We start from the raw sequence: 115,343 nt of genomic DNA, 5'->3' as shown, positions 1-115,343 counted from the left end.
CGCGGCCGCCAGACCGTCCAGGCGCTGGCTCTTGCCAAAGAATCCCCAACTGCCCGCCCGTAGCGCCAGCGACACCGTCGCCGGGGTGTAATGGGCCGACAGCACCAGCGGCCGGCAATCGGGATAACGCACACGCAGCGCACGGATCAGGTTGATCCCATCGATCTCCGTCGGGCCCAGCATGAAGTCGATTACCAGGATATCCGGCTGCCTCACGGCCAGCGCGTCGAGCAACTCCCTGCCCGTGGAATAGGAACCGACCACCTCGAGGTCAGGCTCTTTCGACAACCACAGGGAAGTACCCACCCTTATCAGTTCGTGGTCGTCCAGCAGCATGACTGTGTAGGAACCAGGGATTGCACTAGTCATCTTTGTTTAGTCCTCCCGAGAAAAGAGCCGAACCCGCAGGTCAGAGGCGCGGCGAATACCTACAGAACTTTCAGGCTTATAGCACCCGGCGCCCAGAGCGCAAATGGAAAGCCTTTCGAGAAATCTCGAAACTGCCGCGTTTCGAGTTATCTCGATGTTCCAGCGGGAGCGGCTGCGCGAGAGTAGCCCCTCATCCGACAGGCTAGCACCCTCCACATGGAGGGCTGCCGGAAGAGAAACCAACTGAAACCATTCAAGGTAATTCCATGAAAATCTCGCAAGTCTCTGCCGCAGTCTCCCTCGCCCTGGCCGCGCTCATCAGCCTCCCGGCTGCCGCCGCCAATGACGGGGTTATCAACTTCGACGGCCGGGTGTCCGACGTGACCTGCACCATTGAAGGCGAAGCGCCGGGCGGTGGCACCGTGGTCAAGAACGTCGACCTGGGTGGTGTGCCCGCCTCGCTGCTGACCAACGCCGGTGATCGCCGCAACCTCACCGGCTTCTCGATTCGCATCGGCGCACCAGGCGAGGCGGCTTGCACCAACGGCCGTACCGCCATGATTGCCTTCGACCCGACCAGCCCGGCCATCGATGTCGCAACCGGCCGCCTGAACATCGACGACACCGCGGACGCCGCGACCAACGTCCAGATCGAGGTGACCAAGCGCGACGGTACGCCGATCCACGTCTACACCGAAAAATCCGACGGCGTGGTCATCGCCGACAACCAGGCGATCATTCCCCTGGCCGCCCAGTACTACGCCACGGCCGCCGCAGGCGAAGGTCTGGTCAAGACCCGTGTCGGTTTCATGGTCGAGTACGCCGACTAAGCGTCGCCCAGCGGACCCGCGCCTGGCGCGGGTCCAGCCTTAAACACGAGAGCTTCGCCAATGAACAACCTGGCTCGTTCGGGCATGGTCGTCTGTGCCCTTCTGACGGCATCGCTGCACGCTGCTTCCTCGTTTGCCGCCGTGGTCATCCACGGTGCACGTGTGATCTATCCGGCCGAACAACAGGAGGTGGTGGTCCGGCTGGAGAACAAGGGCGAGCGCCCTGCCCTGGTCCAGCTCTGGCTCGACGACGGTGACCGGTATGCGACACCCGCGACGGCGCAAGCCCCTTTCACCGCAATCCCGCCGATCCTGCGCATCGAGCCGAACAGGCAGCAGGCCCCGCGCCTGCGTTACACCGGCGCGCCACTGCCCACCGACCGCGAAAGCCTGTTCTGGCTGAACGTGCTGGAAGTCCAGCCAAGCCTGGCCGGCGCCACGGACAGGAACCTGCTGGAACTGTCGTTTCGCTCGCGGCTACGGGTGTTCTTCCGGCCACAGGGGCTGCCCTATCCCAAGGGAGCCGCAGCCCCCAAGCTGAGCTGGAAACTGGTGCGCCACGAGGGTGGGCATGCGCTGGAAGTCGTCAACCCGACGCCGTATCACGTCTCGCTGGGGTCGGTCGAACTGGTGGGCAAAGGTCGCAACGAGCGTTATCCAAAGGCCCCGAACAAGGAGGTCAACGACAGCCTGTTGCTGCCATCCGGCGATATCAAGCGCTTCCCGCTGCCGGCTCTGCGCACGCCGCCCAGTGGTGCCCTGAAAGTCGAGTTCACCGCCATCAGCGACTTTGGCGCGCGCGTCAGCCACAGCGCCGATATCAACTCTTGAACCGGACCGATCATTGCTCATGAACACCCGCAGATTGCCATGCCCCAACACGTTCGCCCGTTTCATCGGCCTGTCCATGCTGGCGGCTGTGGCACTGGGCAGCAGTTTCATGACGCAGGCCAGCGTCATCATCACCGGCACCCGGGTGGTGTACCCGGCAGACCAGAAGGAAGTGACGATACGCTTCGAAAACAAGAATCAGAAACCGGCCCTGGTGCAGGTCTGGCTGGACACTGGCGACGAAGGCGTACTACCGGAAAAAGCCCGCGTGCCCTTCCTCGCCACCCCGCCGATCTTCCGCATGGAGCCCGGCAGGCAACAGGTCGTACGGTTGGCCTACACCGGCGAACCATTACCCACGGACAAGGAGAGCCTGTTCTGGCTGAACATGCTGGAAGTACCGCCCAAGGCTCAGGACGCGCCCGAGAGCAACCAGTTGCAGCTCGCCTTTCGCACACGCATCAAGGTGTTCTTCCGCCCGAAAGACTTGCCCTACCAACCTTCGCAGGCAGCGCAGAAACTGCGCTGGAGCTTGGTGCCCAGCGAGCACGGGCAAGCTCTGCACGTCCATAACCCGACGCCCTATCACCTGAATTTCGACTCGGTGGAACTGGTCGCGGCGGGCCAACACCATGTCAAGCCCATCGGCCAGACCGGGGCGCAGAACATGGTCAACCCCATGACCGATAACCGCTTTCCCCTGCCGAGCCTGAAGGCGGCGCCCAAGGGCGAGGCCTGGGTCGAGTTCCAGACCATCGACGACTACGGCGCACGGCATTCGCACAAGGCCCAGGTCACCCCATGACCGGCTGAAACAGCGCCTGGCGCGCCTGAAGCGCCAGCCCGTTAAAGAGACTCCCGCCCTGTCCGCACTTGCGTGACGGTCGGGCCCGGCTTGCCCGAATCCGGCAGCACACAAGGTTTGGAATGATTAGTGATGAGACCGAAGACCCAGTCTGTACCCAGCGGCCTGCGTACCCCGCGCAGCCGCCTGGCCAGCGCCATTCATAGCCTCCTGCTGCTGGCGGCCGGCAATGCCCTGGCCGCGAACGAAGTCGAGCGGGTGGAATTCAACCCGGCGTTTTTTCCCGCAGGTAGCGGCCAGATCGACATCTCGCGGTTCAACGAAGGCAACGTCGTCCTGGCGGGCCAGTACCGTGCGGATGTCACCGTCAACGGCAACTGGATCGGCCGGGAAGAACTGACCTTCGCCAACGTCGAGGGGCTGAACAACGCCCAACTCTGCCTGGAGCGGCCGCTGCTGACCCGGCTCGGGGTCGATCTCGACGGCATCGCGCAAAAGGCCACCGATGCAGGTGACAGCGTGCCCCCGGTATTACCGCCCGTGGCGACCTGTGGTGATATCGGCACCTACGTGCCCGGCGCCAGCGTCAGCTTCGACCCCGGCGAAGGGCGGCTGGACCTGTTGGTTCCACAACTCTACCTGTCACGCACCGCACGCGGTTACGTCAGCCCGGAACACTGGGACAGCGGCGTGAATGCGGCATTCGTGCGCTACGACGCCAACGCCTTCGTCAACAACAATGGGGGAAGCTCCTCGTACTCCAACTCCCTGCGGCTGAACACCGGTCTCAACCTCAACGGTTGGCACCTGCGGCACAACGGGTCCTACAGCAGCAGCCAGTCCAGCAGCACCTACCAGAGCAGCGCCACCTACCTGCAACGGGAACTGCCCGGGCTGCAGTCGCAACTCATGGCCGGCCAGATCTACACCACCGGCGACCTGTTCGACAGCATCCGCCTGCGCGGTGCCACCTTGTCCACCGATGACCGCATGCTGCCCGACTCGCTGACCGGCTACGCGCCGATCGTGCGCGGCGTGGCCGAGACCAACGCGCGGGTCAGCGTGCGCCAACGCGGCGTGCTGCTGGACGAGGTCACCGTGCCGCCCGGCCCGTTCGTGCTCAACGACCTGTTTCCCACCGGTTACGGCGGCGATCTGGAGGTTACCGTCACCGAAGCCGATGGCCGCCAACGGCAATTCATCGTACCGTTCGCCTCCAGCGTGAACCTGCTCCGACCGGGCTACAGCCGCTACTCGCTGAGCTTCGGCGAGATGGACGAACTCGGCGTCGACAGCCAGCCGTGGCTGGCCCAGAGTACCTTCCAGTACGGTCTCAACAACTTCGCCACCGGCTATGTCGGCGCCCTGGCTTCGCAAGGCTACTACTCGCAACTGCTCGGCGCGGCCTTCAACACCCCGGTGGGAGCGATTTCCCTCGACCTGACCACCTCCCAGGCTGAACTTCCAGGGGTTGCCAAGCGCCGCGGGCACAGCCTGCAGGCCCGCTACAACAAGAACTTCGCCGACACCGGAACCAACTTCGCCCTCGGTGCCTTTCGCTACTCGACCGATGGCTTTCTCAGTGCCCGCGACACCGCGCAACTGCGCGACATCGCCCGCCAGGGCGGCGATCTGGAAAACGTCAGCCGGGTTCGCGAACGCCTCGATATCAGCCTCAACCAGAGCCTGGGCAAGGGCTCGGTGTTCCTCACCGGCTCGTCGCAGAACTACTGGAATCGCAAAAGCGGCAGCCTGAGTTTCACCGCCGGCTACAGCTCCTCCTGGGAGCGCATCAACTACACCGTCAGCGCCCAACGCAGCCGCGACCTGCTGACCGAGCGCAGCACCAACCAGGTCGACCTGACCATCAGCATGCCACTGGGCCACTCGAGCCGTGCCCCGAACCTGTCGAGTACGCTCTCCCATGGCGACCAGCAAAGCGCCGTCCGCACCGGCCTCGGCGGCACCTGGGGCGAACGTAACGAAATCAACTACGGCGTCTCGGCCAGCCATTCCGACCGTGGCGCCGGCAGCAGCTTCAACGCCGACCTGCAATACCGCAGCCGCTACGCCGTGACCTCCACCAGCTTCAGCCAGGGCAATGGCTACAACTCGCAATCGCTTGGCGTGACAGGTGGCCTGGTCGCCCATGCCGACGGCCTGACCCTGACTCCGGAACTGGGTGACACCATCGGCCTGGTCCATGCGCCCGGAGCCCAGGGAGCCTGGGTCGGCAGCAACAACAACGCCCAGATCGACGACAACGGTTACGCCGTGGTCCCGCACCTCACGCCGTACCGCCAGAATGTGGTCGAGCTGGATCCCCGGGACATGTCCCACGACGTCGAACTCAAGTCCGCCTCGCAGAACGTCGCCCCCCGGGCCGGCTCCGTGGTGGTGATGAAGTACGAAACCAGCAGCGGCCGGGCGGTGATCATCAACGCCAGTCGCGAGGATGGCAGCCCGTTGCCCTTTGGTGCCGACGTGTTCGATGAGAACGAGGCCAATGTCGGCGTGGTCGGGCAGAACAGCAAGGCGTTCGTCCGCGTATCGCAGGACAGCGGTCAGCTTCAGGTCAAGTGGGGGCCGAGCAGCGCGGACACCTGCCAGATCACCTACAACCTGGGCACCCTGGCCGAGAAAGAAGGCTTGCGACAGATGGAGGCGCAATGCCGTGCCGAGGCGAGCGATGCACCTCGTTCAAGCCCGTCCGAAGCGGCTCAGGATGAGTCCCCATGATCAGCCGCGCCGGCTCCGCCAACACCCCGTCGACAGACCCCAGGCCTTCATTTACGCGAGACCGAAAATGAAATATTCCATCCCCTTCGTGTACGCATTGCTGATGTCGCTGCTGCCGCTGGCGGCCCAGGCGGCGTGCAACTATTACCCGAACAACCCGCGCAACCTTGCGACTTTTCCAGCGACGATCAACGTGCCGTCGACACTGCCGGTGGGCGCCCTGATCGCCAGGGCGACCTTCAGTGGCCCGTACCCCAGCGGCATCAGCACCTGCACGCCACCGACCATGCAGCAAACCACCGGGCGATACACCGCAGCTGACTGGATCACACTTCCGGGAGGTATCGGCGTCTATCGAACCAATGTTCCCGGGGTTGGCATACGGGTCTATGCAACGCTCAGGGGCGGCGTCCCCCACACACTGTCCCTGCGCAGCAGCTCGATTGCATTGCCCCACATCGCCTATGAGCACACCCTCGTCACGCTGGAGGCTCAGTTCTACAAGACCGCGAACGTCTCGAACGGCACCGTCCCCAGCGGCAACCTCATGGTGAACAACTGGGATGGACGAACGATCCACACGGTGGTGCTGAGCAATCCGGTCAGCTTTGTCGCGCCCGTTGCCACCTGCGACCTGGCCACCAGCGACCTCAACCGGACCATCACCCTGGACCCCGTGCGGATCACCAACTTCACCGGCGTCTCGGCCGGACTGAAGTATTTCGACCTGACCGCCACCTGCAGCAATGCCTCCAACGTCACCTTCCGATTCACCGGCACACCGGCCACCGGCAACCCCGCGCTCTTCGCCAATACCGGCACGGCGGGCGGCGTGGGGCTCTGGCTGCATACGCCGAACCAGACCGTCAGCCACAACAGCACCCGCAACGTGGCGGTGTCGGGCAACCGGGCGGTACTGCGCCTGGGCGCGGAGTACCACAAGACCAGCGGTGCCCTGACCAAAGGTACGTTGGTGAGCACAGTCACCGTCAACATTTCCTACAACTAGAAAGGCCAGTGACCGATGACGCGTTTCGTTAAACAACATGAACTGACCACCGTCCCAACCCGCAAGGACCCAATGATGAAAACACCTCTTTTTGTACTAGCCCTGGGCATCAGCGCCGCCATCGGCAGCGCTCATGCCGCAACCACTGGCAACCTGACCTTTCGCGGGGATATCCAGGGCGGCACCTGCAACCTGGCCACCAGTGACGTCTCCCGCACGATCACCCTGCCGCCGGTCAAAGTCAGCGATTTCGATAGCGCCAGCTGGGCCGGGCTGGCGGAATTCAACCTGACCGCCAACTGCGACACGGACATCCGCAATGTCACCTTCACCTTCGCCGGAACCCCGTCGACCGTTGACCCCACCCGCTTCCACAACACCGGCACCGCGGCAGGGATCGCCACCGTGATTCAGTCGCGTATTGGCGGCAGCGCCTACAACTTCCCCGCCAACGGCAACGCCACCGCCCGCTCGCGAACCATTGCCGCCGCCTCCGGCCGGGCGGTGCTGCCCATGGCTGCCCACTACATAAAAGTCGGCACCGTGTCCAAGGGCACGCTGCTGACTACGGCCTCCGTGACCATCACCTACAACTGACGTGCCCAGGCCCTACTTGGCCGCCACCTCAGAGTCGGCCAGCCAGAACGGACAACACTTCATGAAAACGTACCTGATACCCCTGGCGCTGACGGTGGTGACCTTCACCCAAGCTTCGGCCAGCGAGGTCCTGAACCCGGGCAACCTGCAGTTCGAAGGCACTGTCGAGGGGGGGACCTGCAGCCTGATTGCCGATGACATCGAGCGTCTCATCACCCTGCCGGAGGTCAAGGTCAGTGATTTCGCCCATGCCGATTCGGCGGGGCACAAGCCCTTCGAACTGAGCGCGCGCTGCGACTCGGATATCAACAGCGTCACCTTCACCTTCCACGGCACCCCGCTGCCCTCGGACGGTGCCCGCTTTGCCAATACCGGCGATGCCGCCGGCCTCGGGCTGTGGCTGTACTCGCGGATCGGCGGCGTGCAACGGACCATCCGCGCCGACGGCAGCGACAATGCCCGCACCCTGGCTCCCAGCGAAGGCCTGGCGGTACTGCCTCTGGGAGCGGCCTACTGGAAAGCCGGTGCGGTCCATGAAGGAACGCTGCAAAGCCTGGCGACAGTGGACGTCACCTACAACTGAGACAGGAGTCGGCAGGCAACTGCTTCAGGTAGACGGCGAGTGCCTGTCCCGGAAGCCTCCAGAACCCTAAAGGCTTGAAAAATGATCGGACCCTATCAGGCAATACCCGCAGCGGCGCTGCTCTTGTGCATATCCGGGCAGGCGTTCGCCGCGTGCTCGTCTTCCGTCTACCACCCCGGTGGATATTCCGGTGATATCGGTACGGTCACGGTGACGAATGTCGATGGGCCCGTCGGCAGTACCCTCAGCGGCTGGCGAGATTTTCCCAGTATCAGCCAGGGCACCAAGCGCGTCAGCTGGTATTGCTCCAGCCGCACCGATGTGAAGTTCAGCGCCCAGGGCGCTGCCGGCGCGGTATCGAGCTACAGCGAGGCGGGGCGAACCTACAGCGTCTACCCGACCGGCATGCCGGGCATCGGCATTGTCTTCAAGACCAACGGCAACACCCAGGTGGGGGCACACAACACCATCACCGGCATCCAGAGCAACATCACCCAGCGCCGCTACAGCCAGACCAATCTCTCGGCGAGCAACAAGACCTATGCCTACGAAATCGACTATCGGCTGATCAAGACCGGGAGCATCAGCTCGGGCAATATCATCCCTCGGGTAATTGCCCGGACCTGGTGGGAGCCGGTCCCCACGAACTTCGACCCGCGCGAGTACAACATCCTGCTGGGCCGCGGAACCATCATTGCGCCGTTGCCGACCTGCGACCTGAACGTGGGCGATACCAATCGCACGATAACGCTGGATACCGTCCGGCTGTCGAATTTCACCGGCAACTGGCTGGCGAAGAAAACCTTCGATATCAGCGCCAACTGCCGCAATGCCAGCAACGTGACCTTCCGGTTCACCGGCACACCGGCCACCGGCAACGCCACGCTGTTCAGGAGCACCGGCACCGCTGCTGGAGTCGGTCTGTGGCTCTACTCGCGAATCGGTGGGGTCGAGGCAACCCTCAGCAACAACGGCGCGCGGACCGTAACGGTGTCCAACGACCGGGCCGTGCTGCCATTGGGCGCGGCCTATCACAAGACCACCGGCACGCTCACCAAGGGCTCGCTGGTCAGCACCGTCACCGTCAATATCACTTACAACTGAGGTCAGCGGCCTGGCGTCACACCCCCGCCACTGGTGGCCTGCAGCCCCGCTAGCAGCAGGCGCTGGTAGAGGTCCTCGCGCAGGCCCTGCGGTTGCATCAGGCCCATGCGTTGCAAGTGCTGGGGGAACGCCGACGGTTCGGGCGCATCCAGGGTGGCCTTGCCCAGTTCGAAGACCTCACTGAGCTTGAACTTGCTCTTGAGCCAGTTCAGCGCCCTTAGCAGGTCGCGTTCTTCGGGGCTGAAGTTGCTGCCCAGCGGATACTCGGCAAACAGCCGCGAGTGCCGTGCCTGAATCGCCTGCAGGCGCTGCGGGCTGTTATCGACGAAGCGTGGATCGAGGCGAAAGTCCCTGGGCAGCTTGCCAGCCTGCTGCGCCTGCTCGATCAACCCGGCCTGGAACCGCGAGTCGCTGATGTTGAGCAAGGCCTCGATCACCACGGCATCGCTCTTGCCACGCAGATCGGCAATCCCGTACTCGGTGACCACGATATCGCGCAGGTGCCGGGGAATGGTGCAATGCCCATATTCCCAAACAATATTCGAACTGACCTCGCCCCCCGCCTCGCGCCAACTGCGCAGGATCAGCACCGAGCGCGCGCCCTCCAGCGCATGCCCCTGGGCGACGAAGTTGTACTGGCCGCCCACACCGCTGAGCACCCGTCCATCTTCCAGTTGGTCGGCGACCCCGGCGCCGAGCAGCGTCATGGTGAAGGCACTGTTGATGAATCGCGCATCCAGCCGTTGCAGACGCTTGAGCTCCTCCTGGCCATACAACTCGTTGATGTAGCTGATGGCAGTCATGTTGAACTCGGCGAGCCGCTCTCCGGGCAACTCCCGCAGGCGCTGGTAGAAGCTGTCCGGTCCGAGAAAGAAGCCGCCATGGATGACGTTGCCGCCCGGGGTGTGGGCGTCGAGCAGACCGGCATTGGCCTGTCGCTGCACGTCGATATCGGCATAGACCTTGCGCCGCACGATCCCGGCATCCGCCAGCACCAGCAGGCCATTGACGAACATCTCGCTGCAACCGTACAGGCCCCGGGCAAAGGGCTCGACGCCGCCTTCACGGTCGATCAGCGCCTGCCAGGGCTGCACGTCGATATCGGCCAGCAAGGCCCGATAACCCTCGCTGTCGGCGTGACGCGACAACAGCGCAGCGGTCAGCGCATCACCCATGGAGCCGATGCCGATCTGCAGGGTGCCGCCATCGCGTACCAGGGTGCTGGCATGCAGGCCGATAAAGTGATCCTGATAGCCGACCGGCATGTTCGGGGTAGAGAACAGCGTGCTGCGTTCAGGCTCGTCGATCAGCAGATCGAAAGTGTCGCGCTCGACCTGCGCATCGCCAGGCATGTAAGGCAGGTCGGCGTGGACCTGGCCGAGCATCAGGATGGTTTCGCCGGCGGCGCGCCGCCGGGCGATCATCGGCAGCAGGTCGAGGGTGATGTCCGGGTTGCAGCACAGGCTCAGTCGATCGCACTGCTGCGGATCGCCAGCGACCAGTTGGGCCACCAGATTCAGGCCGGCGGCATTGATGTCGCGGGCGGCATGGCTGTAGTTGCTGCTGACGTAGTCCTGCTGGGCCGAGGTACTGTGGAGCAGGCTGCCGGGCTGCAGGAAGAACTGCTCGATGCGGATATTGGGCGGCAGACTGTCGCGGCGCAGGTCGGCAAGGAAATCCAGCTCCGGGTAATCACCGAACACCCGCTCGACGAAGGGTTCGAGAAAGCGCCGCTGCAAGCCATCGCCCAACGGCGGGCGCCCCAGGCTCAACGCCGTATAGACGGTCAAGCGCCGCTGCGGCAACTGGCTGACCCGCCGGTACAGTGCATTGACGAAGCGATTGGGCTTGCCCAGCCCGAGCGGCAGGCCCATGTGGATATGCGCTGGCAGCCGCGCCAGCACCTCGTCGACCGCCCGCTCGATGGAACACGTCAGCGTCATCCGCCCACCCTCACTGATCCTTGAATGAAGGTTGGACCGAGCTTGTCGGGTCTTTGCTGCACATGCCCAGCGAAAAATCCGCAAAACAGACACGAAAAAGCCGCTTGCGAAAGCGGCTTTTTCGGGAAGCTGCGCGCTCTTACAAGCCGGACATCTTCTTGATCGCGCCCTTGAGCTCGTCGTCCGAGCAATCGGAGCAGGTGCCTTTTGGCGGCATCGCATTGATGCCGGTGATGGCCTTGGCAAGGATGCCATCCAGGCCGCCCTGGTGATCGGCACGTTCCTTCCAGGCTGCGGTGTCACCGATTTTCGGCGCACCCAGCAGCCCGGTGCCGTGGCAAGCGTTGCAATGCTTGGCAATCACTTCGTCCGGGGTCTTGGCACCGCCGCCACCGCCTACCGAGGCCGCGACCTCCATCCCCTTGCATTCCTGCCCCTGAACACACACCTGGCCGACCGGCTCCAGGCGCTTGGCGATATCGTCGTTCGTCGCAGCTTGAGCGCTGACAGCCCATAGGGCCAATACGGTTGCTGGTGCAGCCAGCATTTTCATAATTAGGTTCACGCGTACACCCTCAATGGTGGCTAAATCAGGCCTACAACCACGGTTTCGCAGGCGGGCGTGAGTATAGCGGCAAGACCGCCACTGCGAAACAACCCTTGTAGTTACAGGGGTATTGCTCCGGTTGCATCGCACACCGCCGCACGTACACGCTGCCTGGCCTGGCGCCTGCGAACCTCAGAAGTTCGCCGGTGTCGCTGCGCTGATTAGTCGCGCCGGGGTGTCGAACGGGTTACGAAAACGATGCGGTTTGGTGCTCTCGAAATAGTAGCTGTCACCGGCTTCGAGGACGAATGTTTCCAAACCCACCACCAGCTCCAGCCGGCCTTCAACCAGAATGCCGGTCTCCTCGCCTTCGTGGATCAGCATTTCTTCGCCAGTATCGGCACCTGGTGGGTAGATTTCATTGAGAAAGGCAATGGCCCGGCTCGGATGAGCGCGGCCGACCAGCTTCATGGTCACGGCACCGTCGGAGATGTCGATCAACTCATTGGCCTTGTAGACGATCTGCGTCGGTTTCTCCTGAAGAATTTCTTCGGAAAAGAACTCGACCATCGACATGGGAATGCCGCCAAGCACCTTGCGCAGCGAACTGATCGAAGGACTGACGCTGTTTTTCTCGATCATTGAAATGGTGCTATTGGTGACGCCCGCACGCTTGGCGAGTTCACGCTGAGACAGACCTTTCATTTTGCGGATGGATTGCAGTCGTTCACCGACGTCCAATGCGGCAGCCCCCCTGGGTTTCAGGCGATGTTGTAATTGAGCGATATCATGGCATAGCGTTCAGTATTTACAACACTTGGACCCGAATCCAGCGGGAGGGAAACCGTCTGTGGCGTCGTGCGCTGGCCGCTAGTCCCCGGTATAGAGCCTCGGGACCCGGCGCAGGTTGCAGAAGATCTGATACGGGATGGTCTCGGCCCGGGCCGCCACTTCACTGGCCAGAATATTTTTACCCCACAGCTCGACGGTCGAGCCCAGCCCGGCCTGGGGAATGTCCGTCAGGTCGACAGAGAGCATGTCCATCGACACCCGCCCCAGCAACTGGCTGCGCTGCCCGGCCACCAGCACCGGCGTGCCGGTCGGCGCATGGCGCGGATAACCATCGGCATAACCCATGGCAACCACGCCGAGGCGCATCGGCCTGGGCGTGACGAACTTGGCGCCATAACCCACCGGCTCGCCAGCCGGCAATTCCCGCACGCTGATGATTTTCGACTCGAGGGTCATGACCGGCTGCAAACGTGCCGCCAGCGGATGCGCCTCTTCGAATGGAGTGGAGCCGAACAGCATGATCCCCGGGCGCACCCAGTCACTCGGTACCTTCGGCCAGCCCAGCAGCGCGGGCGAATTGCGCAGGCTGACTTCGGCCACCAGCCCCTGGCGCGCCGCCTCGAACACCGCGACCTGCTCTTCGCTGCGTTTGCAGCCCAGTTCGTCAGCGCGGGCGAAGTGGCTCATCAGGACGATTTTCGCCACCTTGCCGCTGGCCAGCAGGCGCCGGTAAGCCGCCTGGTAATCGTCCGGATGCAGACCGACGCGGTGCATCCCGGTATCGAGTTTCAGCCAGACGGTGATCGGCGCACCCAGGGTCGCTTGTTCGATCGCTTCCAACTGCCACAACAAATGCACCACGCACCAGAAATCGTGCTCGACGATCAGCGCCAGTTCATCGGCCTCGAAAAAGCCTTCCAGCAACAGGATCGGCGCGCGAATACCTGCAGCCCGCAGTTCCAGTGCTTCCTCGATGCAGGCCACGGCAAAGCCGTCGGCTTCGGCTTCCAGAGCCTGGGCGCACCGCACTGCGCCATGACCATAGGCATCGGCCTTGACCACGGCGAGGGCCTTGGCCCCCGACACTTCGCGGGCCAATCGGTAATTGTGGCGCAAGGCTTGGAGGTCGATCAGGGCACGGGCAGGACGCATGGCGGCAAACTTCTAGGCAGTCAGTGGGCAATAAAAAACCGGCAGGGCAAGCGGTGGTGCCGCAGGCCATGCCGGAAGAGGGATCGGGTTAAGGCAGGGCTGCGACGACAGACAGCTCCACCAGGATTTCCGGTTCGCACAGCTTGGCTTCGACCGTGGCACGGGCCGGGGCAACGCCCTTGGGCAGCCACTTGTCCCAGACCGCGTTCATGCCGGCGAAATCGGCATCGATATCCTTCAGGTAGATCGTCACCGACAGTAAGCGGGTCTTGTCGGTGCCTGCCAGATCGAGCAGACGCTCGATATTGGTGAGGGTTTCACGGGTCTGTTTCTCGATCCCGCCAGACAGGTCGTCACCGACTTGTCCGGCCAGATACACGGTACCGCCGTGAACGACGATCTGGCTCATGCGCTCATTGGTGAGCTGGCGCTGGATTGCCATGTCTTGCAGTCTCCTGGTGGGTGCCATAACGGGAAATATCGAGGCCTTCGGCACTGATCTGCGGCTTCTTTTTAGCCATCAGGTCGGCCAGCAGACGACCGGAACCACAGGCCATGGTCCAGCCCAGTGTACCGTGACCGGTATTCAGGAACAGATTGCGCAGCGGCGTGGCACCGACGATCGGCGTGCCATCGGGGGTGGTCGGGCGCAGACCGGTCCAGAAGCTCGCAGCCTGGAGGTCGCCCCCCTGAGGATAAAGATCGTTGACGATCATCTCCAGTGTTTCACGCCGACGCGGGTTAAGCGACAGGTCAAAACCGGCGATTTCCGCCATGCCGCCGACGCGGATGCGGTTGTCGAAACGAGTGATCGCGACCTTGTAGGTCTCATCGAGAATGGTCGAGGTCGGGGCCATCGCCGGGTTGGTGATCGGCACGGTCAGCGAGTATCCCTTGAGCGGGTAGACCGGCGCCTTGATCCCCAGCGGCTTGAGCAATTGTGGCGAATAGCTGCCCAGGGCCAGCACGTAGCGGTCGGCGGTTTCCAGCTTGCCGTCGATCCATACGCCGTTGATCCGGTCACCGACCTGATCCAGACGCTGGATGTCCTGGCCGAAGCGGAATTCCACTCCCAGCTTGATGGCCATTTCAGCCAGACGGGTGGTGAACATCTGGCAATCGCCGGTCTGGTCGTTCGGCAGGCGTAGGGCGCCGGCGAGGATATCGGTGACGTTGGCCAGCGCCGGTTCGACGCGCGCGATGCCGGCGCGGTCGAGCAGTTCGAAGGGCACGCCGGACTCCTTGAGCACGGCGATGTCTTTCGCCGCACCGTCCAGTTGCGCCTGGGTCCGGAACAGTTGGGTGGTCCCCAGGCTGCGGCCTTCATAGACGATACCGGTTTCGGCGCGCAATTCGTCGAGGCAGTCGCGGCTGTACTCGGACAGGCGCACCATGCGCTCCTTGTTCACCGCATAACGGTTGGCGGTGCAGTTGCGCAGCATCTGCGCCATCCACAGGTACTGGTCGACATCGGCGGTGGCCTTGATCGCCAGCGGCGCATGGCGCTGCAACAGCCATTTGATGGCCTTGAGCGGCACGCCCGGGGCGGCCCACGGCGAGGCATAACCGGGCGAGACCTGACCGGCGTTGGCGAAGCTGGTTTCCATGGCGACTGCTGGCTGACGGTCGACCACCACCACCTCGAAACCGGCCCGGGCCAGATAATAAGCGCTGGCGGTTCCGATGACGCCACTACCCAAGACCAGAACTCGCATGTTGATGCCCCTCAATCGCGGCCTGCCGCCGATGTTTAATGTTCAAAGCGAAGATGTGTGCAGTGTAAAAAACAATAGCCAGTGCTTTTCACTATATAAGCACCTATATTTGGCGAGAATTCTCGGCAGAATAGCTTTTTACGGAGGCGCATTCCCTATGCGAACCAACCACCAGAGCAAACGTGAGCTGGACAAGATCGACCGCAACATTCTGCGGATTCTTCAGGCAGACGCGCGCATTTCGTTCACCGAACTGGGCGAAAAGGTCGGTCTGTCCACCACGCCCTGCACGGAGCGGGTGCGCCGGCTGGAACGCGAAGGGATCATCATGAGCTACAACGCCCGGCTCAATCCGCAACACCTGAAGGGCAGCCTGCTGGTGTTCGTCGAGATCAGCCTGGACTACAAGTCCGGCGACACCTTCGAGGAGTTCCGCCGCGCGGTACTCAAGCTGCCCCACGTGCTGGAGTGTCACCTGGTGTCGGGAGACTTCGATTACCTGGTCAAGGCGCGGATTTCCGAGATGGCGTCCTATCGCAAGCTGCTGGGCGACATCCTGCTCAAGTTGCCCCACGTGCGCGAATCGAAGAGTTATATCGTGATGGAAGAAGTGAAGGAGAGCCTCAACCTGCCGATCCCCGACTGAACCCGCCGCCCTTGCAGGAGCCTGCCTGCTGGCGATAGCGGTGTGCAGGCAACAAGGGTGTCGACGGCCAGATCGCAATCGCCAGCAAGCCGGCTCCCACGAGTTGGGCGCGTACCCGAAAGATGCTAGACCAGTACCTGCCGGGTGCTGGCGATGTAGTCGTGAACCTGCTTCTCGATCCGCGGATGGATCATCTCCACCGGTCGTCGGCCATTCGGGCACGGCAGGCTCGGCGTGGTGCCGAACAGCCGGCAGATCAACGGGCGCTCGTCATACACCGTGCAGCCGTTCGGCCCCAGGTGCACACAATTGAGTTCGTTGAGCGCGGCCTCCTGCTCGGCGGCAGTCTTGCGTGGCAAGCGAGCCATTTCCTCAGAAGAAGTGGTCACCGGCCCACAGCAGTCATGGCAGCCCGGTACACACTCGAAAGACGGAATCTGCTGCCGCAGAAAGCGGATTTTCTGGCTGTTGCAGCTCATCGAAGCGGTTACCCAAGGCCTGGAAAGGTTCGAATTCTGCCTGAAAAGCCCGGTACCAGACAGCACCCTCCGTAGCGCGGTTGCCCGTGCGGTGGGCGGCGGCTTATCCTCCCCCGTCCAGTTTTCCAAACACCACCCTCAGGATCACGCACATGAACGCCCCTGCCCGGCATGCCGCTTCCTATTACGCCGCCAGCAGCCATCCGCATCCCGAATACCCGCAGTTACAAGGCGAGGTGCAGGCCGATGTCTGCGTGGTGGGCGGCGGTTTCTCCGGGCTCAACACTGCCATCGAACTGGCCGAACGCGGCCTGAGCGTGGTCCTGCTGGAAGCCTGCAAGATCGGCTGGGGCGCCAGCGGGCGTAATGGCGGGCAACTGATCCGTGGCGTCGGCCACGGCCTGGAGCAGTTCACCGACATCATCGGCCAGGACGGCGTACACCAGTTGAAACGGCTGGGGTTGGAAGCCGTGGAGATCGTCCGCCGTCGCATCGAACAGTTCCAGATCGACTGCGACCTGACCTGGGGCTACTGCGATCTGGCGAACAAACCCCGTGACCTGCAAGGTTTCGCCGAGGAGGCCGAGGAACTTCGGCAACTGGGTTATCGCCACGAAACCCGCCTGCTGCAGGCCGATGAAATGCACAGCGTGGTCGGTTCCAGCCGTTATGTCGGCGGCCTGATCGACATGGGCTCTGGGCACCTGCACCCGCTGAACCTGGCACTCGGCGAAGCGGCGGCCGCCGCGCAACTGGGCGTGCAACTGTTCGAACAGTCTGCCGTCACCCGCATCGATTACGGCCCGCAGGTGCGGGTTCACACGGCTCAAGGTGCGGTACGTGCCAAAACCCTGGTGCTGGCCTGCAACGCCTACATCAATGGACTCAACGACGAACTGAGCGGCAAGATCCTGCCCGCCGGCAGCTACATCATTGCCACCGAACCTTTGAGCGAAGAGCAGGCCCGCTCGGTGCTGCCGCAGAACATGGCCGTTTGCGACCAGCGAGTCGCGCTGGACTACTACCGGCTATCGGCCGACCGCCGCCTGCTGTTCGGCGGTGCCTGTCATTATTCGGGGCGTGACCCGCAGGACATCGCCGCCTACATGCTTCCCAAGATGCTCCAGGTGTTTCCACAGCTGGCCGGGGTGAAGATCGATTACCAGTGGGGCGGAATGATCGGTATCGGCGCCAACCGCCTGCCGCAGATCGGCCGCCTGCCAGACCAGCCCAATGTGTATTACGCCCAGGCCTACGCCGGACATGGCCTCAACGCCACCCACCTGGCGGGCAGGCTGCTGGCCGAGGCGATCAGCGGCCAGCACAGCGGCGACTTCGACCTGTTCGCCCGGGTGCCCCATATCACCTTCCCCGGCGGCAAGTACCTGCGCTCGCCACTGCTGGCGCTGGGCATGCTCTGGCATCGGCTCAAAGAGTTGCGTTAACGCCAGAAAGGTTTGTGAGCTTCGGCCAGGGCCTCGGTGCGGCTCAGGCCGATGTCCCGTAACTCGTCGGGCGTGAGTTCGCGCAGCGCCTTGCGGGTGCAGAGGCGATGCCAGAACCATTTCATCCGACTCATCTCAGGTGGGCATGGGGCCACGCGAGAAATCACGCCTGCCCGCTCCTGCTCGGCCATCAATTCCTGCCCACGCAAAACCAGACGCACATCGCTCAAGCCATTCATTGCCACTGCTCCTTCGTTACTCGGTTGCCAGAGCCGTCAGAATGGCCTTTCAGACAAAACCATTACAGATCCAAAAAACCTGTATTATTTCCATACAGATTTGCCGAAATCTTCACTGAATCCCCAATTTTCTGGCAATCTGTACTGGTAATCCGTTCGCCTCCTGATCGAGCCGCCGCCATGAGCCTCTACGTAAACCTCGCCGAACTGTTGGGAACCCGCATAGAACAAGGTTTCTATCGTCCGGGCGACCGCCTGCCCTCTGTACGGGCGTTGAGCGTGGAACATGGTGTCAGCCTGAGCACCGTGCAGCAGGCCTATCGCTTGCTGGAGGACAACGGGCTGGCCCTGCCCAAGCCCAAGTCCGGCTATTTCGTCCCGGCCAGCCGTGAATTGCCGGCGCTGCCGGTGGTAGGGCGTCCGGCCCAGCGGCCGGTGGAAATTTCCCAGTGGGACCACGTACTGGAACTGATCCGCGTGGTACCCCACAAGGACACCGTACAGTTGGGCCGTGGCATCCCCGACATCGGCAGTCCGACCATGAAGCCGCTGCTGCGCAGCCTGGCGCAGATCAGCCGTCGCCAGGACCTGCCGGGCTTGGGATACGACAACATCTACGGCAACCTCGGCCTGCGCGAACAGATCGCCCGGCTGCTGCTCGACTCCGGTTGCCAGCTCGAACCCCAGGACCTGGTGATCACCACCGGTTGCCACGAAGCGCTATCGGCCAGCATCCGGGCCATCTGCGAGCCTGGCGACATCGTCGCGGTGGACTCACCGAGCTTCCACGGCGCCATGCAGACCCTCAAGGGCCTGGGCATGAAAGCCCTGGAAATCCCCACCGACCCGCTCACCGGCATCAGCCTCGACGCCCTTGAACTGGCGCTGGAACAATGGCCGATCAAGGTCATACAGTTGACGCCCAACTGCAACAACCCGCTGGGCTACATCATGCCGGAGTCGCGCAAACGCGCCCTGCTGCAACTGGCACAACGCTTCGACGTGGCGATCATCGAGGATGATGTGTATGGCGAACTGTCCTATACCTACCCACGTCCACGCACCATCAAGTCCTTCGACGACGATGGCCGGGTGCTGCTCTGCAGCTCCTTCTCCAAGACCCTGGCCCCAGGCCTGCGAGTCGGCTGGGTCGCCCCCGGACGCTACCTGGAGCGCGTGCTGCACATGAAATACATCAGCACCGGCGCCAGTGCACCGCAACCGCAACTGGCGGTCGCCGACTTTTTGCGCAACGGTCATTTCGAACCCCATCTGCGGCGGATGCGTACGCAATACCAGCGTAATCGCGACCTGATGCTCGACTGGGTCAGCCGCTACTTCCCCGCCGGAACCCGCGCCAGCCGGCCCCAGGGCAGCTTCATGCTGTGGGTCGAGCTGCCGGACGGATTCGACACCCTGCGACTCAATCGCGCACTGCTCGACCAGGGCGTCCAGGTTGCCGTGGGCAGCATCTTCTCGGCCTCGGGCAAGTACCGCAATTGCCTGCGGATGAACTACGCTGCCAAGCCAACGGCACAGGTCGAAGAGGCGGTGCGCAGGGTGGGCGTAACCGCCACTCGACTGCTGAACGAAAATTCGCACAGTAGCGATTGATCTTTATCTGCCAGACAACGTCCATATCCCGATACCAGCCAGACGTGGGGCGATCGCGCGTGAAATCCTCTTTCCTGTTGCTCGCCCTGCTCCTGGGCGGCTGCGCCTCAGTGGACGTCCCCCGGCTCCCCAGCCAGGCCCTGCCGGCTGCGGATTCGGCCTTCGGTCGCGACCTCCAGGCACAGGCGGCGGCCTATCAGGGACGTTCGGGCTTCCGCCTGCTGCCCAATGGCGGCGAGGCGTTCCGGGCACGCGCCGAACTGATCCGCAATGCCCGGAGCAGCCTCGACCTGCAGTACTACATCGTCCATGACGGCCTGAGCACGCGGCTGCTGGTGGATGAGTTGCTCAAGGCCGCCGATCGCGGCGTCCGGGTGCGCATCCTGCTCGACGATACCACCAGCGACGGCCTCGACGACCTCATTGCCACGCTGGCCGCGCATCCGCATATCCAGATCCGCCTGTTCAACCCGCTGGACCTGGGCCGCAGCACCCTGGCCACGCGCACGCTAGGCCGGCTGTTCAACCTGTCCCGCCAGCATCGGCGCATGCACAACAAGTTGTGGCTGGCCGACAACAGCGCAGCCATCGTCGGCGGACGCAACCTGGGCGACGAATATTTCGGCGCGCAACAGGACCTGAACTTCACCGATATCGACATGCTCAGCGTCGGGCCGGTGGCCGAACAACTCGGCCACAGTTTCGACCAATACTGGAACAGCGCCCTGAGCAAACCCATCGCCGAGCTGCTGTCACATCAACCGACCGCCAGCGACCTGACCGAGACCCGCGAACGCCTGCAGCGCTCCCTTGCCGTCTTGCGCCAGCGCAACCCCGCGTTGTATCAGCGCCTGGCCGACTACCAGTATCACCCCAAGCTGGACACCTGGCGCCGCGAGCTGATCTGGGCCTGGAACCAGGCACTCTGGGACGCACCGAGCAAGGTGCTGGCAAAGGACGAGCCCGATCCGCGTCTGCTGCTGACCACCCAGTTGGCTCCCGAGTTGAGCAGCGTGCACAGCGAGCTGATGATGATCTCCGCGTACTTCGTCCCCGGCCAACCGGGGCTGCTGTACCTGACGGGGCGGGCCGACGCCGGAGTCTCGGTCAGCCTGCTGACCAACTCCCTGGAAGCCACCGACGTGCCAGCCGTGCATGGCGGCTACGCGCCCTACCGCAAGGCGCTGCTGGAGCACGGGGTGAGGCTGTTCGAGCTGCGCCGCCAACCCGGCGACCCAGGCAGCAGCGGCCCGCGTCTGTTCCACGCAGGCTCCTCCAAGGGCTCGGATTCCAGCCTGCACAGCAAGGCAATGATCTTTGACCGGCGCAAGGCCTTTATCGGCTCGTTCAACTTCGACCCACGTTCGGTGCTGTGGAACACCGAAGTCGGGGTGCTGGTAGACAGCCCGCTACTGGCCGAACACGTCCGCACCCTGGCTCTGCAAGGCATGGCGCCGGCGCTGAGCTACGAGCCGCGCCTGGAGGCCGGGCAACTGGTGTGGGTCACCGAAGACAACGGCCAGATCCATGTCCTGCACCGCGAACCCGGCAGTTGGTGGCGCCGCTTCAATGCCTGGCTGACCAACCGCGTCGGCCTGGAGCGCATGCTTTAAGCCACGGACACCGGCTCGGTCCGGCCAAACGCACCCTGGCGCGACACCAGCACCACCAGGCCAAGCGCACCCGCTGCCATGAACAGCGGCAAGGCATGTCCGCTGATCCACTGGCTACCCGCCCCCGCCGCCAACGGCCCGAGCAGGCAACCGATGCCCCACAGTTGGGCGATGTGGGCGTTGGCCCGAACCAGAGCGTCGTCACGGTAACGCTCGCCGATGAGGATCAGCGACAAGGTGAACAAGCCGCCCGCACTCGCCCCGAACAGCACCCACAACGGCCAGATCAGCAGGGTATCGATCAGCATCGGCACCGCCAGGCTCGACAGCATCAGCGCCACCGCGCAGCCGACGAACATCGTCCGCCGCGATATCCGGTCAGCCAGCGCGCCGATAGGCAGTTGCAACAGCGCGTCGCCGACCACCACGGTGCTGACCATCGCCAGGGCGATATCCGCCGTGAAGCCCTGGCGCAGGCAATACACCGGCAGCAAGGTCAGGATCATCGCTTCGAAAGCGGCGAACAAGGCAATGGCCCAGGCGATCGCCGGCAGCCCGCGACAGAAGCCCAGCAGGTCCACCAGCGTCACCCGTCCGGACTCTGCACTCGGCGCACCGCTACGCCCCAGCAACAGGAACGGCGAGGTCACCAGCAACCCCACACCCACCCAGAAACCATAGTCGCCGTCGGTGCCCACCGCCGCCAGCAAGAGCGGCCCGGCCAATTGGCTCAAGGCGTAGCTGCTGCCATAAAGCGCCACCAGGCGCCCACGCCAGCGCTCGAGCACCAGCTGGTTGATCCAGCTTTCGCCGAGGATGAACACGATCGTCAGGATCACCCCGATCATCAGGCGCAACGCCAGCCACACCGGATAGCTCGGCAGCAATGCCAGCAGACCGATGGACAAGGCCCCCGCCCACAGACACAGCGCCATCAGCCGGGCGGTACCCAGGCGTGCCGCCAACCGACTGGAGAGACTGGCCCCGACCAGCACGCCAATGGCCGGCATCGCCGCCATGACGCCGATGGCGAACGAGCCATAGCCCCAGCCCTCCAGCCGCAACGACACCAGCGGCATGCTCACCCCCAGCGCCAGGCCGACACTGAGTACCGAAGCCAGGACGGCGAAATAAGTCGCCCAACGCATTTCCACGCTCCTGTGGATAAGTTCTCGTCAGAGACGACGCAGCCGGACCTCCTCGCGGAAAGCCCGGCTGCGTCGTGGATTATCACCTTGCTGCAAGCAGCCCCGATCTGCGGGAGCTGGCTTGCCAGCGAAAGCGGCCTTGAGGGCGCTAAAAGCTTCGCCGGCGAGCCCGCTCCCACAAGGACCGCATCAGGCGCGCATTACAGCTTGATCCAGGTCGACTTCAGTTCGGTGTACTTGTCGAAGGCATGCAGCGACTTGTCGCGGCCGTTACCCGACTGCTTGAAGCCACCGAACGGCGCGGTCATGTCGCCGCCATCGTACTGGTTGACCCACACGCTGCCGGCCCGCAGGGCCTTGGCGGTCAGGTGCGCCTTGGAGATGTTGGTAGTCCAGACCGCAGCGGCCAGGCCATAGGGCGTGTCGTTGGCGATCTGGATCGCCTGCTCGACGGTATCGAAGGTGAGTACCGACAGCACCGGGCCGAAGATTTCTTCCTGGGCGATTTTCATCGCGTTGGTCACGCCGTCGAAAATCGTCGGCTCGACGTAGGTACCGCCGCTGTCCTGCAGGGTTCGCTTGCCCCCGACCACCAGCTTGGCGCCGTCGGCATGCCCGGCGTCGATATAGGACAGTACGGTGTTCATCTGCTGGGTATCCACCAGTGCCCCAACGTTGGTCGCCGGGTCCAGCGGATTGCCCGGCTTCCAGGCCTTGAGCGCCTCGACCACCAGCGGCAGGAAGGTGTCCTTGATCGAGCGCTCGACCAGCAGACGCGAACCGGCGGTGCACACCTCGCCCTGATTGAAAGCGATCGCACTGGCAGCCGCCTCGGCGGCGGCCTTCAGGTCGGGGGCGTCGGCAAACACGATGTTCGGGCTCTTGCCGCCGGCTTCGAGCCAGACGCGCTTCATGTTCGACTCGCCGGAGTAGACCAGCAGTTGCTTGGCGATCTTGGTCGAGCCGGTGAATACCAGGGTGTCGACGTCCATGTGCAGGGCCAATGCCTTGCCAACGGTGTGACCATAGCCAGGCAGCACGTTGAGCACGCCGGCCGGGATACCGGCCTCGATAGCCAGGGCGGCGATGCGAATGGCGGTCAGCGGGGACTTTTCCGACGGCTTGAGGATGACCGAGTTGCCGGTGGCCAGGGCCGGGCCGAGCTTCCAGCAGGCCATCATCAATGGGAAGTTCCACGGCACGATGGCACCGACCACACCCACCGGTTCGCGGGTCACCAGCCCCAGTTGATCATGGGGCGTCGCGGCGACTTCGTCATAGATCTTGTCGATGGCTTCGCCGCTCCAGCTCAGCGCCTGGGCCGCGCCCGGCACGTCGATGAACAGCGAGTCGGTGATCGGCTTGCCCATGTCCAGGGTTTCAAGCAGGGCCAGTTCTTCGGCATTGGTTTTCAGCAGCGCGGCGAAACGGATCATCGTCGCCTTGCGCTTGGCCGGCGCCAGGCGCGACCAGACGCCGGAATCGAAGGTGGCACGGGCATTTTCCACCGCGCGCTGGGCGTCGGCGCTGTCGCAGCTCGCGACCTGGGCCAGCAGCCGGCCGTCGACCGGGCTGATGCACTCGAAGGTTTCGTTCGAAACGGCGGCGGTGTATTCGCCATTGATGTAGGCGCGGCCTTCAATCTTCAGCTCGCGGGCGCGTTGTTCCCAGTCAGCACGAGTCAGGGTGGTCATGCGAGTGTCCTCCTCTTATTGAATTAGAAGCGCCACGCACTCTCGCGTCAGCACCGTCGAGAATTCTGTCCGGTGGCCATTTTTGGCCCGCAGTAACCACCACCCTAAACCAGCGGCCGCTGAAGTTTCAATATATTTGACAGCAGACTGGCAAACACCGTTGCCATGTTCGTTTTAATAAACATAGACTCGAAGCTTCCGAGTACCTGCCTTGTCACTGTCGAGGGAAAGCAGCAATGAACATCCAGGACATCGTCGACTTCAGCGAAGCCAGCACCGCGCCCGAACGTTTCCGCCCGGCGCCGGAGAAGGTCCTCAAGGGCGATCCGGAACAGACAGTCTTCAACCACTACAACAGCCCCTGTGGACAGATGAATGCGGGCGTCTGGGAAGGCGCGGTCGGCCTGTGGAACGTGAATTACACCGAGCACGAATACTGCGAAATCGTCCAGGGCGTCTCGGTACTGCGCGACAACGACGGCAACGCCAAGACCCTGCGCGCCGGCGACCGCTTCGTGATTCCGGCCGGTTTCAAGGGCACCTGGGAAGTGCTGGAACACTGCCGCAAGATCTACGTGGTGTTCGAACAGAAAGCCTGATCAGGTAGCGACGCACCAGCTCCGAGGAGCTTCGACGGAACGCTGTGGATACGGGATGTAGAGCGTAAGGTCGGCCCGTTCAAGACGTAGCCGGCCTTCGGCGGTTTTCTCCAGCTCGGCCGGAGCCAACGCCACAATCCAGTAGAGATCCTCGCGGCCGCATGCCGATTTCAACTGGGTGGCAACCGTGGCCGCCCGAAGATCGATCCGGCCATCATCCAGGGCGAATCCCGCGCTCACCCCGACTTCGATCGTGCCCGGCTGCGTGCTCAGCCGGTAGGAGTTGCTCACTTCGAAACTACCCGACATGGCCCGGTTCGGTACCAGCAAGTGCCCACCGGCCGGATCATGGAAGCGCTGCAGGAATGGCTCGAAGGCTTGCGCCGCCTGACGGTTGGCTGCGGCGATGGCCTTGCGGATGCGTCGCTCCATGGTTTCGTCGGCAGGCGCGGCAACCGGTGTCACCGACTCCAGAAGCATCGCCAGCGGTGTTTCGCCCTGGGCCATGCGCGCGAGCCAGTCGACACCCTCACGTTCGAGCAGATAGCCGGCCAGGTCGCCTAAAACATAACTTTCCAGATCAGCGGCCAGAAAGTCCGTCTGCGCCTGATGGGCCAATGCCTCAAGCATCAGTTGCATCCCTTCGGCCGAGTCCGGACGCAGACCCCGGGCCAGCAGGTTGGCAATCGACTCCACATGACGTGCACTGCCCTCGGAGCGATCGGTCTGGCGCAGACGCTGCACCTCCTCGGCATGTTCGTCCAGCCAGCGGCGATACCAGTAACTGGCCTGCGCCAGCCCCTCGGAGCGTCCCTGGACCGCAGCCAGCAACTGGTGAATGATCCGGTTACGATAAAGCCTCGGCTCGGCACTGGCAGGATAGCTGATGCTGCGTTCCGCCCCCGGCAAGGGCAACCAGTCGGCTTCGACATAAAAATGAAAGGCTTCGTGGGTCGCCAGGCTGAACAGCTCGGGCACCGCCAGTGGATCCTTCAATCGCTGCCGCTCCGATGCCGGTGGCGCCTCTCCCAAACCGATAAAGATGGCGGGACGCCCCCGCCAGAGCAGCTTGCGATAGCGTTGGTACTCGTAGCTGACACCGAGGTCCCGGACCTTCGCCATCTCCACCTCACGACCACCCTGCGCATCCATCACCCAGGCCCGCCGCCCATCACTAGCCAATAGCTGGATACGGGCAAACACCCGGGTGGTCTGGTGGTACCGGGCCAACTCCGGCCAGGCCGTACGCGTCGCCTGGACCAGCCTGAGCACATAGGCTTCGGTGGTGAGGTCGGCGGCGGCCGAGGGCGCCGCCGAAACCGCGACGCTGGCTGCCGCCAGGCATACCAACAGCAGCAATGCCAACATCCTTGCGATGATCATGAGCGTCCTCCGTGACTGCGTTTTCGGGTTGTTCAGGCAGTCTAGGAAAGGAACAACGGGAAAAACGCAGGAAATGGCGTCACGACATGCAGGAAATGGCCGAAAAAAGGCGAAAAAAAACCCCGAACAAGTCGGGGTTTTTCTCGAAGAACAAAATCAATTACTTGATTTTGCCTTCCTTGTAGATCACGTGCTTACGAACAACCGGATCATATTTCTTGATCTCGATTTTGTCCGGAGTAGTGCGCTTGTTCTTGTCAGTCGTGTAGAAGTGACCAGTACCGGCGCTCGAGATCAAACGAATCAATTCACGCATGATTTAGCTCCTTAAACCTTGCCATCGCGGCGCAGTTCGGCCAGCACGACATCAATGCCGCGCTTGTCGATGATACGCATGCCCTTGGCGGAAACGCGCAGACGCACAAAACGCTTCTCCGACTCGACCCAGAAGCGGTGATGCTGCAGGTTCGGCAGGAAACGACGACGGGTTTTGTTGTTTGCGTGGGAAATGTTATTCCCAGTCACCGGACCCTTACCGGTAACTTGACAGACTCTAGACATGCCTCAGCCCTCTAAAACCACATGCCCAACCCGGCATGGGTTGGCCGCTTAATCTCTCAGTCATTTGGCGCCAGGCGCCGCGTTTCTTTAAGGGTCTTACCGGCTACACCTACAAGCGAAGGAACCGGGCCCCTAGAAAAGAGCGCTGCTTTATACCAGAAAGACTACGGTGCAACAACATTAAGTGCGATTAAAACCGTGCCTGACGCCCGAAAACCTGGGTACGGGACCCCAATGCCGGGCTCCTGCTGGACAAATGCCGCTCGTCGCACAAAATCCCTGGTACGCCGTAAGAGCCCGGAAATCTCGTACAGAGAACAGCGGCTGATTGTAAGACAGCCACGACCCGCCAGTAAAAATGGGATAGTCAATTGCCGCCCGGGGCACTAGGGTAGAGGTTTTTCCAGACTGCACTCGCAGATGGGACAACGACCTGCAAAGGAAACTGAACATGCGCTTCGCTGCCCTACCGCTATTGCTCGTCCCGTTTTTCGGCTCGCTGGCCCATGCCGCGACCTCGCTGAGCGTCTGCACCGAGGCCAGTCCCGAAGGCTTCGACGTCGTGCAGTACAACTCGCTGACCACCACCAACGCCTCGGCGGACGTCCTGATGAACCGCCTGGTCGACTTCGACGCCGCCAGCGGCAAGCTGGTGCCGAGCCTGGCCGAGAGCTGGACTGTCTCCGATGACGGCCTGACCTACGATTTCAAGCTGCGCCCGGGGGTGAAGTTTCACCGCACCGATTACTTCAAGCCCACCCGTACGCTGAGCGCGGCCGATGTGCGCTTCAGTTTCGAGCGCATGCTCGATCCGGCCAACCCCTGGCACAAGATTGCCCAGAGTGGTTTCCCCCACGCCCAGTCGCTGCAATTGCCGGCGCTGATCAAGCGGATCGAGGTCACCGACCCACTGACCGTGCGCTTCACCCTGGACCACCCGGACTCTACCTTCCTCGCGGCCCTGAGCATGGGTTTCGCCTCCATCTACTCGGCGGAATACGCCGACAAGCTGATAGCGGCCAACACCCCGGAGAAACTCAACAGCCAGCCGATCGGCACCGGTCCGTTCGTGTTCGGTCGCTTCCAGAAAGACGCCTCGATCCGCTACAGCGCCAACCCGGACTACTTCGCCGGCAAGCCGGCGGTGGACACTCTGGTGTTCGCAATCACGCCCGACGCCAATGTGCGCCTGCAGAAATTGCGGCGCAACGAATGCCAGATCGCCCTGTCCCCCAAACCCCTGGACGTCGGCGCGGCGAGCAAGGATCCGACGCTCAAGGTGGAAAAGACCGCCGCGTTCATGACCGCCTTCCTTGCGATCAACAGCCAGCATCCGCCGCTGGACAAGCCTGAAGTGCGCCAGGCGATCAACCTGGCCTTCGACAAGACCAGCTACCTCAAGGCGGTCTTCGAAGACACGGCAGAGGCCGCCGATGGCCCCTACCCACCAAACACCTGGAGCTACGCAACGGACCTGCCCGGCTATGCCCACGACCCGGAGAAGGCCAAGGCGCTGCTGGCCAAGGCCGGGCTCAAGGACGGCTTCCAGACCACCATCTGGACCCGACCGTCGGGCAGCCTGCTCAATCCCAACCCGAGCCTGGGCGCGCAACTGCTGCAGGCCGACCTCGCCGAAGTGGGCATCCAGGCGGAAATCCGCGTGATCGAGTGGGGCGAACTGATCCGCCGCGCCAAGGCCGGTGAACACGACCTGCTGTTCATGGGCTGGGCCGGTGACAATGGTGATCCGGACAACTTCCTGACCCCGCAATTCTCCTGCGCCGCCGTGAAGTCCGGGACCAACTTCGCCCGCTACTGCGACGCCAACCTGGACAAGCTGATCAGCGCCGGCAAGAGCACCAGCGAACAGGGCGTGCGCAGCAAGCTCTACCAGCAGGCCCAGGCACAGATCCAGCAGCAGGCGCTCTGGCTGCCCTTGGCTCACCCGACTGCCTTCGCCCTGCTACGCAAGAATATCCAGGGTTACCAGGTGAGTCCGTTCGGCCGCCAGGACTTCTCCAAGGTCAGCGTCAGGCCCTGACCTGCCGTGCAGCCCCGAAGGCGGGGCTGCACCTACATCATTCCGTGCTCCATCATCGAAAACGGCTCGCCATCGCCGATCACGAAATGATCGAGCACCCGCACGTCGACCAACTCCAGCGCGGTGCGCAGCCGATCGGTCAGCAGCCGATCGGACTGACTGGGCTCAGCCACCCCCGACGGGTGGTTGTGGCACAGGATCAGCGCCGCCGCGTTGTGTGCCAGCGCGCGCTTGACCACCTGCCGTGGATAGACGCTGGCATTGTCGATGGTGCCCCTGAACAGCGCCTCGAAGGCCAGCACCCGGTGTTTGGCATCCAGAAACAGGCAGCCGAACACTTCATGGGCCTCATGGCGCAACATCGCCTTCAGATAATCGCGCACCGCACGTGGGCTCTCCAGCACCGATTCGCGCCGCAGGCGCTCGGCCAGATGGCGGCGGGCCATTTCCAGCACGGCCTGCAACTGGGCGAACTTCGCGGGGCCCAGCCCCAACTCACGACTGAATTCCCGCTGCCCCGACTCCAGCAGACTACGCAAACTGCCGAATTGCCCTAACAGATGCCGCGCCAGATCCACTGCGCTGCGGCCACAGACACCCGTGCGCAGGAAGATCGCCAGCAACTCGGCATCGGAGAGGCTGGCCGCCCCCAACTCCAGCAATTTCTCCCGCGGCCGCTCCGCTGCGGGCCAATCACGAATACTCATCACACCTCCCTGTCCTCTGGAGGCCCGCTGTTCCATGGCGGGCGCTGTGTTATCGTAGTCCATCTTTTTTACCCCCGAACTGGCCTGGGGAGGCGTCCTCGGGGGTAGCAATCACTGGACTAAAAGGCAGGCCTATGCAGCGGCTGTATCGGAAACGCATCGTTCTCGGCGTCGGCGGCGGCATTGCCGCCTACAAAAGCGCCGAGCTGGTTCGCCGACTTCTCGACCAGGGTGCCGAAGTACGCGTGGTCATGACCCGTGGCGGCAGCGAGTTCATCACACCGCTGACCATGCAGGCGCTATCCGGGCACCCGGTACACCTGGACCTGCTCGACCCGGCGGCCGAAGCCGCGATGGGCCATATCGAACTGGCGAAATGGGCCGACCTGGTACTGATCGCCCCGGCCACCGCCGACCTGATCGCACGCCTGGCCCAGGGTATCGCCGACGACCTGCTGACCACCCTGGTCCTCGCCACCGATGCCACGGTCGCCATCGCCCCGGCGATGAACCAGGCCATGTGGCGCGACCCGGCCACCCAGGCCAACACCCAGCTGCTGCAGAGCCGCGGCCTCAAGGTCTTCGGCCCGGCTTCAGGCAGCCAGGCCTGCGGCGATGTCGGCCTGGGGCGCATGCTCGAAGCCACTGACCTGGCCCAGCACGCCGCCGACTGCTTCGAGCATCTGGCCCTGACCGGCAGGCATGTGCTGATCACCGCCGGCCCGACCCAGGAAAACATCGATCCGGTGCGCTACATCACCAACCACAGCTCCGGGAAAATGGGCTTCGCCCTGGCCGAGGCCGCCGTCGAAGCCGGCGCGCGCGTCACCCTGATCACCGGCCCTGTGCACCTGCCGACACCCGACCGGGTCACCCGCATCGATATCGTCAGCGCCCGCGACATGCTCGCCGCCTGCGAGGCCGCGATTCCCTGCGACCTGTTCATTGCCTCAGCTGCAGTAGCGGACTACCGCCCGGAAGTCGTTGCCCCGCAAAAACTGAAGAAAGACCCTACGACCGGCGACGGCCTGCTCCTGCAAATGGTCCGTAACCCGGACATTCTCGCGACCATCGCTTCGCGCCCCGACCGTCCCTTCAGCGTCGGTTTCGCCGCCGAGACCGAGCATCTGCTCGACTATGCCGCCCGCAAGCTCAAGGACAAGAACCTCGACCTGATCGTCGCCAATGACGTGGCCAACCCCAGCATTGGCTTCAACAGCGAGGAAAACGCCTGCAGCGTCATCGACCGCGACCTGCAGGCCACCGTCTTCACCCAGACCAGCAAGGGCAAGATCGCCCGCCAGCTGATCTCTTTCATCGCTTCACGACTGAACCAGGTTTAATCCCCATGCACGCTTTGCAAGCCAAGATCCTCGACCCACGCATCGGTAGCGAATTCCCGCTGCCACAGTACGCCACCCCCGGCTCCGCCGGCCTCGACCTGCGTGCCATGCTCCAGCAGGACACCGTACTGGAACCGGGCCAGACCTTGCTGATCCCCACCGGCCTGTCGGTCTATATCGGCGATCCCGGCCTGGCCGCGCTGATCCTGCCGCGCTCGGGCCTTGGCCACAAACACGGCATCGTCCTGGGCAACCTGGTGGGCCTGATCGACTCCGACTATCAGGGCGAACTGATGGTCTCCTGCTGGAACCGTGGTCAGAGCGCGTTCAACATCGCCGTCGGCGAGCGTATTGCCCAGCTGGTACTGGTGCCCGTGGTGCAGGCACACTTCGAAATGGTCCAGGAATTTGACGAAACCCAACGCGGCGCAGGCGGTTTTGGGCATTCGGGCAGCCATTGACCTACGCTGATCCTGGCCGGGTCCGAAGATCCGGCCAGGACCATTCGCGCTGCATTTCAGGATGAGTATTGCGGAGGCGCTATTTGAAAGGCATCAAGCGCAGTGCAAAGACGGCCAACAGCGCCGAGCACCATGACCAGACGTCTGCGAGCGAAACCGCCAACCCGTTGCTGCCGGGCCTGAAAATTGCGCTCGGCGGCCTGCTCCTGGCGGCAGCCCTGCTCTGGTTCGGCGTGCTGGCGCCCTGGAACCAGCTCTTTCGCTCGCAAATGGCGCAAGCAGCCGCGACCACGACCGCCTCGAAACTGTTCCAGGCCATTACCAACCTGACCGCCGAGACCGACGCCGCCGCGCTCAATCCGGCCCTTCTCAAGGCCCTGCAGAGCCCGGACAGCAATGCCGTGAAAATGGCGGAAAACGGCCTGCGCTATCTGCCCGGCCTGGTGGATGCGCAACTGAACCTGCGTGACGCCGCCCAACCGCTCACCGATCGGGCGGCACCGCTCAATTTCTCGGCCCTGGACCTGATCCGCCGTGCCGAGCGTGGCGTCAAACCCGCACCGGAAGCCTACAAGATCGGCCCGCGCTGGCTGATCTACAGCGTTGCACCGCTGCACGAGACGCCCGACGCGCCGGTGGCCGGCACCCTGCTGATGGTCTTCGACCTGCAGCAACTACTCCAGACCCTGACCAACTGGCCCGAGAGTGCCGGCTCGTTACAACTGACCCAAAGCATTCTCGGCAGCCCGGAGCAGGTGCTCGATCAACGCGGGACTGCCGCCTCGACCGACGTCTATCCATTTTCTACCGGCAACTGGACGCTGAAATACAGCCCAGGACCTGCCTACCAGTTCGGCTACCCACTCAGCGCCTACGGCATCATGCTGCTGGCCGCCGTACTGCTGCTCGGCAGCGCCGCCCTGGCGATCCGGCTGACCCACCGCCGCCTGCAAAGCCGCCTGGACAGCGATGCTCGACAGCTGGAACAGCTGTTTCAAGAACTCTCAGGCGGAAAAGCCGTCAAAGCCTTCAGTTTGAGCCTGCCGGCACTCAGTGGACTGGCACAGGAACTGGCGCGGTTCTCCCAACGCAATAGCCAGCCTGCCGCCACCACGAGCCAAACCGGCATCGATACAGGCCCGACGACCCGTAGTGCCCCGGAGCCGATCCAACCCGCCACTCAAGGTGACGACTGGATCGATCCGCTATTCCAAGATGTCGACATCCTTGATATCGACATTCTCGACGAAAACCAGGACTTCCTGAGAACGGAGCACCCTCACCTCATGAACAGCACCGCACCGACACTCCCCGACAGCATCTTCCGCGCCTACGACATCCGTGGCACCGTCCCCGAAACCCTGAACGGCGAAACCGCCTACTGGATCGGCCGTGCCATCGGCTCCCAGAGCCTGGCCCAGGGCGAAGCCAATGTCTCGGTAGGCCGTGACGGCCGCCTGTCCGGCCCGGAACTGGTCCAGCAATTGATCCAGGGCCTGCACGACAGTGGTTGCCATGTCAGCGATGTCGGCCTGGTACCGACCCCCGCCCTGTACTACGCCGCCAACGTGCTGGCCGGCAAGTCCGGCGTCATGCTGACCGGCAGCCACAACCCGTCGAACTACAACGGTTTCAAGATCGTCATCGCCGGCGACACCCTCGCCAACGAACAGATCCAGGCCCTGCACACGCGCCTGAAAACCAACGACCTGAGCAGCGGCAAGGGCAGCATCGAGAAAGTCGACATCCTCGATCGCTACTTCGAGCAGATCCGTGGCGACATCGTGCTGGCGAAAAAACTCAAGGTGGTGGTCGACTGCGGTAACGGCGCTGCCGGCGTGATCGCGCCGCAACTGATCGAGGCCCTGGGCTGTGAAGTGATCCCGCTGTTCTGCGAGGTCGACGGTAACTTCCCGAACCACCACCCGGACCCTGGCAAGCCGGAAAACCTCGAAGACCTGATTGCCAAGGTCAAGGAAACCCATGCCGACCTGGGCCTGGCCTTCGATGGCGACGGCGACCGTGTCGGCGTGGTGACCAACACCGGCAGCATCGTCTTCCCCGACCGCCTGCTGATGCTGTTCGCCAAGGACGTGGTATCGCGCAACCCGGGCGCGGATATCATCTTCGACGTCAAATGCACCCGCCGCCTGACCCCGCTGATCCAGGAATATGGCGGCCGTCCGGTCATGTGGAAGACCGGTCACTCGTTGATCAAGAAGAAAATGAAGCAGAGCGGCGCCCTGCTCGCTGGCGAGATGAGCGGTCATATCTTCTTCAAGGAACGCTGGTTCGGTTTCGACGACGGCATCTACAGCGCCGCACGCCTGCTGGAGATCCTCAGTCAGGAGAAATCCAGCGCCGAAGAGCTGTTCGCGACCTTCCCGAACGATATTTCCACGCCGGAAATCAACATTAATGTGACCGACGAGGGCAAATTCAGCATCATTGAAGCCCTGCACGACGCACAATGGGGCGATGCCAACCTGACCACCATCGATGGTGTGCGGGTCGACTACCCCAAAGGCTGGGGCCTGGTCCGCGCGTCCAACACCACACCGGTGCTGGTACTGCGCTTCGAGGCCGATACCGAGGAAGAGCTGCAGCGCATCAAGGATGTGTTCCACGCCCAGCTCAAACGTGTTGCACCTGATCTCCAACTACCGTTCTGATATCCGGGCAGCCTAGAAAACCGCCCGACCACCTGTTTCACCGGAGCCCTGAATGACCCTCGAACGCGAAGCCGCTGCCAACACCGCCAAGGTTCTTTCCGAAGCGTTGCCTTACATCCGCCGATACGTCGGCAAGACGCTGGTGATCAAGTACGGCGGCAACGCTATGGAAAGCGAGGAGCTCAAGACCGGCTTTGCCCGTGACATCGTGCTGATGAAGGCGGTGGGCATCAACCCGGTGGTCGTGCACGGCGGTGGCCCGCAGATCGGTGATCTGCTCAAGCGCCTGTCCATCGAGAGCCGTTTCGTCGACGGGATGCGCGTCACCGATGCGCAGACCATGGACGTGGTGGAAATGGTCCTCGGCGGCCAGGTGAACAAGAGCATCGTCAACCTGATCAACCGCCACGGCGGCAGCGCCATCGGCCTGACCGGCAAGGACGCGGAACTGATCCGGGCGAAGAAGCTCACCGTGACCCGCCAGACGCCCGAGATGACCGCGCCGGAAATTATCGATTACGGCCAGGTGGGCGAAGTGGTCGGGATCAACACCGACCTGCTCAACCTGCTGGTCAAGGGCGATTTCATTCCGGTGATCGCGCCGATCGGCGTCGGTGCCAACGGTGAGTCCTACAACATCAACGCCGACCTGGTGGCCGGCAAGATCGCCGAGGCGCTGAAGGCCGAGAAGCTGATGCTGCTGACCAACATCGCCGGCCTGATGGACAAGGAAGGCAAGGTCCTGACCGGCCTGAGCACCGACCAGGTCAACGGACTGATTGCCGACGGCACCATCTACGGCGGCATGCTGCCGAAGATCCAGTGCGCGCTGGAAGCGGTTCAGGGCGGCGTGGGCAGCTCGTTGATCATCGACGGCCGGGTACCGAATGCGGTCCTGCTGGAGATCTTCACCGACACCGGCATGGGCACCCTGATCAGCAACCGCAAGCGCCACTGATCGACTCACATCAAAAAGCCCCGCACCGGGAAACCGGGCGGGGCTTTTTTCGTCGTAAGCTCAGCGCAACAACTGCTCGACCCGCGCCCGATCGGCGGCAAAATCCTGCTGGGCCTGGACCCGCGCCGCCTGATAGCGGGCGATCTCGGCCTTCATGCGCGCCTGCTCGTCACGCAAACCACCGAGCTGTGCCAACAGCTCCGGCGAAACCTCCCGGCCCGCACGCTCCTGCTCCGCCGCCTGGCCTTGCAGGCCGGCCTGCTGGGCCAGCAAGGCCTGGAGATGGGTCTGCGTGCTGGCAATCACCGCATCCAGTTCGGCCAGCTTGCGCGCTTGCGCCTTGTCGACCTCGTCGACACTGGAATAGCGCTGCAACAATTGGGCGTTGGCATCGGCGCGGGCCTTCTCGACCCGAATGCGCTGCAGTTGCTCGGGCGTCAGCGCGGGGGCCACGGTCTGCACCACACGGCCCTGCTGGTTCAGGACCTGATAGCCCTTGCCGACGTACTCCGGCGGCACACCCTGGCGGTCCAGCACGGTGACGCCCTTGTCATCGACATAACGATAGAGCAGCACCTCGTCCGCCTGCACGACGAACGAAGCCACAAGGGCCAGGGCCAGACACAGGTAGGCAGGCTGCAAGAGCGGTCAGATCCCGTACTGTGCGCGGTAAGCCTCGACCGCAGGCAGGTGCTGCTTGAGCTGCTCGTCGCCAGCGAGGAATTCCAGCACCTGGTTCAGGGAAACGATGCTCACCACCGGGATACCGAAGTCGCGCTCGACTTCCTGGATCGCCGACAAGTCACCGTTGCCGCGCTCCTGGCGGTTCAGCGCGATCAATACGCCCGCAGCCTTGGCGCCGTCCTGGGATTCGATGATCTGCATCACTTCGCGAATAGCGGTACCGGCGGTGATCACGTCGTCGATGATCAGCACGTTGCCCGTCAGTGGCGCGCCGACCAGGCTGCCGCCTTCGCCGTGGGCCTTGGCTTCCTTGCGGTTGAAGCACCAGGGCAGATCGCGCTGGTGATGTTCGGCCAGGGCCACGGCGGTTGCGGCGGCCAACGGAATACCTTTGTAGGCGGGGCCGAACAGGACGTCGAAGGGAATGCCGCTCTCGACGATCGCCGCCGCATAGAAACGCCCCAACTGGGCCAGGGCGGAGCCGGAGTTGAACAGGCCGGCATTGAAGAAATACGGGCTGGTGCGACCCGACTTCAGGGTGAACTCACCGAAGCGCAAAACCCCGCGATCGATGGCAAAACGGATGAAATCGCGCTGATACGCCTGCATGAAAAAACCCCAAATACCACGAATTTAGCTAATTAGGTAGACCTCGGGTATCATACACGCACGTGATTTTTGGGGCCATTTATGCGGATCATCAGTGTGAACGTCAATGGTATTCAGGCTGCAGTCGAGCGTGGTTTGCTCAGTTGGCTGCAAGCCCAGAATGCCGACGTCATCTGCCTGCAGGACACCCGCGCCTCCGCCTTTGAACTGGATGACCCAGCCTTCCAACTGGATGGCTACTTCCTTTATGCCTGCGATGCCGAAGTCCCCGCCCAGGGTGGCGTGGCTCTGTACTCGCGGCTGCAACCGAAGGCTGTCATCAGCGGTCTCGGTTTCGAGACAGCGGACCGCTACGGGCGCTACCTGCAAGCCGATTTCGACAAGGTCAGCATCGCGACCTTGCTGCTTCCTTCCGGGCAGAACGGCGATGAAGATTTGAACCAGAAGTTCAAGCTTATGGACGACTTCGCCCGCTATCTGGATAAACAGCGGCGCAAACGTCGTGAGTACATCTATTGTGGCTCACTCTATGTGGCGCAACAGAAGCTCGACATCAAGAATTGGCGCGACAGCCAGCAGTCCCCGGGCTTCCTCGCACCGGAACGGGCCTGGATGGACGAGATTCTCGGCAACATGGGTTATGTCGACGCGCTGCGTGAAGTCAGCCGCGAAGCCGACCAGTACAGTTGGTGGCCGGACAACGAACAGGCCGAGATGCTCAACCTCGGCTGGCGTTTCGACTACCAGATCCTGACCCCGGGTCTGCGCCGTTTCGTGCGTAGCGCACGCCTGCCACGCCAGCCGCGCTTCTCGCAGCACGCGCCGCTGATCGTGGACTACGACTGGACGCTGACCATCTGAGCCAACAGCCACAAAAAAGCCGACATCATGTCGGCTTTTTTGCATCTGCCTGGACTGATCAGTCAGCCAGGGCTGCGTTCTGCAGGTCGAAAATCTCGCCCATGCCCTTCTTCGCCAGCTCCAGCATCGCGTTCAGCTCTTCGGGCTGGAACGGCGCGCCTTCGGCGGTGCCCTGGACTTCGATGAAACCGCCCGTGCTGGTCATCACCACGTTGAGGTCGGTCTCGGCAGCGGAGTCTTCCAGGTAGTCAAGGTCCAGTACCGGCTCGCCCTGGTACATGCCCACCGACACGGCGGCGATCATCTGCTTGAGCGGGTTGCCGGCCTTGAGGCCACCGCGTTTCTTGATCACTTTCAACGCATCGGCCAGCGCCACCATGGAGCCGGTGATCGACGCAGTGCGGGTACCGCCATCGGCCTGGATCACATCGCAGTCGACATACAGGGTGATGTCGCCGAGCTTGGACATGTCCAGCGCGGCACGCAGCGAACGGCCGATCAGGCGTTGGATTTCCAGGGTCCGGCCACCCTGCTTGCCACGGCTGGCTTCGCGCTGGGTACGCTCGCCAGTCGCCCGCGGCAGCATGCCGTATTCGGCGGTCAACCAACCCTGGCCCTGCCCCTTGAGGAAACGCGGCACGCCGTTCTCGACACTGACCGTGCAGATCACTTTGGTGTCACCAAACTCAACCAGCACAGACCCCTCGGCGTGTTTGGTGTAGTTGCGGGTAATGCGGATCGAGCGAAGCTGATCGGCGGCGCGACCACTTGGACGTTTCATCTGGGAATACCTGTACTGGGACGGAAATCTACCCGGCATTATAGAGGTCATGGCCGGCACTGGGCACTTCTAATAAATCCGACTGTGTATCAGTGCCCTTCTGCCCACCGGCATTGGGGCATTCGCCACACTGCGCTACAATCCTGCGCCTTTGCTGCCCATCAGCGTCAATCTACCCATCAGGCCCGCCCGGCAACACTGGCAGGCCCGAACAGCGAGGTACTTCCATGGTCCATAGCATGACCGCCTTCGCCCGTGTCGAAAGTGCCGGCGCCCGGGGCACCCTGAGCTGGGAGCTGCGCTCGGTCAACAGCCGCTACCTGGAACCGCACCTGCGCCTGCCGGAGTCGTTCCGCGACCTCGAGGGCGCCGTGCGCGAAGCCCTGCGCCAGGGGCTGTCCCGCGGCAAGCTGGAATGCACCCTGCGATTCACCGAGGAAACCAGCGGCCAGCCGTTGCAGATCGACCGCGAACGCGCCACCCAACTGATCGCCGCCGCCGAAACCGTCGCCAGCCTGATCAAGCAGCCGGCCGCCCTCAACCCACTGGAAGTGCTGGCATGGCCCGGCGTGCTGGTAGCCGACGCGAGCGACCCGCAAGCCCTGAACAACCAGGCCCTGGCCCTGTTCGCCGAAGGCCTGAAGGAACTCAAGCACGGTCGCGAGCGGGAAGGCGCGGAACTGGCCCGCCTGATCAACGAGCGCCTGACCTCGATCGAGGAAGATGTCGCGACCCTGCGCGAACAGGTGCCGCAGATGCTCGCTACCCAGCGCCAGAAGGTCCTCGACCGCTTTGCCGACATGCGAGCCGAGCTGGACCCGCAGCGCCTGGAACAGGAAATGGTCCTGCTCGCCCAGAAAAGCGACGTGGCCGAAGAGCTCGACCGCCTCAGCACCCACATCATCGAAGTGCGCCGGGTGCTCAAGTCCGGAGGAGCCGCCGGTCGGCGCCTGGACTTCCTGATGCAGGAACTCAACCGCGAAGCCAACACCCTGGGCTCCAAGGCCTTCGACACGCGCAGCACCGCCGCTGCGGTCAACCTCAAGGTGTTGATCGAGCAGATGCGCGAACAAGTACAGAATATCGAGTAAGGCTACCTATATGAACCAGAGTACTGGAAATCTCTACATTATTTCCGCCCCTTCCGGCGCGGGTAAAACCAGCTTGGTTAAAGCGCTTACTGAGGCACAGCCAAAAATTCGTGTTGCGGTCTCACATACCACTAGACCTATGCGCCCAGGCGAAGTTAACGGTGTGAACTATCACTTTGTCGACCGTGCCGAGTTTGTGCGAATGGTTGAACACGGCGACTTCCTGGAGCAGGCCGAGGTGTTCGGCAATCTGTACGGTACGTCTCAAAGCCACCTCCAAAAAACGCTGGATGCAGGGTACGACTTGATCTTAGAGATCGATTGGCAAGGCGCTCAGCAAGTACGACGACTAATGCCGCAGGCTCATAGCATCTTTATCCTCCCTCCGTCCCAAGAGGCCTTGCGACAAAGACTGACCTATCGAGGACAAGATAGCGAAGAAGTAATTGAAGGACGGATGAAAGAAGCAGTCAGCGAAATGAGCCACTATGTTGAATATGATTTTTTAATCATCAACGACGATTTTGCACAAGCTCTTGATGAGTTGAAGGCCATTTTTCGCGCCGCAAAACTACAACAACGTCATCAGCAGCAGCGTTTCGGCAATTTGCTGAGCCAATTGCTGGCGTAACAAAGACTTTCCAAACGCGCGGCAAGGGCTTTACATTGCACCTTGTAGCGCGTTGGAGAGGTTGCTGAAAAAATCAGCGCTTCCCTAATCGCTGGTGTTTTTTTAAACTGTCGAGTCCGCTCGCCCATCAGGGCAGCCCGCCTACCGCATTTGCTACGAGGAACACCATGGCCCGCGTAACCGTTGAAGACTGCCTAGAACACGTGGATAACCGTTTCGAGCTGGTCATGCTCTCCACCAAGCGTGCTCGTCAACTGGCGACCGGCGGTAAAGAGCCGAAAGTGGCATGGGAAAACGACAAGCCTACCGTCGTTGCCCTGCGTGAAATCGCTGAAGGCCTGGTGAGCTACGAAATGATCGCCAACGAGGAGATCGTCGAAGACGAACCTCTGTTCGCGGCGTTCGAGGACGAGTCCAACGAGGCCGTCTAAGCCTATGCCTGGTCGACGTAGCACGGCGCAGGGTACAAGGCTTCGGTCGGGGGAAACCTCATGCCGAGCATAGACGCCCTCGCCAATCGCTTATCGGCCTACCTCGGTGCCGACCAGGTCAACCTGGTCCGCCGGGCGTACTTCTACGCAGAACAAGCCCACGACGGCCAACGCCGCCGCAGCGGCGAAGCCTACGTCACGCACCCGCTGGCGGTGGCCAATATTCTTGCCGACATGCACATGGACCATCAGAGCCTGATGGCCGCGATGCTGCATGACGTGATCGAAGACACCGGAATCGCCAAGGAAGCGCTGCAGGCGCAGTTCGGCGAGACCGTCGCCGAACTGGTCGACGGAGTCAGCAAGCTGACTCAGATGAACTTCGAGACCAAGGCCGAGGCACAGGCGGAAAACTTCCAGAAGATGGCGATGGCCATGGCCCGCGATATCCGCGTGATCCTGGTCAAGCTCGCCGACCGTCTGCACAACATGCGTACCCTGGAAGTGCTCTCGGGGGAAAAACGCCGGCGCATCGCCAAGGAAACCCTCGAGATCTATGCGCCCATCGCCAACCGGCTGGGCATGCACGCGGTACGCATCGAGTTCGAGGACCTGGGTTTCAAGGCCATGCATCCGATGCGCTCCGCGCGCATCTACCAGGCGGTCAAGCGCGCCCGGGGCAACCGCAAGGAAATCGTCAACAAGATCGAGGAATCCCTCAGCCACTGCCTGGCGGTGGACGGCATCGAGGGCGAAGTCAGCGGCCGGCAGAAACACCTCTACGGCATCTACAAGAAGATGCGCGGCAAACGTCGGGCCTTCAACGAGATCATGGACGTCTATGCGTTCCGGGTCATCGTCGACAAGGTCGACACCTGCTATCGCGTGCTCGGCGCCGTGCACAACCTGTACAAGCCATTGCCCGGCCGGTTCAAGGACTACATCGCGATTCCCAAGGCCAACGGCTACCAGTCGCTGCATACCACGCTGTTCGGCATGCACGGCGTACCGATCGAGATCCAGATCCGTACCCGAGAAATGGAAGAGATGGCCAACAACGGCATCGCCGCCCACTGGCTGTACAAGTCCAGTGGTGACGAACAACCCAAGGGCACCCATGCCCGCGCCCGCCAGTGGGTCAAGGGCGTGCTGGAAATGCAGCAGCGCGCCGGCAACTCCCTGGAGTTCATCGAGAGCGTGAAGATCGACCTGTTCCCGGACGAGGTCTATGTGTTCACGCCCAAAGGCCGGATCATGGAGCTGCCCAAGGGCTCCACGGCGGTCGACTTCGCCTATGCGGTGCATACCGACGTGGGCAACAGCTGTATTGCCTGTCGGATCAATCGCCGTCTCGCACCGCTGTCCGAACCGCTGCAAAGCGGCTCCACGGTCGAGATCGTCAGTGCGCCCGGTGCCCGGCCGAACCCGGCATGGCTCAATTTCGTGGTAACCGGCAAGGCCCGTACCCATATTCGCCACGCCCTGAAGCTGCAACGCCGCTCCGAGTCCATCAGCCTCGGCGAACGCCTGCTGAACAAGGTGCTCAATGGCTTCGACAGTGCCCTGGACAAGATTCCGCTCGAACGCGTGCAGTCGATTCTGCACGAGTACCGCCTGGAACTGATCGAGGACCTGCTCGAGGACATCGGCCTGGGCAATCGCATGGCCTACGTGGTCGCCCGACGCATGATGGGCGAAGGCGAACAGTTGCCGAGCCCCGAAGGCCCGTTGGCGATTCGCGGCACCGAGGGCCTGGTGCTCAGCTACGCCAAGTGCTGCACACCGATTCCGGGCGATCCGATCGTCGGCCATCTGTCGGCCGGCAAGGGGATGGTCGTGCACCTGGAAAACTGCCGCAATATCAGCGAAATCCGCCACAATCCGGAAAAATGCATCCAGCTCTCCTGGGCCAAGGATGTCACCGGCGAATTCAATGTCGAACTGCGCGTCGAGCTGGAACACCAGCGCGGCCTGATTGCCCTGCTGGCCAGCAGCGTCAACGCGGCCGACGGCAATATCGAGAAAATCAGCATGGACGAGCGCGATGGCCGCATCAGTGTGGTCCAACTGGTCGTCAGCGTGCACGACCGCGTGCACCTGGCCCGCGTGATCAAGAAGCTGCGCGCCCTCACCGGCGTGATCCGTATCACCCGCATGCGTGCCTAGCTCGCCAGCGCCCGGACACTACAAGGAATCATTCATGACCCAGAGCGTTTTCAGCATCGACAAGGCCACTGCCGCCATCGGTGTGGCGGCGCTGCCATGCGGCGCACAAGTCGAAATGGACACGACTCTGGTCATCGAATAAGCCTTTCCAGAACCACCCGCACTGCCTGCAAGGATTCCACCATGCGCAAAGCGCTCGCCCTCCCGCTGTTCGCCCTCCTGCTTGGCGGTTGCGCCAGCGATCCCGCCAAATATGACATCAGCGGCACCTGGATCAACCAGGCGGCCATTGACGCTGCCGTGAAAAAAGGCAGCCTGCGCGAAGCCCTGGATACCTACGGGCCGAACCTGGAATGGAACATCGACACGCGCAACGGCCAGGCCAAGTACAGCAACGGCTTCGAACGCCCCGAAGGACATGTGCGGGCGGACGGCAAGCAGAAGTGGCACGCTGACTTCTACGGCAGCACCGGCACCCCGCTGGTGCGCGACGGCAAGGAACTGATTCAAGGCGCCAGCGAGTCCGAACCCGAGCAAACCTTCGCGCGCGCCCAGAATGAACTGCCGGCCGGCGCGCCAGTCGGCGCCAGCTTCGAACAGACGCTGTATACCGACTACATGGGTGGCGACTGGAAGATCGTCAGCGGTCCCGGCGAAGGTGCGCAGGTGAAGTTCCTGCCGGACGGCCGCCTGGAGGGCCTGCCCGGCGCCGATCGCTACGCCCTTTGCCTGGCGGGCGATTGCGCGAACATGAGCGGCAACAACGACAGCATCTGGCTGCAGCAGGGCGACAAGGGCAATGCCTGGATCTTCGTGCGCAAGGGCAAGCAACTGGAGATTTTCCAGGCCCTGAACTCCGCCCAGGCCGACGAACAGCCGCAGCTCTATCCCGGCAATCGCCAGTGGCTGCTGGAGAAATAACCGATACCCTGTAGACGCCAGCGCCTACAGGGTACGTGTCAGCAACGCCCTTCGAGAATCGCCGCGTATCCTTCACGATAACTGGGATAACGCGGCACCCAGCCCAGAGCCCGCGCACGGGCATTGCTGCAACGCTTGCTGCCGGTACGGCGCACGCTGGCCTCGGCATCCCACTCGGTCACGCCCAGATAATCGCGCAACCAGCCCACCACCTCGGCCAAAGGCGCCGGCGAATCGTCGACGCCGATGTAACAGTCCTCCAGCACCTTGCCCGCCCGATCGGCCTCCAGCAGGAACGCCAGCAGCCCGGCGGCGTCATCGGCATGAATGCGATTGCCATACAGGGGCGGCTCGACCGCCACCTGATAGCCACGGCGCACCTGCGTCAGCAGCCACTCGCGACCAGGCCCGTAAATGCCGGTCAGGCGTACCCGGCTCGCCGCGATGCCGCTGTCGAGCGCCAGTTGCTCGGCCTCAAGCATCAGACGCCCGGAATAACTCTCGGCCTCGGTCGCCGAAGTTTCATCCACCCACTCGCCATGCTGCTGCACATAGACACTGCTGCTGGAGACGAACAATAGCCGCCGCGGCTGCTGCCCGGACTCCTTGAGCCAACTCAGGACATGCCGCAGACCGTCGACATAGGCAGCTCGATAACCGGCCTCGTCGTGATCGGTCGCAGCCGCGCAATACACCACGTAATCCAGAGAGCCCGTCGGCCAGGTCGCAGGTCGCTGAGCGTCGAACAGATCGCCCGCTACCCCGCGCACGCCTTCGGGCAGACGGGAAATCGACCGGCGCAAACCGTGCACCTGCCAGCCCTGGCCCAGCAACTGGCTGGCCAGCCGGCCACCGACATCGCCGCAACCAGCGATCAGAACAGAAGGAGCGTACATCGGAAATCTCCATACAAAGGGGCACAGACTAGCCTCAGGAATGGACGAGCGGCTAGCAATCGAAGAAAAAAAGAGACGCTATTACTTCTGCTAACAAGAATTACTTGCAATAATACCCGACCATTTGTTCTCGGCCCCCACGAGGCCTGGAAGGACAAGACCCACTTCTACTTCTCTCAGGTCCGGCCAGCATGACACGCAATCACTCTTCCGCCTCGCCAACCCAGCCCCACCGCCCGTCACGCGCCTGGCGCTCGTTAGCGGCGGTACTGTTCAGCCTGTTGCTGGCCCCGACTGCCGCTTTTGCTGATGAGCCAGCCAACCACGCCGCACCTGCCGCCACCGCTCCAGCCACAGCTCCAGCCGCCGCGCCGGTCGTGACGCCCGTCGCTGCCGACCAGGCCCCAGCGCAAAACGCCGCAGGTGCCGAAGGCTCCGAGGCCGATGCGCAACCCGCCGAAGCCAACAGCCTGGGCATGTCCCACGACCTGTCGCCATGGGGCATGTACCAGAATGCCGACATCGTCGTAAAACTGGTAATGATCGGCCTGGCTATCGCTTCGATCATCACCTGGACCATCTGGATCGCCAAGGGTTTCGAACTGCTGGGCGCCAAACGCCGCCTGCGCGGTGAAATCGCCAACCTGAAGAAAGCCATCACCCTCAAGGAAGCCAGCGCCAGCGCCGCCAAAGAAGGCACCCTGGCCAACCTGCTGGTGCACGACGCCCTCGAAGAAATGCGTCTGTCGGCCAACAGCCGCGAGAAGGAAGGCATGAAGGAGCGCGTCAGCTTCCGCCTGGAGCGCCTGGTTGCCGCCTGCGGCCGCAACATGAGCAGCGGCACCGGCGTACTGGCTACCATCGGCTCCACCGCACCGTTCGTCGGTCTGTTCGGTACCGTATGGGGCATCATGAACAGCTTCATCGGTATCGCCAAGACCCAGACCACCAACCTCGCGGTGGTTGCACCAGGTATCGCCGAAGCCCTGCTGGCGACCGCCCTGGGCCTGGTCGCAGCCATCCCGGCCGTGGTGATCTACAACGTCTTCGCCCGCTCCATCGCTGGCTACAAGGCGCAGGTCTCGGACGCTTCGGCACAGGTTCTGCTGCTGGTCAGCCGCGACCTCGACCACCTGCCACCAGAGCGTGCCAGCCAACCGCAAATGGTCAAAGTGGGGTAAGCGACCATGGGCCTGCATTTGAAAGAAGGCGCAGACGACGATCTGGCCGAGAATCATGAAATCAACGTCACGCCGTTCATCGACGTGATGCTGGTGCTGCTGATCATCTTCATGGTCGCGGCGCCCCTGGCCACCGTGGACATCAAGGTCGATCTGCCCGCCTCGACGGCCAAGCCGTCGCCGCGCCCGGAGAAGCCGGTGTTCCTCAGCGTCAAGGCCGACCAGAAGCTGTTCCTCGGTGAAGAAGAGGTCAAGGCCGAGTCCCTGGGCCCGGCCCTGGACGCCAAGACCCACGGCAAGAAAGACACCACCATCTTCTTCCAGGCCGACAAGGGCGTGGACTACGGCGACCTGATGCGTGTCATGGACTCGCTGCGCGCAGCCGGTTACCTGAAGGTCGGCCTGGTCGGACTTGAGACGGCAGCCAAGAAATGATCACGACGCGCCACAAACTGACGCGTTACGGCGGTAGCCTGGCCCTGGTCCTGGGCGTTCATGCGGTGGCGATCCTCGCCGCCCTGAACTGGTCGGTGTCCAAGCCGATCGAGCTACCGCAGCAGGCCATGATGGTCGAGCTGGCACCGCTGCCACCCGCACCACCACCGCCGGCACCGCCCAAGGTGGTGACGCCGCCCACGCCGCCGGCACCGGAAGAGGAATTGCCGCTGCCCAAGCTGGCCGAAGCGCCCAAGCCGACCATCTCGGTACCCAAGCCGGTCAAGCCCAAACCCAAGCCACAGCCGCCCAAGCCGGAAGTGAAGAAGGAACCGGAAAAGGAAAAACCCAAGGAGGAAGAAAAGCCTTCCGAGGAGCCCCCGACCACCCGTCCGCCGGAGAAATCCGCAGCGCCGGCACCAGGTCCGTCGCCCCAGCAGCTCGCTGCCAAGGCCAGTTGGGAAGGCACCTTGCTGGCACATTTGGGCAAGTACAAGAAGTACCCGCAGGCCGCACGACTGCGAAACAAGGAAGGCCTGAACCGTCTGCGTTTTGTCGTCGACGCCGAAGGCAAGGTGCTCTCGTACGAACTGGTGGGCCGTTCGGGGAACGCCGATCTGGACCGGGCGACCCTGGAAATGATCCGCAGCGCCCAGCCGCTGCCCAAGCCACCGGCAGAGATGCTGACCAACGGCAGCATCGAGATCGTCGCGCCCTTCGTCTACTCCATCGACAAGCGCAACCGCTAGCCCTCCCAGAATCCCACGCAACCCGTGGGATTCTTCTCCCTGCGCCAACATTAACGACAATCTTCACCCAAACCTTCACCTGATAACGTGCGTCTATCGATGGCAGCCGTTATGCTTGGGCGGCAACCTCATGGACGCCCACGATGACCCTGACCGAATTACGCTACATCGTTACCCTCGCCCAAGAACAACACTTCGGTCATGCGGCCGAGCGCTGCCATGTCAGCCAGCCGACCCTGTCAGTGGGCGTGAAAAAGCTGGAAGACGAACTCGGCGTGCTGATCTTCGAGCGCAGCAAGAGCGCCGTGCGCCTGACGCCGGTTGGCGAAAGCATCGTCGCCCAGGCCCAAAAGGTCCTGGAACAGGCCCAGGGCATCCGTGAACTGGCCCAGGCCGGGAAAAACCAGCTGACCGCGCCGCTGAAAGTCGGTGCGATCTACACCGTTGGCCCCTACCTGTTCCCGCACCTGATCCCGCAACTGCACCGGGTCGCCCCGCAGATGCCGTTGTACATCGAGGAAAACTTCACCCACGTCCTGCGCGACAAGCTGCGTAACGGTGAATTGGACGCCGTGATCATCGCCCTGCCGTTCAACGAGGCCGATGTGCTGACCCTGCCGCTGTACGACGAGCCGTTCTACGTGCTGATGCCGGCCTCGCACCCCTGGACCCGCAAGGAAACCATCGACAGCGCCCTGCTCAACGACAAGAGCCTGCTGCTGCTCGGCGAAGGCCACTGCTTCCGCGACCAGGTTCTCGAAGCCTGCCCGACGCTGGCCAAGGGCAGCGACGCGGCCAAGCACACCACGGTCGAATCCAGCTCCCTGGAAACCATCCGCCACATGGTCGCCTCCGGCCTGGGCGTGTCGGTGCTGCCGCTGTCGGCGGTGGATAGCCATCACTACGCCCCCGGTGTCATCGAGGTGCGTCCGCTGACGCCACCCACGCCGTTCCGCACGGTGGCCATCGCCTGGCGGGCCAGTTTCCCTCGGCCCAAGGCGATCGAGATCCTCGCCGACTCGATCCGCCTGTGCTCGGTGGCCAAGCCGCCCGCTGCGAGCTGAATGCCGTGACTGAGCTGTCGCAGGTGCCCGTCACGGCACTCAAGGGGGTCGGCGAAGCCATGGCCGAGAAGCTGGCCAAGGTCGGCCTGGAAACCATCCAGGATGTACTGTTTCACCTGCCCCTGCGCTACCAGGACCGGACCCGTGTCGTCCCCATCGGAGCCCTGCGCCCCGGCCAGGACGCGGTGATCGAAGGCGTGGTCAGCGGTGCCGATGTGGTCATGGGCAAGCGTCGCAGCCTGCTGGTAAGGCTCAATGACGGCACCGGCGGGCTGAGCCTGCGCTTCTATCATTTCAGCAACGCCCAGAAGGAAGGTCTCAAGCGCGGCACCCATGTGCGCTGCTACGGCGAGGCCCGGCCCGGCGCCTCGGGACTGGAAATCTATCACCCGGAATACCGTGCCCTGACCGGTGACGAGCCGCCGCCGGTCGACCAGACCCTGACCCCGATCTACCCGCTGACCGAAGGCCTGACCCAGCAACGCCTGCGCCTGCTGAGCCAGCAGAGCCTGGCCATGCTCGGGCCGCGCAGCCTGCCGGACTGGTTGCCACGGGAACTGGCCAGCGACTACCAGTTGGCCCCCCTGGACGATGCGATCCGCTACCTGCACCAGCCACCGGCCGATGCCGATGTCGAAGAACTCGCCCTCGGCCATCACTGGGCCCAGCACCGCCTGGCCTTCGAAGAGCTGCTCACCCATCAGCTGTCCCAACAACGCCTGCGCGAAAGCCTGCGGGCCCTGCGTGCGCCGGCCCTGCCGAAAGCACGCAAGCTGCCGGCGCAGTTTCTCGCCAACCTCGGCTTCCCGCCGACTGGCGCCCAGCAGCGGGTCGGCAACGAAGTCGCCTACGACCTCAGCCAGCCCGAACCGATGCTGCGCCTGATCCAGGGCGATGTTGGCGCGGGCAAGACCGTGGTCGCCGCCCTGGCCGCCCTGCAGGCGCTGGAAGCGGGCTATCAGGTGGCACTGATGGCACCGACCGAGATCCTCGCCGAGCAGCACTTCATCAATTTCCAGCGCTGGCTGACCCCCTTGGGCATCGAAACCGCCTGGCTGGCCGGCAAGCTCAAGGGCAAGGCCCGCGCCAGCGCCCTGGAACAGATTGCCAGCGGCACGCCGATGGTGGTGGGTACCCACGCGCTGTTCCAAGACGAAGTCCGGTTCAAGAACCTCGCCCTGGTGATCATCGACGAACAACACCGCTTCGGCGTCCAACAGCGCCTGGCCCTGCGCCAGAAGGGCGTGGGCGGGCGGATGTGCCCGCACCAGCTGATCATGACCGCCACGCCAATCCCGCGCACCCTGGCAATGAGCGCCTATGCCGATCTCGACACCTCGATCCTCGACGAACTGCCGCCCGGCCGTACACCGGTCAATACCGTGCTGGTCGCCGACAGCCGGCGCTTCGAGGTGGTCGAGCGGGTCCGCGCCGCCTGTGCCGAAGGCCGCCAGGCCTACTGGGTGTGCACGCTGATCGAAGAGTCCGAAGAACTGACCTGCCAGGCCGCCGAAACCACCTTCGAAGAATTGACCGCCGCTCTGGGCGAGTTGCGGGTCGGCCTGATCCACGGGCGCATGAAGCCGGCGGAAAAGGCCGCAGTGATGGCCGAATTCAAGGTGGGCAACCTGCAACTGCTGGTCGCCACCACGGTGATCGAAGTCGGCGTCGATGTGCCCAACGCCAGCCTGATGATCATCGAAAACCCCGAACGCCTGGGCCTGGCGCAACTGCACCAGTTGCGTGGCCGGGTCGGCCGGGGCAGCGCCGTCAGCCACTGCGTACTGCTCTACCACCCGCCGCTGTCCCAGATCGGCCGCCAGCGGCTGGGCATCATGCGCGAGACCAACGACGGCTTCGTCATCGCCGAAAAAGACCTGGAACTGCGCGGCCCTGGTGAAATGCTCGGCACCCGCCAGACCGGCCTGCTGCAGTTCAAGGTCGCCGACCTGATGCGCGATGCCGACCTGCTACCGGCCGTCCGCGATGCGGCCCAAGCGCTGCTGGCACATTGGCCACAACATGTCAGCCCGCTGCTGGAACGCTGGCTGCGTCACGGTCAGCAATACGGCCAAGTGTGATAGACCTCACAATTCGTGGACCATCCACTGGTACAAGCTGGTTATACTGCTGAGATTGTAGGTACACGGATACAGACCATGACAGAAGTTGCCCTCATTGATGCAACCCCGCACACCCCGTCTGTGGTTCGAATGCTGCTCGACAAGCTTGCCATCCGCTATCGCGAAGTCACTGACGAACCTGGCCTGCCGGCTTCACGCAAGGTTCAGGCGGTGCTGCTCGATGACGCAGTCGGTGCGCTCATGGTCCTGTTCGCGCAGAACCAGTTGCTCGACCTCAACCGCCTGACCGAACTCACCGGCCGCAGCCTGACGGCCGTTTCCACCGAACGTCTGGAGCGCATGCTCGGCAAACACAGCCTGCACCTGTTGCCCGGCCTGCCGGCACTGACCAGCTCGCCGTGCCTGTACGAAGAACAGTTGCTGCGTGAACCGAGCCTGTTGATCAACTCCGGCGAACTCGGCCTGTTGCTGGAAATCTCCAGCGACGACTTCAAGAGCATGCTCACCAAGGCCAGCGCCGCCAGCTTCGGCGAAGCCCTGAGCAATATTCGTCCGAACCTCGATCGCCCCGATGACGATCGCAAGGAAATCACCCAGGCGGTCCAGGTCTTCACGGCACGGCGCATCCAGCAACGCCTGGAAGCGACCATCGAGATTCCACCGCTGGCGGAAACCGCACAGAAGATCATCAAGCTGCGGGTCGACCCCGATGCGACCATCGACGACATCACCGGTGTGGTCGAGACTGATCCGGCCCTGGCCGCGCAAGTGGTGAGCTGGGCGGCTTCGCCGTATTACGCCTCGCCGGGCAAGATCCGCTCGGTGGAAGATGCCATCGTGCGGGTGCTGGGTTTCGACCTGGTGATCAACCTGGCGCTCGGCCTGGCCCTGGGCAAGACCCTGAGCCTGCCCAAGGACCATCCGCAGCACAGCACGCCGTACTGGCAGCAATCGATCTACACCGCTGCTGTGATCGAAGGCCTGACCCGCGCCATGCCGCGTGCGCAGCGCCCCGAAGCCGGCCTGACCTACCTGGCCGGCCTGCTGCACAACTTCGGTTACCTGCTGCTGGCCCATGTGTTCCCGCCGCATTTCTCGCTGATCTGTCGGCATCTGGAGGTCAACCCGCACCTGTGCCACAGCTACGTCGAGCAGCACCTGCTGGGCATCAGCCGCGAGCAGATCGGCGCCTGGCTGATGCGCTACTGGGACATGCCGGACGAGTTGGCCACCGCGCTGCGGTTCCAGCACGACCCGCACTACGACGGCGACTATGCCGCGTACCCGAACCTGGTGTGCCTGGCGGTGCGCCTGCTGCGCAGCCGCAACATCGGCTCCGGGCCGGACGAGGCAATCCCCGACGCCCTGCTCGACCGTCTGGGCCTGAGCCGCGACAAGGCCGAGGACGTGGTGAGCAAGGTGCTGGAAGCCGAAGTGCTGCTGCGCGAACTGGCTTCGCAGTTCGGCCAGCACTGATAGCAGCGGTCATCAGACCGCTATCGCCACAAGCCGGCGTGGGAGCCGGCTTGTGGCGATAGCGGCGGAACAGTCACCCCAGATATCAAACCTTCAGCAACGCCTCAGGCCTTCTTTTTCTTCGGCTTGAGGTACTTGGTCAGCCCCTGGAACCAGATCACCAGGGCCGGATTGCCCTTGATCTGGATCGACTTGTCCTGAATCCCCGTCATGAACGCCAACTGCTTGTTCTTCGCCTGCAGCGTGGCGAAGCCGTACGCGGCATCCTTGAAGCCGATGGCGAACGCCGGCTCCGGATAGGTTCCGGACTGGCTGGTGATACGTTGATCCTTGACGATGAAGTGACGGGCGATCTTGCCGTCCAGCGTCTGCAGCTGGAACACCAGTGCCTTGTCGGCCAGTTGCTGCTGGAACGCGGGGTTATTGCGGCTGGCGCGGGCCATCAGCAGGCCCATTGCCCAGAGAAGAAAACGGAATTTCATGCACAACGCCTCGGCAGAAAAATGGAATCGCCGGCGCAGTGTAGCGGTTTGTTCGAGGAACGCCACCGATCTCCTTCTTTGCAAGAAGATCGGCTGGCGTTTGCCGCTTATGTCAGCATTTTCATGACCAGGCGGTCACTCAGGCATTCGGGCAAGGTACTGGTGCCCAGTCGCCCAGGTCCGGGTTTTTGCACATGCTGTTGACCTGCGATTGACCGGTGGCCGCCACTTGCTGGCTGGCCGCTTTCTTCGCGTTGGCATCCTGGATGGTTTTTTCAGTCGCTACGGCCTCTTTCGGCACGGTCGGCAGCGCTGGCTTCTTGATGACCTTCTGCTTCTTGCCTTTACCCGTCGGGGCGATCGCAGGAGCACTATCGGCCGTGGCAACGGTCACCACGTCAGTCCGTTGTACACCAACGGTCTGCAGGTCCTTTTCGTACGCCTGGGTGTAGTTGTTCAGGTCTTCAGCGGCCTTGCCATTCACCGCGACGATCAGGTCGTTGGACTCTTTCAGGCCGGCAACGATTTCCGCCAGGCGCTTGCGACCTTCGGCGTCACCGATGGTCTTGGCCTTGCGGGCGCTGACCAGGTTGGTGAACTCACGCTGGTAGCAGCTCTGCGAAGCCTGGGCATAAGCGGTGCTGCGATCGATATCGGCGGAGCGCTTGCTGACGTCAGCGGCGTAGGAACCAATGCGCTGATTGTCGTCGGCGATCTGCTTCTGCTTCTCGGTGTAGTAGCCCGCTGCACCACCGGCCAGTGCGCCACCGGCGGCACCGATGGCGGCATTGCGACCGCGCTTGCTCGAATCGTCGCCAGTCAACGCGCCGAGTGCGGCACCGCCCAGGGCACCGATCACCGCGCCGGTAGCGATGGAACGGGTCATGCTCGAGTCCGTGTCACGCAGGTGCTGCACCGGCTCGTAGCAGGTCGGGTAGTACTCGACCTTGGTGCTCTGGCCGACCTTGGAGGTCGGCGACGTGGCGCAACCGCCCATCAGCACGGTGCTGAATCCGGCGGCAACCCACAGCGCGGCACGGCACTTGGAGGTTGAAACAAGGGGTTTACTGGAGAAAATCATGTTCATGTTTCCTTTCTTGGTTTGACTTGGCCGATGCGGCACCTACCGCCCGGATCCCCTCTACACTCGCCGGACTCCGACCGCTCAAGGCTTCTGCGCGGTCGATGCGAGTAACGCTTTCAAGATCGTCGCCGGATCGGCCCGCTGTTGCTTGCGGTAATCCCCGACATGACGAACGAACAAGGTTGCCCGTGCCACCAGGCTGTTGCCGAGCACGGGTTTGCGACTGAGTTCTTCCTTGACCCGCTGGAACTGCGCCTGGATCACCGCATCGGTGTAGCGCGTGGCTGTTGCCAGGTTGTCGATGTAGATCGCCACGGCGCCGTCCAGCGCGCTGGTGCCGTTTTCGATGGCCGTGGCGAACAGCGCAGCGCTGGCCTCGTCCTTGGCATCGACGGCCTGCTGGCGACTCTTCTTCAGGTTGGTCAGGCGGATGTTGTAGTTGTTGACGGTCTCGGCCACCAACGCGGCCGACTGGATCAGGTTGCCGGCGGCCTCTTCACGCTGGCGGGCGATCAGCGACACGTTGCGTTTGAGTTCTTCGTTGACCAGCCCCAGCTCGGCCTGCAGACGCGTGTCGGTGGTGCCGGAAATGATGCTGTCCAGGCGCTTGGTCGGGTCCTGGGCATCGTCGATGGCGTCGGTCAGGGCGGCCAGGCGACCTTCCTTCTGCCACTGCTCGAACAGTTCCTTGTAGCGCGAGCGCGGCGCCGACAGCGCGCCGATGGCAACCCGAAAGCCGGTGGTCTCGTTGCTCTGCTCGGTGCCATCGGCGGCGAACAGCGGATACTCGCGACGCATGCCGGTAAACAGCGTGCCTTCACCTTCGAGGTAGTTGCCGCCCTTGACCACGAAGCCGCCATAGGCGCCCTGGCGCCGGCCGGCATGCACCAACTGGAAGGACTCCTGGACCATTTGCGCGGCATTGCCGATCACATCGAACAGGCCGATCGGGTTGGGCAACTTGGTGCCCACCGGCATCAGCCGTGGCGCCTGCCCGGTACCACCGGCCACCTGGTTGAATACCGCGTAGTCGGACAGCGGCCCGTCGCTGTCGCTGCCCGGCTGGCGCCGCGGAAACAGCCGGCCTTCCAGCTCCTGGCGGCCCACTGCCTGGGCACCACGGGCGGCATACTCCCACTCGACCTCGGTCGGCAGGCGGACGAAGCCGGTACCGCCATCCTCGGCCGAACTGCCACGACCACTGACCGGCAGCCGATCGCGGTGATACCTCATCAGCCAGGCGCTGTAGACCGCCGAAAAGCGCTCGGCATCGAAACGCGACACCTTGACCTTGGGCAAGCGCCCGGCAAGGCCTTCCGGTGCCTCGCAGGCCGGTGCCGGCTCACCACTGGACAACGATTGCGCCTGGGCCATGACCAACGCGTACTGGCGCGCCGTCACCGGATACTTGCCCATGAAATAGAACATCGGTTTCAACGGCGAACCGGCATCGGTTTTCGGCAGGGCCGGGGCAATCGCCTTCTGCCAATCGCTGGGCAGGTCCTTGAGGGTGAACTGGCCGTTGATGAAGTCCCGGCGATAGCCGGAAATGAACGACTGCTTGTAGCCCGGCTCGTCCTCGCTGAAGGGGTAGCCCAGGCTGATCTCGCGGTCATCGAGGCTGCCCTGGGCGAGGATATAGACGTAGCGGAAGACCATCTCGCCATCGCAGGGCAACGGCAGGCTGATGTCGCCGCTCAGCGGCTTGGGATTGTCCAGCTTGTTGCTGTCGTCGTCGGCCCGCGCCAGAGCGCCCAGGCCCAAAGAACCCAGGCCCAGGCAACCGATCAAGACCATGTGGGTCGCGCTGCGCAGCTTAAACATCTCTGATTCCTTCCGAAGCTTCTATCCGCGCCACCCGCCAGCCACCGAGGGCTGCAGCCAGAGCACAGACCACCAACACCGAAAAAAGTGCCAGCACGTAATGGCCCAACAGTAACTGGCTCGCATATTCGCCCGTCGACTGCACAAAAAGATGATTCAGGCCCTCTTCCGCGACGCGGTACAACACAGCGCTCAACACCGCAGCCAACACCCCGCTGTACAACGCCTGCAGCACCACGAACAGCAGCAAGGCACCGGTGCCGAGGCCGAGCAGGCGCAACACCGACAACTCGCGCCGCTTGCGCTCGACCGCCGCCAGCGCTCCGGCGAAGATCGCCGCGAACGCCCCGGCCAGGGCCAGGGTGGCGATGATCCAGAATACGATGGACAGGTTGCGACTCAGCGACTGGACCTGGGCGATGGTCTGCGCCTGGGTCGAAACCAGCAGGCCACGCTCGGCGAAATAGCGGCGCAGCGGCTCGACATCGTTGAGGTCACGGGCATACAGCCGGAAAGCCGGGTACACCCGCTGCGCAGCGGAGCCCGGCGGCTCGCCGCTCCAGCCCAGCAATGGCACGCCACGACCGTCACGATAATCCTCGGCGGCCTCCAGCAACGCCAGCGGAGCGAACAACGCATCACGCCCGAAGGCCTCCAGCGGCAGCACCGCCTGCACCTGGATCTGCGTGTGCTGGCTTTCCACCCGGCCAGCCACTTGTCGACCAAAGGCCACCTCAAGCCAGTCACCGGCCTTCACACCGAGCTTTTCCGCAGCGGTGTGGCTCAGCAGCATCGCCGCCAGGCCGGTCGGTGCCGGCAGGCCGCCGAGCAGCGGGTCGCCCTCGGCGGTCGGCAGCATCTCGACGTTCAACGCAGGCCCCTGGCGACTGATGGACAGATCGGCGGTGGCGGCGATCTGTCGGGTCCGTGGCAGGGCGAACGCCACGTCGTCACGCCGGCCCAGTTCGGCGATGTAGGCGGCACCGAAGCGACCGCCGCCCAGAGGAATGATCTCGCGTACCAGCGGGTCTCGCTCCAGCCGTTCGGTCAGGCTGCTGACCAGCCCGAATTTGAGGCCGAACAGCACCAGCAACGGCGCGATCACCGCCACCAGCGCCAACACCGTGCAGGCCGACAGGCGTGCGTCGGCGCGATAATCCTGCCAGGCCAGGGCCGCCACCAGAGCACCGCGCATCAAGCGTCGCTCCCCAGTGTCGCAGTCACGCCACCATCGGCATCACGCCGACAGGTAATGCGCAACACGCTCATGCCCAAATCGCGCACCAGCGTCTCGTCATGACTGGCGACCACACAGCAGGCTCCCTGCTCGCCGGCCTGCCTGAGCAGCAACTGCATGACCCGACCGGCATTCAGCGGGTCGAGTGCGGCGGTCGGTTCGTCGGCCAGCAACAGCCGCGGACCATGGGCCAGCGCCCGGGCACAACTGACGCGCTGGCGTTGCCCGACGGACAAGGCCTGGGGCTTCTTGTCCAACTGGTCGGCGATCTCCAGTTGTTCGGCCAGGCGCCGCACGCTGCCGTCGTCCGCCAGACCCAGCAGTTTGCGCGACAGTTCGATGTTCCCGCGCACATCGAGAAACCCCAGCAGCCCGCCGGTCTGCAGCACATAACCGAAATAGCGGCTGCGCAGTTGCGCCAGCGGGTCATGTCGTCCTTCACGCCACAGCGCGGCGATATCCTGCACGCCAGCGGGCCCGTCGAAGGCGAACACGCCGGCCCGATCGGGCGCCAAAACCAGCGCCAGCAGGTCGAGCAAGGTACTCTTGCCGCAACCGCTCGGACCCACCAGCGCCCATTGCTGACCGGGCGCCAGGTCCAGGCGCGCAATCACCAGGCTGTAGCGCTGGGCGCCCTCGCCCCGCGTCTTGCGCACCTCGCGCAGACTGAACATCACGGCAGCGTCGACAGCGGTACGCGGTACAACGCGTCACCCGGCTCGGCATCGCCGAACCGGACCCAGTTCGCCACATCGTTGTGGAAGGTCTCGTAGAGACGGATCTTCGACTCCAGTTCATCGATGAAGTCTTCCTGTTCGGCAACGCTGAGCGACAGCCACAGGTCCTGGGTCATGCTCAGCGACTTGCTGCGATACGGCAGGCCTTCCAGGTACTCACCGAGCACCCCGCCATCGGCGAGATTGCCGCCCTTGCGCAGGGCCGCCGGGTCACGACTCATGTAGGCACTGGCGCTGGCGATTTCCTGGAAGAAGTCCTTGGGCGAACTCTGGGTTTTACGCGCGGCATCGACGATCAGTTTCAGCGACTGCTGCAACTCGTTGAGCTGCAGCTTGGTCAGCATCACGCAGACCTGGAACGCCGGCAGCGCCGGGTTGGTCAGGTCGCGGTCGGCGGTCCAGGCACTGACCAGTTGCGGCGCCTGGCTGGCGCCCTTGCGCCCGAGGAAATCCATGTGCATGGCATAACCGATGGCCGCCGACTTGTCTGCCAGGGTCGGTGCCGACGCCAGCAGCGGCGCCGCCTGAGTCTGGTTGCTGCGTACCTGGTGCACCAGGTTGGCGAACACCGAACCGATTTCCTCGACCCGCTCGCCGAGCTTGCGCACATCGCCGCCCTGGACCGGAATGTAGAGGTCGCCGATCTTCGGGTTGGCGTCGGCGGTCAGGGTGCGGTACTGCTGCTCGGCAAAGGCGTGGTTCTTATTGCCGGCCGCACTGCGCAGGTGCAGTGCGTAAATCTTGATCTGCTTGCTCAGTGCCGCCTGGCGAATCTCCGCCTCGTTCATCCGGGTGCTGCTGTAGGGGTCGTTCTTGCGCAACGATCCGGCATCAGTGACCAACAGAATCAGCCGCCCGCCATAGCCGGACCAGCCCATGCCATCGACCGCCTGCATGATGCCGGCGAAGGAATCCTCGTTGAACGAATGGCTCGACACCGTCGACGCCTTGACCTGCCGCGCCAACTCCAGGAAACGCTCGGGATCGCGGCCCTGGTCGAGGCTGATCAGGGTCTTGCTCAGGTACTCAAGGCCCGGGGTCTTCTGGATGTTGTTACGAAAGCCCACCAGGCCAAAACTGACGCTGTCCAGCTCGCCGCGCTGGGCGATCTGGCTCTGCAGTTCATGGACCACGTCGCGAACCTGGTCGATGTAGGGCTGCATCGACACCGTGGTGTCGACCACCAGCACGATCGCGGTGCGGAACTTGTCCGCCGCGGCCACGGGTGCCGCGCCGCTGACGCTTTTTTGCGCGGCGCTGCCCGGGTCGATCGAGGCGACATTGAGCAACTGCACCGGCTGGCCGTTTTCGTCGATGCTTTCGCGCGAATCGAAAATCGGCAGCAGATAGAACTGGTTCTGCGGCACGGCGCTGGCCGCCGGTTCCAGGGCCAGCACCCGCTGGTTGTCAGCCGGGTTCTTCTGCGCGCTGAGCAACAGGTTCTTCGCCGCCGCCGGATTGGCCAGCAACTTGTCGATATCGGCAGCGTCACGCAGGAACATCACCGGTTCACGACCGGAGCGCTCGGTGAACTTCAGTACCAGGCTCTGTTTCCATTCGCTGACTTTCGCGCTGGGTAACCAGCCTTCGCTGCGTCCGTCACTGGCGGCCCCGACCCGCATCCAGGAAGCGCCATCGACGGTCTTGCGCTGGTAGACGTACAGCACCGAAAACGCCGGCAGGGCCTTGTCGGCCTGACCGCCAGGCGAGCTATACAACTGCGCGCCGGGTTGGCTCAACACGCGCTGGAACAAGGTCTTCTTGCCGACCATCAGCAGCGGCCGGTTGCCGCCGTCAGCTTCGCCAGGCGAAGCCTGGACGGTTGCGGTCGTGCTCACCGGGTCCGCCGGCCTGTTCGAGGCAGACGACGTGGTCGAGGTGGGGGCTGTACCGGCCACGGGCGTGGTAGAGGCCGACGGCGTGGCACTGGCGGTCGCTGGCGCTTTCACCGGTTTATCACTGCCCAGCCACCAATAACCGGCACCGGCGACCCCGATGGCGGCCGCCACCGCGACGGCCAACAAGGCCAGCACCGGGCCACGGCGTTGCTGCGAGTCGGCGTTGTCACGCAGTACCGGTTGCGGGCTCGGCGTAGGCTGTGGGCTCGGCCGCGACGCCGGTTGCGCCGGTGCCTGGCTGGGGATCTCGATCGATACCGGGGTCAGCCCGCCCAGATCAGGGGCCGCCGGTTTCTCGACGGCGGCCGTGGGCAGGGCCAGGGGCTGGATCAGGGTCGACTCCAACGCCTCGCTCGGCAGGTTGTCCAGTGCTGCCTGCAATGCCGCCGCGTCGGGGAAACGCTCGGCCGGGTCCTTCGCCAGCAACCGCTGCAGGATGTGCTGGTAGCGACCATGCTGGATCGGCAGTTCCGGCAACGGTTCAGTGAGGTGCGCCAGCGCCGTCGACAACGCATCGGTGCCGGTATAGGGCAGCTTGCCGACGAGGATTTCGTAAAGCACCACGCCCAGCGCATAAAGGTCGGCGCGCCCGTCGATCTCCTGGCCACGGGCCTGCTCGGGGCTCATGTAGCTCGGCGTACCGACGGCGAAACCGGCCTGGGTGAACTGGGTGCGGTCGTCCAGCGACTTGGCGATGCCGAAGTCCGAGAGCACCGCCGTACCGTCGGCACGGAACAGGATGTTCGCCGGCTTCACATCACGGTGTACCAGACCCTGGGCATGGGCATAACCGAGCGCGGAGGCGATCTGGCGAATGTACTGCAGGCCCTGCTCCGGGCTCAGGCCCTCGGCGATACGTTCCTTGAGCGTACCGTTGGGCAGGTACTCCATGGCCATGTAGTACAGCTCGCCGACATTGCCGATATCGTGGATGGTCACGGTATGCGGGTGCGACAGCCGCGCCAGGGTTCGGCCTTCGCGCAGGAAGCGCTCGCAGAAGGTCGGGTCGGCGGCCAGCGCAGCCGCCATGACTTTCAGCGCCACCTTGCGTTCCAGCGACCGCTGGGTCGCCAGATAGACGGTGGCCATGGCGCCTTCGCCAATCTCGCCGTCTATGTCGAATCCGGGAATCAGTATGTCCATGTAGGGAAGTGTCTTCAGGTGGCTTTGACGACGATCGCCGTAATGTTGTCGGGGGCTCCCCGGGTCAGGCCCAGGTGGACCAGGCTGCGTACCACTTCGTAGGGTTGCGGATGGCCGAGCACGTCACGGATCTCGGCATCCTCGGCGGTCTTGTTCAGACCGTCGCTGCACAGCAGGAAGCTATCGCCAGGGAGCACCTGGAAATTGCTCATCGACAGCTCCAGTTGTGCCTCGACACCAATCGCCCGGGTGACGATATTGGCCCGCGGATGCACCCGCGCCTCGGCCTCGCTGAGCAGGCCGCTGTCCTGCAGGTCCTGGACGTAGCTGTGATCGCGGGAAATGCTCTCCAGTTGCCCATCGCGCAGGCGGTACAGGCGGCTGTCGCCGGCCCACAGGCAGGTCGCGCTGTCGCCGCGTACCGCCAACAGCACCACGGTGCTGCCCATCATCGTCACGCCACGGTTTGCGGCTTCCTCGCGAACCGCCGCATTGACTTCGGCCAGGCGGGTGCGCAGGGCATTGCTGTAGATCGCCAGGGAATCGGACGGCGGGATGCGCCGCAGGGTATCGACGATCAGGCTGGCGACATAGTCGCCCGCCGCATGCCCACCCATGCCATCGGCCACGGCCCAGAGGCCGGCATCGGGCAATTCGAGGCAGGCGTCCTCGTTGATCTGGCGCACCATGCCGACATGGCTGTAGCTGGCGGACCGATAGTTGATTACTGGGGTACTGGCCATCTAGCTCGCCGCCCCCTTGCCCAGCAGGAAGCTGCCGAAATCGGCGCTGGCCGGCAGGCCTTCGCAACGCATCAGGCCGGCGTCGATCCGCTGCGAACCGCGTCCCCACCACAGGCTCGCGCCCGCGCAGGCCTGTTCGGCCAGGGCCTGGCCGCGACTCTGCGCGTCGAGCGCGGCAAAGCGCTGCAGACCGGCGAACTCGCTGGTCGGGGCCTTGTTGGCGAACGGCAACTTACTCAGGTGCTGCACGCCATGATCGAACGCCTCGAAGCTGGCCCCCTCCTCCAGGGTCGCCAACAACAAGGCTTCGGCCCGTTCGAACCAGTCATCAGCACCGCCGACCACCTTCGCCAGGGCATGCTCGGCATCCAGCGGCTGGGCCACCGTCAGCGGAAAATAGCGGCCAACCCGGTCGATGCTCGGCATCAGTACCCCGGCCACCGCCTCCGGACCGCAGACCCCCGGCGCCAGCACGAACCGCCAGAGCGGGCTGACCAGGTACACATTCAACCAATCGCTACCCAATTGCTGCTGGCTGGCGTGCAACCCGGACGCCAGCCAGGCATCCCACGGCTGCAGGAAACCCTGGGGCAGCGCCCGGCTGACAAAGTCGCCGCGACTGGCCAGTTTGCCGTAGTAACCCACTGTCGTCATAGGCGCTCCGGCAGGCTGAAGCCACTGAGCACGCGGCTCTTGAACGGGTTGAAGGCGCTGTTGGCGCGCAACTCGTAGGAGATGCTCGCACCATCGACCCGCAGACGCAGGTTGAAGCGGTCCGGCGAGTTGCCGGCCACCAGGTCCGACTGCTCCAGCAGACGGAACCAGGCCCACGGGCCGTCCAGGGTCACGCCGGAACGACCGGTGGCCGAAGGCGGCGAAATCGACAGGCGCACCACCCCGATACTGCCCGGATTCGGCCACTGCATCGCCACCGGCCGGCTCGGGCCGTGGTCATAGCTGATCTGCTGGCCGTCGAGGTCGAGCAGGAACTGGGTGATCGAGGCATCCATCGCCACCGGCTTCAGTTCGAAACGTACGATCGGCTGGGTACCGCCGGAGCGGAAGAACGCATCACGAATCGCCGCAGCGCGCTGGAAGGTCTGCAACACACCCGGCGAAATCCCCAGTTTCTGCGCCGCACCCGGCTGCCAGCGCCAGGTCGCGGTCGAGGTGTCGACGTAGGGTTGCAGGTACTTGCGGAAGTAGTTGTCCATCACCCCGCCCACGCCAAAGAACTGGCCGAAGTCGTCGAGGGTCGCGTCCCGGGCGCTGCCAGGAGACAGCGGATAACGGCCGCTGAGGGACTGCCGGTAGACGTTCACCACCTCGCTGACCCAGGCCGCGTTCAACTGGTTACGCACCCCGCCCATCATGCTGTTGGTGGTCGAGCTGACTACCGACTTGACCAGCCCCTGGACCAGCGCTGGCTGTCGCTCGGCATTCAGGCTGACCCGCGCCGCAGCGCCCGCCGCCTGGTTCTTCGCTTCACCGAGCAGGGCATCGCCGCTGGCACCGACCATCGCACTGACCTGCACATACAGCGCGTTCATGTCCGCCAGCAGGCTATCGATGGCTGCCGGTTCGCCCTCGCCCTTGCTGACCAGGGCGTTGAGTTCGGCGAAATGCGCGCTGACCGGATCTTCGGCCGGCGCCGCTGGCGCATCGCCGGACGGTTGATCCTGGCCAAGCATCGAGCCCAGGCGTTGCTTGATCTGGTCGACACCACTGTCGACCTTCTTGCCCTGGGCTGCCAACAGGCGTTCTTCCTGCTGCAGATCGGTTTCCTTGGCCACCGCCACCAGCAGCTTTTTAAGCGGCGAAGTCGGACCGGAGATCACCCGCAGCACATCGGCCGCCTGGGCCACGCTGGTGATCGGCACGAAGTCGATATCCGCCAGCAAGGCATCCCACTGGCGCTGGTAATCCTGGAAGTACAGACGGCGCACATCCGCCGCCAGGCTGGCGACGTTCTGCTGCTCGCCCTGGTCGCGGCCCAACACCCACTGTTCTTCAGCCAGGGTTCCAGCCTGGTTCAGACTGGCCAGCAGGAATGCCTGGCGATAACCCTTGGCGGTGAAGAAACCGCTCAGCGGCTCACTCAGCGGCTTGCCGCTCTTGCGGCTGAACACCAGCGCGGCATCGCGGCCAGCGGCGTCACTCAGGCGGAAATCCGCTACACCCTCGGGCAGCTTCTGGCGCTTGACCCGGTCGTAGACCCGCTGCGCCACCGGCAATTGCTGCAACTGGCGGCGCAGGTCGTCGATCAGTCGCTCATCCAGCCGGGCATTCGGCGGATGCCGATCGAACAACGCCTTGAGGTGTTCACCCAGGGCCAGGCGCTGCTCCGGCGGCAGGTCCCGTGGCAGGTTGCGGTCCCAGTCGAGGGCGATCCAGGCCTTGATGAACTCCGGGTCATAGTGCTCGTTGTCGGCCAGCATCAGGTAGGCCTTCAAGCCCTCGTAGAGGAAGTCCGAACTGCCGCCACTGCGCAACTGTTCTTCGACACGAGTCACCAGCCGCGGCGCGAACACCGCGATCAGCAGCTTGCGATAGACGCTGGCGGACTCCGCTTCGAGCATGTCGCCCTGGTACAAGCCCAGGCCCTCGGACCAGCCCGGTGCATCGCCGGCCAGGTGCCTGACCGCATTGAGCAGCGGCAACACCGCCAGCACGTCACGTTGTGCCGGGCTGAGGTTCTGCACACTCTGGGCCAGCGGCGCGACCTTCTGGTCGACCTGGGCGATATAGGCCTGGTTGGCCTTGTAGCTGATCAACCACAAGGTACTGACCAGCAACACCACCGCGACCGTCGCCGCCAATACGCCGCGAGCCAGCCACTTGCGCCGCCGCTCGACCTTGGGGTTGACCCCGACCAAGCCGCGCTCGGCAAAGGCCACGGCAGTGAACAGTTTTTCGATGAAGTAACTGCGCCCGGTACCACTCTGGCGGGCCAGGTGCTGGCGGTCCAGGCTCATGCTCTGGGCCATGGCGCCGATCAGTCGGTCGATCGGGCTGCCTTCCTGGGTACCGCTGGTGAAGTACACGCCGCGCAACAGCGCCCGGTCTTCATAGGCATTGGGCTTGAACACACCGTCGAGGAAGCTCTGCAGGGACTCGCGCAGCGCGCCGAACTGCTGCGGGAAGCCGTAGATCAGATCGCGCCGCGCCGGGTCGCGCTCCTGTTGCAGACGTTCCACCAGACGCTCGTTGAGCCGCTGTTCCAACGCGGCGAACTCGCCCTTGAAGTGCACCAGCGGGCTTTCGGCGTGCTTGCCGTCGTCCAGGGTAAAGGTCGTGCCCCACACCTGCGCCCGCTCTTCCTTGCTCAGGGCGTCGAAGAACTCCATGAAACCCGGCACCAGGTCGAGCTTGGTCAGCATCAGGTAGATCGGGAAGCGCACGCCAAGCTGGGTATACAACTCCTGGATCCGCGCCCGGATCGCCACGGCGTGAGCCGCGCGCTCGGCATCGGTACCCAGCAGCAGGTCGGAAAGACTGATGGCGATAAACGCACCATCGATAGGACGGCGCGAACGCTGGGTCTTGAGCAGATCGAGAAAGCCCAGCCAGGCCGCCTTATCCACCTGGGCATGACTGTCCTGGGTGGTGTAGCGGCCAGCGGTGTCGAGCAGCACGGCTTCGTCGGTGAACCACCAGTCGCAGTTGCGCGTACCGCCGACACCCCGGATCGCTCCGGCGCCGAGTTGCGCTGCAAGCGGGAAATGCAGACCGGAGTTGACCAGTGCGGTGGTCTTGCCCGAGCCGGGTGGGCCAATGATTACGTACCACGGCAGCTCATACAGGTTACGGCGTTCATCGCCTCCGAGCCGGGCCTTCTTCAACAGCACCAGCGCCTCGTCCATGCGCTGGCGCAGGGTCGCCAGCTCTTCGGCGGTGGCGACACTGGCCGCATCCGGTGGCGTGTCGGCGGCCAGACTCTGCATGACTTTCGCCGCCTGGCGCCGGGCCTGGATCAGACGGAACAGGCGATAACCGATCCAGATCGCGAAGATCAGGATGATCAACGCCCAGCGCCGCCCTTGCGGCACCAACATTTCGAGCAGCGGGCCGACGAACCAGATGATCAGGCTCAGGGCGATCAGCCCCAGCACAGGGATCACCCAGCGAATGACAAAACCGAAAAACGCCTTCACTCGACTCCCTCCGCCAAGACTGTGATTTCCACCCGACGATTCTTCGCCCGGCCCTCGGCCGTGGCGTTCGACGCCAACGGCTCGGTATCGCTGCGCCCTTCGGCACTGAAGCGCTCAGGCTGGCCGGTCTTCGCCGCGAGGATCTGCAACACCTGCTCGGCCCGCGCCTGGGACAACGCCCAGTTCGACGGGAAGCGCAGGGTGGCGATCGGACGGTTGTCGCTGTGCCCGGTGACCCGCACCTGGCCCTTGACCTTGTGGATGGCGTCGGCAATACGCAGCATCAGTGGCTGGAAGTCATCAACGATGCTGGCGCTGCCCGAGGCGAACAGTTCGTCGCCCCGGATGGTCACCACCGAACGGTCGACCTTGTCCTCGACCGCGACCTTGCCGGCCTTGATCTCTTCGGCCAGGAAACCCGCCAGGCGCGGCCGCTCGACCAGCTTGGGCTGAACCACGGGCCGGTCGATGGTCTGCACCGGAATCTCGCCCAGGGCATGGATATTCTTGAACACCGGCTCGGCATCGGCGGCCAGCTTCAGGCGCAGGCCGAACAGCAGCGCCAGCAGCAACGCCAGGCCGATGGCCACCCCCACCCAGGGCGGCATGAACTGGCTCAGGCGGTCGCGGGCCACGCTCAGGCCACGCCAACGCGGCGACAGCTCACGCTCGTATTCGCCACGGGCACTGCGGATGGTCGCGGCGGTGCGCTCACGCAGCGCTTCCAACTGACTGCGACCGTCGTTCATCACCCGATAACGGCCTTCGAAACCCAGGCACATGCACAGGTACAGCAACTCCAGCAGGTACAGGCGCTCGCGCGGGCTCTGCAGGCAGTGCTCGAGCAACTGGAACACCTTCTCGCCGCCCCAGGCCTCGTTGTGCACGGTGATCAACAGGCTCTGCTTGCCCCACTCGCTGGTGCTGCCCCACGGCGTGCTGAGCACCGCTTCGTCGAGGGCAGTGCACAAGGCGTAGCGGGCCAGCAACACTTCGTTGCGCGCCATACCGGCAGCTTCGGCGCGCTCCTCGAACTGGCGCAGGTAACCCAGCAACTGCGCGCGCAGGCTGGCCGGGGCCGGATGGGCAATGGTATTGCGCAGCCGCGTGAGCAGCGCCAGCAGCGGGCCGGCAGCGCTCTCCAGCGGGTTCAGGCCCTGGGACTGGCCGATCGGCAACGGCGCGGCCGGCATCGACAGCGCGGCCGCCGGCTCGGCCCGTGGGGCGGCCTGGGACTCGCGGCCACCGGGGCGCGGCATGAACTGGGTACGGTCGTTGGGGGCCGGGGCAGGCTGACCCAGCGGATCTTCATTGGAGTGCATCGCCGCTTATCCTCGGATGGCCCAGAACGCCAGGTTCAATCCCGGGAACTCCCCGGCGACATGGAAGGCGAAACCGCCAGAGTGCATCAGTTGCTTCCAGTGCTCGCTGCCACGATCAAGCTCGTAGTAGGTGGAGCCGGCATGGAACGGGATCTGCCGTGGCGCCACCGGCAACGGCAGCAGGCCAATGCCCGGCAGTTGCAGGTTGACCAGGTCGCGAATGTGTTCCACCGAACCGATCTTGCTCTGCTGGGCGAAACGTCCGCGCAGGGTCTCGCTGGGGATATCGGCACGCACGACCAGGATGAAGCTGGCGTTGTCGATCAGCGTCCTGTCGGCCAGCATGGCCACATGGATGCCATAGGCCTTTTCCACGATAGGGATCGGCGTCGCCTTGCTGTCGATCAGCATCGACAGCGCCTCGCGCAGCGCCTGCATGACCGGGGCAAAACTCAGCGCCAGGGCATCATGCTGGTACTGCGGGTACTCGGCCGGGCGCCGGCCACTCTGGGAAAAGGTCGAAAATTCGCCGGCCAGGCTCACCAGTTCGCTGTAGAAGCGCTCCGGGTGCAAGGGGCTGAGCTGGCTCAGATGGCTGACCAGCGGCTCGGCGCGGTTGACCAGTTGCAGCAGCATGAAGTCGGCGATTTCCGAGGCACCGCCCGCCCCCGAGGCCACCACCCGCCCGGCGAGGGCTTCGCCGCGCTGGTGCAACAGACCCAGCAACTCACTGCGAAACGCCGCCAGCGGCTTGCTCGAGGCAACGTCGAGCACTGGAGGGATGTAACTCTCGTCCAGCACCAGGGCGCGGTCGGCGCGTTTTTCCTTGACCCGTACCAGGCCGATAGCGGCGTAGTCGCTCAGGCCGTCACCCTCGGTCAGCAGGCGCAGGGCACGGGAACCCACGGCCACCGGCGCACGGTTCTCGAATGGCGCATTGTCGTCACGGACCTCGCGCACCTGGCTCAGGTAACGCGCCCCACCCAGCTCCTCGCCTTCGTCCACGGTGTCGCGGGCACCGGCACGCTTGAGCGGCAACGCCAGGTAGATCACGCCGTCGCGCAGGCTGTCCTCGATGCTCAGCGGGCTCGGCGCCAGGTCGTCATGGGGAATGTTGAACGGCGTGCCATCCGGCAGCAGGCCCTTGGCGGAAACGATAGCCAGCTTGCCCTGGGCCAGCAGGCCCTGGTCGATCAACAGTTCGGAGAATCCCCAGGCGCCGGCCGACAGCGGACGGCTGCGGGCGTCGATCAGGTTTTCCAGGTAACGGTCATGCTGCTGGAAGTGCTGCGTTCCGATGAACATGCCTTCCGACCAGACCACTCGATTGTTCCAGGACATGGCTTCTCCGTTTGCCTAAGGGGCGGAGCCTTCGACGGCGCTGCGCACGGCGCGCACATCGAGGCTGATCTGATAATCGGTGACCTGCCGAGGCGGCACGTTGAGCACATTGCGCCACAACGCCTGGTCGATCTCGCGATAGCCCACCACCAGTCCGACATGGCGGGTCGCGGGATTGAGCGGGCGTTCGACGCTCAGTTGCTCGCCAGGCTGGACCAGCACTTCGTCCTGGTCGATCAGGTCGGCGCCGAGGGTCGCCTGGGCCCGTTCGGCCAGGGCGAAATAATCGGCACGATTGAAGTTGGCGGTGTTCTTAAGCTCGAAAATGCGCACCCGGACCGGCGCCGGCGCGCCATTGGCGCCGGGGTTGAGGCCGTAGATGGCATGAAAGTTCAGGACAGCGGTGGCGCTATCGGCCGCGGGCTCGTCGGCGGGCGCCGGGGCGGCTGCGTCCTTGCTGCATGCGTTGAGCAACAGCGCCATGGCTGCGGCCAGTAAAACTCGGTGAATCATCCTGCGTCCTCAGTGACGGTCTGAACTTTCCGTTAAATCCGTGTGTTGCCGTGCTAGCCCTTGCCCAGACGGGCACTGTGTTCCTCGTACGCCCGGCTGAACTCGCGCCCGAAGAGGTCCTGGAAGTCGTCCTCGGCCTCACGGGACATCTTCGAGTACAACTCGGTGAACTGCTGCCAGTACTGGGCCTGGCGCGAGCCGCTGAACAGGTTCGACAAGCCGCCGGGGCGGCTCATGCGGGCTTCCAGTTCGGCCGGTTCGAAACGCTTGAGCAGATGCTTGATGGCCGCTTCCACCCCGGCCATCACCGCCAGTTGGTGCGCCCGCAGGTCATCGAAACTGTCACGCACCGCCTGGTCCGGCGCCATGAACGCCTGATTGCCATGGCGCAGCAGGAGCAGCAACGCCTCATCGGCATTCGGAGCGAACTTGAGCGGGTTGTTTTCCACCGGACGGATCATTGTCTGCTGCATGCGGAACTCGCCCTTGAGGCTGCTGCGCGCACGCAGGACATCGATCAGACCTTCGACCATCAGCCGGTAACTGCGACCGACCGCTTCCATCTGCGCCTCCACCTGGGCGCTGTCGATGCGCAGTTGGTCGAGCCCGGCACCACGCAGAAAGGCTTGCAGCAGGTTGGCCTGCGAGTCGCCTCCCGCAACCGGAGCGAGCACCGGCGCCGGCACGGGCTCAGGCACGGCGACTGGAGCTGGAGCTGGAGCTGGAGCTGGGACAGGTTCCATCGCCAAAGGTGCCGGCGCAACGATCTCGGGAATCACCACCGGGATCGGCGCAGGCTGGCTGACGGGGGCTTTCGGTGTATCGCCGAACAGGTCCCAGTCTTCCGGGATCACGTTCGCGCTGGGAGCAACGACCGCAGCCGTGGCTATTGGCGGAATCGGCTCCACGACCGGCGCAGGCGCAATCACCGGCGTCGGCGGACGGAAATCATGCTGCTGCGCCGGCACATGATCCGGCACGGCCGCCGGCGGCACACTCGCAGGGGCCAGGAAGTCGAACAGGTCAGGCAAGGTATCCATCGCCGAGCCGCCCTGAAAATGCGCCGCTGGAAGATTCACAGGAGGTGGCGTCGGGGCGGCAGCACGGCCCATCAAGGCCTCGAAACTGTTGGAGGTGTCCACCCCGGAGAGCGGCGAATCGGCCCACTGCAGATTGAAGTCGATGCGCACGCGGATTTCGTACTCACCGATCCGGATAACTTCGCCATCCTGCAACGGCTCACTGTTGCCCCTGCGCAAACGAATACCGGCATTGACCAGTTCCACGCCGTTGGTACTGTTATCGGTCAGATAGTAACGACCATCCTTGTATTGGATAACGCAATGTCGTGAAGAAACCAGCCGCTCCGGATCGGGCAGCACCCAGTCATTCTCAGAACTACGGCCAATTGCCATCACCCCCTTGTCCAAGGTCTTCTCGGGACATTGGCCAGGGGTAATCTTGTGGTAACTAGTAATAGTCAAGCACAGCGACATTGCGCCTCCTTGCAGTACTTCCACGCACAGCCGGCCCGCTGCAATGCTCGTGCAGCAAGCTCGGGCCGGGCCTTGTGAGCCCTGGGATAAAACCCATCACTTTCAGACATTTCGGCGAAACTGGGGGATTCTACCCACAAATTTCTTACAATCGTACCGCTCATGACTCGGTGGTCGACGGCCTTGCCGAACCCGTCACAACTGTAACAAAGGCTGAGTAGCTTACCTTGACAAGCTCCAAGTACTACACCAAAAATGCACAACTTCCTGTTTATACATGGTGGCCGCTTGATATCAAAGAGCCTATATCAAGCCAAACTATGAAATTTTCCTTCAGGGAACTTTCTCGGGAAGTACCTGTCACTCTGCCGGACGATAAGGAGATCGAACTTGCTGGACCTGCCCTTGTTGCTTGCCGCCGTTTCCGCGAACTCGCCCTGCGGCGAGGACTTGGAATATGACGCGCAATTCCTGCAATTGGAACGCGACGCCCAAGGCAAGCCCGAGCGCAGCATGGGCGATTCCATACAGCCGGCCGAACCGCCTGCCTGGCGTGTCATCGAGCAATCGAGCACGGCTTTGCTGCAACGCAGCAAAGACCTGCGCATCACCCATTTCCTGACGCAAAGCAGCCTGGCCCTCGAAGGCTTCAGCGGCCTGCGCGATGCCCTCGAACTGATTCATCAGTTGCTCCAGCAATACTGGGGCGAGCTCTATCCGCTGCTCGACGCCGATGACGACAACGACCCCACGGTACGGGTCAACGCCTTGTCGGGGCTGGCCTGCGAGACCAACGTGCGACTGCTGCGTGAAAGCGTACTGACTCGCTCCCGCGCCTTCGGTACCGTGACCCTGCGGGCCGCGCTGAACGCCAGCGGCCTGTTGAGCTTCGCCGACGAAAGCCTGAGCCCGGACGAACTGAGCGGCGCCCTGCGCGACACCGATCCGGATGAACTGCAGGCCGTGCGCAACGCCATCACCGAGGCCCGCACGACACTCGACGCCATCGAGAGCTACGTTTCCGAACAGGTCGGCTCGGCCCAGGGCGTCGACCTGAGCGCCTTGCGCCAGCCGCTCAAGCTCGCGCTGCAAGTGCTCGCCGAATACGCACCGGGCGGTTCCGTCCCGGCCTCGGACAGCTCCGACAGCAGCGACGAAGATGCCGGATACGCCTCTGCAAAGGCCCCGGCAGTCGCGGCACCACGGGCCAGCGGCGAGATCGGCAACCGCGACGACGTGCTGCGCAGCCTCGATCGTATCCTCGTCTACTACACCCGCCACGAGCCTTCGAGCCCGCTGCCGGTGTTGTTGAACCGGGCGAAGAATCTGGTCCACGCCGATTTCGAAGCGATCGTACGCAACCTTATTCCCGACGGCATGTCCCAGTTTGAAAATCTGCGGGGCCCCGAGGGCGAGTAAGCCCGACAGACCCGCGCAGTTACGTTAACGGCCTATACCGATGACGCCTACACCGTCGCAGCAGCGACCAGGAGCAGCAACGTGGCGAAGCAAAGTTCTCAGAAATTCATCGCGCGCAATCGTGCGCCACGGGTCCAGATCGAGTACGACGTGGAACTCTACGGCGCCGAGAAAAAGGTCCAGTTGCCTTTCGTGATGGGCGTACTGGCCGACCTGGCCGGCAAGCCCGCCGAACCGCTGGCCGCCGTCGCCGACCGCAAGTTCCTGGAGATCGACGTCGACAACTTCGACTCGCGTCTCAAGGCCATGAAACCACGGGTCGCGTTCAACGTACCGAACGAACTGACCGGTGAAGGCAACCTGAGCCTGGATATCACCTTCGAAAGCATGGACGACTTCAGCCCCGCCGCCGTGGCGCGCAAGGTCGACTCCCTGAACAAGCTGCTCGAAGCGCGGACCCAGTTGGCCAACCTGCTGACCTACATGGACGGCAAGACCGGCGCCGAAGAAATCATCATGAAGGCGATCAAGGACCCGGCATTGCTGCAGGCCCTGGCGAGTGCGCCAAAGCCCCAGGACTCCGAGCCCAGCGCTTAATCAGGACGAACGATCATGACCCAGCTGCAGCAAGACAATCAGCCTGTATCCGGCACCAGCACCGAGCCGAGCGAGTTCGCCAGCCTGCTCATGCAGGAATTCAAGCCCAAGACCGAGCGGGCCCGCGAAGCCGTCGAAGGCGCCGTGCGGACCCTCGCCGAACAGGCTCTGGCACAGACCGACCTGGTCTCCAACGACGCCATCAAGTCGATCGAATCGATCATCGCGGCCATCGACGCCAAGCTCACCGCCCAGGTCAACCAGGTGATCCATCATCCGGACTTCCAGCAGTTGGAAAGCGCCTGGCGTGGCCTGCACTACCTGGTCAACAACACCGAAAGCGATGAGCAACTGAAGATTCGCGTGCTGAACATCGCCAAGCCGGAATTGCACAAGACCCTGAAGAAATTCAAGGGCACGGCCTGGGACCAGAGCCCGATCTTCAAGAAGATGTACGAAGAGGAATACGGCCAGTTCGGCGGCGAGCCTTACGGCTGCCTGGTCGGCGACTACTACTTCGACCAGTCGCCACCGGATGTCGAGTTGCTCGGCGAGCTGTCCAAGGTCTGCGCGGCGATGCACGCGCCGTTCATTTCCGCCGCTTCGCCGACCGTGATGGGCATGGGCTCGTGGCAGGAACTGTCGAACCCGCGCGACCTGACCAAGATCTTCACCACCCCGGAATACGCCGGCTGGCGCTCGCTGCGTGAATCGGAAGACTCGCGCTACATCGGCCTGACCATGCCGCGCTTCCTGGCGCGCCTGCCGTACGGCGCCAAGACCGACCCGGTGGAAGCCTTCGCCTTCGAAGAAGATACCGACGGCGCCGACAGCAACAAGTACACCTGGGCCAACGCGGCCTACGCCATGGCGGTGAACATCAACCGCTCGTTCAAGCATTACGGCTGGTGCTCGCGGATTCGCGGCGTCGAGTCCGGCGGCGAGGTCCAGGACCTGCCGGCGCACACCTTCCCGACCGACGATGGCGGCGTGGACATGAAGTGCCCGACAGAGATCGCCATCTCCGACCGTCGTGAAGCGGAACTGGCGAAGAACGGCTTCATGCCGCTGCTGCACAAGAAGAACACCGACTTCGCCGCGTTCATCGGCGCCCAGTCGCTGCAGAAACCGGCCGAGTACGACGATCCGGACGCCACCGCCAACGCCAACCTGGCCGCGCGCCTGCCGTACCTGTTCGCCACCTGCCGCTTCGCCCACTACCTGAAGTGCATCGTTCGCGACAAGATCGGTTCGTTCAAGGAAAAGGACGAAATGCAGCGCTGGTTGCAGGACTGGATCCTCAACTATGTCGACGGCGACCCGGCTCACTCCACCGAAACCACCAAGGCCCAGCACCCGCTGGCGGCGGCGGAAGTGGTGGTCGAGGACGTCGAAGGCAACCCGGGCTACTACACCTCCAAGTTCTTCCTGCGTCCGCACTACCAGCTCGAAGGCCTGACCGTGTCGTTGCGCCTGGTGTCGAAGCTGCCGTCGGCGAAAGGCGCCTGACCCCAAACCTTGTGGGTGCCACCCCCTGTGGGAGCCGGCTTGCTGGCGATCGAGTGCGCAGCACTCGCAAAACCGCTGGACGCGTTGTGCCTGATGGACCGCGTACACCGGATTTACGACCGTTTCGCGGCCGATCGCCAGCAAACCGGCTCCTACAAGGGACCGTGTAACCCGCGATAACAGCGAATCCGCTACCTACCTGGCGGGTCCTGGCTAACAACATCGTGGTGAAGACCACACTGGAGAAAACATGGCTGTTGATATCTTCATCAAGATCGGCGACATCAAGGGCGAGTCCCAGGACAAGGCCCACAAGGACGAGATCGACGTCCTGAACTGGAGCTGGGGCATGTCCCAGTCCGGCAACATGCACATGGGTGGTGGCGGCGGCGCCGGCAAGGTCAACATCCAGGACCTGTCGCTGACCAAGTACGTCGACAAGGCCTCGCCCAACCTGATGATGCACTGCGCCAGCGGCAAGCACATCGACAAGGTCACCCTGGTGGTGCGCAAGGCCGGCGGCGAAAGCCAGGTCGAGTACATGAAGATCGATCTGGAAGAAGTGCTGGTCACTTCCCTGAGCACTGGCGGCTCGGGTAGCGATGATCGCCTGACCGAAAACGTCACACTGAACTTCGCCCAGGTAATGGTCGAGTATCAGGAGCAGAAAGCCGATGGCTCCAAGCAAGGTGGCCCGGTCAAGTTCGGCTGGAACATCCGCTCGAACACCAAGCGTTGATCCTCGTGCCCCCGACGCATCGCGCCGGGGGCACTGGGCGCTACTCCCCCCGAATTCGATTCATTGCCGGTGTCCGAGCATGGCCAAGCCTTCGTTTCCCGATCAGTGGAGCTGCCGCACCGCAGCGTCCAGCCCCTGTGACGTTGCACGATGAGCAGCGTGCCAAGCGACTTCGCCCTGCGCGAACGCCTGCAACCGTCGCTGCTCGATCGGCTGACCGACGACGAGCCCGGGCATCAGCAGGAAGGCACCGACAAGCGCGTGTTGTCGATGAACCAGCTCAAGGCCTCGGTCCTGCGTGACCTGACCTGGCTGCTCAATACCACTTCGCTGCTCGACGCCGATGACACGCTGCATACGCCGGCCGGTACCTCGGTGGTCAACTACGGCCTGCCGGCATTGGCCGGCTACAGTGCTTCGAGCATCGACATCCCGGCGCTGGAAAGCCTGATCCACAAGGCTATCGCCACCTTCGAGCCGCGCATCCTGGCCAGCAGCCTGCGAGTGCGCGCCCAGGTCGCCTATGGCGAGATGAACCACAACGCCTTGAGCTTCGAGATCGAGGGCGACCTGTGGGCCTTGCCGGCACCACTGCCCTTGTTGCTACGCACCGACCTCGACCTGGAATCGGGCCACGTGCGCGTGGTCCCTGCCGAGCAACGGAGACGTTCATGAACCCGCGCCTGCTCGACCTCTACAATCAGGAACTGCAGCACGTGCGCGAAAGCGCCGCCGAGTTCGCCAAGGAATACCCGAAGATCGCCGGGCGCCTGTCGCTGTCTGGAGTCGACTGCGCCGACCCGTATGTCGAGCGCCTGCTGGAAGGCTTTGCCTACCTCACCGCACGCGTGCAGCTCAAGCTCGACGCCGAGTACCCGACCTTCACCCACAACCTGCTGGAAATCGCCTACCCGCACTACCTGGCACCGACCCCGTCGATGACCGTGGTGCAGTTGCAGACCGACCCCGACGAGGGTTCGCTGGCCAGCGGCTTCACCCTGCCGCGCGACAGCGTGTTGCGCGCAACACTCGGCAAGGACACCCAGACCTCCTGCGAATACCGCACCGCCCATGCCGTGACCTTGTGGCCCTTGCAGGTCAGCCAGGCCGAGTACTTCGGCAATCCGGCAGCAGTGCTGGGCCGCCTGGCCGCCAGCGAGCCGAAAGCCAAGGCCGGCCTGCGCCTGACCTTGCGCACCGGCGCCGAGCTGCCATTCGCCAACCTCGAACTGGACAACCTGCCGCTGTACCTCAACGGTGCCGACGAGCAACCGTTCCGCCTCTATGAACAACTGCTGGGCAATGCCTGCGCGGTGTTCGCCCGGGCACCGGGCGGCGACTGGGTCGAGCGCCTGCCGCAAGACGCCCTGCGTGCCTGCGGCTTCGACGACCGCGAAGCGGCAATGCCGGTGGTGGCCCAGGCTTTCCAGGGCTATCGGTTGCTGCAGGAATACTTCGCCCTGCCGCAGCGCTACCTGTTCGTCGATGTCGCCGGACTGAGTCGTGCCGTGAAGCGCTGCAGCGGCCAGGAGCTGGAGCTGATCGTGCTGTTCGAGCGTTTCGACCCGAGTCTGGAAGGCAGCGTCAGCGCCGCGCAGTTCGTGCCGTTCTGTACCCCGGCGATCAACCTGTTTCCCCGGCGCCTGGACCGCATCCACCTGTCCGAACGGGTCAACGAGCACCATGTGATCGCCGACCGGACCCGGCCGATGGATTTCGAGGTCCACTCGCTGACCGGCCTCACCGGCCACGGCACTGGCGCCGACCAGCCGTTCCTGCCTTTCTATGCCGTGCGCGACCCGTCGCGCTATGGTCGTGACCAGGCCTATTACATCCTGCGCCGCGAGCCGCGGGTGCTGTCCAGCGAACAGCGGCGCAAGGGCACCCGCTCGACCTACATCGGCAGCGAGACCTTCGTCAGCCTGGTCGACAGCCAACAGGCGCCCTACCGCCACGACCTGCGCCAACTGGGCGTCAGCGCGCTGTGTACCAACCGCGACCTGCCGCTGTTCATGAACGTCGGCAGCGGCAAGAGCGACTTCACCCTGGCCGACAGCGCCCCGGTCTCGGCAGTGCGCTGCCTGGCCGGACCGAGCCGGCCACGGGCCAGCCACGCCCATGACAACAAGGCCTGGCGCCTGATCAGCCAGCTGTCGCTGAACTACCTGTCGCTGAGCGAAGCCGGCCAGGGCGCCGCCGCCCTGCGCGAGCTGCTGCGGCTGTACGGCGAAAGCAACGATGCCGCCCTGCAGTTGCAGATCGAGGGCCTGCGCGAAGTCAGCAGCAAGGCCTGTACCCGGCGGCTGCCGATGCCCGGGCCGATCGTCTTCGGCCGTGGCCTGGAGATCACTCTGGAATTCGACGAGAACGCGTTCCGCGGCACCGGGGTGTTCCTCCTCGGCGCGGTGTTCGAACGCTTCCTGGCACGTTACGTGTCGATCAACAGTTTTACCGAGACGGTGATCCGTACCACCGAACGCGGCGAGATCATGCGATGGAAAGCCAAGCCCGGACGCCGTCCGACCCTGTGAGCACGCTCACGGCGATGCAATCCGAGCCCTGGGAATACGATTTCTTCCAGGCGTTGCGGCGTATCGAGTGCGAATCGCCGCACCTGCCGCGTTTTGGCCATTCGCAACGCCTGGCGGACGACCCGTTGCGCCTCGGTCAGCAACTGGACTGTGCATTTGCCCCGGCCACCCTGGCGTCGATGACGCCAGCCAGCGACACTGCGCCAGCGCGCCTGGAGCAGTTCTTCTTCGGCCTCGGCGGGCCCAACGGGCCGCTGCCGCTGCACCTCACCGAGTACATACGCGAGCGCCAGCGCAACAACGCCGACAGCACCAGCAAGCGTTTTCTCGATGTGTTCCACCATCGCCTGCTGAGCCTGTTCTACCGGGCCTGGGCCGAGGCGCGGCCGACCGTCAGCCACGACCGCCCGGATGACGACTACTGGTCCGAACGCCTGGCCGCCTTCAGTGGCCGAGGCATGCCCAGCCTGCTCAAACAGGGTCTGATCCCGGCCACCGCCAAGCTGCACTTCAGCGGCCACCTTGCCGCGCAGACCCGCTACCCGGACGGCTTGAAGGCGATTCTCAGCGAATACTTCGGCCTGCCGGTGGAGATCGAGGAATACGTCGGCCAGTGGCTGGAGTTGCCGGAGCGCAGCCGCCTCGGCGTCAACGCCAGCCAACTGGGCGTGGACTTCTGCCTGGGGCGCCATGTGTGGGACCGCCAGCACAAGTTCCGCATCCGCTTCGGCCCGCTGAAACTCGACGAATACATGGGCCTGCTGCCCGATGGCGAACCGTTCCGCCATCTGGTGGCCTGGGTCGCCGAATACCTGGGGCACGAGCTGGACTGGGACCTCAACCTGGTTCTGGAACAGCCCGAAGTCCCCCGATTGCAACTCAACGGTCAGTTCCGCCTGGGCTTCAACACCTGGGTCGGCCAACCCAAAGAAGACGCCAGGGACCTGATCCTGGCACGGCATTACGCCGAACACGCCACACCAGCCCCCCACTCAAGGAGCACAGAGCATGGGTGAAATCAGTCGCGCCGCGCTGTTCGGCAAACTCAACAGCGTCGCCTACAAGGCTATCGAAGCCGCCACGGTGTTCTGCAAGCTGCGGGGCAATCCGTATGTGGAACTCGCCCACTGGTTCCACCAGTTGCTGCAGTTGCAGGACTCGGACCTGCACCGCCTGGTGCGCCAGTTCAATATCGAGCCGGCGCGCCTGGCCCGTGACCTGACCGAAGCACTCGACCGCCTGCCGCGTGGTTCGACCTCGATCACCGACCTGTCCTCCCATGTCGAGGAAGCGGTGGAACGTGGCTGGGTCTATGGCAGCCTGATGTTCGGCGAAAGCCAGGTACGTACCGGCTACCTGGTGCTCGGCATCCTCAAGACCCCGAGTCTGCGTCATGCGCTGCTGGGGCTGTCATCGGAGTTCGACAAGATCAAGGCCGAGGCCTTGAGCGAGCGCTTCGACGAGTACGTCGGCGACTCGCCGGAAAACAACCTGGGCGCCAGCGACGGCTTCAATGCCGGTGCGGTGCCGGGCGAAGCCAGCGGTGCCATCGCGCCGAGCGCCATGGGCAAGCAGGAAGCACTCAAGCGCTTCACCGTCGACCTGACCGAGCAGGCCCGCAGCGGCAAGCTCGACCCGATCGTCGGCCGTGACGAGGAAATCCGCCAACTGGTGGACATTCTCATGCGCCGTCGCCAGAACAACCCGATCCTCACTGGCGAAGCCGGGGTCGGCAAGACTGCGGTGGTCGAGGGCTTCGCCCTGCGCATCGTCGCCGGCGACGTACCGCCTTCGCTCAAGGATGTCGAACTGCGCAGCCTCGACGTCGGCCTGCTGCAGGCCGGCGCGAGCATGAAGGGCGAGTTCGAACAGCGTCTGCGTCAGGTCATCGAGGATGTCCAGGCCTCGCCCAAGCCGATCATCCTGTTCATCGACGAAGCCCACACCCTGGTCGGTGCCGGTGGCGCCGCCGGTACCGGCGATGCGGCCAACCTGCTCAAGCCGGCCCTGGCCCGTGGCACCCTGCGCACGGTGGCCGCGACCACCTGGGCCGAGTACAAGAAACACATCGAGAAAGACCCGGCCCTGACCCGCCGCTTCCAGGTGGTGCAGGTCGCCGAGCCGTCGGAAGACAAGGCCCTGCTGATGATGCGCGGCGTCGCCTCGACCATGGAGAAGCACCACCAGGTGCAGATCCTCGACGAAGCCCTGGAGGCCTCGGTCAAGCTGTCCCACCGCTACATCCCGGCGCGGCAACTGCCGGACAAGTCAGTCAGCCTGCTCGACACCGCCTGCGCCCGCGTCGCCATCAGCCTGCACGCGGTGCCAGCCGAGGTCGACGACAGCCGTCGGCGCATCGAGGCGCTGGAAACCGAATTGCAGATCATCGCCCGCGAGCATGCCATCGGGATCGACACCCGCAGCCGCAAGCGCACCAGCGAGGACCTGCTCGGCACTGAGCGCGAACGCCTGGCCGAGCTGGAAAGCCGCTGGGCCGAGGAAAAGAGCCTGGTCGACGAACTGCTCGCCACCCGCGCCGCACTGCGTGAAAGCACCGGCGTGGTGGACAGCGATGCCAGCGGCGAACAGGGCCACGCCCTGCGCGAAAAACTGATCGACCTGCAACAGCGCCTCAGCGCCCTGCAGGGCGAAAGCCCGCTGATCCTGCCCACCGTGGACTACCAGGCGGTGGCCTCGGTGGTCGCCGACTGGACCGGTATCCCGGTCGGCCGCATGGCCCGCAACGAGCTGGAAACCGTGCTCAACCTCGACCAGCACCTGAGCAAGCGCATCATCGGCCAGGACCACGCCCTGCGCATGATCGCCAAGCGCATCCAGACCTCCCGCGCCGGCCTCGACAACCCGAGCAAGCCGATCGGCGTGTTCATGCTCGCCGGCACCTCCGGCGTGGGCAAGACCGAAACTGCGCTGGCCCTGGCCGAAGCCATGTACGGCGGCGAGCAGAACGTCATCACCATCAACATGAGCGAATTCCAGGAAGCCCACACTGTCTCGACCCTCAAGGGCGCCCCACCGGGCTACGTCGGCTATGGCGAAGGCGGCGTGTTGACCGAAGCGGTACGGCGCAAGCCCTACAGCGTGGTGCTGCTGGACGAGGTGGAAAAGGCCCACCCGGACGTGCACGAAATCTTCTTCCAGGTGTTCGACAAGGGCGTGATGGAAGACGGCGAAGGCCGGGTGATCGACTTCAAGAACACCCTGATCCTGCTTACCACCAATGCCGGCACCGAGCTGATCTCGCACCTGTGCAAGGACGCGACCAACGTGCCCGACCCGGAAGATATCGCCAAGGCCCTGCGCCAGCCGCTGCTGGAGATCTTCCCGCCAGCGCTGCTGGGGCGCCTGGTGACCATTCCGTACTACCCGCTCAGCGACACCATGCTCAAGGCGATCACCCGCCTGCAGTTGGGCCGCATCAAGAAGCGCGTGGAAAGCACCCACAAGGTCGCCTTCGATTTCGACGACGAGGTGGTCGACCTGATCGTCTCGCGCTGCACCGAAACCGAAAGCGGCGGACGGATGATCGACGCAATCCTGACCAACAGCCTGCTGCCGGACATGAGCCGCGAGTTCCTCACGCGCATGCTCGAAGGCAAGGCGCTGGCGGGGGTGCGGATCAGCGTGCGGGATAACGAATTGCACTACCAGTTCAGCGACGTGGAGGTCTGAGCCGACGCTTTCGCAGCGCTGCGGCCAGACCGAACCACACAGAGCCCAGAGATAACCGATGCTATTCACACAAGCCACCCGCCTGGCCCAGGTCCACAGCCCTCTCGGGCCGGATGTGCTGCTGCTCAAGGACATGGGCGGCGGCGAGGAACTGGGGCGGCCGTTCGAATACGAATTGCACCTGACCTCCACCGACGGTGCCCTCGACCTGAACCAGCTGCTGGGCAAGCCCATGAGCCTCTCCCTGCAATTGCAGGGCGGGGCCAGCCGCTATTTCCACGGCATCGTCGCGCGCTGCAGCCAGAACGTCGACACCGGCCAGTTCGCCAGCTACCAGGTGACCCTGCGCCCCTGGCTCTGGCTGCTGACCCGCACCTCCGACTGTCGCATCTTCCAGCACATGACCATCCCGCAGATCATCAAGCAGGTGTTCCGCGACCTCGGTTTCTCCGACTTCGAAGACGTGCTCAGCCAGCCCTACCGCGAGTGGGAATACTGCGTGCAGTACCGCGAAAGCAGCTTCGACTTCGTCAGCCGGCTGATGGAACAGGAAGGCATCTACTACTATTTCCGCCATGAAAAGGACCGCCACGTGCTGGTCCTGGCCGACGCCTACGGTGCCCACCACCCGGCGCCCGGCTATGAGTCGATTCCCTACTACCCACCGGACGGCCAGCACCGCGAACGCGACCACCTCAACGGCTGGCAACTGGCCCAGGAAGTCCAGCCCGGCTCCCTGGAGCTCAACGACTACGACTTCCAGCGCCCCAGCGCACGCATCGACGTGCGCTCGACCATGCCGCGCCCACACAGCGCCGGCGACTATCCGCTGTACGACTACCCCGGCAGCTACGTGCAGAGCCAGGACGGCGAGCACTACGCGCGCACCCGCATCGAAGCGATCCAGAGCCTGCACGAGCGCGTGCAGCTCAACGGCAATGCCCGTGGCATCGGCGCCGGCAACCTGTTCAGCCTGACCGGCTTCGGCCGCCAGGACCAGAACCGCGAATACCTGATCGTCGCCGCGCGCTACTACATCGCCCAGGAAAGCCTGGAGTCCGGTACCGGCAGCGCCGGCTCGCAGTTCGAGAGCAGCCTGACCTGCATCGACGCCCAGCAGAGTTTCCGCCCGCTGGCCAACACCACCCGGCCCATCGTTCGCGGCCCGCAGACGGCAGTAGTGGTCGGCCCCGCTGGCGAGGAGATCTGGACCGACCAGTTCGGTCGGGTCAAGGTGCACTTTCACTGGGACCGCCACGACCAGTCCAATGAAAACAGCTCCTGCTGGATCCGTGTGTCACAGGCCTGGGCCGGCAAGAACTGGGGCTCGATGCAGATCCCGCGAATCGGCCAGGAAGTCATCGTCAGCTTCCTCGAAGGCGACCCCGACCGGCCGATCATCACCGGCCGGGTCTACAACGCCGAACAGACGGTGCCCTACGACCTGCCCGCCAATGCCACCCAGAGCGGCATGAAGAGCCGGTCGAGCAAGGGCGGCAGCCCAGCCAACTTCAACGAAATCCGCATGGAGGACAAGAAGGGCGCCGAGCAGCTGTATATCCACGCCGAGCGCAACCAGGACATCGTGGTCGAGGTCGACGAAAGCCATTCGGTGGGCCACAACCGCAACAAGAGCATCGGCCGCGACGAAACCGTGCTGATCGGCAACAACCGGGTGCGCATCGTCCAGCACCAGGACGTGCTCACCGTCGGCCAGAGCAAGACCGACAGTATCAGCCAGAGCTACCTGATCGAGGTCGGCGAAAATCTGCGGCTGGTCTGCGGCGCCAGCGTGCTGGAACTCAATGCCAGTGGCCAGATCAACCTGTGCGGCGTACAGATCAGCTTCCACGCCAGCGGTGACGCGCAGTTCAATACTGGCGGCGTCCTGCACCTCAACAATGGCAAAGGCCCCGACGCCGCCCCGCAAGGCGACGGTGTGAAAGGCACCATCGACGCCAAGGTGGCGTCGGCCTTTCCCAAGCCCAAGTAAAAAGGACTTCACGCCATGACCTATCGCCTCAACGAATTCCAGTTCCAGTTGCCCGACAGCGAGCTGCTCGATGCCTCGATCAACATCCTCAAGTTCCCCGAACTGGGCACGTCGCTGATCATCAGCCGCAGCCAGCTGGGCGACGGCGAAGACTTGCGCAGCAACTTCGACAGCCAGCTCAAGCGCCTCGAACAGCAGGTTCAGGAACTGCGCTACCAGCCACGCCAGGACATACGCCTGGGCGCGGACCAATCCCTCGATGCCATCGAGTCGCACAGCCAGTACAGCAAGGGCGCGGACAAGGTCTATCAGTTCCAGCTGGCCTTCGTCCTGCCCGGCACGCGCAAGATGACCGCTCTGAGCTACGTCAAGGCGCAACCGCTGGGTGATGCCGAAGCCGCCCACTGGGCCACGATCAAGCACAGCCTGGCACTGGCCTGAGTCATGTCCGACGCGCTTTGGGCCGCCCGCCTGGGAGATGGGCTGGAACACACTGCGGTGATGGCCGACATCCTCGGCGGCGTGCTGGAGGTGGCGGCCAACGTCGCCATCGGTGCACTGGCGACAGCAGCGGTGGTCGCTGCGACCGGCATCACGGTCGCCACGGGTGGCCTTGGCGCCTGCGTACTGGGTGCGGTGGTCGGGGTGATCGTCGGCGTGGTCATGAGCAAGACCGGCGCCGACAAGGGCCTGAGCGACATGTGCGAGGGAATCGGCAACGCGCTGTTCCCGCCCACGGTGCAGGCGACCATCCAGACCGGCTCCAAAAATACCCTGACCAACTCGATTCCCGCGGCACGCGCCGCCGGTACCGCGCCACCGCCGGCGCCGGCTGGCGGCGTGCCCGACAGCGAGGCCGCCAATACACCTGAAGAAGCGCCTGCGGAAGAGGAAGGCCCCGGCTTCCTCGACATGGCCAAGGGGTTCTTCTCCCAGATGTGGCGACCCACGGTTGCCAACCCGGCTCCCGGCACGCAACCCAAGCCGCTGGATCTGGTGACCTGTACCAAACACTCGCCGATGCCACAACAGTTTCTCGCCGAGGGCTCGGAAAAGGTCAGCATCAACGGCCAACCGGCGGTGCGCAGCGGCGACCGCAGCACCTGCGACGGCAAGGTGGTGTCCTCCGGCATGGTCTCCTCGAACGTGACCATCGGCGGCAATTCGGTGGTGGTACGCGAGATCCGCAGCGGCAAGACGCCCGGCATCGGCCTGGCGATCACGGTGTTGATGATGCTCAAGGGCGGCAAGGGCAAGTTCATGAGCAACCTGCCGTGCATGCTGCTCTCGGGCGTCAACTCGTTCGTAGTCAGCCAGGCCACCGGCGCCCTGACCCAGGCCATCGCCGGCTCCCCCAACCCGGTGCACGCTGCCACCGGCGCCAAGATACTGGGCGGCGAGGACGAACTGGACTTCGTCCTGCCCGGTATCCTGCCCATCGACTGGCAGCGTTTCTACAACAGCCGTGACGAGCGCCACGACAGCCTGCTCGGCAGCGGCTGGAGCGTCCCCTATGAAACCTGTGTACAGATCGAGCCCCATCCCGAGGGTGGCGAGCGGCTGATCTACACCGACGAACAGGCACGGCGGATCGACATGGGCTCGATCCCCCTCGGCGGCGCGGTATTCAGCGCCGGCGAAGGTCTGGCAGTGCGCCGCCACGGCAACGGCCAACTACTGATCGAGAGCGATGACGGCCTGTACCGTCTGTTCGAGCCGACCCTGATCAATCCTGCCCATCTGCGCCTGAGCCAGTGGGGCGATCGCAACGACAACCGGATCTATCTCGACTACGACGACTCGGGAAAACTGGTGCGGCTGCGCGATACCTTCGATCAGGTCCAGGTGGAACTGATCTACAGCCCGCAATGGCCGCGACGGATCGCCCAGATCGAGCGCCTGTATCCCGATCACCAGCGCGAGGTGCTGGTCAGCTACGCCTACGACCACGGCGGTGACCTGGCCGAAGTACGCGATGCCCTCGGCCAGGTCCAGCGCCGCTTCGCCTATGACGCACAGCGACGGATGGTCGAGCACCAGTTGCCCACCGGCCTGCGCTGTTTCTACCAGTGGGCCGAGGTCGGCAACCGCGAATGGCGGGTGATTCGTCACTGGACCGACGAGGGCGACGAATATCGCTTCGACTACGACCTGGACAACGGCACCACGCGGATCACCGATGGCCTGCGCCGGGTCAGCACGCGACGCTGGAACCCGCAGCACCAGATCACCGAATACACCGACAACCTCGGCCAGACCTGGCAGTTCGAATGGAACGACGAGCGCCAGTTGCTCGGCGCCATCGATCCCCAGGGCGGGCAGTACCGCTACAGCTACGACGAGGCCGGCAACCTCAGCGACAGCCTCGACCCGCTGGGGCGCAGCGAGTCGACTGTCTGGCTGGAACATTGGGCCTTGCCACTGGTGGAAACCGACAGCGCCGGCCACAACTGGCAATACCGTTACGACCCGCGCGGCAACTGCACCCACGAGACCGACCCGCTGGGCCAGGTCACCCAGTACCGCTACGACGCACGTGGCCAGGTGGTGCAGATCATCGACGCCAGCGGCAAGCACAAGACCTTGCAGTGGAACAATTTCGGGCAACTGATCGAGCACGTCGACTGCTCCGGCTACCCGACCCGCTTCAGTTACGACCGGCGCGGGTACCTGCAAGTGGTCACCGATGCCCTCGGCGAACGCACTACCTACCAGCATGATGCCCAGGGCAACCTGTTGCAGACCACCCTGGCAGACGGCCGTGTCGAACAGTATCAACGCGACAGCAGCGGCCAACTGACCGGGCATGTCGACCCGGCCGGCCATACCACCGCCTACCAGTACGACCGCCGCGGCCAGGTGCGCCAGCGTATCGATGCCGTCGGCCGCCAGGTGCAATTCAGCTATGACGCCTATGGCCGCCTGCAAGCGCTGACCAACGAGAACGGCGAGAGCTACCGCTTCCTCTGGGATGCCGGCGACCGCCTGGTGGAACAGCAGGACCTCGACGGCAGCGCCCGGCGCTATACCTACGACGGGCTGGATGACGTCACCCGCCTGGAGTACGTGCCGGCCCCGTTCGGCCATGGACTGGCAGCGGTACCGAACGAGCCGATCAAGCCCATCGTCCACCGGTTGGAACGCGATGCAGTCGGCCGTCTGGTCGCCAAGGTCACCGACGATGGCCGCACCGAGTACAGCTACGACCCGGTCGATCAACTGACCGCCGTGACCTTCACCGACAATGCCGGACAGGTCCAGAGCCTGGGCTTTGCCTACGACGCCCTCGGCCAGTTGCTGGAAGAACAGAGCGCGGCGGGCAGCCTGCAACATCACTACGACGAACTGGGCAACCTGCAGCAGACGCAACTGCCGGACGGGCGCTGGATCAATCGCCTGTATTACGGCAGCGGCCACCTGCATCAGCTCAACCTCGACGGCCAGGTGATCAGCGACTTCGAGCGCGACCGCCTGCACCGCGAGGTCCTGCGCACCCAGGGCCAGCTCAGCACCCGCAGCGACTACGACCGCAGCGGCCGCCTGCGCTCACGCCTGCGCCGCCCCGCCGGTCCGCCTACGGCACTGCCGGCCCCGGTACAGAAACACTTCGACTACGACCCGGCCGACAACCTGATCGGCCGCCTCGACCAGCAGCCCCGTGGCGACCAGCGCCAACTGCTGCACTACGACGCCACGGGACGGATCATCGCCAGCCAGGACAACGTCCAGGGCCAGAACGAGACCTTCGCCTACGACGCCGCCGCCAACCTGCTCGACGGCCCGGCGGCCAGTGCGGGGTTGGTGGTGCATAACAAACTGCTGACCTACCAGGACAAGCGCTACCGCTACGACGCCTTCGGCCGGATGATCGAAAAACGCAGCGGCAGTCGGCGGGTGCAGCGCTTCAGCTATGACGCCGAGCACCGGCTGATCGAAGTCCACAATCAGGAAGGCGCCCGTGAGACCGTGGTGCGCATGCGCTACGACCCATTGGGACGGCGTATCGAGAAGACCGAGCAGGACAGCAACGGCTATCCCCTGGGCGAAACGCGCTTTACCTGGGATGGGCTGCGACTTTTGCAGGAGCATCGCCATAGCCAGACCAGCCTGTACCTTTATGCTGGAGGTTACGAGCCGATAGCCCGGGTCGACGGCCTGGGCGCGCTACAGAAGGTGCGCTACTACCACAACGACATCAACGGCCTGCCGGAACAACTGACGGAAAGCGACGGCCATACGCTGTGGCAGGCGCGCTACAAGGTCTGGGGTAATACCCTGGAGGAAGTACGCGAACCTTACTACATCGAGGAGCAGAACCTGCGGTTTCAGGGTCAGTATCTGGACCGGGAGACAGGGCTGCACTACAACACGTTCCGCTTTTACGACCCGGACATCGGACGGTTCACCACACCGGATCCGATTGGACTGCTGGGTGGTTTCAATCTTTATCAATACGCTCCGAACCCGTTGGCCTGGTCAGACCCACTAGGATGGGCGCCCTGGGCTTATGGGAAATTTGATGACTGGTTCAATACGGCATCTATTAAAGATATCAGCAGCAACAAAGAGTCGGTAAGTGCCGCCTTGCGTGGATCAGGGAATATGCATGAGATGTTCCCGGTTTCCCTTGCGGCCAAAGCCAAGGAACTCGGCTTTACCGCTCAAGAGCTGAAAAAATATGTTGTTGAAACGAAGAGGATTACCTTTACTAACGTCACGGACTCAAAAGGCAGGCCTGTTCCAGATGGAGCACATCACGGAAGCAGTGCTGGTAGACACTTCCATAACAAGCTGATTGCAGACTTGGAAACGGCCGCCAGCAAAAGGGAAGCCAAGATGATCATTGCACGACATCATAGAAACCATATGAAATTAAGTAGGTGCTTATAAATGTCAAATGAAAACAATCATGTTCACGTATGGATAGGCAGTAACTTTTCCTCGGAAGAGGAATACATGAGTTACTTCGCGCTGGACTACTCTGTCGAAGGAAATTTTGACGACCCAAACTATAAGCTCTGCGGTTTCTGCAAGGACATCGGCACCCGTTGGTATGACGAGGACTTCATTGGCATCATTCCTCGTAACGAGCAGGAAGTTTCTCTGGATGAAATCCTGATCGAATCCTCTGTGGACCAGGACGAATTACCCCTGGTCAAATCTCGTTGCGCTGCCTTGGGAATCAAGAAGGCCAATGCAATCTTCTGGTATCAGGATGCAGAGCTTGTGCTCAAAGAACCCATCAAGGACAGCTATAACGGATTGAAGTACATCGGCCTGTTCCAGGGTGATTGAGTTACCCCCGAAGATCAACCCGACATACCCTGCCCAGGCGCATTGGCAGCAACCGAGACCCCACTCAGGCGCGGCATAAACATGAAAAACCAGGTAACGCTCCCTATACTGATAGCCCTGGCGCTTTCTGTGCTGTGCATCCCCGCACAAGCGGCAACCTGGCAGATCTGCCGCCTGGACCTGCGCGTTACCGAGGTGGTTAAGCAACCCTATCCACAACTACAGGCCCAGGTCCTGAAAGCCAGCCCGCAATCGACAACGGTCGAATGTCCGGAGGTGGGCTCGAGCATCACCTTCACCCCGGAAACGCCCGACTACCAAACCACCCTCCCACGCAAACGCTGGCCGACAAAAGGGCAGTCGGTAAAGGTCGACTACCGTTACCTCGATGGCATGTGCAAGGGCGATGGCAACAGCCATCCATGCCGCATCAAACACTACCCGGTCGTGGGGCGATAACGTCGATAGGCGGGTGCGACCTTGCGTCTCGATGTTCTCTTTGCGGCTTGGTCACAATCGTGGTCTATTCTTGAGTCTTCAGCAGGATCGTCAACATGGGAGATGGCGAATGGATGCACGAGAAAGAGCGTTGATGCGGGCCAGCGTAGCGCTGGGGTTGCTGGTCAGCACGCTGAAGAAGCATGACCTGGGCGCCCCGCTATCCCTGGATGATCCCCTGCTCAGGGACATGCTCAGGCAACTTCAGGAAAACCTGCAGGAAGCCGAGGCCAACCATGCGGTGTCCAGCGCCATGGTCCCGTTGAACAAGGCGTTCGCCCAGGGCACGCTGATCAATGCCGGCAACGTCGGCGCCCTGCTCAATCAGCTGAAGCAGGTCGACGCCCTGCTCAAGGACGCCGGCAACCCCGCACAGGCCATGACCGCCTGAGACAGGCTCAGGCATTGGCCGGAACGAAGTCCGGCCCGCCCAGCTTGTCCCGCACCATCAGCGCCGAACGCATCAGCGGCGTCCACATGCCATCCGGGCTGTTCCAGGCCGCGCCCGCCCAGCGGGTGTCAGCCTGCAGGTCGGCCTTGCGGCTTTCCAGCTGGCGCTTGAGCGCCACGGCCACGCTGCCCAGGTCGATGTCGAACAGATCACCATAAGGGCCCTGCGGCTGCTTGCGCTGCTTGTCCTGGCAGAAACGGTAGTACCAGACCCAGTCCTGGGCGATGTAGATCGCCCGGTTGCGATCCGGATAGGTCGCCAGAAGGGTCAGCAGGGCCGCGACGAAACGCGTCGGCAAGCTCGCATCGTGGGTCTGGCGCCAGTACGGCAGGACCAATTGGTCAAAGGCTGCCACCACGTTCTGCGGCTCGTCGTTGTCGACCTTGGCCTCAAGGAAGTAGAACGGCTCGCCGACCAGGAACTTGTCCAGTTCGTCGTTGGCCAGGGCCAGTTGCAGTACGTTGTCGAGCGGGTTGTTCATTGGATTTTCACTACATCGTGGGTCGACATCAGCACATTGACGTCGTTACCGTGGGAAATCGGCACATTGTCCAGCACCGCCTCGCGCATGCCGCCCGGATGGGTCAGGCCGCCAGGGCGCCAGAGCGAGTTGACGCCGCCCTCGTTGCCGGTGGGCATCAGCACCTTGGGATTGTCCAGGCTCACCATATAGATATCCTTGCCCACCAGTGATCCGGGATCGTAACCCAGAGCCGACTCCAGCACCGAGACATCGCCGGCCTTCTGGTACTCGGCCACCACACCATTGAGGTCGGATTTTGCCATGACGAACTTGTTCGGGTTGAACGAGCCGTACTTGGGGTTGGAGATGTCATCGGCGGTGAACAGAAAGCCGCCACCCTCGTCCTTGAAGGTCTGCAGGTGTTTGTCGATGTACGAACCCTCGAGATAATCACTCGGTGGTGGTCGACTGCCCTTGGGGATCGCCATGATATCGGCTTCGGTCATGCCGGCCTTGTACACCGCCGCGCGCGGCACGGGCGCCTCGCCCAGACGGGCCATCTTCGGCCCCATGCCGAGCAACGCCATGCCGGCGACACCCTGCAACAGATCGCGGTAGCCCGGCCCCAGGCGATCGCCCAATTGGCCAAGCAGTTCCATACCGCCCATCATCGCGCCGCCAATCACGACGAAGCCACCCAGGGCCGCGAGCCCGGTCATCGCCGCCAGTATCGCCGCCCCACCGAGCGCCGCCAGGCCCAGGGCTTCAAGGCCGGTGTGCAGCCAGCCCTCGATATCGAGGACGAACGCCACGGCTACCGTCGGCCCGCCGATGAAAGTATTCGGGCTACCGGTCTTGATGTGCGCGCCACAGCTCATCTTGCTCTTCAGGCGTGCCGCCGGCTGGCCGTTGATGTAGACCGTAGCGCTGCCTTCGGCGATCTCGACGTTGAACGGCCAGTACGGATGGTTCAGCGGCAGCCCCGAGCAGGAGTCCGCCGCGTCGACACCGGCACGCATGGCGTTGCGACTGTTGATGAAGACATTCTGGCTACCGAGTATCAACGTCCCGGTCGTCGGCTCGGGCAGGTTGAAGATCGTGTTCAGGCCCTTGACGATCTGGAACATCGACAGCCCGCCAGCGGCAATCGAACCGGCCATGATCGCCAGTGCCACGCCGCCGGTGGCCACGGTGGCCGTCACCACTGCGGCACCGATCAGGGCGCCGGCCACGGCACCGGCGACCATCGCCGCCACGCCGAAACCGTGGGCTATCTCATCACCGAGACGGGCAGCGGCCAACATGTCCATGCTGTCGAGGAGCGCCGGTCAGGTCTGGGGTTGCAGCTTGAGCGTCTGCAATGCCGCCTTCCACGCCGGCTCGTGATACACGAGATCGTTCGGCGTGGTGGTCAGGGTGGCAATCAAGCCCACCGGTTTGCGGTCGATGAATACCTGACGCAGCATCAACTCGCGTCCTTCACGCTGCCAACTGTAGTCGAGCAGCACGGCGGCGTGCTCGCTCAGGACGAAATCCCAGCGCTTGATCAGGCTGAAACCGGGCAACTGCTGCTCGGCACTTTTCAGTTGGGCCTCGACATAGTCGACGAACGGCGTGTCGCCACGGCTCGGGTCGCGGCTGATGACAAAACTGGCTTCGCGGGCACCGCCGACAGCAGGCAGCTTGAAGATATTGAGGCTCTGGTCCTGCCAGGTCTCAGGAATGTCCAGGTCGGCTTCCTGAAGGCGGTATGCGGTCATGATGGAAACACGGTCCATGCAGGTGGATGACTCGATGAGCCGCGAATCTTCAGGCAATAACTGGTAACAATCAAGGTGTCCACGGCGGGCGTTCGCCGAGCCATGACGCCGCTCTCACTTTTATCCGTACGGGCAATGAAAATGGGCACCCGATCCGATCGGCGTGCCCATTGCTTCCCAACACTCCCCTTGCTCCGGGAGTACTGCCATGAGGCTTACGGGTTGACGCTGTCTTTGAGCGACTTGCCCGGCTTGAACGCCACGGTGTTGCTGGCCTTGATTTTAACCGGCTCGCCGGTTTGCGGGTTCTTGCCGGTACGGGCGCCACGGTGACGCTGCAGGAAGGTGCCGAAGCCCACCAGCGTCACGCTGTCTTTGCGGTGCAGCGCGCCGGTGATTTCTTCGAGAACCGCGTTCAGTACACGGTTGGCTTGTTCTTTGGTGAGATCCGCTTTTTCAGCGATTGCAGCGGCGAGTTCTGGTTTACGCATAGTGAAGCCTCTTTGACGGTTTTTTGTTGTTATGTCCGTGCTGTTCTCCCGGAACAGCGCCCAAAGCGCCGCAGGCTCTACGCTGCGACAGACGGGAGGAGAATGGCACGGCACCGAGCCCCGCGCCAGTCTGCCTGCGACCTTTGTAGCAGCAAAAGCGGGGGGTTTGCGACAGAAGGAGCGCTATTTACGCCAGCAGCGCCGGCAGTTCCTTGTTCAAGGCCAGCTTTTGCGCAACGGCGCCGCCGGTCAGGGCATAGCCGAGCAGGCGACCGCTGGCATCACGGCACAACGCCGTGATATCGGCCCCCTGCCCCTCGACCGTCCACACCCCTTCCATGCCCCGTGGCACAGGCGACACGACCAGCGGGCAGACCGGCGTCTTGACCGTAATGGGCATGGCGCCGTAGGTCACGGCGGTAGGGTTGCCCGCCAGGGTCTGGGCCAAGGCACGGGCGCAGCTCATCAGCGGCATCACATACAGCAGGTTCAGCCCATCGACCTCGGCGCAGTCGCCCAGGGCGTAGATATTGGCGTGGGACGTGCGCAGATGGCGGTCGACCACTACCCCACGGTTGACCTGCAGGCCCGCCGCCGCCGCGAGGTCGATGCGCGGGCGCAGGCCGATGGCCGACACCACCGCGTCGCAGTCGAGGGTTTCACCATCGGACAGATGCGCCTGCAGATGGTCGCCGACGCGCTGCAGGCGGGTCAGCACCGGCCCGAGATGGAAACGCGCGCCCAGGCCTTCCAGGCCAGCCTGCACCGCCGCTGCGGCAGCCGGATGCAGCAGGGTCGGCATGACCTGCTCGCAAGGCGCTACCAGATCGACCTGGTAACCGCCGAGGATCAGGTCGTTGGCGAACTCGCAGCCGATCAGTCCCGCGCCCAGCAACAGCACGCGCTGCTTGCCGGCCACGGCGGCGCGAAAGCGCGCATAGTCCTCCAGGTCGTTGATCGGGAAGATCGCCTCGGGCGCATCGCCCTCGACCGGCACACGCACGGTTTCCGCACCCCAGGCCAGGATCAGGTCACGATAGCTCACCGCCTCCTCGCCGATCCACAGGCGCTTGTGACCCGGGTCGATGCCACTGATGCGGGTATGGGTGCGTACTTCGGCCTTGAGCTGCTCGGCCATGGCGCCAGGCTCGGCCATGCTCAGGCCATCGGCGTCCTTGTTCTTGCCAAAGCCGGTGGACAACATGGGCTTGGAATAGGAACGCCCGTCATCGGCGGTGATCAGCAACAACGGCGTTTCGCCGTCGAGCTTGCGAAACTCCCGGGCCAGGTTATAACCGGCCAACCCGGTACCGACGATCACGACAGGTGCGTTCATTCCTTTCTCCACATCCATGATTGCTTGAAATTTGCTCGATCAGGCGATTTCGATCATTTCGAAGTCGGCCTTGCCAACACCACAGTCCGGGCACAGCCAGTCTTCCGGAACATCTTCCCAGCGCGTGCCGGCAACGATGCCATCGTCAGGCCAGCCATCGGCCTCGTTGTAGATCAGGCCACAGACCACACATTGCCACTTCTTCATTCGCTACTTCCTCGGTTCCCAGGCATGTTTGGCACGGACGATCGTTGGATACAGCGTTGCCGTCCGGCTCAGGGCGTTTTGTACTGACCGAAGCCGCCAGATGCAAGCACGATCGCTAGCGATGGCGTCCCAGGCGCTCTAATTGGCCGGACACCCTGTGGTAAGCTCGCCGCCTCACTGGCTGCCGATCAACTGCCCATCGTGTCGCACAACACTCCATCCTCGGCCTCGCCCGCCTGGCTCACCCGGAGCCGGCTGGTGCCCCTGCCCAGCATTCAGACGCTTGACTGGCTGTTCGACGAGGGTTCTCTGACCCGCCGTCTGACACGGCTTTCCGATAATGCCTTCAGCGTCATGCCACTGTTCGAGGGCTGGCAAACGTTGCGCGAGGATGAGTGTCATGCCCTGGAACTGCCCGTCGACAGCCTCGGCTGGGTCCGCGAGGTCTATCTGCGCGGCCATGGCCAACCCTGGGTGTTCGCCCGCAGCGTGGCGGCGCAGAGCGCCTTGCAGCAAGGCGGCTTGAACCTGGATGAGCTGGGCAGTCGCTCGCTGGGCGAACTGCTGTTCTGCGACCAGGCTTTCGAACGCCAGGCGATCGAGGTGTGCCATTACCCCGCGCCCTGGCTGCCGGCCGAATATCGTGCCGACGATCTCTGGGGCCGGCGCTCGCGCTTCAATCGCGGGCCGTTGAGTCTGTTGGTGGCGGAGATCTTCCTGCCGAGTCTGTGGCGCGCCATCGATGCCACCCAGGAGCCTTGCTGATGTACCTGAATCTGCTCAAATCGCTGAATCGGCTGCACCCACGCGCCTGGGATTTCCTGCAACTGACGCGAATGGACAAGCCCATCGGCATCTACCTGCTGCTGTGGCCGACCTTGAGCGCGTTATGGATCGCGGCCAAAGGGGTTCCGTCGCTGAGCCACCTGCTGATTTTCGGCCTGGGCGTGGTCCTGACCCGAGCCGGCGGCTGCGCGATCAACGATTTCGCCGACCGCAAGGTCGATGGCCACGTCAAGCGCACCGAGCAGCGGCCCATGGCGGCGGGCAGGATCAGCGGCAAGGAGGCACTGACGGTATTCGCCCTGCTGATGGGGATCAGTTTCGTGCTGGTGCTGTGCACCAACGCCACCACCGTGTGGTTTTCCTTCGGCGCCCTGGCCCTGGCGGCCTGCTATCCCTTCATGAAGCGCTACACCTACTACCCGCAGGTGGTGCTGGGCGCCGCCTACTCCTGGGGCATCCCGATGGCGTTCACCGCCCAGGATGGCAACCTGCCGGCGGCCGCGTGGCTGTTGTACATCGCCAACCTGATGTGGACAGTGGCCTTCGACACCTACTACGCCATGACCGACCGCGAGGACGACCTGAAGATCGGCGTGAAATCCACCGCCATCCTGTTCGGCGATGCTGACCGGGCGATCATTCTGACACTGCAAGGGCTGATGCTCGGCTGCCTGCTACTGGCCGGCGCGCGTTTCGAGCTGGGCGGTTGGTTTCACGCCGGCTTGCTGGTGGCAGCGGCGTGCTTCGCCTGGGAATTCTGGATGACCCGCGACCGTGATCCGCAGCGTTGTTTCAGGATGTTCCTGCACAACCATTGGGCGGGGATGGCGATCTTCATCGGCGTGGTGCTCGATTACGCGATGCGCTGAACCGGGAAGACCCAGGCAGCCCCCTTGTAGCAGGGCTTGCCCGCGAAGCTGTTGGGTCTCAAGGACCCATTCGCGGGCAAGCCCTGCTCCTACAGGTTCGAGGGGCCTCCTGGTTCGTGAGCCACCCACCTATGGCGTGACTCAAGCGCCCGCCCCATTCGCCCTCAGGGCTTGGCTACGTGCCAGACACCGCCCTTGCCATCACCGGTCATGTCGCCGTCCTTCTTGTCGGCCTTGAAGGTGTACAGCGGTTTGCCATCATAGGCCCACTGCAGCTTGCCATCATCGCGCTTGATCACGCTCCACTTGCCCGAAGCCTTGTCCATTGCAGTGGCAGCCAGCGGTGGCCAGTTGGTTTCGCAAGGGTCGCCGTTGCACACTGACTTGCCCGCCGTATCCTTGTCGAAGGTGTACAGCGTCATGCCATGGTGATCGACCAGCATTCCACCCTTGGCCATGGCAGGTTCGGCGGCGGCCGCCAGTGCCGGCAGCGACAGGGCCGCTGCGACCAACAGGGCTTTCAACGAAAACGAAGAACGAGTCATCAGAACCTTCCTTTTGTGGTTGTAGATTCGAACTCCCAGCTTAGTTCATGAACATGAATATCGTCTGCCTCCCGGAAAAGCTGTCACATGACTGCAATAATTTCGTTATCTAATGCGGCGCAAGACAGTTAAATGACAAGAGGATTAAGGGACATGGTTGGCAGGAGCATTCTGATCGTCGACGACGAAGCCCCGATTCGGGAGATGATCGCTGTCGCCCTGGAAATGGCCGGCTATGACTGCATGGAAGCCGAAAACTCCCAGCAGGCCCATGCGATCATCGTCGACCGCAAACCTGACCTGATCCTGCTCGACTGGATGCTGCCCGGCACCTCCGGCATCGAGCTGGCCCGACGCCTCAAGCGCGACGAGCTGACCGGCGATATCCCGATCATCATGCTCACCGCCAAGGGCGAGGAAGACAACAAGATCCAGGGGCTTGAAGTCGGCGCCGACGACTACATCACCAAGCCGTTCTCCCCTCGCGAACTGGTTGCCCGCCTGAAAGCCGTATTGCGCCGCGCCGGCCCGACGGACGGCGAAGCACCGATCGAAGTCGGTGGCCTGCTGCTCGACCCCATCAGCCACCGCGTGACCATCGACGGCAAGCCGGCAGAGATGGGCCCTACCGAATATCGCCTGCTGCAGTTCTTCATGACCCACCAGGAACGCGCCTACACCCGTGGGCAGCTGCTGGACCAGGTCTGGGGTGGCAACGTCTATGTCGAAGAGCGGACCGTCGACGTGCATATCCGCCGCCTGCGCAAAGCCCTCGGCGACGCCTACGAAAATCTGGTACAAACCGTGCGCGGCACCGGCTATCGGTTTTCCACCAAGGGTTGAACCGCTTTTTGCGCGCTGACTGCTGACAAGGATGCATGTTGAAGTGAATCAGAACTGGCATGGCACCCTGATCCGCCACCTGTTGCTGCTCATCACCGGCTGTCTGCTGGTTGGCCTGATCAGCGGCTATTACAGCTGGGCTCTGGCCGTGGGCCTGGGGATTTACCTCGCCTGGACCCTCAAGCAGTTGATGCGGCTGCACGAATGGCTACGCCTGCACAAGCCCGACGAAGCACCGCCGGATGGCTATGGGCTGTGGGGCGACGTGTTCGACAGCATCTACCACCTGCAGCGCCGCGACCAACGGGTACGCGGACGCCTGCAGGCGGTGATCGACCGGGTCCAGGAGTCCACCGCGGCCCTCAAGGATGCGGTGGTCATGCTCGACAGCGACGGCAACCTGGAATGGTGGAACCGCGCCGCCGAAACACTGCTCGGCCTCAAGACCCCGCAGGACAGCGGCCAGCCGGTGACCAACCTGGTGCGCCACCCGCGCTTCAAGGAATACTTCGAGCAGAACAATTACGCCGAGCCGCTGGAAATCCCCTCGCCGACCAACGATCGCCTGCGCATCCAGTTGCACATCACCCGCTACGGCAACAACGAACACCTGATGCTGGTGCGCGATGTCACCCGTATCCATCAGCTGGAACAGATGCGCAAGGACTTCATCGCCAACGTCTCACATGAGCTGCGCACGCCGCTCACGGTGATCTGCGGCTACCTGGAGACCCTGCTGGACAATGTCGAGGAAGTGAACCCGCGCTGGGGCCGTGCGCTGCAGCAGATGCAGCAGCAAGGCGGCCGCATGCAGACCCTGCTCAACGACCTGCTGTTGCTGGCCAAGCTGGAGGCGACCGACTATCCGTCGGACAACCATCCGGTCCAGGTCGATACCCTGCTGCAGACCATTCGCAACGACGCCCAGGCGCTCTCCGGGCCACTCAACCAGACCATCACCGTGGAAGCCGACGCAAACATCCGCCTCAAGGGCAGCGAGGGCGAACTGCGCAGCGCCTTCTCCAACCTGGTGTTCAACGCCGTCAAGTACACCCCGGCCGAAGGCAATATCCGCGTGCGCTGGTGGGGCGACGAACAGGGCGCGCACCTGAGCGTGCAGGATTCCGGGATCGGCATCGACAACAAGCACCTGCCGCGCCTGACCGAACGGTTCTACCGCGTCGACTCCAGCCGCAACTCCAATACCGGGGGCACCGGCCTGGGCCTTGCCATCGTCAAGCATGTGCTGCTGCGCCATCGGGCCCGCCTGGAGATCAGCAGCGTGCCGGGCCATGGCAGTACCTTCACCTGCCATTTTGCCCCGGCCCAGGTCGTGCGCACGCACCAGAACGAACTCTCCGTCTGAACGCGCGTGGGCCTCGCGCCCCAGGGGCCCGTACGGTCAATTCGCACACAGGCCACTAGGCAAGGGGATCGCGGGCCGCTACATTGGATGGCTTGGGCCTGCCTTTCAGGCCGCGAAACACACCTTCATATTGAAATACGGAACCCGTAAAACTCCATCATGGACCCTTCCTCTAGTAGCTTGACCCTCGCTTCGATATTCGCCGATTTCGGCATGATTCTCTTTGCTCTGATCCTGGTGCTGCTCAACGGCTTTTTCGTTGCGGCCGAGTTCGCCATGGTCAAACTGCGTTCGACCCGGGTCGAAGCCATCGCCCAGCAGAACGGCTGGCGTGGGCAGATCCTGCGTACCGTCCACAGCCAACTGGACGCCTACCTGTCCGCCTGCCAGCTGGGTATCACCCTCGCCTCCCTGGGCCTGGGCTGGGTCGGCGAGCCGGCTTTCGCCCACCTGCTGGAGCCGGTGCTCGGCGCCGTCGGCGTCAGTTCCCCCGAAGTGATCAAGGGCGTGTCGTTCTTCACCGCCTTCTTCATCATTTCCTACCTGCATATCGTGGTCGGCGAGTTGGCGCCCAAGTCCTGGGCGATCCGCAAGCCGGAGCTGCTGTCGTTGTGGACGGCGGTGCCGCTGTACCTGTTCTACTGGCTGATGTACCCGGCCATCTACCTGCTCAACGCCAGCGCCAACGCGATCCTGCGCATCGCCGGCCAGGGTGAACCCGGTCCGCATCACGAACATCATTACAGCCGGGAAGAACTCAAGCTGATCCTGCACTCCAGCCGTGGCCAGGATCCCAGCGACCAGGGCATGCGCGTACTGGCCTCGGCCGTGGAGATGGGCGAACTGGAGGTGGTCGACTGGGCCAACTCCCGCGAAGACCTGGTGACCCTGGACTGCAACGCGCCGCTCAAGGAAATCCTGGCGCTGTTCCGCCGCCACAAGTTCAGCCGCTATCCGGTGTACGACGCCGAGCGCAATGCGTTCGTCGGTCTGCTGCACATCAAGGACCTGCTACTGGAACTGGCGGCACTGGACCACATTCCCGAATCGTTCAACCTGGCCGAGCTGACCCGCCCGCTGGAGCGTGTGTCCAAGCACATGCCGCTCTCACGCCTGCTGGAGCAGTTCCGCCAGGGTGGCTCGCACTTCGCCCTCGTGGAGGAAGCCGACAGCAAGGTGATCGGCTACCTGACCATGGAAGACGTGCTCGAAGTGCTGGTCGGAGACATCCAGGACGAACACCGCAAGGCCGAACGCGGCATCCTCGCCTACCAGCCAGGCAAGCTGCTGGTTCGCGGTGATACGCCGCTGTTCAAGGTCGAGCGGCTGTTAGGCATCGACCTGGACCATATCGAAGCGGAAACCCTCGCTGGCCTCGTCTACGATAGCCTGAAGCGCGTACCGGAGGAGGAAGAGGTGATGGAGGTCGAAGGTCTGCGCATCATCATCAAGAAGATGAAGGGGCCGAAGATCATCCTGGCCAAGGTCCTCAAGCTCGACTGATCGGGGATAGATAGACTCCTTGTGGGAGCCGGCTTGCTGGCGATAGCGGTGTCATGAACGCTACAGAATCGGTAGATGGCCGCCTGCGGCGGATCGCCAGCAAGCCGGCTCCCACAGGATGGACTGCCCCGGATTAGTGTCCAATTTCTTGGGGGCAGTCCAGGATCACTGCCCACCCACCGCGAAGTTCGGCAACGCCTCCATTGGCTGGTTGAACTGGTACGGAATCGACACCAACCCCAGCCCGGTATTGCGTTGCACCACGAAATGCAGGTGCGGCCCGGTGCTGTTGCCGGTGTTGCCCGACAGCCCCAGCGGGCTGCCCACTGCCACCCGCTGGCCCTCGCGCACGCTCACCGAGCCCTGCTTGAGGTGCAGGTAGACGCCCATGGTGCCGTCGTCGTGCAGAATCCGGACAAAATTGCCCGCCGGGTTCTTGCCGCGCCCGGACTGTTCATTCTCGGTCTTGACCACCACCCCGCCCCGCGCCGCAATGATCGGTGTCCCCACCGGCATGGCGATATCCATCGCGTAGCGGCTCTTGGCACCGTGATGGCTGTACTCGCCGTTCGGCCCCTGGGTCAGGCGAAACGGACCGCCGCGCCAGGGAAACGGATAACGATAGCCCTGGGCCTGACCGCCGGGATCACCGAGGGAATAACGGAATTTCGGGGTATACAGGAAGGGCTGCCCGGCCTGGGCGGCGCTGAGCAGCGCCAGGCGCTGGTTGCTGCGCGCCGGCAACACCTTGCGAATCGGCTGCATGGGCGCTCCGTTGACGTTCTTCAAGGCGCCGAAACTCAGCTCGATCTCCACCGGCGCATACAGGTCGTTGCGCACGAACACCTCGTCGCCGCCCTTGTGCTTGCGAATGTCCAGGCGCACCTGACGCTCCAGGTGCTCGACCATCCGATCGCGAAACACGAACACCTGGGCTCCCGGTACCGGGCGGTCGCTGTAGGTGACCACGCCATTGGCGTCCACGTACTTGTAGATCGTCATGGCCGAAACCGAGGTAGCGACCATCAACAGGCCACAGGAAAACAGCAGGCGCAGGAACAACATGGGGAAAGCCGCCAAACGAAACGTGGCGAGCAGATTAGCAGGCCGCCAAGATGTTTGTGTGAATCAGCTCGACTGGACCACTCCTTGCCCGAAGCACAGGTCGACACCCAATTGCGCCGGTTCCGACAGGTTGACCAATGCGTCCAGGGAGAACTTGTCGATCTTGCCATTGAGCAGATCGTTCAACCTCGGCTGGCTGATTCCCAGGCGCTTGGCCGCCTCCTTCTGGGACAGCTCCCAGGCATTGATCCTGCCGATCAGCTCCATCATCAGCCTGGAGCGCAGGCGCATGTTGGCCGCCTCCCTGGGCGTCTCCTCCAAGGCATCCCAGACGGATGAAAAACGTTCGGCATTGGCGTGACCTGTCATGGCGTTGCTCCTATTTCCTGATATCTCAACCTGCCCAACTCGATATCGCGGGCCTGGGTCTTCTGGGTCGTTTTCCTGAAGGCGTGAAGGACATACAGGGCATCAACCCTATTGGCCACATAAAACACCCGGAACGCCCCGCTCTCGTCACTGACGCGGATTTCGTAGACACCCCGGCCTACCGTCATCATGGGTTTCCAGTCACAAGGTGCTTCACCCTGCTGCAGAAGATCCAACTGAAACCCCACTGCTCTTCGCGCCTCCAGCGGGAAGGCTCGCAGATCCCTGAGCGAGCTCCCCACAAACACCACGTCCTTGTGCCTTGCCATCGTTGCCTCCTGTGGTTGCCAGGAAGAAGCGTAATCAACGGGCAAGCAGTGCGTGGCACGAGGTTGTTGCAAGGATTGGCTGGCAGCCATGCCCTCTGATCAATCTATATCAAAATAGATATAAATAAATCGGACGAACCTGGATTCGGACGAAAGGTTTTTCGATACACAAGGTAGGAACAACGAAAACAACCCGATGCGTCAGGCACATCGGGTTGTCAGGCGGGCATCAGGCGCCAGGAACGAAGTGTTTCTGGGCGGTGCCGCGGGCGATCAGGCGGGAGATGTAGTCGAGCTTCTGGGCATCCTGGTCGATGAACCGGAAGGTCAACTGCAGCCAGTCGCTGTCCGGCTTCGGCTCATGGGCGACGATCGCGTGCAGGTAGCCGTTCAGGCGGGCGACCTCGGCATTGTCACCCTGCTCCAGGTCGAGCACGGCGCTTTCCAGGACCTGTGGCAGAACCTCACCACGTTTTACCAGCAGCAGGGCTTCCTTGATGCTCAGGCCCTTGATCACGCACTGCTGGGTGCCACTGGACAGGCGCAACTGCCCCTGGCCACGGCCACCCGTCGCCGCGCTCGCCGCTGGAGCGGCTGCCGGGCGCACCGGTGGACTGTTGAGGATGCCCCTGGACGCAGCTGGCGCAGCCGCAGGAGCTGCCGGGGAGGCAGGTGCCACGACCGCCGATTTGCCGCCGGTCAACGCGCTCAACGAATCGTTGCCGAACGCCGAATTCGCCTTCGGCGCGCTGCTCATCAGGGCGTCGAGCTTGCCGACCTTGTGCAGCACCTGCTTGACCTTGGTCAGCAACTGCTCGTTGGTAAAGGGCTTGCTGACGTAGCCGGACACCCCGGCCTGGATCGCCTGTACCACGTTCTCTTTGTCGCCACGGCTGGTGACCATCACGAACGGCATGGCCTTGAGGGCGTCCTGGGCACGGCACCAGGTCAGCAGTTCCAAACCGGACATCTCGGGCATTTCCCAGTCACACAGCACCAGGTCGAACGCCTCACGCGCCAGGATAGCCTGGGCTTTGCGTCCGTTGACGGCGTCTTCGATCCGCACACCCGGGAAGTAGTTGCGCAGACACTTTTTCACCAGGTCGCGGATGAACGATGCGTCATCCACCACCAACACACTGACTTTGCTCATTGACCATTCCTCTAAAAATCCCGGCCAGCATACTGGCTAATCGCCACTTGCCCAAAACTGACGCAGTCACGCCGGGATTTTATCGCTCGCAAGGCGCGTAAAATTCGTAGGCCACAAACAAAAACGCCCGGCCTTTGGCCGGGCGTTTTTCTCGGGCAATCTTACTTATCGTCAGCTTTGTCCATAACATTAGCAGTTTCGGGGGACACGCCCTCAACTTCCTGACGCATGCGCTTGAGACCCATGTGCCGTACGTCGGTACCGCGTACCAGATAGATTACCAGCTCCGAGATATTACGCGCGTGGTCGCCGATACGCTCCAGCGAACGCAGCACCCAGATGATGCTCAGAACCCGCGAGATAGAGCGGGGGTCTTCCATCATGTAGGTGGCCAGCTCACGCAGCGCGGTCTTGTACTCGCGGTCGATGATCTTGTCGTACTGCGCCACGGAGAGTGCCAGCTCGGCGTCGAAGCGGGCGAAGGCGTCCAGCGCGTCGCGAACCATGTTACGCACCTGGTCGCCGATGTGCCGCACTTCGACATAACCACGCGGCGCTTCGCCCTCTTCGCACAACTGGATGGCACGACGAGCGATCTTGGTGGCTTCATCGCCGATACGCTCAAGGTCGATCACCGACTTGGAGATACTGATGATCAGCCGCAGGTCGGATGCCGCCGGCTGGCGCCGGGCGAGAATGCGCAGGCACTCTTCGTCGATATTGCGTTCCATCTGGTTGATCTGCTCATCGATCTCACGCACTTGCTGGGCCAGACCGGAGTCGGCCTCGATCAGCGCGGTCACCGAGTCGTTGACCTGCTTTTCCACCAGTCCGCCCATGGCCAGCAGGTGGCTGCGCACTTCTTCCAACTCCGCGTTGAACTGCGCGGAGATGTGATGGGTTAGACCTTCTTTATCAATCATTGGGTTCGCTCCGCGAAAGTTGCGGGTGTCACGCCGCACGTTTCAAGCAGTTATGGGTTGATCCGGGTTCTGCACAGCGTCCATCTTGCCGCCCCTGGAGTACGGCCCGCCGCCGCTGCTAGCCATAACGACCGGTGATGTAATCTTCGGTCTGCTTCTTCGCCGGATTGGTGAACAGGGTATCGGTATCGCCGAATTCCACCAGTTTGCCCATGTACATGAACGCGGTGTAGTCCGAAACCCGGGCCGCCTGCTGCATGTTGTGGGTCACGATAACAATGGTGAACTTGGATTTCAGTTCGTAGATCAGTTCCTCGACCTTGAGGGTCGAGATCGGGTCGAGTGCCGAGCACGGTTCGTCGAGCAGCAGGACTTCCGGCTCCACGGCGATGGTCCGGGCAATCACCAGACGCTGCTGTTGGCCACCGGACAGGCCAAGTGCGGATTCGTGCAGGCGGTCCTTCACTTCATCCCACAAGGCGGCACCCTTGAGCGCCCATTCCACGGCCTCGTCGAGCACGCGCTTCTTGTTGATGCCCTGGATCCGCAAGCCATAGACCACGTTTTCGTAGATGGTCTTGGGGAACGGGTTGGGCTTCTGGAACACCATGCCGACCTTGCGACGCAGCTCGGCCACGTCCTCGCCCTTGCGATAGATGTTGTTGCCGTAGAGGTTGATCTCGCCTTGTACGCGACAGCCGTCGACCAGATCGTTCATCCGGTTGAAGGTGCGCAGCAGGGTCGACTTGCCGCAACCGGACGGGCCGATGAAGGCCGTCACGCGTTGCTTGGGAATGTTCATGCTGACGTCGAACAGTGCCTGTTTCTCACCGTAGAACAGGCTCAGACCGGGCACTTCGATGGCCACGGTTTCGCTGGCCAGGTCCAGGCTCTGCTTGCTGCGACCCAGGGCGGACATGTTGATGCCGTGGGGTTGGGTTTCATGCTGCATGGGTAAACTCCCTGCGCTAACAAATTCGTTTCGGTACGCCGCTTCGCGGCGTGTGCAATCAATCTCTGTGCAGGAGCCGGGCTTGCCCCAATTCCACCGGCGCAGTAGCGACTCCGGGATGACGGGCAAGCCTTGCTCCTACAGGTAATGCGTCATCAGCTGTCCAGCGCCTTGTACTTCTCGCGCAGGTGGTTACGGATCCACACGGCCGACAGGTTCAACGTGGCGATCACCAGCACCAGCAGCAACGCGGTGGCGTACACCAGTGGGCGCGCCGCCTCGACGTTGGGGCTCTGGAAGCCGACGTCGTAGATGTGGAAGCCCAGGTGCATGATCTTCTGATCCAGGTGCAGGTACGGGTAGTTACCGTCCAGCGGCAGCGACGGCGCCAGTTTCACCACACCCACCAGCATCAGCGGTGCCACTTCGCCAGCGGCACGGGCCACGGCGAGGATCATGCCGGTCATCATCGCCGGGCTGGCCATTGGCAGGACGATCTTCCACAGCGTCTCGGCCTTGGTCGCACCCAGGGCCAGCGAACCTTCGCGGACCGTACGCGGAATCCGTGCCAGGCCTTCCTCGGTCGCCACGATCACCACCGGCACCGCCAACAGCGCCAGGGTCAGCGAGGCCCAGAGCAGGCCCGGGGTACCGAAGGTCGGCGCCGGCAAGGCTTCGGGGAAGAACAGCCGATCGAGCGAACCACCCAGCACGTAGACGAAGAAGCCCAGGCCGAACACGCCGTAGACGATCGCCGGAACGCCGGCCAGGTTGTTCACGGCAATGCGGATCACCCGGGTCAGGGCATTCTGCTTGGCGTATTCGCGCAGGTAGACCGCCGCCAGCACGCCGAACGGGGTCACGATCATGGCCATGATCAGGGTCATCATCACGGTGCCGAAGATCGCCGGGAAGATCCCGCCCTCGGTGTTGGCTTCACGCGGGTCGTCGCTGAGGAATTCCCAGACCTTGCTGAAGTAGAAGCCCAGCTTGGTGAAGGTGCCCATGGCGTTCGGCTGGTAGGCATGCACCACCTTGCCGATACCGATCTCCAGTTCCTTGCCATTGGCATCGCGGGCCGTGAGGCTGTCGCGGTTGAACTCGGTGTGCAGGTCGCTCAGGCGCGCTTCGATAGCCTGGTAGCGGGCATTCAGTTCAGCCTTTTCGGCGTCCATGTCAGCCTGGGCGGCGGCATCCAGCTTGCCTTCGAGTTCCAGCTTGCGGCCGTGCAGACGGATGCGTTCCAGACCGGCGTTGATCGCGCCGATATCGGACTTCTCCAGGGTCTTGAGCTGCTTGGCCAGACCGTTCACGCGCTCGATCCGCGCCTGCAGTTCGGGCCAGGCAGCCTCGCCCTCGGCGACGACCTTGCCGTTTTCCTTGACGTTGACCAGGGTGCCGTAGAAGTTGCCCCACTCACGACGCTCGAGGGTCATCAGTTCAGTTGGCGTCGTCTGGTTGGTCAACCATTCGCCGACGACCCAGGTGAAGTCGTTGCCGTTCAGGTCACGGTTGCCGACCTTGATCAGCTCGCGGGTCATGAACTCGGGGCCGTTTTCCGGCACCGGCAGGCCCGCTGTTTTCAGGCGCGCGCGCGGTACTTCTTCCTTCTGTACCACTTCACCGACCACGACCTGCGGGGCCTGGCCTGGAACAGCGTACTGGGCGTGGATCACATCCGCCGGCCAGAAATGCCCCAGCCCACGTACCGCGATCACCGCCAGCAAGCCGAGGGTCATGATGACCGCGATGGACACCGCACCACCGCTGATCCAGACGCCAGGGGCGCCGCTCTTGAACCAGCCATTCAGGGAGTTCTGTTTCACAGACTTCTACCTTTATTAAAGCGACGAGTATTTCTTGCGCAGACGCTGACGAATCAGTTCCGCGAGGGTGTTCATGATGAACGTGAACAGCAGCAGCACCAGTGCCGAGAGGAACAGCACACGGTAGTGACTACCACCCACCTCCGACTCCGGCATCTCCACCGCGACGTTCGCCGCCAGGGTGCGCAGGCCCTCGAACAGGTTCATCTCCATGACCGGGGTGTTGCCGGTGGCCATCAGCACGATCATGGTCTCGCCAACGGCGCGGCCCATGCCGATCATCAGCGCCGAGAAGATGCCCGGGCTGGCGGTGAGGATCACCACCCGCGTCATGGTCTGCCAAGGCGTGGCGCCCAGGGCCAGGGAGCCCAGGGTCAGGCTGCGCGGCACGCTGAATACGGCGTCTTCGGCGATCGAATAGATGTTCGGGATGACCGCGAAGCCCATGGCCAGGCCAACCACCAGGGCATTGCGCTGGTCGTAGGTGATGCCCAGGTCGTGGGAGATCCACAGGCGCATGTCGCCGCCGAAGAACCACGATTCCAGGTGCGGGCTCATGAACAGCGAGAGCCAGCCGACGAACAGGATCACCGGGATCAGGATCGCGCTTTCCCAGCCGTCCGGCACCCGCAGGCGCAGCGACTCGGGCAGGCGGCTCCAGGCGAAACCGGCGACCAGGATACCGATCGGCAGCAACAGCAGCAGGCTGAAGATCCCCGGCAGGTGCCCTTCGACATACGGCGCCAGGAACAGGCCGGCGAAGAAGCCGAGGATCACCGTCGGCATCGCCTCCATCAGTTCGATCACCGGCTTGACCTTGCGGCGCATACCCGGGGCCATGAAGTAGGCGGTGTAGATCGCCGCGGCAATCGCCAGCGGTGCTGCCAGCAGCATGGCGTAGAACGCCGCCTTCAGGGTACCGAAGGTCAGGGGCGACAGGCTCAGCTTGGGCTCGAAGTCGGTGTTGGCGGCGGTCGATTGCCAGACGTACTTGGGCGCGTCGTAGTTCTCGTACCAGACCTTGCTCCACAACGCGCTCCAGGACACTTCCGGGTGCGGGTTATCGAGCACTAGCGGCTGGATCTTGCCAGCCTGCTCGACGATCACCCGGTTGGCCCGTGGCGACAGACCGAACAGGCCCGGGCCGTCGACCACCTGCTCCACCAGCAGGGTACGGTGTGCGGTACTGTGGAACACTCCGAGCTTGCCCGAGGCATCCAGGGCGACGAAGCCCTTGCGACGCTCTTCGGCCGTGATCTCGATGATCGGCGTGGTGCCCATCTGGAAGCTGCGGATCGGTTTCAGGCGTTGTTCGCCATCCGGATCGCGAGCCATGAACCACTGGCCCAGGCCGCCCTTGGAGTCACCGATGATCAGCGAAATACCGCCGACCAGTTGTGCACTGGCAGTCACTTCGGTATTGGCATCATCGAGCAGCTTGTAGCGACCGTTCAGGCTCTTGTCGCGCAGGCTGAACACATCGGCCTGGGCACGCCCGTTGATCACGTACAGCCACTGCTGGCGGGGATCGATATAGATCGCCTTCACCGGCTCGGTCATCTGCGGCAGATCGATACTCTTCTGCTCGCTGGTGACCTCGCCGGTCATCATGTTCTCTTCCTTGGTCAACGCCAGCACGTACAGCTGCGCACCACTGGAACCCGCGGCGATCAACGTCGAATCGCTGGCGTTGAGGTTCACATGCTCAAGGGGGTGCCCTTGTGCATCCAGGGTGATCGGCGTTTCGCCGTAAGGGTACTCGATCGCCGGATTGATGGTCTTCTTGCCATCCGGGTAGGTCACTTTGTAGCTGTGACGGAACACCAGCGCCTGGCCATTGGACAGGCCGACAATCACCAGCGGGACGCCCGGCTGGTCCTTGCTGATGGACGTGACCTGGGTTCCGGGCGGAATCGGCAGGCTCACCCGCGACAGCTCGGTGGCGCCGTCAACGGCGAAGAACAGTACCTGTCCCTGGTCGGAGACACGCATGCCCACCTGGTTCTGCTCTTCCAGGGAGATCATCAGCGGCTTGCCGGCATCGCGCATCCAGGCGGGGCTGAGGGCTTTTTCGGCTGTCAGCGAGGCACCCTGGAACAGCGGCATGACCACATAACCGAGGAAGAAGAAGATCAGCGTGATAGCGGCCAGGACAGCCAGGCCGCCGACAAACACATACCAGCGGGTCAGGCGGTCCTTGAGCGCGCGAATTTGGCGCTTGCGCTTGAGTTCAGGCGTATTGAAGTCAATGCGCTTGGGGGGAGAAGTCGTAGTCATGGTGGAATTGGCCAGATCGTTCATGCGCACACCCTAGCGATCCTGTATGACAGAAAGATGACAGTGCAGTGACGCACGGAAGCCGCCGCCCAGCTTGGCTGGCAGCGGATTCGAAAATTGAGTGCGGGCTGCGCACTGCCCGGCGAAGCGTCCTTGCAGGATCACTTACGCGGACCGGTGCGCTCCCACATACCAGGGCTCCCGTGGCCTGCGCGAATCAATCACACAGGCCACCCTGCCCCGGCCCGGTGCTTACTTCTTGGCGCCTTCGCTCAGGCCCAGATCAGCCAGTGCCTTGGCGGCAACCTTGGCTGGCAGCGGGATGTAGCCGTCTTTCACAACCACTTCCTGACCCTGCTTGGACAGAACCAGCTTCACGAACTCGGCTTCCAGCGGGGCCAGAGGCTTGTTCGGGGCCTTGTTGACGTAGACGTAGAGGAAACGCGACAGCGGGTATTTGCCGTTCAGTGCGTTTTCTTCGCTGTCTTCGATGAAGTCGGTGCTGCCTTTCTTGGCCAGGGCAACGGTTTTCACGCTGGCGGTCTTGTAGCCGATACCCGAGTAGCCGATACCGTTCAGCGAGGAGCTGATGGACTGCACGACGGAAGCCGAACCTGGCTGCTCGTTCACGTTAGGCTTGTAGTCGCCTTTGCACAGGGCTTCTTCCTTGAAGTAGCCGTAGGTGCCGGATACCGAGTTACGACCGAACAGCTGAACCGGCTTGTTGGCCAGGTCGCCGGTCACGCCCAGGTCACCCCAGGTCTTGACGTCGGCCTTGGCGCCACACAGACGAGTCGACGAGAAAATCGCATCAACCTGTTCCATGGTCAGGTGCTGGATCGGGTTGTCCTTGTGCACGAATACCGCCAGGGCATCGACAGCGACCGGGATAGCGGTCGGCTTGTAGCCGTACTTCTGCTCGAAGGCAGCCAGTTCGGTGTCCTTCATCTTGCGGCTCATCGGGCCCAGGTTCGACGTGCCTTCAGTCAGAGCGGGCGGCGCGGTAGCGGAACCGGCGGCCTGAATCTGAATGTTCACGTTCGGGTATTCTTTCTTGTAGTTCTCAGCCCACAGGGTCATGAGGTTTGCCAGGGTATCGGAACCGACGCTGGACAGGTTGCCCGACACGCCTTGTACCTTGGTATAGGCGGGAATGGACGGGTCTACACCAGCGGCCACCGCGTGGGCAGTCGCGACGCCAGCAGCGACAAAAGTCATTGCCGCCATCAAACGTTTCAGTTTCATGCCTTACTCCTAGCAGAGAGGGTTATGTTAAGTCGGGGCCAAGTATCGGCAGGCCGCATGAACACTCTATGACTGGTATATGACAATTAGATGAAAGGCCAGCATCCGCGAAGATGGCTGGCCTTTATTCAGGAAACGCTGGAAACCCAGGAAATACGCGGCTTAGCGGCGCTTCGACCAGAGATAGCCACCCACCAGCACGCCGACGCTGCAAATTATTGCAACATAATACGCCGGGCCCATCGGGCTCTCCTTGAGCAGCAGGGTGACCACCATCGGCGTCAGGCCGCCGAAGATCGCGTAGGCCAGGTTATAGGAGAACGACAGACCGCTGAAACGCACCACTGCCGGGAACGCCTTGACCATCACGTAAGGCACGGCGCCGATGGTGCCGACGAACAGGCCACTCAGGGCATAGAGCGGGAACAGCCACTCGGGGTGGGTCCCCACGGTGCTGTAGAAAGCCCAGAAGGTGATCATCAGTGCCAGGCTGCCGCCGACGAACACCCGACCCGCGCCGAAACGGTCGGCCAGCGCGCCGGAAACGATGCACCCCAGGGTCAGGCAGACGGTCGCCAGGCTGTTGGCTTGCAGCGACACGGTCGGGGCGAAGTGGAAGACGGTCTGCAGCACGGTCGGGGTCATCAGGATCACCACCACCACACCGGCAGAAAGCAGCCAGGTCAGCAGCATCGAGATGATGATCGCACCACGGTGGTCACGCAGCACTGCGCCCAGCGGGATGCCATCGGACAGCGCCTTGCGCTGCTGCAGTTCGGCAAACACCGGGGTTTCGTGCAGCCAGCGGCGCAGGTACACCGAGAACAGGCCGAACACGCCACCGAGCAGGAACGGGATACGCCAGGCGTAGTCGCTCACTTCCACCGGGCTATAGAGACTGTTGATCAGGGTCGCGACCAGCGAGCCGAGCAGGATGCCGGCGGTCAGGCCCGAAGTCAGGGTGCCGCAGGCAAAGCCGATCTGCCGCTCCGGTACGTGCTCGGCGACGAATACCCAGGCGCCCGGGACCTCACCACCGATGGCGGCGCCCTGGATGACGCGCATCAACAGCAGCAGGATCGGCGCCCAGATGCCGATCTGCGCATAGGTTGGCAGCAGGCCCATGATCAGGGTCGGCACGGCCATCATGAAAATGCTCAGGGTGAACATCTTCTTGCGACCCAGCAGGTCACCGAAGTGCGCCATGACGATGCCGCCCAGCGGCCGCGCCAGGTAGCCGGCAGCGAAGATTCCGAAGGTCTGCATCAGGCGCAGCCATTCCGGCATATCGGCCGGGAAGAACAACTTGCCGACCACCGCCGCGAAGAACACGAAGATGATGAAGTCGTAGAACTCCAGCGCGCCTCCCAGGGCCGACAGCGACAACGTCTTGTAGTCATTACGGGTCAGCGGGCGCGCGGGCTGCGCAAGGCTGGGAGACACAGTACTCATGCAAGGCTTCTCTTATAGTTACAGTAGGTCTGTCAATGGCCCGGCCTCAACGCCACCGGTGTCAACCCGGCAAAGATCGCACAAGCCAGGTTGTAGGAAAACGCTAAACCGGTAAAACATGTCTGCGGCGGGAAAACCTCTCGCCCATCGACGGGCTCAGAAAGGCGACAGAAAGGCATGGAAGGCCGGGAAATGGCAATAAAATGTTTCAGAAAGTAAATAATGGCCCGATATAGAGCGATCGAAAGGGCTTTCTGACGGTCGTAGTCCAGCGGGTCGCTCGATATACTGCTGACTGTTGCCCTGCAAGGGTACTGTGCGAAAACGTCGTTGGACCCGCGCTCCAGCCGGTTTCGCAGAGTTTCCCTTTAGTGCGCCTTGGAGAAACGTGACGAACGTAGCTTGTTCGGGCTGAATCGTTTTTTCTGAAGACGGCTATTCACCTGCAATACCCACGTAGCGTCATGGGTCAGAGGCCCTGCATATGATCGAACTCGAACAAGAAGACCCTATCCCGCAAGGCGATCTCGCCCTGCAAATCACCGCCCTACCGCGTGAAACCAACGGTTTCGGCGATATCTACGGCGGTTGGCTGGTCAACCAGATGGACCTCGCTGGCACCGCGATGTCCAGCAAGATCGCCGGTGGCCGCGTGGCTACGGTGGCCATCGACCGCATGGCGTTCCTTGTGCCTGTGGCCGTCGGGGCACAGTTGTCCTTTTATACCCAGGCGCTGGAAATCGGTCGCAGCTCGATCCGCATGATGGTCGAGGTGTGGAGTGACGACCCGCTGTCCAGCGAATGGCGCAAGGTGACCGAAGCGGTCTTCGTTTTCGTCGCCATCGACGGCAGCGGGCGTACCCGCTCCGTGCCACGGCGCACTTGAATCGACGCCATTTTTTGCGGTCCATTGCAGTCCATGTTGCCGAGCGAGAACACCATGAGCACGCCCCACGTCGAAACCGTCAAGCTGGATGAACTCAATTGCTGGCGGATCCGCCACGGCCAGGCCGAGTTGCTGATCGCCCAGCAAGGCGCCCAGATCCTCAGCTATCAGGTGGCCGGCGAACCGCCGATCATCTGGCTCAACGATCAGGCCCAATTCAAGCACGAGCAGAATATCCGCGCCGGTGTGCCGGTCTGCTGGCCGTGGTTTGGCGTGTTCCAGCGCAACCCCGAGAGCGTCCAGGCGATGCGCCAGAGCAACGAAGCGGCGACCGCCCACGGTTTCGTCCGGACCCGGGAATGGACCCTGTTGGGCATCCAGGCACAGGACGATGGCGTGCTGGCCGAGTTCGCCCTGCCGCTGCCCGAAGCGGGCTTTGCGGGTTGGCCGCACAAGGTCGGGTTGAAGCTGTCGGTGCATCTGGGCGAGCAGTTGCAGATCCGCCTGACCAGTGAGAACCTCGATGATCACCGCGTCACGCTGAGCCAGGCGCTGCACACCTACTTCGCGGTCAGCGACGTGCGTAACGTGCACGTCGAAGGCGTCGACGGCCTGACCTATATCGATACTGCGGATGAGTGGAAACATGTCCAGCAAAACGGCCCGTTGCGCTTCAGCAGCGAAACCGACCGCATCTACCTGGATACGCCGGCGCAGCTGAACCTCGTCGACCCGACCTGGGAGCGGCGTATCGAGCTGACGACCGAAGGCTCACGTTCGGCGGTGATCTGGAACCCGTGGATCGACCGCGCCAGTCAACTGGCCGACATGGCCGACGATGGCTGGCAGAAGATGCTCTGCATCGAGACGGCGAACGTGATGGATGATGTGGTGACACTGGCACCAGGGGCCAGTCACGCACTGAGCGTGACCATCGGCAGTCGCCGCCTGGCCTGAGATGGTGTTGCCTGGTTCGCGGCGGTCCGGGGCGCCGCGAACAACGATCTGACAGACCTACACCCTACAGATCCGATTCCTTCACTACCCGCACCTTCGCCGCATCCAGCGCATACGCCGCATCGGCCAGGTCATTGTTGACCTTCTCGATCTTCAGGGTGCCCACCACCCACAGCGGCGTATAGATGTCGTCCAGCTTCAGGCCCTTGGGATAACGCACCAGCACCAGCTGGTTCGGCGGTGGCGGCGGCACGTGGATGCAGGCGCCCGGATAGGGAACCAGGAAGAACAGCGTACTGCGCCCCTTGGCATCGGTTTCCAGTGGCACCGGATAACCGCCGATGCGGATGTCCTTGCCATTCATGGCCGCGACGGTCTTGGTCGAGTACATCACCGCCGGCAAGCCCTTGGCCTGCTTCAACCCGCCCTTGGCGGTAAAGGTGCCATTGGCTTCCGGGGAGTTGTGGCTGATTTCCGGCATTTGCTCGAGGGCTTTCTGGTCCGACTTGGGCATCAGTTCCAGCCAGTCGGTTTCCGGGAGCTCGGCGGCATGGGCCAGGCCGCTGCCCAGCAGGAGAAGTGTCAACAGGAGACGGCGCATGAGGAACTCGGCAGGAGAGAATCTGGGCCGACATTCTAGCCCCTCTGCGCGCGATGCGCAGAGGGGACTGCCCAGGTGACGATCAGTTCTTCTTGATCAGGCCGTAGATCACCAGCAGGACCACGGCACCCACCACCGCGCCAATGAAACCGGCACCTTGCCCGGCCTGGTAGATACCCAGGGCCTGACCCCCGTAGGTCGCGGCGATCGAACCGCCGATACCCAGCAGGATGGTCATGATCCAGCCCATGCTGTCATCACCCGGCTTGAGAAAACGCGCCACGAGGCCAACGATCAAGCCGATGAAAATGGTTCCGATGATACCCATGACGTTTCCTCTGAATGGTTACCCCAACTGAAGCATAGCCTCAGCATCTTGCCATCAGATGACGGCGGGTAACGATGGTTCCCGCCCGCCCGGATAACTTTACTCGGCGATCAGCGCTTCGACCCGCAGGATCTGCTGCTGCAGTGTGGCGCGATCGGCGCAACGCAGGTTGGCGTGGCCGACCTTGCGTCCCGCCTTGAACGCCTTGCCATAGTGGTGCAAATGGCAGTCGGCGATTGCCACGACCCGCTCCACCGGCGGCACGCTGCCGATGAAGTTGAGCATGGCGCTCTCACCGATCTTGGCCGTCGAGCCCAGCGGCAGGCCAGCAATCGCCCGCAGGTGGTTTTCGAACTGGCTGCATTCGGCGCCATCGGTGGTCCAGTGCCCGGAGTTGTGCACGCGCGGGGCGATTTCGTTGGCCTTCAGGCCACCGTCGACCTCGAAGAACTCGAAGGCCATCACGCCGACGTAGTCCAACTGCTTGAGCACCCGGCTGGAATAATCTTCGGCCAGGGCCTGCAGCGGGTGGTCGGTGCTCGCCACCGACAGCTTGAGGATGCCGCTCTCGTGGGTGTTGTGCACCAGCGGATAGAAACGGGTTTCGCCATCGCGGGCACGCACGGCGATCAGCGAGACTTCGCCGGTGAATGGCACGAAACCTTCCAACAGGCAGGGGACGCTGCCCAGCTCAGCGAAGGTGTCGACCACATCGGCCGCCGTGCGCAGAACCTTCTGACCCTTGCCGTCGTAACCCAGGGTGCGGGTCTTGAGCACCGCTGGCAGGCCGATGCTGGCCACCGCCGCGTCGAGGTCGGCCTGGGACTGGATGTCGGCGAAGGCCGGGGTCGGAATCCCCAGGTCCTTGAACATGCTCTTCTCGAACCAGCGATCACGGGCGACGCGCAGGGCTTCGGCACTCGGATAGACCGGGACGAACTGCGACAGGAAAGCCACGGTTTCCGCCGGCACGCTCTCGAACTCGAAGGTCACCAGGTCGACTTCGTCGGCCAACTGGCGCAGGTGATCCTGATCACCGTAATCGGCCCGCAGATGTTCGCCCAGTGCAGCTGCGCAGGCATCCGGCGCCGGGTCGAGAAAAGCGAAGTCCATCCCCAGCGGAGTGCCCGCCAGCGCCAACATGCGGCCCAACTGGCCGCCACCGATTACACCGATCTTCATCGTCAAAAACCTCAGGCGACGCGTGGGTCCGGATTGTCCAGGACGCTGTCTGTCTGTTCAGTACGGAATTTTTTCAGTACGGCATGGTACTGCGGGTGCTTGGCGCCGAGGATGCTCGCCGACAGCAGCGCGGCGTTGATCGCGCCGGCCTTGCCGATGGCCAGGGTGGCGACCGGAATACCGGCGGGCATCTGCACGATCGACAACAGCGAATCCACACCCGAGAGCATCGACGACTGCACCGGCACGCCCAGCACCGGCAGGTGGGTCTTGGCCGCACACATGCCCGGCAGGTGGGCCGCGCCACCGGCACCGGCGATGATCACCTCGATACCACGACCTTCGGCCTCTTCGGCGTACTGGAACAGCAGGTCCGGGGTGCGGTGGGCCGATACCACTTTCACCTCGTAGGGGATACCGAGCTTTTCCAGCATATCGGCGGTGTGGCTAAGGGTGGACCAATCGGACTTGGAGCCCATGATCACGCCAACCAGTGCGCTCATCGTCGTGCCTCTTCTATTGGGCGCCCGCAGGCGCGTCAAAAAACAACAAGCCACGCGGGAGGACCGGCGTGGCTTGTCATACGAATAATGGCCGGGCAAACCGACCGAAGGCCGCGCAGTATACCGAAAAAATCGCGCTTGACGCACCTTTGGTCGCTCGGGCGACTTTAGCCTCCAAAGGCCGGTTTACCTGACTTTCAGGTCAATCCGGACAGGGCAGTCCCCGCCACCGAAGCCTGCGCCGTACCGCCCTCCAGCTTACGCCACAACAGCCGCACGTTGGCCTTGCGCACCAGTGCACAGCGATACAGGCGAATCTCCAGCGGCACATGCCATTGCGCACCGCCACACACCACCAACTCGCCCCGCGCCAACTCGGCGCGCACGCTCAACTGCGGTACCCAGGCAATCCCCAGCCCCTCCAGCGCCATGCTCTTGAGACTGTCGGCCATCGCCGTCTCGTACACGGTGGTGAAACGCAGATTGCGCTGGCGCAGCAACAGGTTCACCGAACGGCCGAGAAAAGCCCCGGCACTGTAGGCCAGCAGCGGCACGCTGCCCTCGCCTTCGAGGTCGAACAGCGGCTTGCCATCCGGCCCCGTCGCGCACACCGGCAACATCTCGGTGTGGCCCAGGTGCAGCGACGGGAAAATCTCCGCATCCATCTGCAACGCCGCATCCGGGTCATAGAAAGCCAGCATCAGGTCACAACCGCCTTCGCGCAGGGCGTGCACCGCGTCGCCGACGTTGGTCGCCACCAGCCGCGTGGCGATGTTCAGGCCCTCGTTGCGCAGTTGGGCGATCCAGCGCGGAAAGAAGCCCAGCGCCAGCGAGTGCGCGGCGGCCACCTGCATGACCTCGCCCTGGCCACTTTCCAGATGATGAAGGTGACGAACCACTTCACCCAACTGCTCGACGACCGTGCGTGCGGTCACCAGAAACAACTGCCCCGCCGCCGTCAATTCGATCGGTGTGCGCGAGCGGTTCACCAGGGTCAGCCCCAGTGCCGCCTCCAGGCTGCGGATACGCCGGCTGAAGGCCGGCTGCGTGACGAAGCGGCGCTCGGCAGCCTGGGAAAAGCTGCGGGTGGCCGCCAAGGCACTGAAATCTTCCAACCATTTGCTTTCGAGATTCATCAACTTCTCCGTCACGCGCACCATTTTGGTTCACACGTTCATCACGCAAGCGGCGTCACACCTACATTATGCCGTTTATGCATGGGGCAGTGTGTAACAGCATTGGCCCAAAAAATCCCTCAGGCCTAGCATTGACAACGTTCCGGCACCGCCCGGGTTCATATCGAGATGATTTCTATCATGTCCTCCGCTGCATCCTTCCGCACAGAAAAAGACCTCCTTGGCGTACTTGAAGTACCCGGCGACGCGTATTACGGCATCCAGACCCTGCGAGCGGTGAACAACTTCCGCCTCTCCGGCGTCCCGATCTCGCACTACCCGAAATTCGTCGTGGCCCTGGCCATGGTCAAACAGGCCGCAGCCGACGCCAACCGCGAACTGGGCCACCTGAGCGAAGCCAAGCACGCCGCCATCAGCGAGGCCTGCGCCCGCCTGATCCGCGGCGACTTCCACGAGCAGTTCGTGGTGGACATGATTCAAGGCGGCGCTGGCACTTCAACCAACATGAATGCCAACGAAGTCATCGCCAACATCGCGCTGGAGGCCATGGGCCACAGCAAGGGCGAATACCAGTACCTGCACCCGAACAACGACGTGAACATGGCACAGTCGACC

106 protein-coding genes and 1 pseudogene (2 of these 107 cut by a window edge) are annotated in these 115,343 nt (G+C 63.3%); 53 read left to right on the top strand and 54 right to left on the bottom strand.

The genetic code is table 11. The features are described 5' to 3' along the window. Window positions 1-336, bottom strand: partial view of a response regulator gene (locus BLU37_RS08275; RefSeq protein ID WP_010443770.1) — the 5' portion only. Its footprint begins 333 nt before the window's first position; 336 of the gene's 669 nt are visible here — the first part of the coding sequence; its start codon is at window positions 334-336; its stop codon lies off the left edge, out of view. Between the two features lie 299 nt (window positions 337-635). Between BLU37_RS08275 and BLU37_RS08270 the strand changes: the two genes are divergently transcribed. The 8 genes from BLU37_RS08270 to BLU37_RS08235 all read left to right on the top strand — a co-directional run bounded on the left by BLU37_RS08270 (window position 636) and on the right by BLU37_RS08235 (window position 8,867). Beyond that, on the top strand, window positions 636-1,199 hold the full coding sequence (locus BLU37_RS08270; protein ID WP_090203905.1) for a fimbrial protein: 564 nt from the start codon (window positions 636-638) through the stop codon (window positions 1,197-1,199). A 60-nt stretch (window positions 1,200-1,259) separates the two neighbouring features. Continuing rightward, on the top strand, window positions 1,260-2,030 hold the full coding sequence (locus tag BLU37_RS08265; protein WP_090203902.1) for a fimbria/pilus periplasmic chaperone: 771 nt from the start codon (window positions 1,260-1,262) through the stop codon (window positions 2,028-2,030). 19 nt (window positions 2,031-2,049) lie between these two features. Further along, window positions 2,050-2,835, top strand: a complete 786-nt coding sequence (locus BLU37_RS08260; protein ID WP_090203899.1) for a fimbrial biogenesis chaperone — start codon at window positions 2,050-2,052, stop codon at window positions 2,833-2,835. Between the two features lie 132 nt (window positions 2,836-2,967). Then, the gene (locus BLU37_RS08255; protein WP_090203895.1) at window positions 2,968-5,574 is read left to right on the top strand and encodes a fimbria/pilus outer membrane usher protein; all 2,607 of its coding nucleotides are present in this window, start codon (window positions 2,968-2,970) and stop codon (window positions 5,572-5,574) included. Window positions 5,575-5,641: 67 nt separating this feature from the next. Beyond that, window positions 5,642-6,583, top strand: coding sequence for a fimbrial protein (locus BLU37_RS08250; RefSeq protein WP_232000481.1), 942 nt, complete (start codon window positions 5,642-5,644; stop codon window positions 6,581-6,583). Between the two features lie 75 nt (window positions 6,584-6,658). Further along, window positions 6,659-7,180, top strand: a complete 522-nt coding sequence (locus BLU37_RS08245) for a fimbrial protein (protein WP_090203892.1) — start codon at window positions 6,659-6,661, stop codon at window positions 7,178-7,180. Window positions 7,181-7,241: 61 nt separating this feature from the next. Then, on the top strand, window positions 7,242-7,763 hold the full coding sequence (locus BLU37_RS08240; protein ID WP_090203889.1) for a fimbrial protein: 522 nt from the start codon (window positions 7,242-7,244) through the stop codon (window positions 7,761-7,763). Between the two features lie 81 nt (window positions 7,764-7,844). Then, the gene (locus BLU37_RS08235; protein WP_408003659.1) at window positions 7,845-8,867 is read left to right on the top strand and encodes a fimbrial protein; all 1,023 of its coding nucleotides are present in this window, start codon (window positions 7,845-7,847) and stop codon (window positions 8,865-8,867) included. Between the two features lie 2 nt (window positions 8,868-8,869). On the opposite strand, the gene BLU37_RS08230 is transcribed toward BLU37_RS08235, so the two are convergent. The 6 genes from BLU37_RS08230 to dadA all read right to left on the bottom strand — a co-directional run bounded on the left by BLU37_RS08230 (window position 8,870) and on the right by dadA (window position 15,016). Then, window positions 8,870-10,810 carry an acetyl-CoA hydrolase/transferase C-terminal domain-containing protein gene (locus BLU37_RS08230; RefSeq protein WP_090203883.1) on the bottom strand — a complete coding sequence of 647 codons (1,941 nt, stop codon included), beginning with the start codon at window positions 10,808-10,810 and terminating at the stop codon, window positions 8,870-8,872. 139 nt (window positions 10,811-10,949) lie between these two features. Continuing rightward, window positions 10,950-11,363: a c-type cytochrome gene (locus BLU37_RS08225; RefSeq protein WP_019362669.1), complete on the bottom strand. Its 414-nt coding sequence runs from the start codon at window positions 11,361-11,363 to the stop codon at window positions 10,950-10,952. Between the two features lie 186 nt (window positions 11,364-11,549). Further along, a complete protein-coding gene (locus BLU37_RS08220; RefSeq protein WP_010447936.1) occupies window positions 11,550-12,098 on the bottom strand; it encodes a cupin domain-containing protein in 549 nt (182 codons plus the stop codon). Window positions 12,099-12,227: 129 nt separating this feature from the next. Beyond that, window positions 12,228-13,301, bottom strand: coding sequence for an alanine racemase (alr, locus tag BLU37_RS08215; RefSeq protein ID WP_090203880.1), 1,074 nt, complete (start codon window positions 13,299-13,301; stop codon window positions 12,228-12,230). Window positions 13,302-13,389: 88 nt separating this feature from the next. Next, a complete protein-coding gene (locus BLU37_RS08210) occupies window positions 13,390-13,743 on the bottom strand; it encodes a RidA family protein (RefSeq protein WP_010447932.1) in 354 nt (117 codons plus the stop codon). Further along, window positions 13,715-15,016, bottom strand: coding sequence for a D-amino acid dehydrogenase (gene dadA, locus BLU37_RS08205; RefSeq protein ID WP_010447930.1), 1,302 nt, complete (start codon window positions 15,014-15,016; stop codon window positions 13,715-13,717). The genes BLU37_RS08210 and dadA overlap by 29 nt, the downstream gene beginning before the upstream one ends. 157 nt (window positions 15,017-15,173) lie before the next feature. Between dadA and BLU37_RS08200 the strand changes: the two genes are divergently transcribed. Beyond that, window positions 15,174-15,662, top strand: a complete 489-nt coding sequence (locus BLU37_RS08200) for an Lrp/AsnC ligand binding domain-containing protein (RefSeq protein WP_010447928.1) — start codon at window positions 15,174-15,176, stop codon at window positions 15,660-15,662. Window positions 15,663-15,787: 125 nt separating this feature from the next. On the opposite strand, the gene BLU37_RS08195 is transcribed toward BLU37_RS08200, so the two are convergent. Next, a complete protein-coding gene (locus tag BLU37_RS08195; RefSeq protein WP_010447925.1) occupies window positions 15,788-16,141 on the bottom strand; it encodes a YkgJ family cysteine cluster protein in 354 nt (117 codons plus the stop codon). Window positions 16,142-16,293: 152 nt separating this feature from the next. On the opposite strand from BLU37_RS08195, the gene BLU37_RS08190 reads away from it, so the two are divergent. Next, window positions 16,294-17,586, top strand: coding sequence for an NAD(P)/FAD-dependent oxidoreductase (locus BLU37_RS08190; RefSeq protein ID WP_090203877.1), 1,293 nt, complete (start codon window positions 16,294-16,296; stop codon window positions 17,584-17,586). Here the strand turns inward: BLU37_RS08190 and BLU37_RS08185 are convergent. Then, entirely contained in the window at window positions 17,583-17,825 is a 243-nt protein-coding gene (locus BLU37_RS08185; protein ID WP_090203874.1) for a DUF1127 domain-containing protein, read from the bottom strand. The genes BLU37_RS08190 and BLU37_RS08185 overlap by 4 nt on opposite strands. Before the next feature lie 180 nt (window positions 17,826-18,005). Between BLU37_RS08185 and BLU37_RS08180 the strand changes: the two genes are divergently transcribed. After that, window positions 18,006-19,439, top strand: a complete 1,434-nt coding sequence (locus BLU37_RS08180) for an aminotransferase-like domain-containing protein (RefSeq protein WP_090203871.1) — start codon at window positions 18,006-18,008, stop codon at window positions 19,437-19,439. Between the two features lie 59 nt (window positions 19,440-19,498). Continuing rightward, a complete protein-coding gene (locus BLU37_RS08175; RefSeq protein WP_010447920.1) occupies window positions 19,499-21,052 on the top strand; it encodes a phospholipase D family protein in 1,554 nt (517 codons plus the stop codon). Here the strand turns inward: BLU37_RS08175 and BLU37_RS08170 are convergent. After that, window positions 21,049-22,200: an MFS transporter gene (locus BLU37_RS08170; protein ID WP_090203868.1), complete on the bottom strand. Its 1,152-nt coding sequence runs from the start codon at window positions 22,198-22,200 to the stop codon at window positions 21,049-21,051. The genes BLU37_RS08175 and BLU37_RS08170 overlap by 4 nt on opposite strands. A 200-nt stretch (window positions 22,201-22,400) precedes the next feature. Next, window positions 22,401-23,894: an aldehyde dehydrogenase gene (locus BLU37_RS08165; protein WP_010447918.1), complete on the bottom strand. Its 1,494-nt coding sequence runs from the start codon at window positions 23,892-23,894 to the stop codon at window positions 22,401-22,403. Window positions 23,895-24,130: 236 nt separating this feature from the next. Between BLU37_RS08165 and BLU37_RS08160 the strand changes: the two genes are divergently transcribed. Then, window positions 24,131-24,493 (top strand): cupin domain-containing protein, encoded by a 363-nt coding sequence (locus BLU37_RS08160; protein WP_090203865.1) that lies wholly within the window; start codon window positions 24,131-24,133, stop codon window positions 24,491-24,493. Here BLU37_RS08160 and BLU37_RS08155 read toward each other — a convergent pair whose 3' ends face one another. The 3 genes from BLU37_RS08155 to rpmB all read right to left on the bottom strand — a co-directional run bounded on the left by BLU37_RS08155 (window position 24,494) and on the right by rpmB (window position 26,437). Next, window positions 24,494-25,876 carry a hypothetical protein gene (locus BLU37_RS08155; RefSeq protein WP_090203863.1) on the bottom strand — a complete coding sequence of 461 codons (1,383 nt, stop codon included), beginning with the start codon at window positions 25,874-25,876 and terminating at the stop codon, window positions 24,494-24,496. A gap of 160 nt (window positions 25,877-26,036) precedes the next feature. Further along, entirely contained in the window at window positions 26,037-26,192 is a 156-nt protein-coding gene (gene rpmG, locus BLU37_RS08150) for a 50S ribosomal protein L33 (RefSeq protein ID WP_003177274.1), read from the bottom strand. A gap of 11 nt (window positions 26,193-26,203) precedes the next feature. Further along, entirely contained in the window at window positions 26,204-26,437 is a 234-nt protein-coding gene (gene rpmB / locus BLU37_RS08145; protein WP_007921114.1) for a 50S ribosomal protein L28, read from the bottom strand. Between the two features lie 451 nt (window positions 26,438-26,888). Here rpmB and BLU37_RS08140 point away from each other — a divergent pair, with 451 nt between their 5' ends. Continuing rightward, on the top strand, window positions 26,889-28,478 hold the full coding sequence (locus BLU37_RS08140) for an ABC transporter substrate-binding protein (RefSeq protein WP_090203859.1): 1,590 nt from the start codon (window positions 26,889-26,891) through the stop codon (window positions 28,476-28,478). Window positions 28,479-28,510: 32 nt separating this feature from the next. On the opposite strand, the gene radC is transcribed toward BLU37_RS08140, so the two are convergent. After that, complete coding sequence (gene radC / locus BLU37_RS08135) at window positions 28,511-29,185, bottom strand: RadC family protein (RefSeq protein ID WP_010447905.1); 675 nt, start codon at window positions 29,183-29,185, stop codon at window positions 28,511-28,513. Between the two features lie 134 nt (window positions 29,186-29,319). Between radC and coaBC the strand changes: the two genes are divergently transcribed. The 4 genes from coaBC to argB all read left to right on the top strand — a co-directional run bounded on the left by coaBC (window position 29,320) and on the right by argB (window position 34,619). After that, window positions 29,320-30,528: a bifunctional phosphopantothenoylcysteine decarboxylase/phosphopantothenate--cysteine ligase CoaBC gene (gene coaBC, locus BLU37_RS08130; RefSeq protein ID WP_010447903.1), complete on the top strand. Its 1,209-nt coding sequence runs from the start codon at window positions 29,320-29,322 to the stop codon at window positions 30,526-30,528. Window positions 30,529-30,533: 5 nt separating this feature from the next. Next, entirely contained in the window at window positions 30,534-30,989 is a 456-nt protein-coding gene (dut, locus tag BLU37_RS08125) for a dUTP diphosphatase (RefSeq protein WP_010447902.1), read from the top strand. Window positions 30,990-31,072: 83 nt separating this feature from the next. Next, window positions 31,073-33,661 carry a phosphomannomutase/phosphoglucomutase gene (locus BLU37_RS29860; RefSeq protein WP_090203856.1) on the top strand — a complete coding sequence of 863 codons (2,589 nt, stop codon included), beginning with the start codon at window positions 31,073-31,075 and terminating at the stop codon, window positions 33,659-33,661. 52 nt (window positions 33,662-33,713) lie between these two features. Then, entirely contained in the window at window positions 33,714-34,619 is a 906-nt protein-coding gene (argB, locus tag BLU37_RS08115) for an acetylglutamate kinase (protein ID WP_010447900.1), read from the top strand. Between the two features lie 60 nt (window positions 34,620-34,679). Here the strand turns inward: argB and BLU37_RS08110 are convergent, their stop codons facing one another. Next, window positions 34,680-35,261 (bottom strand): DUF4124 domain-containing protein, encoded by a 582-nt coding sequence (locus tag BLU37_RS08110; RefSeq protein ID WP_090203854.1) that lies wholly within the window; start codon window positions 35,259-35,261, stop codon window positions 34,680-34,682. A 6-nt stretch (window positions 35,262-35,267) separates the two neighbouring features. Then, window positions 35,268-35,912, bottom strand: a complete 645-nt coding sequence (pyrE, locus tag BLU37_RS08105) for an orotate phosphoribosyltransferase (RefSeq protein ID WP_010447897.1) — start codon at window positions 35,910-35,912, stop codon at window positions 35,268-35,270. 81 nt (window positions 35,913-35,993) lie between these two features. Between pyrE and BLU37_RS08100 the strand changes: the two genes are divergently transcribed. Next, on the top strand, window positions 35,994-36,773 hold the full coding sequence (locus BLU37_RS08100) for an exodeoxyribonuclease III (RefSeq protein WP_010447896.1): 780 nt from the start codon (window positions 35,994-35,996) through the stop codon (window positions 36,771-36,773). Window positions 36,774-36,831: 58 nt separating this feature from the next. Here BLU37_RS08100 and rph read toward each other — a convergent pair whose 3' ends face one another. After that, complete coding sequence (gene rph / locus BLU37_RS08095) at window positions 36,832-37,554, bottom strand: ribonuclease PH (protein ID WP_010447894.1); 723 nt, start codon at window positions 37,552-37,554, stop codon at window positions 36,832-36,834. A 227-nt stretch (window positions 37,555-37,781) separates the two neighbouring features. On the opposite strand from rph, the gene BLU37_RS08090 reads away from it, so the two are divergent. From BLU37_RS08090 to BLU37_RS08070, 6 genes and pseudogenes are all read left to right on the top strand, one after another. After that, entirely contained in the window at window positions 37,782-38,645 is an 864-nt protein-coding gene (locus BLU37_RS08090) for a YicC/YloC family endoribonuclease (RefSeq protein WP_029532748.1), read from the top strand. Window positions 38,646-38,655: 10 nt separating this feature from the next. Continuing rightward, window positions 38,656-39,276 (top strand): guanylate kinase, encoded by a 621-nt coding sequence (gene gmk / locus BLU37_RS08085; RefSeq protein WP_090203851.1) that lies wholly within the window; start codon window positions 38,656-38,658, stop codon window positions 39,274-39,276. Between the two features lie 167 nt (window positions 39,277-39,443). Further along, window positions 39,444-39,707, top strand: a complete 264-nt coding sequence (rpoZ, locus tag BLU37_RS08080) for a DNA-directed RNA polymerase subunit omega (RefSeq protein WP_010447888.1) — start codon at window positions 39,444-39,446, stop codon at window positions 39,705-39,707. Window positions 39,708-39,767: 60 nt separating this feature from the next. Then, window positions 39,768-41,873, top strand: a complete 2,106-nt coding sequence (gene spoT / locus BLU37_RS08075; protein ID WP_010447886.1) for a bifunctional GTP diphosphokinase/guanosine-3',5'-bis pyrophosphate 3'-pyrophosphohydrolase — start codon at window positions 39,768-39,770, stop codon at window positions 41,871-41,873. Between the two features lie 64 nt (window positions 41,874-41,937). After that, a pseudogene (locus tag BLU37_RS28975) lies at window positions 41,938-42,015 on the top strand (RidA family protein); the annotation flags it as partial. 41 nt (window positions 42,016-42,056) lie between these two features. Next, window positions 42,057-42,794 carry a hypothetical protein gene (locus BLU37_RS08070; protein ID WP_090203847.1) on the top strand — a complete coding sequence of 246 codons (738 nt, stop codon included), beginning with the start codon at window positions 42,057-42,059 and terminating at the stop codon, window positions 42,792-42,794. A 38-nt stretch (window positions 42,795-42,832) separates the two neighbouring features. Here the strand turns inward: BLU37_RS08070 and BLU37_RS08065 are convergent, their stop codons facing one another. Further along, on the bottom strand, window positions 42,833-43,690 hold the full coding sequence (locus tag BLU37_RS08065) for an SDR family oxidoreductase (RefSeq protein ID WP_090203844.1): 858 nt from the start codon (window positions 43,688-43,690) through the stop codon (window positions 42,833-42,835). Between the two features lie 191 nt (window positions 43,691-43,881). On the opposite strand from BLU37_RS08065, the gene exbB reads away from it, so the two are divergent. From exbB to BLU37_RS08035, 6 genes are all read left to right on the top strand, one after another. After that, window positions 43,882-44,871: a tonB-system energizer ExbB gene (exbB, locus tag BLU37_RS08060; protein ID WP_090203840.1), complete on the top strand. Its 990-nt coding sequence runs from the start codon at window positions 43,882-43,884 to the stop codon at window positions 44,869-44,871. Window positions 44,872-44,877: 6 nt separating this feature from the next. Then, the gene (exbD, locus tag BLU37_RS08055; protein WP_010447880.1) at window positions 44,878-45,306 is read left to right on the top strand and encodes a TonB system transport protein ExbD; all 429 of its coding nucleotides are present in this window, start codon (window positions 44,878-44,880) and stop codon (window positions 45,304-45,306) included. After that, the gene (locus BLU37_RS08050; RefSeq protein ID WP_010447879.1) at window positions 45,303-46,055 is read left to right on the top strand and encodes an energy transducer TonB family protein; all 753 of its coding nucleotides are present in this window, start codon (window positions 45,303-45,305) and stop codon (window positions 46,053-46,055) included. The genes exbD and BLU37_RS08050 overlap by 4 nt, the downstream gene beginning before the upstream one ends. Before the next feature lie 143 nt (window positions 46,056-46,198). After that, complete coding sequence (locus tag BLU37_RS08045; RefSeq protein ID WP_010447878.1) at window positions 46,199-47,119, top strand: hydrogen peroxide-inducible genes activator; 921 nt, start codon at window positions 46,199-46,201, stop codon at window positions 47,117-47,119. A 5-nt stretch (window positions 47,120-47,124) separates the two neighbouring features. Beyond that, window positions 47,125-49,200, top strand: a complete 2,076-nt coding sequence (recG, locus tag BLU37_RS08040) for an ATP-dependent DNA helicase RecG (RefSeq protein ID WP_026007838.1) — start codon at window positions 47,125-47,127, stop codon at window positions 49,198-49,200. A 78-nt stretch (window positions 49,201-49,278) separates the two neighbouring features. Next, window positions 49,279-50,679 (top strand): aminoacyl-tRNA deacylase and HDOD domain-containing protein, encoded by a 1,401-nt coding sequence (locus tag BLU37_RS08035; RefSeq protein WP_010447876.1) that lies wholly within the window; start codon window positions 49,279-49,281, stop codon window positions 50,677-50,679. 104 nt (window positions 50,680-50,783) lie between these two features. Here the strand turns inward: BLU37_RS08035 and BLU37_RS08030 are convergent, their stop codons facing one another. The 13 genes from BLU37_RS08030 to tagH all read right to left on the bottom strand — a co-directional run bounded on the left by BLU37_RS08030 (window position 50,784) and on the right by tagH (window position 68,653). Further along, a complete protein-coding gene (locus BLU37_RS08030) occupies window positions 50,784-51,161 on the bottom strand; it encodes a hypothetical protein (RefSeq protein ID WP_026007839.1) in 378 nt (125 codons plus the stop codon). Between the two features lie 139 nt (window positions 51,162-51,300). Then, entirely contained in the window at window positions 51,301-52,242 is a 942-nt protein-coding gene (gene tagQ / locus BLU37_RS08025) for a type VI secretion system-associated lipoprotein TagQ (protein ID WP_010447874.1), read from the bottom strand. 84 nt (window positions 52,243-52,326) lie between these two features. After that, window positions 52,327-54,042 (bottom strand): formylglycine-generating enzyme family protein, encoded by a 1,716-nt coding sequence (locus BLU37_RS08020; protein WP_090210913.1) that lies wholly within the window; start codon window positions 54,040-54,042, stop codon window positions 52,327-52,329. 19 nt (window positions 54,043-54,061) lie between these two features. Beyond that, on the bottom strand, window positions 54,062-55,264 hold the full coding sequence (locus tag BLU37_RS08015) for an FtsX-like permease family protein (RefSeq protein WP_090203838.1): 1,203 nt from the start codon (window positions 55,262-55,264) through the stop codon (window positions 54,062-54,064). Next, entirely contained in the window at window positions 55,264-55,980 is a 717-nt protein-coding gene (locus BLU37_RS08010) for an ABC transporter ATP-binding protein (protein ID WP_090203835.1), read from the bottom strand. Before BLU37_RS08010 ends, BLU37_RS08015 begins: the two co-directional genes overlap by 1 nt. Further along, complete coding sequence (locus tag BLU37_RS08005) at window positions 55,980-59,084, bottom strand: serine/threonine-protein kinase (protein WP_090203832.1); 3,105 nt, start codon at window positions 59,082-59,084, stop codon at window positions 55,980-55,982. The genes BLU37_RS08010 and BLU37_RS08005 overlap by 1 nt, the downstream gene beginning before the upstream one ends. Before the next feature lie 14 nt (window positions 59,085-59,098). After that, entirely contained in the window at window positions 59,099-59,827 is a 729-nt protein-coding gene (locus BLU37_RS08000; protein ID WP_090203828.1) for a PP2C family protein-serine/threonine phosphatase, read from the bottom strand. Continuing rightward, entirely contained in the window at window positions 59,828-60,481 is a 654-nt protein-coding gene (tagF, locus tag BLU37_RS07995) for a type VI secretion system-associated protein TagF (protein ID WP_019363638.1), read from the bottom strand. Beyond that, a complete protein-coding gene (tssM, locus tag BLU37_RS07990; protein WP_090203825.1) occupies window positions 60,478-63,981 on the bottom strand; it encodes a type VI secretion system membrane subunit TssM in 3,504 nt (1,167 codons plus the stop codon). The genes tagF and tssM overlap by 4 nt, the downstream gene beginning before the upstream one ends. Then, on the bottom strand, window positions 63,978-65,303 hold the full coding sequence (locus tag BLU37_RS07985) for a DotU family type VI secretion system protein (protein WP_010447859.1): 1,326 nt from the start codon (window positions 65,301-65,303) through the stop codon (window positions 63,978-63,980). The genes tssM and BLU37_RS07985 overlap by 4 nt, the downstream gene beginning before the upstream one ends. A gap of 6 nt (window positions 65,304-65,309) precedes the next feature. Beyond that, window positions 65,310-66,644 carry a type VI secretion system baseplate subunit TssK gene (gene tssK / locus BLU37_RS07980; protein WP_090203822.1) on the bottom strand — a complete coding sequence of 445 codons (1,335 nt, stop codon included), beginning with the start codon at window positions 66,642-66,644 and terminating at the stop codon, window positions 65,310-65,312. A gap of 15 nt (window positions 66,645-66,659) precedes the next feature. Then, window positions 66,660-67,157, bottom strand: a complete 498-nt coding sequence (tssJ, locus tag BLU37_RS07975) for a type VI secretion system lipoprotein TssJ (RefSeq protein WP_010447855.1) — start codon at window positions 67,155-67,157, stop codon at window positions 66,660-66,662. Window positions 67,158-67,210: 53 nt separating this feature from the next. Further along, window positions 67,211-68,653: a type VI secretion system-associated FHA domain protein TagH gene (gene tagH, locus BLU37_RS07970; protein ID WP_090203819.1), complete on the bottom strand. Its 1,443-nt coding sequence runs from the start codon at window positions 68,651-68,653 to the stop codon at window positions 67,211-67,213. A gap of 393 nt (window positions 68,654-69,046) precedes the next feature. Here tagH and tssA point away from each other — a divergent pair, with 393 nt between their 5' ends. From tssA to BLU37_RS07900, 14 genes are all read left to right on the top strand, one after another. Then, entirely contained in the window at window positions 69,047-70,072 is a 1,026-nt protein-coding gene (gene tssA / locus BLU37_RS07965; RefSeq protein WP_172833094.1) for a type VI secretion system protein TssA, read from the top strand. An 81-nt stretch (window positions 70,073-70,153) separates the two neighbouring features. Beyond that, a complete protein-coding gene (tssB, locus tag BLU37_RS07960) occupies window positions 70,154-70,669 on the top strand; it encodes a type VI secretion system contractile sheath small subunit (RefSeq protein WP_054058364.1) in 516 nt (171 codons plus the stop codon). A gap of 15 nt (window positions 70,670-70,684) precedes the next feature. Beyond that, window positions 70,685-72,178, top strand: a complete 1,494-nt coding sequence (gene tssC, locus BLU37_RS07955; protein WP_010447848.1) for a type VI secretion system contractile sheath large subunit — start codon at window positions 70,685-70,687, stop codon at window positions 72,176-72,178. Between the two features lie 250 nt (window positions 72,179-72,428). Then, complete coding sequence (locus BLU37_RS07950; RefSeq protein ID WP_010447846.1) at window positions 72,429-72,917, top strand: Hcp family type VI secretion system effector; 489 nt, start codon at window positions 72,429-72,431, stop codon at window positions 72,915-72,917. Window positions 72,918-73,067: 150 nt separating this feature from the next. After that, window positions 73,068-73,592, top strand: coding sequence for a type VI secretion system baseplate subunit TssE (gene tssE / locus BLU37_RS07945; RefSeq protein ID WP_010447845.1), 525 nt, complete (start codon window positions 73,068-73,070; stop codon window positions 73,590-73,592). Then, the gene (tssF, locus tag BLU37_RS07940) at window positions 73,589-75,448 is read left to right on the top strand and encodes a type VI secretion system baseplate subunit TssF (RefSeq protein ID WP_090203814.1); all 1,860 of its coding nucleotides are present in this window, start codon (window positions 73,589-73,591) and stop codon (window positions 75,446-75,448) included. The genes tssE and tssF overlap by 4 nt, the downstream gene beginning before the upstream one ends. Then, window positions 75,412-76,464 (top strand): type VI secretion system baseplate subunit TssG, encoded by a 1,053-nt coding sequence (gene tssG / locus BLU37_RS07935; protein WP_010447840.1) that lies wholly within the window; start codon window positions 75,412-75,414, stop codon window positions 76,462-76,464. Before tssF ends, tssG begins: the two co-directional genes overlap by 37 nt. Continuing rightward, window positions 76,457-79,138 carry a type VI secretion system ATPase TssH gene (gene tssH / locus BLU37_RS07930; RefSeq protein WP_090203810.1) on the top strand — a complete coding sequence of 894 codons (2,682 nt, stop codon included), beginning with the start codon at window positions 76,457-76,459 and terminating at the stop codon, window positions 79,136-79,138. Before tssG ends, tssH begins: the two co-directional genes overlap by 8 nt. A 58-nt stretch (window positions 79,139-79,196) precedes the next feature. After that, a complete protein-coding gene (locus BLU37_RS07925; RefSeq protein ID WP_090203807.1) occupies window positions 79,197-81,131 on the top strand; it encodes a type VI secretion system Vgr family protein in 1,935 nt (644 codons plus the stop codon). A gap of 15 nt (window positions 81,132-81,146) precedes the next feature. Beyond that, window positions 81,147-81,572 carry a DcrB-related protein gene (locus BLU37_RS07920; RefSeq protein ID WP_090203804.1) on the top strand — a complete coding sequence of 142 codons (426 nt, stop codon included), beginning with the start codon at window positions 81,147-81,149 and terminating at the stop codon, window positions 81,570-81,572. Window positions 81,573-81,575: 3 nt separating this feature from the next. After that, window positions 81,576-86,021: an RHS repeat-associated core domain-containing protein gene (locus BLU37_RS07915; protein WP_232000480.1), complete on the top strand. Its 4,446-nt coding sequence runs from the start codon at window positions 81,576-81,578 to the stop codon at window positions 86,019-86,021. Next, window positions 86,022-86,426 carry an immunity 22 family protein gene (locus BLU37_RS07910; RefSeq protein ID WP_090203801.1) on the top strand — a complete coding sequence of 135 codons (405 nt, stop codon included), beginning with the start codon at window positions 86,022-86,024 and terminating at the stop codon, window positions 86,424-86,426. Window positions 86,427-86,507: 81 nt separating this feature from the next. Then, on the top strand, window positions 86,508-86,885 hold the full coding sequence (locus BLU37_RS07905) for a hypothetical protein (protein WP_090203797.1): 378 nt from the start codon (window positions 86,508-86,510) through the stop codon (window positions 86,883-86,885). Between the two features lie 109 nt (window positions 86,886-86,994). Further along, the gene (locus BLU37_RS07900) at window positions 86,995-87,315 is read left to right on the top strand and encodes a hypothetical protein (protein WP_232000478.1); all 321 of its coding nucleotides are present in this window, start codon (window positions 86,995-86,997) and stop codon (window positions 87,313-87,315) included. A gap of 7 nt (window positions 87,316-87,322) precedes the next feature. Here BLU37_RS07900 and BLU37_RS07895 read toward each other — a convergent pair whose 3' ends face one another. From BLU37_RS07895 to BLU37_RS07870, 6 genes are all read right to left on the bottom strand, one after another. Beyond that, window positions 87,323-87,856 (bottom strand): hypothetical protein, encoded by a 534-nt coding sequence (locus tag BLU37_RS07895; RefSeq protein WP_010447821.1) that lies wholly within the window; start codon window positions 87,854-87,856, stop codon window positions 87,323-87,325. Then, entirely contained in the window at window positions 87,853-89,148 is a 1,296-nt protein-coding gene (locus BLU37_RS07890; protein ID WP_090203791.1) for a PAAR domain-containing protein, read from the bottom strand. The genes BLU37_RS07895 and BLU37_RS07890 overlap by 4 nt, the downstream gene beginning before the upstream one ends. 18 nt (window positions 89,149-89,166) lie before the next feature. After that, window positions 89,167-89,598 (bottom strand): DcrB-related protein, encoded by a 432-nt coding sequence (locus tag BLU37_RS07885; protein WP_010447817.1) that lies wholly within the window; start codon window positions 89,596-89,598, stop codon window positions 89,167-89,169. A gap of 215 nt (window positions 89,599-89,813) precedes the next feature. Next, on the bottom strand, window positions 89,814-90,089 hold the full coding sequence (locus tag BLU37_RS07880; protein WP_003213368.1) for an HU family DNA-binding protein: 276 nt from the start codon (window positions 90,087-90,089) through the stop codon (window positions 89,814-89,816). A gap of 187 nt (window positions 90,090-90,276) precedes the next feature. Continuing rightward, window positions 90,277-91,425, bottom strand: coding sequence for an NAD(P)/FAD-dependent oxidoreductase (locus BLU37_RS07875; RefSeq protein WP_090203788.1), 1,149 nt, complete (start codon window positions 91,423-91,425; stop codon window positions 90,277-90,279). 39 nt (window positions 91,426-91,464) lie between these two features. Beyond that, window positions 91,465-91,632, bottom strand: a complete 168-nt coding sequence (locus BLU37_RS07870; protein ID WP_010447801.1) for a rubredoxin — start codon at window positions 91,630-91,632, stop codon at window positions 91,465-91,467. Between the two features lie 201 nt (window positions 91,633-91,833). Here BLU37_RS07870 and BLU37_RS07865 point away from each other — a divergent pair, with 201 nt between their 5' ends. Further along, a complete protein-coding gene (locus BLU37_RS07865; RefSeq protein WP_026007848.1) occupies window positions 91,834-92,397 on the top strand; it encodes a chorismate--pyruvate lyase family protein in 564 nt (187 codons plus the stop codon). Next, on the top strand, window positions 92,397-93,287 hold the full coding sequence (gene ubiA / locus BLU37_RS07860; RefSeq protein ID WP_090203786.1) for a 4-hydroxybenzoate octaprenyltransferase: 891 nt from the start codon (window positions 92,397-92,399) through the stop codon (window positions 93,285-93,287). Before BLU37_RS07865 ends, ubiA begins: the two co-directional genes overlap by 1 nt. A gap of 164 nt (window positions 93,288-93,451) precedes the next feature. On the opposite strand, the gene BLU37_RS07855 is transcribed toward ubiA, so the two are convergent. After that, complete coding sequence (locus BLU37_RS07855; RefSeq protein ID WP_090203783.1) at window positions 93,452-93,832, bottom strand: COG4315 family predicted lipoprotein; 381 nt, start codon at window positions 93,830-93,832, stop codon at window positions 93,452-93,454. A gap of 153 nt (window positions 93,833-93,985) precedes the next feature. On the opposite strand from BLU37_RS07855, the gene phoB reads away from it, so the two are divergent. From phoB to BLU37_RS07840, 3 genes are all read left to right on the top strand, one after another. Beyond that, complete coding sequence (phoB, locus tag BLU37_RS07850; RefSeq protein ID WP_010447794.1) at window positions 93,986-94,675, top strand: phosphate regulon transcriptional regulator PhoB; 690 nt, start codon at window positions 93,986-93,988, stop codon at window positions 94,673-94,675. Between the two features lie 31 nt (window positions 94,676-94,706). Beyond that, the gene (gene phoR, locus BLU37_RS07845; protein ID WP_172833009.1) at window positions 94,707-96,041 is read left to right on the top strand and encodes a phosphate regulon sensor histidine kinase PhoR; all 1,335 of its coding nucleotides are present in this window, start codon (window positions 94,707-94,709) and stop codon (window positions 96,039-96,041) included. A 159-nt stretch (window positions 96,042-96,200) separates the two neighbouring features. Beyond that, a complete protein-coding gene (locus tag BLU37_RS07840) occupies window positions 96,201-97,544 on the top strand; it encodes a hemolysin family protein (RefSeq protein ID WP_026007849.1) in 1,344 nt (447 codons plus the stop codon). A 165-nt stretch (window positions 97,545-97,709) separates the two neighbouring features. Here the strand turns inward: BLU37_RS07840 and BLU37_RS07835 are convergent, their stop codons facing one another. The 10 genes from BLU37_RS07835 to BLU37_RS07790 form a co-directional block, all read right to left on the bottom strand. Continuing rightward, window positions 97,710-98,606, bottom strand: coding sequence for a peptidoglycan DD-metalloendopeptidase family protein (locus BLU37_RS07835; RefSeq protein ID WP_029532726.1), 897 nt, complete (start codon window positions 98,604-98,606; stop codon window positions 97,710-97,712). Between the two features lie 66 nt (window positions 98,607-98,672). Then, window positions 98,673-98,978 (bottom strand): helix-turn-helix domain-containing protein, encoded by a 306-nt coding sequence (locus tag BLU37_RS07830; protein WP_090203778.1) that lies wholly within the window; start codon window positions 98,976-98,978, stop codon window positions 98,673-98,675. After that, window positions 98,975-99,307: a type II toxin-antitoxin system RelE/ParE family toxin gene (locus BLU37_RS07825; RefSeq protein WP_090203774.1), complete on the bottom strand. Its 333-nt coding sequence runs from the start codon at window positions 99,305-99,307 to the stop codon at window positions 98,975-98,977. The genes BLU37_RS07830 and BLU37_RS07825 overlap by 4 nt, the downstream gene beginning before the upstream one ends. A gap of 229 nt (window positions 99,308-99,536) precedes the next feature. Continuing rightward, the gene (locus BLU37_RS07820; RefSeq protein WP_090203771.1) at window positions 99,537-100,460 is read right to left on the bottom strand and encodes a response regulator; all 924 of its coding nucleotides are present in this window, start codon (window positions 100,458-100,460) and stop codon (window positions 99,537-99,539) included. A 161-nt stretch (window positions 100,461-100,621) separates the two neighbouring features. After that, a complete protein-coding gene (gene phoU, locus BLU37_RS07815) occupies window positions 100,622-101,383 on the bottom strand; it encodes a phosphate signaling complex protein PhoU (RefSeq protein WP_010447781.1) in 762 nt (253 codons plus the stop codon). A gap of 118 nt (window positions 101,384-101,501) precedes the next feature. Beyond that, window positions 101,502-102,335, bottom strand: coding sequence for a phosphate ABC transporter ATP-binding protein PstB (pstB, locus tag BLU37_RS07810; protein WP_090203768.1), 834 nt, complete (start codon window positions 102,333-102,335; stop codon window positions 101,502-101,504). A gap of 155 nt (window positions 102,336-102,490) precedes the next feature. After that, window positions 102,491-104,161 (bottom strand): phosphate ABC transporter permease PstA, encoded by a 1,671-nt coding sequence (pstA, locus tag BLU37_RS07805; RefSeq protein ID WP_090203766.1) that lies wholly within the window; start codon window positions 104,159-104,161, stop codon window positions 102,491-102,493. A gap of 15 nt (window positions 104,162-104,176) precedes the next feature. Then, window positions 104,177-106,210: an ABC transporter permease subunit gene (locus BLU37_RS07800; protein ID WP_172833093.1), complete on the bottom strand. Its 2,034-nt coding sequence runs from the start codon at window positions 106,208-106,210 to the stop codon at window positions 104,177-104,179. A gap of 480 nt (window positions 106,211-106,690) precedes the next feature. Further along, a complete protein-coding gene (locus tag BLU37_RS07795; protein WP_010447773.1) occupies window positions 106,691-107,683 on the bottom strand; it encodes a phosphate ABC transporter substrate-binding protein PstS in 993 nt (330 codons plus the stop codon). A gap of 162 nt (window positions 107,684-107,845) precedes the next feature. Then, complete coding sequence (locus tag BLU37_RS07790; protein ID WP_090203763.1) at window positions 107,846-109,135, bottom strand: MFS transporter; 1,290 nt, start codon at window positions 109,133-109,135, stop codon at window positions 107,846-107,848. 484 nt (window positions 109,136-109,619) lie between these two features. Here BLU37_RS07790 and BLU37_RS07785 point away from each other — a divergent pair, with 484 nt between their 5' ends. Beyond that, window positions 109,620-110,021: an acyl-CoA thioesterase gene (locus BLU37_RS07785; protein ID WP_010447769.1), complete on the top strand. Its 402-nt coding sequence runs from the start codon at window positions 109,620-109,622 to the stop codon at window positions 110,019-110,021. Window positions 110,022-110,075: 54 nt separating this feature from the next. After that, window positions 110,076-110,978, top strand: coding sequence for a D-hexose-6-phosphate mutarotase (locus BLU37_RS07780; RefSeq protein ID WP_172833008.1), 903 nt, complete (start codon window positions 110,076-110,078; stop codon window positions 110,976-110,978). A 64-nt stretch (window positions 110,979-111,042) separates the two neighbouring features. On the opposite strand, the gene BLU37_RS07775 is transcribed toward BLU37_RS07780, so the two are convergent. The 5 genes from BLU37_RS07775 to BLU37_RS07755 all read right to left on the bottom strand — a co-directional run bounded on the left by BLU37_RS07775 (window position 111,043) and on the right by BLU37_RS07755 (window position 114,728). Then, complete coding sequence (locus BLU37_RS07775) at window positions 111,043-111,579, bottom strand: DUF3299 domain-containing protein (protein ID WP_010447765.1); 537 nt, start codon at window positions 111,577-111,579, stop codon at window positions 111,043-111,045. 82 nt (window positions 111,580-111,661) lie between these two features. Next, window positions 111,662-111,907 (bottom strand): GlsB/YeaQ/YmgE family stress response membrane protein, encoded by a 246-nt coding sequence (locus tag BLU37_RS07770; RefSeq protein ID WP_010447763.1) that lies wholly within the window; start codon window positions 111,905-111,907, stop codon window positions 111,662-111,664. Window positions 111,908-112,006: 99 nt separating this feature from the next. Then, on the bottom strand, window positions 112,007-113,089 hold the full coding sequence (locus tag BLU37_RS07765; protein ID WP_090203757.1) for a 5-(carboxyamino)imidazole ribonucleotide synthase: 1,083 nt from the start codon (window positions 113,087-113,089) through the stop codon (window positions 112,007-112,009). An 11-nt stretch (window positions 113,090-113,100) separates the two neighbouring features. After that, on the bottom strand, window positions 113,101-113,592 hold the full coding sequence (gene purE, locus BLU37_RS07760) for a 5-(carboxyamino)imidazole ribonucleotide mutase (RefSeq protein WP_010447760.1): 492 nt from the start codon (window positions 113,590-113,592) through the stop codon (window positions 113,101-113,103). Between the two features lie 197 nt (window positions 113,593-113,789). After that, on the bottom strand, window positions 113,790-114,728 hold the full coding sequence (locus tag BLU37_RS07755; RefSeq protein WP_090203755.1) for a LysR substrate-binding domain-containing protein: 939 nt from the start codon (window positions 114,726-114,728) through the stop codon (window positions 113,790-113,792). A gap of 180 nt (window positions 114,729-114,908) precedes the next feature. Here BLU37_RS07755 and aspA point away from each other — a divergent pair, with 180 nt between their 5' ends. Beyond that, window positions 114,909-115,343: the 5' end (the start) of an aspartate ammonia-lyase gene (gene aspA / locus BLU37_RS07750; RefSeq protein WP_010447756.1), read on the top strand. 990 nt of this gene lie beyond the right edge of the window; only the first 435 of its 1,425 coding nucleotides appear in the window; its start codon is at window positions 114,909-114,911; its stop codon lies beyond the right edge, outside the window.

This window comes from Pseudomonas asplenii (assembly GCF_900105475.1).
Taxonomy (GTDB): Bacteria; Pseudomonadota; Gammaproteobacteria; order Pseudomonadales; family Pseudomonadaceae; genus Aquipseudomonas; species Aquipseudomonas asplenii.
This window is presented reverse-complemented; position numbering and strand designations above follow the sequence as displayed.

Bases quoted from the DNA above. Each gene is read 5' to 3' on its own strand.
- rph (WP_010447894.1), bottom strand. From the start codon at position 37,554: ATGAAACGTCCAAGTGGTCGCGCCGCCGATCAGCTTCGCTCGATCCGC.
- BLU37_RS08160 (WP_090203865.1), top strand. From the start codon at position 24,131: ATGAACATCCAGGACATCGTCGACTTCAGCGAAGCCAGCACCGCGCCC.
- BLU37_RS08190 (WP_090203877.1), top strand. From the start codon at position 16,294: ATGAACGCCCCTGCCCGGCATGCCGCTTCCTATTACGCCGCCAGCAGC.
- tssE (WP_010447845.1), top strand. From the start codon at position 73,068: ATGAGCAGCGTGCCAAGCGACTTCGCCCTGCGCGAACGCCTGCAACCG.
- BLU37_RS07985 (WP_010447859.1), bottom strand. From the start codon at position 65,303: ATGCACTCCAATGAAGATCCGCTGGGTCAGCCTGCCCCGGCCCCCAAC.
- radC (WP_010447905.1), bottom strand. From the start codon at position 29,185: ATGAGTATTCGTGATTGGCCCGCAGCGGAGCGGCCGCGGGAGAAATTG.
- BLU37_RS08035 (WP_010447876.1), top strand. From the start codon at position 49,279: ATGACAGAAGTTGCCCTCATTGATGCAACCCCGCACACCCCGTCTGTG.
- BLU37_RS07840 (WP_026007849.1), top strand. From the start codon at position 96,201: ATGGACCCTTCCTCTAGTAGCTTGACCCTCGCTTCGATATTCGCCGAT.
- BLU37_RS08265 (WP_090203902.1), top strand. From the start codon at position 1,260: ATGAACAACCTGGCTCGTTCGGGCATGGTCGTCTGTGCCCTTCTGACG.
- BLU37_RS07910 (WP_090203801.1), top strand. From the start codon at position 86,022: ATGTCAAATGAAAACAATCATGTTCACGTATGGATAGGCAGTAACTTT.
- BLU37_RS07800 (WP_172833093.1), bottom strand. From the start codon at position 106,210: ATGCGCGATGCCGGCAAGCCGCTGATGATCTCCCTGGAAGAGCAGAAC.
- BLU37_RS07890 (WP_090203791.1), bottom strand. From the start codon at position 89,148: ATGGACATGTTGGCCGCTGCCCGTCTCGGTGATGAGATAGCCCACGGT.
- BLU37_RS07895 (WP_010447821.1), bottom strand. From the start codon at position 87,856: ATGAACAACCCGCTCGACAACGTACTGCAACTGGCCCTGGCCAACGAC.
- BLU37_RS08180 (WP_090203871.1), top strand. From the start codon at position 18,006: ATGAGCCTCTACGTAAACCTCGCCGAACTGTTGGGAACCCGCATAGAA.
- BLU37_RS07790 (WP_090203763.1), bottom strand. From the start codon at position 109,135: ATGAGTACTGTGTCTCCCAGCCTTGCGCAGCCCGCGCGCCCGCTGACC.
- BLU37_RS08185 (WP_090203874.1), bottom strand. From the start codon at position 17,825: ATGAATGGCTTGAGCGATGTGCGTCTGGTTTTGCGTGGGCAGGAATTG.
- BLU37_RS08070 (WP_090203847.1), top strand. From the start codon at position 42,057: ATGCGCAAAGCGCTCGCCCTCCCGCTGTTCGCCCTCCTGCTTGGCGGT.
- tssF (WP_090203814.1), top strand. From the start codon at position 73,589: ATGAACCCGCGCCTGCTCGACCTCTACAATCAGGAACTGCAGCACGTG.
- gmk (WP_090203851.1), top strand. From the start codon at position 38,656: ATGAACCAGAGTACTGGAAATCTCTACATTATTTCCGCCCCTTCCGGC.
- BLU37_RS08270 (WP_090203905.1), top strand. From the start codon at position 636: ATGAAAATCTCGCAAGTCTCTGCCGCAGTCTCCCTCGCCCTGGCCGCG.
- tssK (WP_090203822.1), bottom strand. From the start codon at position 66,644: ATGTCCTGGAACAATCGAGTGGTCTGGTCGGAAGGCATGTTCATCGGA.
- BLU37_RS07950 (WP_010447846.1), top strand. From the start codon at position 72,429: ATGGCTGTTGATATCTTCATCAAGATCGGCGACATCAAGGGCGAGTCC.
- BLU37_RS07770 (WP_010447763.1), bottom strand. From the start codon at position 111,907: ATGGGTATCATCGGAACCATTTTCATCGGCTTGATCGTTGGCCTCGTG.
- BLU37_RS08235 (WP_408003659.1), top strand. From the start codon at position 7,845: ATGATCGGACCCTATCAGGCAATACCCGCAGCGGCGCTGCTCTTGTGC.
- BLU37_RS08030 (WP_026007839.1), bottom strand. From the start codon at position 51,161: ATGAAATTCCGTTTTCTTCTCTGGGCAATGGGCCTGCTGATGGCCCGC.
- BLU37_RS07780 (WP_172833008.1), top strand. From the start codon at position 110,076: ATGAGCACGCCCCACGTCGAAACCGTCAAGCTGGATGAACTCAATTGC.
- BLU37_RS07830 (WP_090203778.1), bottom strand. From the start codon at position 98,978: ATGACAGGTCACGCCAATGCCGAACGTTTTTCATCCGTCTGGGATGCC.
- BLU37_RS07875 (WP_090203788.1), bottom strand. From the start codon at position 91,425: ATGAACGCACCTGTCGTGATCGTCGGTACCGGGTTGGCCGGTTATAAC.
- BLU37_RS08170 (WP_090203868.1), bottom strand. From the start codon at position 22,200: ATGCGTTGGGCGACTTATTTCGCCGTCCTGGCTTCGGTACTCAGTGTC.
- BLU37_RS07820 (WP_090203771.1), bottom strand. From the start codon at position 100,460: ATGAGCAAAGTCAGTGTGTTGGTGGTGGATGACGCATCGTTCATCCGC.
- BLU37_RS08260 (WP_090203899.1), top strand. From the start codon at position 2,050: ATGAACACCCGCAGATTGCCATGCCCCAACACGTTCGCCCGTTTCATC.
- pyrE (WP_010447897.1), bottom strand. From the start codon at position 35,912: ATGCAGGCGTATCAGCGCGATTTCATCCGTTTTGCCATCGATCGCGGG.
- BLU37_RS08140 (WP_090203859.1), top strand. From the start codon at position 26,889: ATGCGCTTCGCTGCCCTACCGCTATTGCTCGTCCCGTTTTTCGGCTCG.
- tssG (WP_010447840.1), top strand. From the start codon at position 75,412: ATGGAAAGCCAAGCCCGGACGCCGTCCGACCCTGTGAGCACGCTCACG.
- BLU37_RS08240 (WP_090203889.1), top strand. From the start codon at position 7,242: ATGAAAACGTACCTGATACCCCTGGCGCTGACGGTGGTGACCTTCACC.
- BLU37_RS08045 (WP_010447878.1), top strand. From the start codon at position 46,199: ATGACCCTGACCGAATTACGCTACATCGTTACCCTCGCCCAAGAACAA.
- rpmB (WP_007921114.1), bottom strand. From the start codon at position 26,437: ATGTCTAGAGTCTGTCAAGTTACCGGTAAGGGTCCGGTGACTGGGAAT.
- BLU37_RS08155 (WP_090203863.1), bottom strand. From the start codon at position 25,876: ATGATCATCGCAAGGATGTTGGCATTGCTGCTGTTGGTATGCCTGGCG.
- phoU (WP_010447781.1), bottom strand. From the start codon at position 101,383: ATGATTGATAAAGAAGGTCTAACCCATCACATCTCCGCGCAGTTCAAC.
- BLU37_RS08255 (WP_090203895.1), top strand. From the start codon at position 2,968: ATGAGACCGAAGACCCAGTCTGTACCCAGCGGCCTGCGTACCCCGCGC.
- pstB (WP_090203768.1), bottom strand. From the start codon at position 102,335: ATGCAGCATGAAACCCAACCCCACGGCATCAACATGTCCGCCCTGGGT.
- tssC (WP_010447848.1), top strand. From the start codon at position 70,685: ATGACCCAGCTGCAGCAAGACAATCAGCCTGTATCCGGCACCAGCACC.
- BLU37_RS08200 (WP_010447928.1), top strand. From the start codon at position 15,174: ATGCGAACCAACCACCAGAGCAAACGTGAGCTGGACAAGATCGACCGC.
- BLU37_RS08250 (WP_232000481.1), top strand. From the start codon at position 5,642: ATGAAATATTCCATCCCCTTCGTGTACGCATTGCTGATGTCGCTGCTG.
- dut (WP_010447902.1), top strand. From the start codon at position 30,534: ATGCACGCTTTGCAAGCCAAGATCCTCGACCCACGCATCGGTAGCGAA.
- BLU37_RS08230 (WP_090203883.1), bottom strand. From the start codon at position 10,810: ATGACGCTGACGTGTTCCATCGAGCGGGCGGTCGACGAGGTGCTGGCG.
- BLU37_RS07900 (WP_232000478.1), top strand. From the start codon at position 86,995: ATGGATGCACGAGAAAGAGCGTTGATGCGGGCCAGCGTAGCGCTGGGG.
- BLU37_RS08005 (WP_090203832.1), bottom strand. From the start codon at position 59,084: ATGGACATACTGATTCCCGGATTCGACATAGACGGCGAGATTGGCGAA.
- BLU37_RS07775 (WP_010447765.1), bottom strand. From the start codon at position 111,579: ATGCGCCGTCTCCTGTTGACACTTCTCCTGCTGGGCAGCGGCCTGGCC.
- ubiA (WP_090203786.1), top strand. From the start codon at position 92,397: ATGTACCTGAATCTGCTCAAATCGCTGAATCGGCTGCACCCACGCGCC.
- purE (WP_010447760.1), bottom strand. From the start codon at position 113,592: ATGAGCGCACTGGTTGGCGTGATCATGGGCTCCAAGTCCGATTGGTCC.
- alr (WP_090203880.1), bottom strand. From the start codon at position 13,301: ATGCGTCCTGCCCGTGCCCTGATCGACCTCCAAGCCTTGCGCCACAAT.
- BLU37_RS07920 (WP_090203804.1), top strand. From the start codon at position 81,147: ATGACCTATCGCCTCAACGAATTCCAGTTCCAGTTGCCCGACAGCGAG.
- exbB (WP_090203840.1), top strand. From the start codon at position 43,882: ATGACACGCAATCACTCTTCCGCCTCGCCAACCCAGCCCCACCGCCCG.
- exbD (WP_010447880.1), top strand. From the start codon at position 44,878: ATGGGCCTGCATTTGAAAGAAGGCGCAGACGACGATCTGGCCGAGAAT.
- BLU37_RS07795 (WP_010447773.1), bottom strand. From the start codon at position 107,683: ATGAAACTGAAACGTTTGATGGCGGCAATGACTTTTGTCGCTGCTGGC.
- BLU37_RS07880 (WP_003213368.1), bottom strand. From the start codon at position 90,089: ATGCGTAAACCAGAACTCGCCGCTGCAATCGCTGAAAAAGCGGATCTC.
- coaBC (WP_010447903.1), top strand. From the start codon at position 29,320: ATGCAGCGGCTGTATCGGAAACGCATCGTTCTCGGCGTCGGCGGCGGC.
- BLU37_RS08210 (WP_010447932.1), bottom strand. From the start codon at position 13,743: ATGGCAATCCAGCGCCAGCTCACCAATGAGCGCATGAGCCAGATCGTC.
- BLU37_RS08165 (WP_010447918.1), bottom strand. From the start codon at position 23,894: ATGACCACCCTGACTCGTGCTGACTGGGAACAACGCGCCCGCGAGCTG.
- BLU37_RS07855 (WP_090203783.1), bottom strand. From the start codon at position 93,832: ATGACTCGTTCTTCGTTTTCGTTGAAAGCCCTGTTGGTCGCAGCGGCC.
- tagH (WP_090203819.1), bottom strand. From the start codon at position 68,653: ATGTCGCTGTGCTTGACTATTACTAGTTACCACAAGATTACCCCTGGC.
- BLU37_RS08020 (WP_090210913.1), bottom strand. From the start codon at position 54,042: ATGGTCTTGATCGGTTGCCTGGGCCTGGGTTCTTTGGGCCTGGGCGCT.
- tssJ (WP_010447855.1), bottom strand. From the start codon at position 67,157: ATGATTCACCGAGTTTTACTGGCCGCAGCCATGGCGCTGTTGCTCAAC.
- BLU37_RS08000 (WP_090203828.1), bottom strand. From the start codon at position 59,827: ATGGCCAGTACCCCAGTAATCAACTATCGGTCCGCCAGCTACAGCCAT.
- BLU37_RS08195 (WP_010447925.1), bottom strand. From the start codon at position 16,141: ATGAGCTGCAACAGCCAGAAAATCCGCTTTCTGCGGCAGCAGATTCCG.
- BLU37_RS07870 (WP_010447801.1), bottom strand. From the start codon at position 91,632: ATGAAGAAGTGGCAATGTGTGGTCTGTGGCCTGATCTACAACGAGGCC.
- tssH (WP_090203810.1), top strand. From the start codon at position 76,457: ATGGGTGAAATCAGTCGCGCCGCGCTGTTCGGCAAACTCAACAGCGTC.
- BLU37_RS08010 (WP_090203835.1), bottom strand. From the start codon at position 55,980: ATGTTCAGTCTGCGCGAGGTGCGCAAGACGCGGGGCGAGGGCGCCCAG.
- tagF (WP_019363638.1), bottom strand. From the start codon at position 60,481: ATGACGACAGTGGGTTACTACGGCAAACTGGCCAGTCGCGGCGACTTT.
- phoB (WP_010447794.1), top strand. From the start codon at position 93,986: ATGGTTGGCAGGAGCATTCTGATCGTCGACGACGAAGCCCCGATTCGG.
- BLU37_RS08015 (WP_090203838.1), bottom strand. From the start codon at position 55,264: ATGCGCGGTGCTCTGGTGGCGGCCCTGGCCTGGCAGGATTATCGCGCC.
- BLU37_RS08050 (WP_010447879.1), top strand. From the start codon at position 45,303: ATGATCACGACGCGCCACAAACTGACGCGTTACGGCGGTAGCCTGGCC.
- tagQ (WP_010447874.1), bottom strand. From the start codon at position 52,242: ATGATTTTCTCCAGTAAACCCCTTGTTTCAACCTCCAAGTGCCGTGCC.
- rpoZ (WP_010447888.1), top strand. From the start codon at position 39,444: ATGGCCCGCGTAACCGTTGAAGACTGCCTAGAACACGTGGATAACCGT.
- BLU37_RS08065 (WP_090203844.1), bottom strand. From the start codon at position 43,690: ATGTACGCTCCTTCTGTTCTGATCGCTGGTTGCGGCGATGTCGGTGGC.
- BLU37_RS07915 (WP_232000480.1), top strand. From the start codon at position 81,576: ATGTCCGACGCGCTTTGGGCCGCCCGCCTGGGAGATGGGCTGGAACAC.
- rpmG (WP_003177274.1), bottom strand. From the start codon at position 26,192: ATGCGTGAATTGATTCGTTTGATCTCGAGCGCCGGTACTGGTCACTTC.
- BLU37_RS08225 (WP_019362669.1), bottom strand. From the start codon at position 11,363: ATGAAAATGCTGGCTGCACCAGCAACCGTATTGGCCCTATGGGCTGTC.
- BLU37_RS07765 (WP_090203757.1), bottom strand. From the start codon at position 113,089: ATGAAGATCGGTGTAATCGGTGGCGGCCAGTTGGGCCGCATGTTGGCG.
- BLU37_RS07755 (WP_090203755.1), bottom strand. From the start codon at position 114,728: ATGAATCTCGAAAGCAAATGGTTGGAAGATTTCAGTGCCTTGGCGGCC.
- BLU37_RS08090 (WP_029532748.1), top strand. From the start codon at position 37,782: ATGGTCCATAGCATGACCGCCTTCGCCCGTGTCGAAAGTGCCGGCGCC.
- argB (WP_010447900.1), top strand. From the start codon at position 33,714: ATGACCCTCGAACGCGAAGCCGCTGCCAACACCGCCAAGGTTCTTTCC.
- BLU37_RS07825 (WP_090203774.1), bottom strand. From the start codon at position 99,307: ATGGCAAGGCACAAGGACGTGGTGTTTGTGGGGAGCTCGCTCAGGGAT.
- spoT (WP_010447886.1), top strand. From the start codon at position 39,768: ATGCCGAGCATAGACGCCCTCGCCAATCGCTTATCGGCCTACCTCGGT.
- BLU37_RS08245 (WP_090203892.1), top strand. From the start codon at position 6,659: ATGAAAACACCTCTTTTTGTACTAGCCCTGGGCATCAGCGCCGCCATC.
- BLU37_RS07925 (WP_090203807.1), top strand. From the start codon at position 79,197: ATGCTATTCACACAAGCCACCCGCCTGGCCCAGGTCCACAGCCCTCTC.
- phoR (WP_172833009.1), top strand. From the start codon at position 94,707: ATGCATGTTGAAGTGAATCAGAACTGGCATGGCACCCTGATCCGCCAC.
- BLU37_RS07905 (WP_090203797.1), top strand. From the start codon at position 86,508: ATGAAAAACCAGGTAACGCTCCCTATACTGATAGCCCTGGCGCTTTCT.
- BLU37_RS07885 (WP_010447817.1), bottom strand. From the start codon at position 89,598: ATGACCGCATACCGCCTTCAGGAAGCCGACCTGGACATTCCTGAGACC.
- BLU37_RS07785 (WP_010447769.1), top strand. From the start codon at position 109,620: ATGATCGAACTCGAACAAGAAGACCCTATCCCGCAAGGCGATCTCGCC.
- BLU37_RS08100 (WP_010447896.1), top strand. From the start codon at position 35,994: ATGCGGATCATCAGTGTGAACGTCAATGGTATTCAGGCTGCAGTCGAG.
- dadA (WP_010447930.1), bottom strand. From the start codon at position 15,016: ATGCGAGTTCTGGTCTTGGGTAGTGGCGTCATCGGAACCGCCAGCGCT.